At 55.2% G+C, this 115343-nt stretch carries 98 protein-coding genes and 1 tRNA gene (2 of these 99 cut by a window edge); 50 read left to right on the top strand and 49 right to left on the bottom strand.

All coding sequences use genetic code 11. The features are described from left to right. On the bottom strand, nucleotides 1-519 hold the 5' portion of the coding sequence (locus ABLV17_RS01065; protein ID WP_087860182.1) for a sensor histidine kinase. Its footprint begins 1170 nt before the window's first position; only the first 519 of its 1689 coding nucleotides appear in the window; the start codon lies at nucleotides 517-519; its stop codon lies off the left edge, out of view. A gap of 200 nt (nucleotides 520-719) precedes the next feature. On the opposite strand from ABLV17_RS01065, the gene ABLV17_RS01060 reads away from it, so the two are divergent. After that, nucleotides 720-1451, top strand: coding sequence for a MerR family transcriptional regulator (locus tag ABLV17_RS01060; protein WP_087860181.1), 732 nt, complete (start codon nucleotides 720-722; stop codon nucleotides 1449-1451). 59 nt (nucleotides 1452-1510) lie between these two features. Continuing rightward, complete coding sequence (locus ABLV17_RS01055; protein WP_015365743.1) at nucleotides 1511-1624, top strand: protein YohO; 114 nt, start codon at nucleotides 1511-1513, stop codon at nucleotides 1622-1624. Here ABLV17_RS01055 and ABLV17_RS01050 read toward each other — a convergent pair. The 4 genes from ABLV17_RS01050 to ABLV17_RS01035 are packed head-to-tail and all read right to left on the bottom strand — an operon-like array spanning nucleotide 1599 to nucleotide 5339. Then, nucleotides 1599-2336 (bottom strand): ABC transporter permease, encoded by a 738-nt coding sequence (locus tag ABLV17_RS01050; RefSeq protein ID WP_087860180.1) that lies wholly within the window; start codon nucleotides 2334-2336, stop codon nucleotides 1599-1601. The genes ABLV17_RS01055 and ABLV17_RS01050 overlap by 26 nt on opposite strands. Further along, a complete protein-coding gene (locus ABLV17_RS01045) occupies nucleotides 2333-3268 on the bottom strand; it encodes an ABC transporter ATP-binding protein (RefSeq protein ID WP_113374375.1) in 936 nt (311 codons plus the stop codon). Before ABLV17_RS01045 ends, ABLV17_RS01050 begins: the two co-directional genes overlap by 4 nt. Continuing rightward, complete coding sequence (locus tag ABLV17_RS01040) at nucleotides 3261-4418, bottom strand: ABC transporter permease (protein WP_348854051.1); 1158 nt, start codon at nucleotides 4416-4418, stop codon at nucleotides 3261-3263. The genes ABLV17_RS01045 and ABLV17_RS01040 overlap by 8 nt, the downstream gene beginning before the upstream one ends. Before the next feature lie 6 nt (nucleotides 4419-4424). Continuing rightward, complete coding sequence (locus tag ABLV17_RS01035; protein WP_308958211.1) at nucleotides 4425-5339, bottom strand: ABC transporter substrate-binding protein; 915 nt, start codon at nucleotides 5337-5339, stop codon at nucleotides 4425-4427. 363 nt (nucleotides 5340-5702) lie between these two features. On the opposite strand from ABLV17_RS01035, the gene ABLV17_RS01030 reads away from it, so the two are divergent. The 6 genes from ABLV17_RS01030 (at nucleotide 5703) to ABLV17_RS01005 (ending at nucleotide 12782) form a co-directional block, all read left to right on the top strand. Further along, nucleotides 5703-6506 (top strand): winged helix-turn-helix domain-containing protein, encoded by an 804-nt coding sequence (locus ABLV17_RS01030; protein WP_308958210.1) that lies wholly within the window; start codon nucleotides 5703-5705, stop codon nucleotides 6504-6506. 344 nt (nucleotides 6507-6850) lie between these two features. Beyond that, nucleotides 6851-7387, top strand: a complete 537-nt coding sequence (locus ABLV17_RS01025; RefSeq protein ID WP_213316988.1) for a fimbrial protein — start codon at nucleotides 6851-6853, stop codon at nucleotides 7385-7387. Nucleotides 7388-7451: 64 nt separating this feature from the next. Continuing rightward, the gene (locus ABLV17_RS01020) at nucleotides 7452-8213 is read left to right on the top strand and encodes a fimbria/pilus periplasmic chaperone (RefSeq protein ID WP_213794394.1); all 762 of its coding nucleotides are present in this window, start codon (nucleotides 7452-7454) and stop codon (nucleotides 8211-8213) included. After that, entirely contained in the window at nucleotides 8197-10749 is a 2553-nt protein-coding gene (locus tag ABLV17_RS01015; protein ID WP_308958208.1) for a fimbrial outer membrane usher protein, read from the top strand. Before ABLV17_RS01020 ends, ABLV17_RS01015 begins: the two co-directional genes overlap by 17 nt. 4 nt (nucleotides 10750-10753) lie before the next feature. Next, on the top strand, nucleotides 10754-12082 hold the full coding sequence (gene stbD / locus ABLV17_RS01010; protein ID WP_308958207.1) for a fimbrial usher protein StbD: 1329 nt from the start codon (nucleotides 10754-10756) through the stop codon (nucleotides 12080-12082). Further along, on the top strand, nucleotides 12048-12782 hold the full coding sequence (locus tag ABLV17_RS01005; protein ID WP_308958206.1) for a fimbrial assembly chaperone: 735 nt from the start codon (nucleotides 12048-12050) through the stop codon (nucleotides 12780-12782). The genes stbD and ABLV17_RS01005 overlap by 35 nt, the downstream gene beginning before the upstream one ends. A gap of 53 nt (nucleotides 12783-12835) precedes the next feature. On the opposite strand, the gene bglX is transcribed toward ABLV17_RS01005, so the two are convergent. After that, complete coding sequence (gene bglX, locus ABLV17_RS01000; RefSeq protein ID WP_308958205.1) at nucleotides 12836-15133, bottom strand: beta-glucosidase BglX; 2298 nt, start codon at nucleotides 15131-15133, stop codon at nucleotides 12836-12838. 201 nt (nucleotides 15134-15334) lie between these two features. Here bglX and dld point away from each other — a divergent pair, with 201 nt between their 5' ends. Both dld and ABLV17_RS00990 read left to right on the top strand, forming a co-directional pair. Next, nucleotides 15335-17068, top strand: a complete 1734-nt coding sequence (gene dld, locus ABLV17_RS00995; protein WP_308958204.1) for a D-lactate dehydrogenase — start codon at nucleotides 15335-15337, stop codon at nucleotides 17066-17068. A gap of 91 nt (nucleotides 17069-17159) precedes the next feature. Next, a complete protein-coding gene (locus ABLV17_RS00990) occupies nucleotides 17160-17714 on the top strand; it encodes a GNAT family N-acetyltransferase (protein ID WP_015365736.1) in 555 nt (184 codons plus the stop codon). 43 nt (nucleotides 17715-17757) lie between these two features. Here ABLV17_RS00990 and pbpG read toward each other — a convergent pair whose 3' ends face one another. Both pbpG and ABLV17_RS00980 read right to left on the bottom strand, forming a co-directional pair. Continuing rightward, the gene (gene pbpG / locus ABLV17_RS00985) at nucleotides 17758-18708 is read right to left on the bottom strand and encodes a D-alanyl-D-alanine endopeptidase (protein ID WP_161799877.1); all 951 of its coding nucleotides are present in this window, start codon (nucleotides 18706-18708) and stop codon (nucleotides 17758-17760) included. A gap of 174 nt (nucleotides 18709-18882) precedes the next feature. After that, complete coding sequence (locus ABLV17_RS00980; protein WP_087860174.1) at nucleotides 18883-19470, bottom strand: Yip1 family protein; 588 nt, start codon at nucleotides 19468-19470, stop codon at nucleotides 18883-18885. 154 nt (nucleotides 19471-19624) lie between these two features. Between ABLV17_RS00980 and ABLV17_RS00975 the strand changes: the two genes are divergently transcribed. After that, nucleotides 19625-20218 (top strand): DedA family protein, encoded by a 594-nt coding sequence (locus ABLV17_RS00975; protein ID WP_087860173.1) that lies wholly within the window; start codon nucleotides 19625-19627, stop codon nucleotides 20216-20218. 27 nt (nucleotides 20219-20245) lie between these two features. Here ABLV17_RS00975 and mdtQ read toward each other — a convergent pair whose 3' ends face one another. Further along, nucleotides 20246-21685 (bottom strand): multidrug resistance outer membrane protein MdtQ, encoded by a 1440-nt coding sequence (gene mdtQ / locus ABLV17_RS00970; RefSeq protein ID WP_087860172.1) that lies wholly within the window; start codon nucleotides 21683-21685, stop codon nucleotides 20246-20248. Nucleotides 21686-21809: 124 nt separating this feature from the next. On the opposite strand from mdtQ, the gene ABLV17_RS00965 reads away from it, so the two are divergent. Continuing rightward, nucleotides 21810-22544, top strand: coding sequence for a class I SAM-dependent methyltransferase (locus ABLV17_RS00965; protein ID WP_308958201.1), 735 nt, complete (start codon nucleotides 21810-21812; stop codon nucleotides 22542-22544). Between the two features lie 38 nt (nucleotides 22545-22582). On the opposite strand, the gene ascB is transcribed toward ABLV17_RS00965, so the two are convergent. The 9 genes from ascB to ABLV17_RS00920 all read right to left on the bottom strand — a co-directional run bounded on the left by ascB (nucleotide 22583) and on the right by ABLV17_RS00920 (nucleotide 33024). Continuing rightward, the gene (gene ascB, locus ABLV17_RS00960) at nucleotides 22583-23977 is read right to left on the bottom strand and encodes a 6-phospho-beta-glucosidase (protein WP_308958200.1); all 1395 of its coding nucleotides are present in this window, start codon (nucleotides 23975-23977) and stop codon (nucleotides 22583-22585) included. Nucleotides 23978-23992: 15 nt separating this feature from the next. After that, a complete protein-coding gene (gene bglF / locus ABLV17_RS00955; protein ID WP_308958199.1) occupies nucleotides 23993-25960 on the bottom strand; it encodes a PTS beta-glucoside transporter subunit IIABC in 1968 nt (655 codons plus the stop codon). A 28-nt stretch (nucleotides 25961-25988) separates the two neighbouring features. After that, nucleotides 25989-26822, bottom strand: coding sequence for a transcriptional antiterminator BglG (gene bglG / locus ABLV17_RS00950; RefSeq protein WP_032712035.1), 834 nt, complete (start codon nucleotides 26820-26822; stop codon nucleotides 25989-25991). Between the two features lie 209 nt (nucleotides 26823-27031). Continuing rightward, the gene (gene dusC / locus ABLV17_RS00945; protein WP_087860168.1) at nucleotides 27032-27964 is read right to left on the bottom strand and encodes a tRNA dihydrouridine(16) synthase DusC; all 933 of its coding nucleotides are present in this window, start codon (nucleotides 27962-27964) and stop codon (nucleotides 27032-27034) included. Nucleotides 27965-28038: 74 nt separating this feature from the next. After that, nucleotides 28039-29232, bottom strand: a complete 1194-nt coding sequence (locus ABLV17_RS00940; RefSeq protein WP_032708754.1) for a 3-hydroxybenzoate 6-monooxygenase — start codon at nucleotides 29230-29232, stop codon at nucleotides 28039-28041. A gap of 12 nt (nucleotides 29233-29244) precedes the next feature. Beyond that, nucleotides 29245-29889 (bottom strand): maleylacetoacetate isomerase, encoded by a 645-nt coding sequence (maiA, locus tag ABLV17_RS00935; protein ID WP_271031702.1) that lies wholly within the window; start codon nucleotides 29887-29889, stop codon nucleotides 29245-29247. A gap of 8 nt (nucleotides 29890-29897) precedes the next feature. Further along, nucleotides 29898-30599, bottom strand: a complete 702-nt coding sequence (locus ABLV17_RS00930; protein WP_015365722.1) for a fumarylacetoacetate hydrolase family protein — start codon at nucleotides 30597-30599, stop codon at nucleotides 29898-29900. Between the two features lie 17 nt (nucleotides 30600-30616). After that, nucleotides 30617-31654: a gentisate 1,2-dioxygenase gene (gene gtdA / locus ABLV17_RS00925; RefSeq protein WP_213794384.1), complete on the bottom strand. Its 1038-nt coding sequence runs from the start codon at nucleotides 31652-31654 to the stop codon at nucleotides 30617-30619. A gap of 11 nt (nucleotides 31655-31665) precedes the next feature. After that, nucleotides 31666-33024 (bottom strand): aromatic acid/H+ symport family MFS transporter, encoded by a 1359-nt coding sequence (locus ABLV17_RS00920; RefSeq protein WP_271031703.1) that lies wholly within the window; start codon nucleotides 33022-33024, stop codon nucleotides 31666-31668. Between the two features lie 127 nt (nucleotides 33025-33151). On the opposite strand from ABLV17_RS00920, the gene ABLV17_RS00915 reads away from it, so the two are divergent. The 5 genes from ABLV17_RS00915 to sanA all read left to right on the top strand — a co-directional run bounded on the left by ABLV17_RS00915 (nucleotide 33152) and on the right by sanA (nucleotide 37158). Beyond that, entirely contained in the window at nucleotides 33152-34057 is a 906-nt protein-coding gene (locus tag ABLV17_RS00915; RefSeq protein WP_087860164.1) for a LysR family transcriptional regulator, read from the top strand. Between the two features lie 112 nt (nucleotides 34058-34169). Continuing rightward, entirely contained in the window at nucleotides 34170-34568 is a 399-nt protein-coding gene (locus ABLV17_RS00910) for a CidA/LrgA family protein (RefSeq protein ID WP_020078292.1), read from the top strand. Further along, a complete protein-coding gene (locus ABLV17_RS00905; RefSeq protein ID WP_015365717.1) occupies nucleotides 34565-35260 on the top strand; it encodes a CidB/LrgB family autolysis modulator in 696 nt (231 codons plus the stop codon). Before ABLV17_RS00910 ends, ABLV17_RS00905 begins: the two co-directional genes overlap by 4 nt. A gap of 127 nt (nucleotides 35261-35387) precedes the next feature. Then, nucleotides 35388-36272: a cytidine deaminase gene (cdd, locus tag ABLV17_RS00900; RefSeq protein WP_087860163.1), complete on the top strand. Its 885-nt coding sequence runs from the start codon at nucleotides 35388-35390 to the stop codon at nucleotides 36270-36272. A gap of 169 nt (nucleotides 36273-36441) precedes the next feature. Continuing rightward, nucleotides 36442-37158: an outer membrane permeability protein SanA gene (gene sanA, locus ABLV17_RS00895; protein ID WP_015365714.1), complete on the top strand. Its 717-nt coding sequence runs from the start codon at nucleotides 36442-36444 to the stop codon at nucleotides 37156-37158. 70 nt (nucleotides 37159-37228) lie between these two features. Here sanA and mglC read toward each other — a convergent pair whose 3' ends face one another. The 6 genes from mglC to folE form a co-directional block, all read right to left on the bottom strand. Then, on the bottom strand, nucleotides 37229-38239 hold the full coding sequence (gene mglC, locus ABLV17_RS00890) for a galactose/methyl galactoside ABC transporter permease MglC (protein WP_015365713.1): 1011 nt from the start codon (nucleotides 38237-38239) through the stop codon (nucleotides 37229-37231). Nucleotides 38240-38254: 15 nt separating this feature from the next. Beyond that, entirely contained in the window at nucleotides 38255-39775 is a 1521-nt protein-coding gene (gene mglA, locus ABLV17_RS00885; RefSeq protein WP_271031704.1) for a galactose/methyl galactoside ABC transporter ATP-binding protein MglA, read from the bottom strand. Between the two features lie 116 nt (nucleotides 39776-39891). Next, entirely contained in the window at nucleotides 39892-40890 is a 999-nt protein-coding gene (gene mglB / locus ABLV17_RS00880) for a galactose/glucose ABC transporter substrate-binding protein MglB (RefSeq protein ID WP_045391288.1), read from the bottom strand. Between the two features lie 298 nt (nucleotides 40891-41188). Then, entirely contained in the window at nucleotides 41189-42211 is a 1023-nt protein-coding gene (gene galS, locus ABLV17_RS00875) for an HTH-type transcriptional regulator GalS (RefSeq protein ID WP_271031705.1), read from the bottom strand. A gap of 155 nt (nucleotides 42212-42366) precedes the next feature. Beyond that, nucleotides 42367-43524 carry a DUF418 domain-containing protein YeiB gene (gene yeiB / locus ABLV17_RS00870; protein WP_087860162.1) on the bottom strand — a complete coding sequence of 386 codons (1158 nt, stop codon included), beginning with the start codon at nucleotides 43522-43524 and terminating at the stop codon, nucleotides 42367-42369. Between the two features lie 15 nt (nucleotides 43525-43539). Continuing rightward, the gene (gene folE, locus ABLV17_RS00865; protein ID WP_015365708.1) at nucleotides 43540-44208 is read right to left on the bottom strand and encodes a GTP cyclohydrolase I FolE; all 669 of its coding nucleotides are present in this window, start codon (nucleotides 44206-44208) and stop codon (nucleotides 43540-43542) included. 343 nt (nucleotides 44209-44551) lie between these two features. Here folE and fghA point away from each other — a divergent pair, with 343 nt between their 5' ends. Beyond that, complete coding sequence (fghA, locus tag ABLV17_RS00860) at nucleotides 44552-45388, top strand: S-formylglutathione hydrolase (RefSeq protein WP_113374363.1); 837 nt, start codon at nucleotides 44552-44554, stop codon at nucleotides 45386-45388. A 50-nt stretch (nucleotides 45389-45438) separates the two neighbouring features. On the opposite strand, the gene cirA is transcribed toward fghA, so the two are convergent. Continuing rightward, nucleotides 45439-47412 carry a catecholate siderophore receptor CirA gene (cirA, locus tag ABLV17_RS00855; RefSeq protein ID WP_045391307.1) on the bottom strand — a complete coding sequence of 658 codons (1974 nt, stop codon included), beginning with the start codon at nucleotides 47410-47412 and terminating at the stop codon, nucleotides 45439-45441. 303 nt (nucleotides 47413-47715) lie between these two features. Beyond that, on the bottom strand, nucleotides 47716-49185 hold the full coding sequence (locus ABLV17_RS00850) for an amino acid permease (protein ID WP_045376788.1): 1470 nt from the start codon (nucleotides 49183-49185) through the stop codon (nucleotides 47716-47718). A 215-nt stretch (nucleotides 49186-49400) separates the two neighbouring features. On the opposite strand from ABLV17_RS00850, the gene ABLV17_RS00845 reads away from it, so the two are divergent. Together ABLV17_RS00845 and ABLV17_RS00840 are read left to right on the top strand one after the other, a co-directional pair. Further along, nucleotides 49401-49862 (top strand): hypothetical protein, encoded by a 462-nt coding sequence (locus ABLV17_RS00845; protein ID WP_308958355.1) that lies wholly within the window; start codon nucleotides 49401-49403, stop codon nucleotides 49860-49862. A 2-nt stretch (nucleotides 49863-49864) separates the two neighbouring features. Next, entirely contained in the window at nucleotides 49865-50371 is a 507-nt protein-coding gene (locus ABLV17_RS00840; protein WP_271031707.1) for a hypothetical protein, read from the top strand. Here ABLV17_RS00840 and yieE read toward each other — a convergent pair. Then, nucleotides 50349-51215 carry a DNA-binding transcriptional regulator YeiE gene (gene yieE, locus ABLV17_RS00835; protein WP_087860155.1) on the bottom strand — a complete coding sequence of 289 codons (867 nt, stop codon included), beginning with the start codon at nucleotides 51213-51215 and terminating at the stop codon, nucleotides 50349-50351. The genes ABLV17_RS00840 and yieE overlap by 23 nt on opposite strands. Before the next feature lie 178 nt (nucleotides 51216-51393). Here yieE and ABLV17_RS00830 point away from each other — a divergent pair, with 178 nt between their 5' ends. Continuing rightward, the gene (locus tag ABLV17_RS00830) at nucleotides 51394-52443 is read left to right on the top strand and encodes a YeiH family protein (protein ID WP_113374360.1); all 1050 of its coding nucleotides are present in this window, start codon (nucleotides 51394-51396) and stop codon (nucleotides 52441-52443) included. A 96-nt stretch (nucleotides 52444-52539) separates the two neighbouring features. Next, on the top strand, nucleotides 52540-53394 hold the full coding sequence (nfo, locus tag ABLV17_RS00825) for a deoxyribonuclease IV (protein ID WP_020078284.1): 855 nt from the start codon (nucleotides 52540-52542) through the stop codon (nucleotides 53392-53394). Nucleotides 53395-53447: 53 nt separating this feature from the next. Here nfo and fruA read toward each other — a convergent pair whose 3' ends face one another. Genes fruA through fruB form a run of 3 tightly spaced genes read right to left on the bottom strand, consistent with a single transcriptional unit; the run spans nucleotide 53448 to nucleotide 57228 of the window. Next, nucleotides 53448-55142, bottom strand: coding sequence for a PTS fructose transporter subunit IIBC (gene fruA, locus ABLV17_RS00820; protein ID WP_213794374.1), 1695 nt, complete (start codon nucleotides 55140-55142; stop codon nucleotides 53448-53450). A gap of 16 nt (nucleotides 55143-55158) precedes the next feature. After that, the gene (fruK, locus tag ABLV17_RS00815) at nucleotides 55159-56097 is read right to left on the bottom strand and encodes a 1-phosphofructokinase (RefSeq protein ID WP_015365695.1); all 939 of its coding nucleotides are present in this window, start codon (nucleotides 56095-56097) and stop codon (nucleotides 55159-55161) included. Next, entirely contained in the window at nucleotides 56098-57228 is a 1131-nt protein-coding gene (fruB, locus tag ABLV17_RS00810) for a fused PTS fructose transporter subunit IIA/HPr protein (RefSeq protein WP_271031709.1), read from the bottom strand. Between the two features lie 330 nt (nucleotides 57229-57558). Between fruB and setB the strand changes: the two genes are divergently transcribed. Beyond that, nucleotides 57559-58740, top strand: coding sequence for a sugar efflux transporter SetB (gene setB / locus ABLV17_RS00805; RefSeq protein ID WP_087860152.1), 1182 nt, complete (start codon nucleotides 57559-57561; stop codon nucleotides 58738-58740). Here setB and ABLV17_RS00800 read toward each other — a convergent pair. Continuing rightward, nucleotides 58737-58991, bottom strand: coding sequence for a YkgJ family cysteine cluster protein (locus tag ABLV17_RS00800; RefSeq protein ID WP_015365691.1), 255 nt, complete (start codon nucleotides 58989-58991; stop codon nucleotides 58737-58739). The two genes, setB and ABLV17_RS00800, sit on opposite strands and share 4 nt — an antisense overlap. Before the next feature lie 205 nt (nucleotides 58992-59196). Between ABLV17_RS00800 and yeiP the strand changes: the two genes are divergently transcribed. Continuing rightward, nucleotides 59197-59769: an elongation factor P-like protein YeiP gene (gene yeiP, locus ABLV17_RS00795; RefSeq protein WP_015365690.1), complete on the top strand. Its 573-nt coding sequence runs from the start codon at nucleotides 59197-59199 to the stop codon at nucleotides 59767-59769. Nucleotides 59770-60021: 252 nt separating this feature from the next. On the opposite strand, the gene uxuA is transcribed toward yeiP, so the two are convergent. Next, entirely contained in the window at nucleotides 60022-61212 is a 1191-nt protein-coding gene (gene uxuA / locus ABLV17_RS00790) for a mannonate dehydratase (protein ID WP_213794373.1), read from the bottom strand. Nucleotides 61213-61418: 206 nt separating this feature from the next. Here uxuA and ABLV17_RS00785 point away from each other — a divergent pair, with 206 nt between their 5' ends. From ABLV17_RS00785 to yejF, 9 genes are all read left to right on the top strand, one after another. After that, the gene (locus ABLV17_RS00785) at nucleotides 61419-62885 is read left to right on the top strand and encodes a fructuronate reductase (protein WP_213794372.1); all 1467 of its coding nucleotides are present in this window, start codon (nucleotides 61419-61421) and stop codon (nucleotides 62883-62885) included. Between the two features lie 121 nt (nucleotides 62886-63006). Beyond that, a complete protein-coding gene (locus tag ABLV17_RS00780; protein ID WP_213794371.1) occupies nucleotides 63007-63984 on the top strand; it encodes a GTP-binding protein in 978 nt (325 codons plus the stop codon). Between the two features lie 42 nt (nucleotides 63985-64026). Continuing rightward, entirely contained in the window at nucleotides 64027-64734 is a 708-nt protein-coding gene (locus ABLV17_RS00775) for a phosphatase PAP2 family protein (RefSeq protein ID WP_087860148.1), read from the top strand. Nucleotides 64735-65160: 426 nt separating this feature from the next. Beyond that, nucleotides 65161-65730 carry a bifunctional murein DD-endopeptidase/murein LD-carboxypeptidase gene (gene mepS, locus ABLV17_RS00770; RefSeq protein WP_047043201.1) on the top strand — a complete coding sequence of 190 codons (570 nt, stop codon included), beginning with the start codon at nucleotides 65161-65163 and terminating at the stop codon, nucleotides 65728-65730. Between the two features lie 204 nt (nucleotides 65731-65934). Further along, the gene (locus ABLV17_RS00765) at nucleotides 65935-67497 is read left to right on the top strand and encodes a cyclic di-GMP phosphodiesterase (protein WP_213794370.1); all 1563 of its coding nucleotides are present in this window, start codon (nucleotides 65935-65937) and stop codon (nucleotides 67495-67497) included. A 57-nt stretch (nucleotides 67498-67554) separates the two neighbouring features. Beyond that, the gene (locus ABLV17_RS00760) at nucleotides 67555-69360 is read left to right on the top strand and encodes an extracellular solute-binding protein (RefSeq protein WP_213794369.1); all 1806 of its coding nucleotides are present in this window, start codon (nucleotides 67555-67557) and stop codon (nucleotides 69358-69360) included. 9 nt (nucleotides 69361-69369) lie between these two features. Then, nucleotides 69370-70464, top strand: a complete 1095-nt coding sequence (locus ABLV17_RS00755) for a microcin C ABC transporter permease YejB (RefSeq protein WP_020078276.1) — start codon at nucleotides 69370-69372, stop codon at nucleotides 70462-70464. Continuing rightward, nucleotides 70464-71489: a microcin C ABC transporter permease gene (locus ABLV17_RS00750; RefSeq protein ID WP_049059668.1), complete on the top strand. Its 1026-nt coding sequence runs from the start codon at nucleotides 70464-70466 to the stop codon at nucleotides 71487-71489. Before ABLV17_RS00755 ends, ABLV17_RS00750 begins: the two co-directional genes overlap by 1 nt. 1 nt (nucleotide 71490) lies before the next feature. After that, nucleotides 71491-73080, top strand: coding sequence for a microcin C ABC transporter ATP-binding protein YejF (gene yejF / locus ABLV17_RS00745; protein WP_271031710.1), 1590 nt, complete (start codon nucleotides 71491-71493; stop codon nucleotides 73078-73080). A 3-nt stretch (nucleotides 73081-73083) separates the two neighbouring features. Here yejF and ABLV17_RS00740 read toward each other — a convergent pair whose 3' ends face one another. From ABLV17_RS00740 to rsuA, 3 genes are all read right to left on the bottom strand, one after another. Further along, entirely contained in the window at nucleotides 73084-73428 is a 345-nt protein-coding gene (locus ABLV17_RS00740) for a YejG family protein (protein WP_015365678.1), read from the bottom strand. 331 nt (nucleotides 73429-73759) lie between these two features. Continuing rightward, on the bottom strand, nucleotides 73760-74956 hold the full coding sequence (locus ABLV17_RS00735) for a Bcr/CflA family multidrug efflux MFS transporter (protein ID WP_087860143.1): 1197 nt from the start codon (nucleotides 74954-74956) through the stop codon (nucleotides 73760-73762). Next, entirely contained in the window at nucleotides 74953-75672 is a 720-nt protein-coding gene (gene rsuA, locus ABLV17_RS00730; protein WP_271031711.1) for a 16S rRNA pseudouridine(516) synthase RsuA, read from the bottom strand. Before rsuA ends, ABLV17_RS00735 begins: the two co-directional genes overlap by 4 nt. A gap of 148 nt (nucleotides 75673-75820) precedes the next feature. Here rsuA and ABLV17_RS00725 point away from each other — a divergent pair, with 148 nt between their 5' ends. Both ABLV17_RS00725 and rplY read left to right on the top strand, forming a co-directional pair. Further along, a complete protein-coding gene (locus tag ABLV17_RS00725; protein ID WP_271031712.1) occupies nucleotides 75821-77578 on the top strand; it encodes a DEAD/DEAH box helicase in 1758 nt (585 codons plus the stop codon). 136 nt (nucleotides 77579-77714) lie between these two features. Continuing rightward, nucleotides 77715-77999, top strand: a complete 285-nt coding sequence (gene rplY, locus ABLV17_RS00720) for a 50S ribosomal protein L25 (RefSeq protein WP_015365674.1) — start codon at nucleotides 77715-77717, stop codon at nucleotides 77997-77999. Between the two features lie 58 nt (nucleotides 78000-78057). On the opposite strand, the gene ABLV17_RS00715 is transcribed toward rplY, so the two are convergent. After that, nucleotides 78058-78945: a LysR family transcriptional regulator gene (locus tag ABLV17_RS00715; RefSeq protein WP_213794366.1), complete on the bottom strand. Its 888-nt coding sequence runs from the start codon at nucleotides 78943-78945 to the stop codon at nucleotides 78058-78060. Nucleotides 78946-79048: 103 nt separating this feature from the next. Between ABLV17_RS00715 and ABLV17_RS00710 the strand changes: the two genes are divergently transcribed. Continuing rightward, complete coding sequence (locus ABLV17_RS00710) at nucleotides 79049-80335, top strand: serine hydrolase (protein WP_213794365.1); 1287 nt, start codon at nucleotides 79049-79051, stop codon at nucleotides 80333-80335. A 20-nt stretch (nucleotides 80336-80355) separates the two neighbouring features. On the opposite strand, the gene ABLV17_RS00705 is transcribed toward ABLV17_RS00710, so the two are convergent. After that, entirely contained in the window at nucleotides 80356-80952 is a 597-nt protein-coding gene (locus ABLV17_RS00705; RefSeq protein WP_087860139.1) for an NUDIX domain-containing protein, read from the bottom strand. An 82-nt stretch (nucleotides 80953-81034) separates the two neighbouring features. Between ABLV17_RS00705 and ABLV17_RS00700 the strand changes: the two genes are divergently transcribed. After that, nucleotides 81035-81796, top strand: a complete 762-nt coding sequence (locus ABLV17_RS00700) for a DeoR/GlpR family DNA-binding transcription regulator (protein WP_113374348.1) — start codon at nucleotides 81035-81037, stop codon at nucleotides 81794-81796. Between the two features lie 39 nt (nucleotides 81797-81835). Here ABLV17_RS00700 and yejK read toward each other — a convergent pair whose 3' ends face one another. Further along, nucleotides 81836-82843: a nucleoid-associated protein YejK gene (gene yejK / locus ABLV17_RS00695; RefSeq protein ID WP_015365669.1), complete on the bottom strand. Its 1008-nt coding sequence runs from the start codon at nucleotides 82841-82843 to the stop codon at nucleotides 81836-81838. Between the two features lie 188 nt (nucleotides 82844-83031). Between yejK and ABLV17_RS00690 the strand changes: the two genes are divergently transcribed. From ABLV17_RS00690 to eco, 5 genes are all read left to right on the top strand, one after another. Then, nucleotides 83032-83259, top strand: a complete 228-nt coding sequence (locus ABLV17_RS00690) for a YejL family protein (protein WP_045377048.1) — start codon at nucleotides 83032-83034, stop codon at nucleotides 83257-83259. 19 nt (nucleotides 83260-83278) lie between these two features. Beyond that, the gene (yejM, locus tag ABLV17_RS00685) at nucleotides 83279-85039 is read left to right on the top strand and encodes an LPS biosynthesis-modulating metalloenzyme YejM (RefSeq protein WP_271031713.1); all 1761 of its coding nucleotides are present in this window, start codon (nucleotides 83279-83281) and stop codon (nucleotides 85037-85039) included. Between the two features lie 76 nt (nucleotides 85040-85115). After that, nucleotides 85116-85192: transfer RNA gene (locus ABLV17_RS00680), tRNA-Pro, on the top strand. Between the two features lie 182 nt (nucleotides 85193-85374). Beyond that, complete coding sequence (locus ABLV17_RS00675) at nucleotides 85375-86484, top strand: AI-2E family transporter (RefSeq protein WP_045391382.1); 1110 nt, start codon at nucleotides 85375-85377, stop codon at nucleotides 86482-86484. A gap of 129 nt (nucleotides 86485-86613) precedes the next feature. Beyond that, nucleotides 86614-87105 carry a serine protease inhibitor ecotin gene (eco, locus tag ABLV17_RS00670; protein WP_087860136.1) on the top strand — a complete coding sequence of 164 codons (492 nt, stop codon included), beginning with the start codon at nucleotides 86614-86616 and terminating at the stop codon, nucleotides 87103-87105. Between the two features lie 46 nt (nucleotides 87106-87151). Here eco and mqo read toward each other — a convergent pair whose 3' ends face one another. Next, the gene (gene mqo / locus ABLV17_RS00665; RefSeq protein ID WP_271031715.1) at nucleotides 87152-88786 is read right to left on the bottom strand and encodes a malate dehydrogenase (quinone); all 1635 of its coding nucleotides are present in this window, start codon (nucleotides 88784-88786) and stop codon (nucleotides 87152-87154) included. Nucleotides 88787-89064: 278 nt separating this feature from the next. On the opposite strand from mqo, the gene ABLV17_RS00660 reads away from it, so the two are divergent. Then, the gene (locus tag ABLV17_RS00660) at nucleotides 89065-90273 is read left to right on the top strand and encodes a SulP family inorganic anion transporter (RefSeq protein WP_271031716.1); all 1209 of its coding nucleotides are present in this window, start codon (nucleotides 89065-89067) and stop codon (nucleotides 90271-90273) included. Here ABLV17_RS00660 and mgtE read toward each other — a convergent pair. From mgtE to ABLV17_RS00630, 6 genes are all read right to left on the bottom strand, one after another. Continuing rightward, nucleotides 90236-91672, bottom strand: coding sequence for a magnesium transporter (mgtE, locus tag ABLV17_RS00655; RefSeq protein WP_015706137.1), 1437 nt, complete (start codon nucleotides 91670-91672; stop codon nucleotides 90236-90238). The genes ABLV17_RS00660 and mgtE overlap by 38 nt on opposite strands. 165 nt (nucleotides 91673-91837) lie before the next feature. After that, the gene (locus ABLV17_RS00650) at nucleotides 91838-93481 is read right to left on the bottom strand and encodes a multidrug ABC transporter permease/ATP-binding protein (RefSeq protein WP_087860134.1); all 1644 of its coding nucleotides are present in this window, start codon (nucleotides 93479-93481) and stop codon (nucleotides 91838-91840) included. A gap of 68 nt (nucleotides 93482-93549) precedes the next feature. Further along, nucleotides 93550-94209, bottom strand: coding sequence for a DNA oxidative demethylase AlkB (alkB, locus tag ABLV17_RS00645; RefSeq protein WP_087860133.1), 660 nt, complete (start codon nucleotides 94207-94209; stop codon nucleotides 93550-93552). Beyond that, nucleotides 94209-95279 (bottom strand): bifunctional DNA-binding transcriptional regulator/O6-methylguanine-DNA methyltransferase Ada, encoded by a 1071-nt coding sequence (gene ada / locus ABLV17_RS00640; protein ID WP_087860132.1) that lies wholly within the window; start codon nucleotides 95277-95279, stop codon nucleotides 94209-94211. Before ada ends, alkB begins: the two co-directional genes overlap by 1 nt. A gap of 72 nt (nucleotides 95280-95351) precedes the next feature. Further along, nucleotides 95352-96404, bottom strand: a complete 1053-nt coding sequence (apbE, locus tag ABLV17_RS00635) for an FAD:protein FMN transferase ApbE (RefSeq protein ID WP_087860131.1) — start codon at nucleotides 96402-96404, stop codon at nucleotides 95352-95354. A gap of 103 nt (nucleotides 96405-96507) precedes the next feature. Beyond that, the gene (locus ABLV17_RS00630) at nucleotides 96508-97638 is read right to left on the bottom strand and encodes a porin OmpC (RefSeq protein ID WP_087860130.1); all 1131 of its coding nucleotides are present in this window, start codon (nucleotides 97636-97638) and stop codon (nucleotides 96508-96510) included. A 771-nt stretch (nucleotides 97639-98409) separates the two neighbouring features. Here ABLV17_RS00630 and rcsD point away from each other — a divergent pair. Both rcsD and rcsB read left to right on the top strand, forming a co-directional pair. Next, nucleotides 98410-101070 carry a phosphotransferase RcsD gene (rcsD, locus tag ABLV17_RS00625; protein ID WP_087860128.1) on the top strand — a complete coding sequence of 887 codons (2661 nt, stop codon included), beginning with the start codon at nucleotides 98410-98412 and terminating at the stop codon, nucleotides 101068-101070. 16 nt (nucleotides 101071-101086) lie between these two features. After that, on the top strand, nucleotides 101087-101737 hold the full coding sequence (gene rcsB / locus ABLV17_RS00620) for a response regulator transcription factor RcsB (protein ID WP_015365624.1): 651 nt from the start codon (nucleotides 101087-101089) through the stop codon (nucleotides 101735-101737). Between the two features lie 114 nt (nucleotides 101738-101851). Here rcsB and rcsC read toward each other — a convergent pair whose 3' ends face one another. Further along, complete coding sequence (rcsC, locus tag ABLV17_RS00615; protein WP_271031718.1) at nucleotides 101852-104704, bottom strand: two-component system sensor histidine kinase RcsC; 2853 nt, start codon at nucleotides 104702-104704, stop codon at nucleotides 101852-101854. Nucleotides 104705-104835: 131 nt separating this feature from the next. After that, on the bottom strand, nucleotides 104836-107469 hold the full coding sequence (gene gyrA, locus ABLV17_RS00610; RefSeq protein WP_045391405.1) for a DNA topoisomerase (ATP-hydrolyzing) subunit A: 2634 nt from the start codon (nucleotides 107467-107469) through the stop codon (nucleotides 104836-104838). A gap of 146 nt (nucleotides 107470-107615) precedes the next feature. Between gyrA and ubiG the strand changes: the two genes are divergently transcribed. The 4 genes from ubiG (at nucleotide 107616) to yfaE (ending at nucleotide 112461) form a co-directional block, all read left to right on the top strand. After that, the gene (gene ubiG, locus ABLV17_RS00605) at nucleotides 107616-108344 is read left to right on the top strand and encodes a bifunctional 2-polyprenyl-6-hydroxyphenol methylase/3-demethylubiquinol 3-O-methyltransferase UbiG (protein ID WP_045391407.1); all 729 of its coding nucleotides are present in this window, start codon (nucleotides 107616-107618) and stop codon (nucleotides 108342-108344) included. Nucleotides 108345-108690: 346 nt separating this feature from the next. Continuing rightward, nucleotides 108691-110976 carry a class 1a ribonucleoside-diphosphate reductase subunit alpha gene (gene nrdA / locus ABLV17_RS00600; protein ID WP_015365619.1) on the top strand — a complete coding sequence of 762 codons (2286 nt, stop codon included), beginning with the start codon at nucleotides 108691-108693 and terminating at the stop codon, nucleotides 110974-110976. Nucleotides 110977-111076: 100 nt separating this feature from the next. Beyond that, nucleotides 111077-112207, top strand: coding sequence for a class Ia ribonucleoside-diphosphate reductase subunit beta (gene nrdB, locus ABLV17_RS00595; protein ID WP_015365618.1), 1131 nt, complete (start codon nucleotides 111077-111079; stop codon nucleotides 112205-112207). Beyond that, on the top strand, nucleotides 112207-112461 hold the full coding sequence (yfaE, locus tag ABLV17_RS00590; protein ID WP_015365617.1) for a class I ribonucleotide reductase maintenance protein YfaE: 255 nt from the start codon (nucleotides 112207-112209) through the stop codon (nucleotides 112459-112461). The genes nrdB and yfaE overlap by 1 nt, the downstream gene beginning before the upstream one ends. 95 nt (nucleotides 112462-112556) lie before the next feature. On the opposite strand, the gene glpQ is transcribed toward yfaE, so the two are convergent. Then, entirely contained in the window at nucleotides 112557-113624 is a 1068-nt protein-coding gene (gene glpQ / locus ABLV17_RS00585) for a glycerophosphodiester phosphodiesterase (RefSeq protein WP_308958261.1), read from the bottom strand. Nucleotides 113625-113633: 9 nt separating this feature from the next. Beyond that, the gene (gene glpT / locus ABLV17_RS00580) at nucleotides 113634-114980 is read right to left on the bottom strand and encodes a glycerol-3-phosphate transporter (protein ID WP_308958262.1); all 1347 of its coding nucleotides are present in this window, start codon (nucleotides 114978-114980) and stop codon (nucleotides 113634-113636) included. 270 nt (nucleotides 114981-115250) lie between these two features. On the opposite strand from glpT, the gene glpA reads away from it, so the two are divergent. After that, nucleotides 115251-115343: the start of an anaerobic glycerol-3-phosphate dehydrogenase subunit A gene (gene glpA, locus ABLV17_RS00575; protein WP_308958263.1), read on the top strand. It continues 1530 nt past the right edge of the window; 93 of the gene's 1623 nt are visible here — the first part of the coding sequence; the start codon lies at nucleotides 115251-115253; its stop codon lies off the right edge, out of view.

Here is a 115343-nt window from a genome sequence, read left to right as displayed (position 1 = left end):
CTGTACCAGGTGCAGCGCATCCTGGAATGGCCGCGCAATCAGCAGGATTATCAGCATCTGTACCAGTTCAGCGAAAAAGGTTATCGCCCCGGCGGTGAGCGGGCTGAAAACTTTATCCGGACGTCCGCGTTTAATCAGAATGCTGTGCACCAGGCCACCGAGCAGCCCTTCAACAATGGTCGACACCATACAGCTTAGCGCCGTCATTCCGCCCAGCGAATAGCGATGCAGGCCTCCGGTCAACCCCACCAGACCGCCGACCACCGGGCCGCCGAGCAGGCCGCCCATCACTGCGCCAATAGCGCGTGTATTAGCAATAGAGTCTTCGATATGTAGACCGAAATAGGTCCCCATAATGCAAAAAATCGAGAAGGTGACATAGCACAGCAACTTATGCGGCAGACGCACGGTGACCTGCATCAGGGGGATGAACAGCCGCGTTTTACTCATCAGCCAGGCGATGACCAGAAACACGCACATCTGCTGGAGCAGCAGCAATACCAGATCGAACTCGTACATACCCGCCAACCACACAACCTTTGAAAGCGCGTAACATACACTGACCGCTTATAACTTTCTTTGAAGCGATACAAGAAAATGATAAATCATGGTGACGATCACACTTCTCACCGTCTCGCCGTCGCCGTAAAGTGCAAAAAATGAACAATTGATAAACCCCTTCTACAGTTAAATGAGGAGAAACACGGCGGGAGGAGAAAATGGCGCTGTATACGATAGGCGAAGTGGCTCAGCTTTGTGATATCAACCCCGTGACGCTGCGAGCCTGGCAGCGACGTTATGAACTTATCAAGCCGCAACGCACCGATGGCGGCCATCGTTTATTCAATGACAGTGAAATCGATCGCATCCGCGAAATTAAGCGCTGGATTGATGCCGGCGTTCAGGTCGGTAAGGTAAAAAATCTGCTGCCCGATCGCGAAGCGGATGTCGAAGACGGCTGGCGCGAACAGCAGGAAATTTTGCTCGGTTTTCTGCAGGAAGGTCATTACCAACGGGTGCGGCTATGGCTCAAAGAGCGCAGCCACAGCTATAGCGCACAGATGCTGGTGCATCATCTGCTTAATCCGCTTCGTCACCGCCTGCTAAGCCCTCAGCCGACTTTACTGGCGCTGCGTAGCCTGCTCGATGGTATCTTAATCAACCACATCGCCCAATGTCTCGCCCACGCCTGGAAGCGCCCCGGTCATCACGCGGTGGTGGTGGGTTGGAATACCGATGACACCACTCAATTGTGGCTGGAAGGGTGGATCGCCTGCGAGCAGGGCTGGCGGGTGGATATTGTCGCGCATTCGCTTAGTCAGATCCGCCCGCAGCTATTTCCCGACAGTACCCTGCTGGTGTGGTGCCCCGCGCCGCCGGGTAGCCCGCAGGCAGCGCAGCTCCGCGAATGGGAACAGCGGGAAAATCTGATCTGGCTAAATAGCAATTAATGTTTCATTAACACCTGCGCTTCACCGTATAATCCCACCGTTAACAAAAGGAGCCTATCATGAAGCCTGCGAAAATCGCGGTCATTACCCTCTTCTTATGCATGGCCATTGGCGGGATCGGCGGCGTCATGCTGGCGGGTTACTCGTTTATTGTTCGCGGTGGTGTCGGCTGATCCACTGGTTCAGCCGCTCAAAAAAGCGGTCGATAATGATCGCGGCGAGCGCCACCAGCAGCGCCCCCTGCAGCACATAAGCGGTATTAAAACCGCTGAGGCCGATAATTATCGGCGTGCCGAGCGTGTTGGCGCCCACCGTTGAGGCAATGGTTGCCGTACCAATATTGACGATGGTCGAGGTGCGGATCCCGGCCAGCATTACCGGCGCCGCCAGCGGCAGCTCCACCTTACACAACCGCTGCCAACCGCTCATCCCCATCCCCTCGGCAATATTCAATACCCCAGGTGATATCGAACTTAATCCAGCCAGCGTTCCCTGCAGCACGGGCAATATTCCGTATAGCGCCAGCGCAATAAGCGCTGGCTGCCAGCCGAACCCCATCACCGGAACCGCGATCGCCAGTACCGCTACCGGCGGAAATGTCTGTCCCATGGCGGCGATGGTTTCCACCAGTGGGCGAAACTCTCGTCCGGCGGGTCGGGTGACGAGAACCCCCGCCCCCACGCCGATAACCGTCGCGGCAATACTGGAGAGCGCCACCAGCCAAAAGTGGGCCAGCGTCAGCGCCAGAAAACTCTCCTGCTGATACACCGGGCGCGGCAGCTCCGGAAACAGCCAGCTAAACAGCGGCGCGCTGTGGGGCAATGCCAGCAGCAGCGCGATAAACAGCGCCACCAGCCACAGCAGCGGATCGCGAAGCGCCTTCACGTCGTGCCCCTATCGTGTAGCAGGTCTGCAAAGTGCAACGTACCACACGCTTCGCCCTGTTCATCGACCACCGGCAAAACGTCGCGGCGGTGGGCCACAAATTGCGACAGCGCCTCGCGCAACGTCATCGAGACGTTCAGCGCATCGCCCGTCAGCCGTTCATCCCGGCGCAGGTAATCCCCAACGCCGCGTAGCGAGAGCAACCGAACGCCCAGTTCGCTACGGCCAAAAAAGGTTTCAACAAAAGCGTTTTTCGGCTGCAGCAGCATTTGTAACGGCTCCCCCTGCTGCACCACTTCGCCGCCGTCCATCAGCACCAGATGATCCGCCAGGCGTAGCGCTTCGTCGATATCATGGGTGACGAGCACGATCGTGCGCCCAAACAGACGATGAATGCGCAGCATCTCCTGCTGCAACGCTTCGCGGGTGACCGGATCCAGCGCGCCAAATGGCTCATCCATTAACAGCACCTCCGGGTTGGCCGCCAGCGCCCGCGCCACGCCAACGCGCTGCTGCTGGCCGCCGGAAAGCTGATGCGGGTAGCGATCGCGCAGCAGAGGTTCCAGGCCAAGTAACGCCATGAGTTCATCAATCCGCTCGTTAATTTTTCCGCGCGGCCACTTTTGCAGCTGCGGCACGGTGGCGATATTCTGCGCCACTGTCCAGTGTGGAAACAGGCCGATAGACTGAATGGCGTACCCCATACGGCGACGTAGCGTCAGCAATGGCTGTCGGCGGATATCCTCGCCGGCGAAGCGTATCACTCCGCTATCCTGTTCCACGAGTTGATTAATCATCTTCAGAGTGGTCGATTTTCCGGAGCCGGACGTCCCTATCAACACCGAAAACGCCCCCTCGCGCAGATGCAGGTTGAGATCCTTTACCGCCGGCTGCCCGGCAAAGGCTTTATTCACCCCGTCGAACTCAATCATGCGCCTCTCCTTTTAGCAACGCGCCCCATAGCGCAAACACGGCGTCCACTACCACCGCCAGCGCAATCGTCGGAATGACCCCCAGCAGCACCAAATCCAGCGCGCTGCTGAGGAGCCCCTGAAACACCAAAGCGCCGAAGCCGCCCGCGCCTATCAGCGCCGCCACCACCGCCATACCGACGGTCTGCACGCTGACCACCCGCAAGCTGCGCAGCAGAATCGGTAGCGCCAACGGCATTTGGACCTGGCGGAAACGCTGTCCGCCGCTCATTCCCATCGCGGTCGCGCTTTCCAGCGCCTCGCGCGGTACCTGTTGCAGCCCGGTCACCACCCCACGCACCAGCGGCAAGAGCGCGTACAGCACCAGCGCGATCAGCGCCGGCGCCAGACCGGTTCCGGAAATGCCAATTTTGCCCAGTAGCGGAAAATGGCGCGTCAACCCGGCCAACGGTGCGATCAACAAACCGAATAGCGCCACCGAGGGAATAGTTTGAATCACATTAAGGAAGGTGAATACCGGCGCCTGCCAGCTGGGGCGTCGCCAGAGGACAAAGCCTATCGATAGACCCAATAACAATCCGGGCAGCAACGTCCCGAACAATAGCCATAGATGCTGACGCAGCGCGTCATTAAAGACATCCTCACGGTTAGCATATTCTTTCAGCAAAGAGAGTTGGTCGAGCGATCCATGCCACAGCAGCAGGCACGGTAGCAGCCAAAGCTGCGCATTCAGCAGCCAACGCCACAGCGCTCGCGGCGTCAAACGGCGAATAATATCGCTGGCAATCAGCAGGCATAGCGCGAGAGCAAGCCATAATCCGCTACCGGGAGAAGTACGCGCCAGCGGGGAGCCCTGTTGGACCAGTTGTAGCGCGACATGCCCGGCGCCCCACATTAGTAAAGGCAGGAGTAAATCGGCAATAAGCAGACTACCGAGCAACGCCAGACGACCGGGGAGCCAACACATTAGCAATAACAGCAGCCCCCCCGCCAGCTGCGCCGCCGCCAGCCACGGCATCTGCGTCCAAAGCCAACGCGCTTCCCCGGAGAGCAGACGGTTAGGGGCATAAGTGACAAACGGCAGCGCCGCCACGGCCAATAGCAGTAGCGTGAGCAGCAGCGCCACGCGGTTATAACAACGAATAGTCACCAGTCCTTACTTCAGCAGCCCTTTTTGTTGCAGGTAATCGGCGGCCACGCTCTTCGCGTCACGCCCTTCAACGGCAATACTCGCGTTTAATTTCTGCAACGTTTTTTCATCGAGGCTGGCGAACACCGGCTCCAGCCACTGCGCCATCTGCGGATACGCCTTCAGCACCACGTCGCGCACAACCGGCGCCGGCGCGTAAATGGGCTGTACGCCTTTTGGATCGCTCAGGGTTTGTAACCCCAGCGCCGCCACCGGCCCATCGGTACCATAGGCCATCGCCGCGTTAACGCCGGAGGTTTGCTGTGCCGCCGCTTTGATCGTCACTGCGGTATCGCCGCCCGCCAGCGACAACAGCTGATTCTGATTAAGCTTAAATCCGTAAGCTTTTTCAAATGCCGGCAGGGCATCGGCGCGCTCAATAAACTCCGCGGAAGCCGCCAGTTTAAAATCGCCACCCTTCTGTAGATAGGCGCTAAGATCGGCCAAAGAAGTAAGATGATTTTGCTCTGCCACCTCCTGTCGCACCGCGATAGTCCAGGTATTATTGGCGGGAGCCGGGGTCAGCCAGATCAGCTTGTTTTTTTCCGCGTCCAGCTTTTTAACTTTTTCATAGCCCTGTTTGGCGTTTTTCCACGCCGGATCATTTTCATCTTTGAAGAAGAAAGCCCCGTTGCCGGTGTATTCCGGATAGATATCCAGTTCGCCGGCGGTAATCGCTCCGCGAACCACCGGCGTGGTGCCAAGCTGAACTTTATTGATCGTTTTCACACCGTGACTTTCCAGCACCTGCAAAATGATATTGCCGAGCAGCGCCCCTTCTGTATCAATTTTCGAGCCCACCTTCACCGGTTCTGCCGCCAGTGAAGAGCAGCTGATGAGTACCAGGCCTGATACGATTGTCTTAATCTTTATTTTGCTCATCAATTTTCACCACTCCTCATATCTCAGTACTAAAGCTTAGGCGCTAAGCTAAAATTCATCAAAGAAAAGTAGCAAAACAATAAAATCATGAACCTTAAAAAACATTAAAAGAAAATCGTCACTTTACTTCATGCATTAAATGCCGAATATCGAACATTAAATATTGCATCCCTCGTCCAAAATCACGATACTTCAACAATTAAGATTTAACGAAAGGTTTCCCTCTAGATAGAGCATGAATCAATGAATTAGAAAATAATAATTCAAATAACGAATTCATGATCACCCCACACCCATTTTAAATGGATAAGTAATGCTTAACTCATGCAGGTGAAACAATTCCCATCAGAACGGATTTATCTAATGAAATTTTTACTGAATGAACATATCGTTTTCGATTTCGACACCAGCACAATATTCACCGAAGAATCTCCTGACGATCCAATACAAATTTCGAACCCTGCCAAGAGACTTCTTTATTTATTACTCTCCCATTCCGGGGAGGTTGTTTGCCGGGAAGTATTATTCAAAAAAGTTTGGGATGACTTTGGTATGGTTTCCAGCAATAACAATCTTAATCAATGTATTAGTAAATTACGCCGAATACTACGCCATTTTAATCAGAACGAAGAAATTATTATTACCGTCCCGAAAGTGGGATTTATGCTAAACAAGCAAATTGTTGTTGAAGAACTTGTTGATCATGCCCCTCCGATTGCCAATACATCAGCAATCATATCCGATTGTCCAACAGTAAAACTATCACAGTATCATAGGCAACATTTTGCGCCGGGGTTGTGGACATGTATCTTCGCCGCATGTTGTGTATCCATATCGCTAATATTATTAATCACATTTCTATTTTTCAATAGCTCACATCACCAGGATGAATTATTAATAGGTTCAGCAAGAACCTGCGCAGTACGGATTGCAGAAAATGCAGCCGATCTGGCGACACTATCTAGTTTTAAAAAAGATGTCCTTCAGAGTCTGCAACAACTTAATTTACACTGTAACCATGATCAATATATTCTGCTGGTTCGTAATGAATCTCTCACGTCCAGAACGTTGGGGGTATCACGTTACTCCCCTCTTTTGTGCGAAAAAATAATATCAAACGAATCAGATATTTGCCTAAAAATACAAATATCAACAATTCTCAAGTAGCGCAATAATATCGCAAGCAAAATAGCCAAACGATCTACTCGTTAGATGGCCGCATAAATATTCACCCACTAAATTAATCAATAAAAACTAATAATCAAATAAAATCAAAAAATGAAAATTAACCACAAAAATAAAAATATAAATAATAAGAAAGTGATATTTAATATTTACAATAAATTCATTCGACAATATCATTCAACCTACATGAATACCTGCCGCGAGAAACATGAAGGAAAGATCGCAAACATCAACCTTTATCTAGCTCCAGCTCTAGCAATTATTATGAGTCAGGCATCATGCAACAAGGGAATTATATACATTATTTTAATATAGGATAGATTTATATGTTTAAGAAAAATATTTTAGCAATCCTGACAGGTTCTTTGCTGCTTTCCGCAAACGCGATGGCAGCTTCAGATAATACCATTAGTTTCCAGGGCGAAGTGAGTGACGAAACCTGTTCCGTCGCTATCAATGGCAATCAAACTTCACCCGTTGTACTACTGCCTACCGTTAGCAGCACTGAACTGGCCGCCAGTGGCGATACCGCAGGCCAGGCGACTTTTGATATTGGCCTGACTGGCTGTACTGGCAACACCGCTGCAGAGACAAAAATCTCCACCGTATTCGTCGGCAACCAGGTCACCACTAACGGCAACCTTGGTAACACCGGAACCGCAGCAAATGTCGAAGTACAAATTCTGGATACCGCCGGTAAGGCAATTAACCTGACTGACAGCTTCAAAGGGGATGGTGACCTGACGCTGGCAGCAGGCGAAACCGAAGCCAGCGCAACGTATACCGCACAGTACTACGCCAACGGCAAGGCAGCTGCAGGTACTGTAGAAGCCACCATGCAGTACGCCGTGTCTTACCAGTAATCGTTTATATGTGGCCTACTGCGTTTATGTAGGCCACATTTTTAGCTTTCATGGAGCCGTTGAAATGGTAAAGGACTTTATCCGTTATGGCATTCGATATCTCACTGGCGTGGCGCTTATATTACTGCCACTGACCTTTTCATGGGCCAGCGTGACGCTATTAGGTAGCCGTATAATTTATCCTTCAGATGTCACATCCGTGGACGTCCAGTTAAAAAACAACGATACGTTCCCCTATGTTGTACAAACATGGTTTGATAATGGCGATATCGACGCCGACCCACAGGCTGTCGGCACTGTCCCTTTCCTGGCAACGCCGCCCGTTTTTCGTATTCAAGCGAAATCTGGCCAGGTTGTCCGTGTTGTATACAGTAAGACCAAAGCATTACCGCTGGATCGCGAATCGGTTTTTTGGTTTAACGCCCTACAGGTTCCGCCAGCTAACGTTAACGGCGATAAAAAGCAAAATAAAATGCTGGTGATGCTGCGTACGCGTATCAAATTATTTTATCGACCAGCCAAATTAGGCGCACCAGGAAATCTGGTTAAAAAACTACAAATAAAAGCGGTATTCGACGCAAATAAAGGCACTGGTATTAACGTTATTAATCCACACCCCTGGTACGCCTCTATTAGCAATCTAACGGCGAGCGCCAGCGGCAAAACGTATACACTGAAAACCGATATGGTTGCCCCATTCAGTAACCAAATATTTTGGCTGCCGGAAAATAATAATGCCAAACGGACTACTGGTAGCGTAAATGTCACCCTGGTTAACGATCAGGGCGCAAGGATTAGCGAGCGATATAATGTTACTTATCCCTGAACTCCCCCCGCAAAAACTTGCAGTGCTAGTCGGCTTACTTTGCATTAATCCTGCTTTAGCCGAAGATTTCTATTTTGATCCTAACTTATTCCAGGGTTCGTCCTATGGTCAAAATATAGAGAAATTTAACCAACCGCACACCGCCTCTGGCCTTTATGTGGTGGACATTTTCGTCAATAATACACTAGTGAAATCTGGCGTACCGATTCAGTTCAAAGCCTTAGAGAATGAAAAGGATACTGAACCCTGCCTGCCGCTGGCAATCATGAAAACCGCGCAAGTAAAATCATTACCCGAAAAAGATGATGCATCATGCCGCTCCCTAACTCAGTGGGTGCCGCAGGCTAAGTGGGATTTTGAAGCAGCGATACTTCGTTTATCTCTGACTATTCCAATGACCGAACTCAATCGTGTTCCGCGCGGGTATATCCCACCAACGGAATGGGATAGCGGCGCCCTGGCGCTTTTTTTTCGCCACAATAGTAGCTATACCGTCACCGAGAATACCGACAATAACTCTCGCTATCAGTATTTATGGAGCGGGATTAATGCTGGAACCAATCTTGGATTATGGCAAGTGCGCCATCAGGGAAATATGCGTTATGCCGATAGCGACGAAAGTGGAAACGAATATCACTACGATAGCGTTCGTACCTGGGTGCAGCGGCCTATCCAGCAAATCAATAGCGTCATCAGCGTGGGTGATAATTATACCGACTCAAGTCTATTTGGCAGTATTTCCTTTAACGGTGTCAAACTTGCCACTGATGAACGAATGTGGCCTCAGGGAAAACGCGGTTACGCGCCAGAAGTTCGTGGTGTAGCGGCAAGCAGCGCCCGGGTAGTGGTGAAACAGCTGGGTAAAACTATCTACGAAACCAATGTTCCGCCTGGGCCGTTTATCATTGACGACCTGTATAACACCCGTAATCAGGGGGATTTACAAGTCGAAGTGATTGAAGCCAGTGGTAAAACGTCTTCTTTCACCGTTCCCTATTCCGCGGTGCCTGATTCCGTTCGTCCAGGCAATTGGCATTATTCGCTCGCCTTAGGGCGCGTACGCCAATATTACAGCGTTGATAATGACTTTTTCGAGGGAACGCTGCAGCACGGGATCAATAACAATGTCACTATTAATCTCGGTTCCAGAATCGCCGAGGACTACCAGGCCTGGCTGGCTGGTGGAGTCTGGGCCACCTGGCTTGGCGCATTCGGCGTAAATGCCACCTGGTCTAATGCTGTCGTGGAAGATAATAATCGCCATCAGGGCTGGCGCGCGGAATTGAGCTATAGCAAAACCTTCGAAACCGGCACCAATCTGGTACTGGCGGCATACCGATATTCAACAGATGGATTCCGCGATCTCCAGGATGTTTTAGGTGTTCGACGCCAGCAAGAAACTGGGACTGATTATTATTCGGATACCTTACAACAGCGTAATCGCCTCTCCGCTACCATTAGTCAGCCGTTAGCAGGCTTCGGTACCTTAAATTTAAGCGCCAGTACGGCGGATTATTATAGTAATCAGTCACGACTCACCGAACTACAGCTTGGTTACAGCAACCAGTGGAAACAAATAAGCTACGGCATCAACGTCGCCCGCCAGCGCAGCACCTGGGATTACGGCCATTACTATTACGGCGTTGACGACGAATCAGACAGCAGTACGCAGGAGAAATATACTGAAACCACCGTTTCGTTTAATGTTTCCATTCCATTGGATTGGGGCGAAAACCGCACTTCGATGGCCATGAACTATAACCAAACGCACGAAAGCCGCTCATCAACCATATCGATGACCGGCACCAGCGGCGATAACAGTAATTTGTCATGGTCGGTGTATGGCGGCTATGAACGCTACCGCAATGGCGATAGCGGGTCATCGTCAACCTTTGGCGGCAATGCCCAGCAAAATACGCGAATTGGCGCCCTACGGGCCAGCTACGATCAGGGCAATAACTATCGCCAGAGCGCGATTGGCGCGTCCGGAACAATTGTTGTGCACCCTGGGGGAATAACCGCAGGGCCATACGCCAGCGATACCTTCGCCCTAATTCACGCTGATGGCGCAGAGGGAGCTGAGGTACAAAACGGCCAGGGCGCAGTCATCGATAGCTTTGGTTATGCCATCTTACCGTCGCTTTCTCCTTACCGCGCCAACACCGTCGCTCTGGATACACAAAAAATGAACAGCAACGCTGAATTAACCGGCGGTAGCCAACGCGTCGTACCCTATGCTGGCGCCATTGCACGCGTTAATTTTGCCACCCTTTCCGGAAAAGCCGTGCTGATCAACGTAAAAACCCGCGATGGCCATCTGCCGCCGATGGGCGCCGACGTGATAAACGGTGAAGGTGCGGTCATTGGGATGGTCGGCCAGGGCGGGCAGATTTACGCCCGTATCGCCACGGCCTCGGGCTCGCTATTGGTGCGTTGGGGAGATAACAACGCCCTCTCCTGTCGAGTGAGCTACCAAATCGATTTAAAAACCAATGACGATCTTCTGTATCTGGATAAGATCTGTGAAAAGGATTAACGCTATGCGTTCGGCTATTCATTTATTATTACTCATTGCCGCGATGGCTACGGCGGGGATATCTTCGGCTTCCTGCATCAGGGTGACCAGTTCGTCGTCATTATCCTCAGCCGCAAAAGCGGCAGGTTATACCGCCGCTAGTTGGAGCGGAGCCTGTGACACCTGCACCAGCAACATCGGTCTGCCCTCGGTCATAAGCGTCAACTCCGGGAAAAATTTTCAGCCGGCGGGGACGCTCCTCGCCAGCGCCGTCGGCAACTTCCTGACCGCGTCAACTAATCAGACTTATGGGAGTAATCAAGTCCTGTTTCGCTGTGCGCTGGCAGATGCGGGTAGTTTATACGAAATGTACTCGACCAACGGTGACAGTACCTATGCCGGCAAATATGCGGTATCCGATGTCGACGGCGCTTATTATGACGCGGAAAAAAATGTCGCCGTACGCATCACCAACTTGAGTACAGGGGAGTACTACAGCCGTTACTGGAAGGAGCGGCAGCTTACATCAGATAGCTGGTATCAGGATGATCAATACATTTATATCCCGGCAAGCGCCTTCAGCAACGTGCTATATGAAATGTATAAAACGGATGACACAGCCTACTATGTTTACTCCAGCGCTACGAACAAAGACGTCTGGAGCCAACCTCGCGGTTATATTGCGTTCAAAGGACCTGGTTTAGCGACCAATGCGCTCTCTCCTGGAGAAGATCACAACACCCATTATGATGGCTGGTATAGCCTGTGGCCTGGCGGCTGGAGCACCTACAACAATGTCACCTACGTACGCGGCGCGCTTTGCCAGATAAAAGATTATCCCTCGGTGGTCACCTTGCCACCAATTGCGGTTGGCGCACTTGCGGCGGGCGGCAGCAGCCAACGCCCTTTCACCGTCAGCCTGGAGTGCGAGTCTGGCGCGAAGTCGAGCACATCAGCTTCCACCAGCAGTTCAGCCAACGTCGCGATGGGATTTTTAGTTAACCAACCAACCGCGGTCGCCGCGGCGCAATCGTTAGGGCTGGTCACCTCCGGCGGCGGATTAACCTGGCTGCTGGATACAAACTATGGCAGCGGCGGCATCGCTTCAGGGGTCGGGATCCGAATTTATAATCAGTCAGGAAATGCGATCAATCTGTTGCCTGACAGACTAAGCACCGGCAGTGGAAATAGCCGCGGCTGGTATGCGTATCAGGATCTCACATCGCTCATCTCCTCTGGCAGTACCAATATCTACAGCGGCGATTTCACCGCCTCGCTGGAGGCGATAAGCGGTCAAACCATTACAGCAGGGACGGTGAATGCGCAGCTTCAGGCAGTGGTTAGCTTTCAGTAAAGCGCTGGCTTTCGCATTGCTGGCAGCGGCGGGAACGACCCGCCCTGCCCTGGCGATAGTCAACGTTGAAAAAACCCGCGTCATTTTCGCCGCCGGCGAAATGTCACAGGCAATTACGTTATCTAATGACGGCGAGACGCCTATGCTTTTGCAAACCTGGAGCGACAAGGGTGATATCGCCGCTTCGCCGGATAGCCGTGACACGCCTATTGTCGTACTGCCTCCGGTGTTCAAAATGCAGCCCGGCGAACTGCGTTCGCTGCGCTTAATGCTTACTTCACGGCAAATTTTAGCCGCGGACCGCGAAAGCCTGTTTTGGCTCAATCTCTATCAAATCCCCCCCAACACTAAAACCGCTGACACCGGATCACGTCAGGTTATCCTGCCGCTGCGGTTACGGTTAAAGGTTTTTGTTCGTCCGGCAAATTTGAAAGCGCCAACCCCCGATACGGAACAGCAACTGAAATTTAGCGTGGAGGGGAAAACCATCACCATCGATAATCCCACGCCGTGGTTTATGAGCATAAGCGTGCAGCCAGGTATGCAAAAATCGATTGATAACCTGCTTATCCCGCCAAAATCAGGCCAAAAGATAGAGTCTAGCCAACCGCTACAGCGCAGCGACGCCATACGTTACTCGGTAATCGGCGATGATGGAAACGCCAGGAATTACGCCGCAACACCGCAATTTATGCATTAAAAAACCCCTTCCGTTTCTACGGAAGGGGTTTGTACTCTCAAAAATATTGCTGGTTACAGCAGCTCAAACTCGCTCTGCTTAACGCGGGCGGAATCCACCCCAATAAAGACGTTGAATTTGCCTGGTTCGGCAACGTATTTCATCTGCTGGTTCCAGAATTTCAGCGCTTCAACATCAATCGGGAAGCTAACGGTTTGCGTCTCGCCCGGCTTGAGATTCACCTTCTTAAAGCCGCGCAGCATTTTCACCGGGCGGCTCATCGACGCGGTGACATCCTGCAAATAAAGCTGGATCACCGTCGCCCCTTCGCGCTTGCCGGTGTTGGTCACCTGCACGCTGGCGGTCACGCTGCCGTCGCGCGGCATCGTTGGCGCCGACATTTTGACATCAGAAACGCTAAAGGTGGTGTAGCTCAGGCCATAGCCAAATGGATACAGCGGGCCATTCGCTTGATCGAAATAACGCGAGGTGTATTTATTGGGCTTTTCCGGATTATACGGACGGCCGGTATTCAGATGGCTGTAGTAGGTCGGGATCTGCCCCACCGAACGCGGGAAGGACATCGGCAGCTTACCGGAAGGGTTATAATCGCCAAACAGCACATCGGCGATTGCATGGCCGCCTTCAGTACCGGCAAACCAGGTCTCCAGCAGCGCATCAGCCTGCTGATCCTCTTTCACCAGCGCCAGCGGACGGCCGTTCATCAGCACCAGCACCAGCGGTTTACCGGTCGCTTTCAGCGCGCTAATCAGATCGCGCTGACTTTGCGGCAGGGTGATATCGGTACGGCTGGAAGCCTCATGCGCCATGCCCTGCGCTTCGCCCACTACCGCAACGACCACGTCGGACTGTTTCGCTGCCGCCACGGCTTCATCGATCATCTCCTGCGGCGAGCGCGGGTCGACCTGCACTGCTTTCTCATACAGGTTAAGGAAATCGACAATGCCTTTATCGTCGGTAACGTTAGCGCCTTTGGCATAAATCACTTTGCCTTTATCGCCCAGCGCTTCTTTGATGCCGGTCAGCACGGTGACCGACTGATCGGCCACGCCCGCCGCCGACCAACTGCCCATCATGTCGCGCTTGCTATCCGCCAGCGCGCCCACCACCGCGATGGTGCCGGATTTTTTCAGCGGCAGGGTATCGAGACGATTTTTCAGCAGCACCAGGCTTTCTCGCGCCACTTCACGCGCCTCTTTACGATGCAGACGGCTTTCGGCGTTGGTGTCCTGCGGGTCGGATGCTTTCGGCCCCAGGTGGCTGTACGGATCGTTGAACAGCCCCATATCATACTTGACGTTGAGCACGTGGCGGGTAGCGTCATCCAACTCAGCCATCGTCACCTTGCCGGATTTCACCAGCCCCGGCAGATATTTGCTGTAGTACTCATCGCTCATGCTCATGTTGATACCGGACTTCAGCGCGACGCGCACCGCGTCTTCCGGGTCGGAGGCGACGCCGTGTTTAATCAGCTCTTTGATGGCGCCATGGTCGGAAACGGTGATGCCTTTGAAGCCCCACTGGTCGCGCAGGACGTCTTTCAGCAGCCAGGAATCGGAAGTGGCCGGAGTACCGTTGAGCGAGTTTAGCGCCACCATCACCGCGCCGCTGCCGGCATCGAGACCGGCTTTATACGGCGGCATATAGTCGTTGAACAGACGTTGCGGGCTCATATCGACGGTGTTGTACTCTTTGCCGCCTTCAACCGCGCCGTAGGCGGCGAAGTGTTTAACGCTGGTCATCACCGAATAGCGGTCTGCCGGGCTCTTACCCTGCATCGACCCCACCATCGCTTTACCCATCACGGTGGTCAGGTAAGTATCCTCGCCAAAACCTTCGGAGGCGCGGCCCCAGCGCGGGTCGCGAGAGACGTCGACCATCGGCGCCCAGGTCATATTAAGACCATCGTCAGCCGCTTCGTAGGCCGAGATACGCCCGACGGTATTCACCGCGTCGAGATTAAAAGAGGAGGCCAGACCGAGGCTTATCGGGAAGACGGTACGCTGGCCGTGCAGCACATCGTAGGCGAAAAACAGCGGGATCTTCAGGCGGCTTAGCTGCATCACCTGATCCTGCATCACGCGGATATCAGGCCGGGTCACGGTATTAAAAATCGCCCCTACCTGACCGTCTTTGATCATTTCCCGGATCGCCTCTTTCGGGTTATCGGGACCGACGCTGATTAGGCGCAGCTGACCAATTTTTTCATCGACCGTCATTTTTTTCAGCAGTTCGCTAACAAACGCATCTCGCGCCTCCGGCGTCAGCGGATGGTTACCAAACAGTTCATCCGCCAGCGCGGGTTGCAGCGCCAGGCTCACGGCGACGCCAACAGTACACAACCATTTCATTATTATGTATCCCTCTTTGATTCGGTGCTAATAGCCCAGCGAAAACGCAGCAAAAACCGCAGTTTGCCATATATATAAACAACGCGCCCGTAGAATGCTAAGGTTCTTATCTGATTTATAGAAACATTCATACACCAAATTGTCATACAAAACGGTATGCTAACAGCGATATAGCTTTCCTGTGCCCACAAGGAGTGAATCATGTCATCTGCAACAACAATAAATAACCCTCCCTTTTTGGCGGAACTGGCGCGGCTGGTTGGCTCCTCGCATCTGTTAACCGATCCGGCGAAAACCCAGCGTTACCGAAAAGGTTTCCGCTCCGGCCACGGCGATGCGCTGGCGGTGGTGTTCCCCGGTACCCTGCTTGAACTATGGCGAGTTCTCAGCGCCTGCGTTCAAGCTGACAAAATTATCCTGATGCAGGCGGCGAATACTGGCCTCACCGAAGGCTCCACCCCGAGCGGCAATGATTACGATCGTGAAATTGTCATTATCAGCACGCTGCGTCTGGACAAGCTGCACCTGCTGGATAAGGGCGAGCAGGTGCTGGCCTACCCTGGCACCACCCTCTATTCACTGGAAAAAGCGCTAAAACCGCTGGGCCGCGAACCGCACTCGGTGATCGGCTCTTCTTGCATCGGCGCATCGGTTATCGGCGGTATCTGTAACAATTCCGGCGGCTCACTGGTGCAGCGCGGACCTGCCTATACCGAAATGTCGCTGTTTGCGCAGATTGACGCCGACGGCAAGCTGAAATTAGTCAACCATCTGGGAATCGATTTAGGCGCGACGCCGGAACAAATCCTGAGCCGCCTCGACGATGATCGTATCAACGATGCCGACGTGCAGCATGATGGCCGTCACGCCCACGATCACGATTACGTCACCCGCGTGCGCGATGTCAACGCCGATACCCCGGCTCGCTATAACGCCGACCCGGACCGCCTGTTCGAATCCTCCGGCTGCGCCGGTAAACTGGCGGTCTTCGCCGTTCGTCTCGATACTTTTCCGGCGGAAAAACGCCAGCAGGTGTTCTATATCGGCACCAATCAGCCGGAAGTGCTCACCGAAATCCGCCGCCACATCCTCGCTGAATTCAATAATCTGCCGGTGGCCGGCGAATATATGCACCGCGATATTTACGATATCGCCGAAAAATATGGCAAAGACACTTTCCTGATGATCGATAAGCTCGGCACCGACAAAATGCCGTTCTTCTTCACCATGAAGGGGCGCACCGACGCGATGCTGGAAAAAGTCTCCCTGTTCAAGCCGCACTTCACCGACCGCTTTATGCAGAAGCTCGGTCATGCCTTCCCGGCGCACCTGCCGGAGCGTATGAAAACCTGGCGCGATAAGTACGAACATCATCTGCTGCTGAAGATGGCCGGCGACGGCATCGAAGAAGCGCAGAAGTGGCTTACGGAGTATTTCCAGCAGGCTGAAGGCGATTTCTTTGCCTGTACCGCGGAAGAAGGCAGCAAGGCATTCCTGCACCGCTTCGCCGCCGCCGGCGCGGCGATCCGCTATCAGGCGGTACATGCCGACGAAGTGGAAGATATTCTGGCGCTGGACATCGCCCTGCGCCGCAATGACACCGAATGGTTCGAACATCTGCCGGCGGAAATCGATAGCCAGCTAGTCTACAAGCTCTACTATGGCCACTTTATGTGTCACGTCTTCCACCAGGATTACATCGTGAAGAAAGGGGTCGACGCGCACGAATTGAAGGAAAAAATGCTGGATCTGTTGAAAGCGCGCGGCGCGCAGTACCCGGCGGAGCACAACGTCGGGCATCTGTATGAAGCGGCGGAGAGTTTAAAACGCTTCTATCGCCAGAACGATCCCACCAACAGCATGAATCCGGGGATCGGCAAAACCAGCAAACAAAAATACTGGGGCGAGGCGCTGAAGCCAACGAAAGCACAATAATCGTCACCAGGACTATTCAGCCGCCGGGCTTCTGTATTACGCTGCAGGCCGGAGAAAAAGACTCTCCGGCCAATTAGCTTGAGGAGCCCCCATGTCCGCCAAGGATAAGTTACAAGACGCCGACTTAGAGATCCGCGAAGCGCTGCCTGATGACGCGCATGCGATTGCCGCGCTGTACGTCTGGCACGTGCTTAACGGCCGCGCCTCATTTGAAGAGATCCCGCCTACCGTCGACGAAATGCGTAAGCGAATCAAAACTGTACGCGATAACGGGCTTCCCTGGCTGGTCGCGCTGTGGCGCGGCACCATCGTCGGCTACTGCTACGCCACCTTTTACCGCCCTCGCCCGGCGTACCGCTATACGCTGGAAGAGTCGATTTACGTTGAGTCCGGCATGGGCGGGCGCGGCATCGGCAGCGCGCTACTGACGCGGCTCATTGCGCAATGTGAACAGGGGCCGTGGCGGCAGATGCTGGCGATTATCGGCGACGGACATAACAACGCCGGCTCGATTGCCATTCATAAGAAATTTGGCTTTACCGTTGCCGGACAGCTGCGCAGCGTCGGCTATAAGATGGGAGACTGGCGCGATACCCTAATCATGCAGCGCCAGCTTGGCGACGGTGACTGGACATTACCAGAGTGATATCAAAATTCCCGGATTACGGCGTAATCCGGGGAAGGACAAATTAATCGTTCTGTGCGGTCTGCGTGCCGCCTTTCAGCATCGCTTCCGCCATCTGCGCTTCACGCTGCTTTTTATAACTCAATGCGGATGCCGGAACCGGCATCACCTTGCCGGTTTCAATCCAGGTCCGTAAACGGCTGGCGTCGGCAAAGTGGGTATATTTGCCAAACGCGTCCATTACCACCAGCGCCACCGGGCGTTGGTTAATCACCGTGCGCATAATCAGGCAGTGGCCGGCGGCGTTGGTAAAGCCGGTTTTGGTCAACTGAATATTCCAGTTATCGCGATACACCAGGTGGTTGGTATTGCGGAACGGCAAGGTATAAGCCGGATGCGCAAAAGTGGCGGTATCTTCTTTGGTGGTGCTTAGCTGGCCGATCAGCGGGTATTGTTCGCTGGCGATCAGCAGCTTAGTCAGATCGCGCGCCGTGGAGACGTTATGCACCGACAGGCCGGTCGGCTCAACATAGCGTGTATGGGTCATCCCCAGCGCCTGCGCTTTGGCGTTCATCGCGCGGATAAAAGCGTTATAACCGCCAGGATAGTGGTGCGCCAGGCTGGCGGCGGCGCGGTTCTCCGAGGACATCAGCGCCAGCAGCAGCATATTGCGGCGGCTAATTTGGCTGTTAAGACGCACGCGGGAATATATGCCTTTCATCTCCGGCGTCTGGCTGATATCAACGGTCAGCATTTCGTCCAGCGGTAAATGCGCATCCAGCACTACCATGGCGGTCATCACTTTGGTAATAGACGCCATCGGGCGCACCAAATCGGGCTGGCTGGCGTAAATGATTTTCTTGGTCGCCAGATCGACGATCATCGCGCTACCGGAAGCGATATCCGGCTGTGAAGCGGCGGTTACCGCACTGGTTTTTGCTATCGCCTGGGGCGCAAAAGGCACAGCCAGCAGCAAAGTCAGGCTGAGCAAAGAAATTCGAAAATTCGGCATCATGGGCATTCTGAAAAGTATTTTTGCACGCTATAGAACGTACGCCGCGGCGTAAAGTGAGCTACGCCGCTGGCAAACGCCATCATACCGCGTCATAACGCCCTGAGGCCAATAAGAATCGTGAGTAAATGCTGCATTGCCGACATAATTATTCATTTCTGCCGGCAATGCATTTGATTAGAAGAGTCGGTACCCGTAACCCCACAGCACGACGGTAATCGCCAGCAGCACTTCCAGCACCAGCACCCCGATAGCCAGGGTTGAGCTGGCGAAGCTGAGCCCCTCTTCCTTGTTAATGCTCAGGAAGGTCGGAATCCCCAGATACAGCAGATAACCGGTGTAAAACAGCGCGATGGTGCCTATTAACGCGCACAGCCATACCAGCGGATAGAGCGCCACGATCCCGCTTAAAAACAGCGGCGTCGCGACGTAGCCGGCAAAGACCATACAGCGTTTCAGCGACGGCTGTTGCGGATAGCTCCTGGCCATCCACCAGATCACCCGCCCCATCACCGCCACCCCGGCCAGCATCACGGCATAAAACAGTACCGCTAATACCAACCCGGTCATCAGCGAGAGCTTAATCACCGTACCGTCGCCGAAGTTCCAGCCGAGCTGCGTCGTACCGATAAAGGCGCAGATAACCGGAACCGCCGCCATCACCAGCACATGGTGCGTGTAGTGATGCGAAACGGTCTCATTTTCACTCTTGATCACGCTCATCTCTTGATTAGGATGAGAGAAGAGTCCCCAGACATGGTTCATAGCGTCCCCCTTGTCACGGCTTCGTACAGCACTGATCCAAGTATAATTCACTCTGTAGATTATTTTGTGTACAGCGATAAAAATCCGCTTCAGCGCGTTTTAATGATCAAGGTGTATGATTAAGGGACTGGTAAGAGTAGGAGTTTATGTTTATATGGATATCAATCACCTGATTTCCCAATACGGCTACGCGGCGCTGGTTATCGGCAGCATCGCAGAAGGTGAAACCATCACCATCCTTGGCGGCGTGGCGGCGCATCAGGGTCTATTGAAGTTTTCGTTGGTGGTCATCGCCGTGGCCTTAGGCGGCATGATCGGCGATCAGCTGTTGTATTTCCTCGGACGCCAGTTCGGCGGTAAGCTACTGCGCCGCTTTTCGCGGCAGAAGGCGCGGATCCGTAAAGCGCAGCGCCTGATTCAACGCCATCCCTATCTGTTCGTTATCGGCACCCGCTTTATGTACGGCTTTCGGGTTATCGGCCCGGTTTTGATCGGCGCCAGCCGCTTGCCGCCGAAAATTTTTCTGCCGCTGAATATTTTCGGCGCCATCGTTTGGGCGCTGATTTTTACCACCCTGGGTTATCTCGGCGGCGAGGCGATCGGCCCGTGGCTGCATCATCTCGATCAGCACATCAAACACTGGATCTGGCTGATTCTCGTAGTGGCGCTGGTGGTCGGAGCCCATCTGTGGCTGAAACGCCGGGAAGCGAAAAGAAAAGCGGAAGATACAGAGGATGATAATCAATAGCGGCGCCGCGCGCCGCTATTGACGCCGTTATTTCGTCGTCTGGTGATAACCGCCGCCCAGCGCGGAAGTCAGCTGAATGCTGGCGTCCAGCCACTGGCCGTGCAGGCGCAGCGCGGTAATTCGCTCCTGTAGCGCAGGCAGCTTCGCCATACTCACGCGGGAGCCGGGTAAAATACCGGCGTTCATTCGCGCCTGGGCGAGATTGACCACCCGCTGCGCGTCTTTCTCCACCTGCTGCTGCTGCTGGTTTTTCTCCATCAGCGTCTCTACCTGGCTTGCGGTTTTCGCTACCTGGTTCACCGCATCGACTACGGCCTTGTTGTATTTAGCGATCGACAGGCCGTTCTGCGCGCTGGCGATATCAAGATTGGCATTCAGCCTGCCGCTATCAAAGATAGGCAGCGTCAGCCCGGCGGTGACGCCCATCTGCTGCGCCGAATGACGGAACAGATCGCTTAAATGCAGCGCATCCTGTTGCAGGAACGCCATCAGGTTGATATCCGGATAAAACGCCGCTTTCGCCGCATCAATTTCGCTTAGCGAGGATTCAATATACCAGTGGGCTTCCTGCAGATCCGGACGGCGGGCCAGCAGTTCATAGCCCAGTTCGCTCGGCATCTGCGCGCTGACCGCGGGCAGCGGCGCCGCACGCAGATTGAGCGACTGGCTCTGGCTATTGGTTAACGCCATCAGCCGCGCTTCAATCTCTTTCATATTACCCGCCACATCGGCCAGCTGCTGATCGGTTTTGCTGACGTTAATGTCGTTCTCCGCCCCTTCGGCGGAGTTAGTGATACCACGCTGATAGAGCGCGGTATCCACGCTCACAATATTATTCTGTTCGCTTTTGACCTGCTGCAGCACCGTTTTCACCGCCGCTTCGGTCTGCCACTGCCAGTACAGTCGCGCCACGCTGCTGGCCAGCAGCTCGCGGGTCTGCGCCTGCTCGGCGACCTGGGCTTTCACTTCTCCGATACGCGCTTTCACCAACGCACGGTTTTTCCCCCACAGATCCAGATCCCAACCGGCGGTCAGGCCAAAGGTACCGTTGGTGTACCAGGGGCCGGTGTTGCCGTCGGTATCGGTGGCGAACGGTCCCATCAGGCCTTCCGCGGACATTTTCTGCCGTTCGATATCGGCGGAAAAATCCATCTCCGGGCCGAGATTTGCCTGCGACATTCGTGCCTGCGCTTCGGCCAGTTTGATGCGCTGCGCGGCAATTTGCATATCCGGAGCATTGGCTAACGCGCGCTGAATCAGATTATCCAACTGGGCATCGTGGTAATCTTTCCACCAGTCGGTATGCGGCCAGCCATTTTTTACGGCGGCGGGCAGATCCATCGAAACATGAGATGCCGGAGTTTGCTGCTTTAAAGGGCCGCCAATGTCATGCGATGGCGCGCAGCCAGCCAGCGCGATGGCCAGTGGCAGTGCCGCCAGCACGCTTTTGCTCAATGTAAGGTTCATTCTTCAGGTCGGGTTACTTATAAAGGTTGGTCATCATAAATTAATTGAATGACGTTCGTTAAGTAAAGCGTGTGCATTGACAATGAGTCAGCTAAAAATAAACAAAGTTATTATTGGAGTTGCAATGAGTCAGAACATTTATGACGATCCCGGTTTCTTTGCCGGTTACGCCACCCTTGATCGTTCGGTGAAGGGGCTTGACGGCGCGCCGGAGTGGCCGGCAATTCAGCGCCTGCTGCCACAGTTAGACGGCCAGCGCGTGGTCGATCTCGGCTGCGGATACGGCTGGTTTTGCCGCTGGGCGCAGCAACAAGGAGCAAAACAGATAATCGGTTTCGATCTCTCCAGCCGGATGCTGGAGCGGGCGCGGGAGATGACCACCGGCGAGACTATCGAATATCGCTGCGCCGACCTGCAAACCCTGACGCTGCCTGCGAATAGCTGCGATCTGGTCTACAGTTCGCTGGCGCTGCACTATTTACCGGATGTCGCGCCGCTGTTCGCCACGCTCTATCAGGCACTGGTTCCCGGCGGTAAGCTTGTCTTTTCTGCCGAACATCCCATCTATACCGCGCCGCTGCAGCAAGGCTGGCAGGTGGATGAACAGGGGCGGAAACGCTGGCCGGTGAGCCACTATCAGCAGGAAGGCGAACGCATCAGCAACTGGTTTGCCGACGGGGTGATTAAACAGCATCGCAAACTCTCAAGCTGGATTAATGCGCTCATCACGGCCGGTTTTGTGCTTGAGCAGCTTGATGAATGGGGCCCGAGCGCCGAGCAAATCGCCGCCCAACCGGCGCTGGAGGAAGAGAAAGAGCGCCCGATGATCTTTTTACTGCGCGCCGGTAAACCGGCTTAAACGGCATGCGGCCCGGATCAACCGGGCCGCCGAATAGCTTATTCCTGCAGGCTACCGCCGTTGCTGGCAATCACCGCCTGATACCAGGCAAAACTTTTCTTCTTACGCCGTTCGAGCGTCCCCTGCCCGCGATCGTCACGATCGACATAGATAAAACCGTAGCGCTTGGACATCTCGGCCCTCGACGCGCTAACCAGATCGATTGGCCCCCAGCTGGTAAAGCCCATCAGTTCAACGCCGTCAGCAATGGCTTCGCGCGCCTGCACCAGGTGATCGTTGAGATAGCTGATGCGATAGTCATCGTTGATGCTGCCGTCGGCTTCAATTTTATCCTTCGCCCCCAGACCATTTTCAACGATAAACAACGGCTTCTGATAGCGGTCCCACAGTACATTCAACAGCGTACGCAGCCCCAGCGGGTCTATCTGCCAGCCCCACTCCGAGCTTGCCAGATGCGGGTTCGGTACCATGCTGAGAATGTTGCCGCGCGCCTTCTGGTTCAGCGCTTCATCAGCGGTGACGCAGCCGGTCATATAGTAGCTAAAGGAGATAAAATCGACGGTCTCTTTCAGCGCTTCCCGGTCGCCGTCGGTGATGGTCAGCGTAATATCGTTTTCGCGGAAATAGCGCTGCATGTAGCCCGGATAGGCGCCACGGCACTGGACGTCGCCAAAGAACTGCCAGCTGCGGTTTTGCTGCAGCGTTTCAAAGACATCTTCCGGCTTGCAGCTCAGCGGATACATCAGCCCGCCGAGCAACATATTGCCAATCTTCCCCTGTGGTACCAGTTCGTGACAGGCTTTGACCGCCAGCGCGCTGGCCACCAGCTGATGGTGGATAGCCTGATAGACTTCGCCTTTGCTGCTACCGGCCGGCAGGCCGACGCCGGTCATTGGCGCGTGCAGCGACATATTAATTTCGTTAAAGGTGAGCCACAGTTTGACCTGATTTTTATAGCGGCTGAACACCGTCCTGGCATAGCGCTCGAAAAAGCCAATCACCTTGCGGCTGCTCCAACCGCCATAGTTTTTCACCAGCGCCCACGGCATCTCATAGTGCGATAGCGTCACCAGCGGAGTAATGTTGTGCGCGGCCATCTCGGCAAACAGCTTGTCGTAGAAGACCAGCCCGGCTTCGTTCGGCTCGGCGTCATCGCCATTCGGGAAGATACGCGTCCAGGCGATCGAGACCCGCAGACAGTTGAAGCCCATCTCAGCAAACAGCGCGATATCCTGCGGATAACGATGGTAAAAATCGATCGCCACATCTTTAATACCGCTGTCGCCCGCGACGCGCTCCACGACGTCGCCGAATACCCCCTGCGGCTGCACGTCGGAGGTGGATAAACCTTTGCCATCTTCCAGATATGCGCCTTCGACCTGATTTGCCGCGGTGGCGCCGCCCCATAAAAAGCCCTGCGGGAATGTTTTCATCGCTCTCTCCTGTGATTAATGGCTGACGGACAACAGCGGCTGGCCGGCATCCACGACGCTCGCGGACACCATCTCAACGCTACGGTAATCATCGCTGTTGCTGATAATAATCGGGGTCGCCAGGTCGTAACCGGCGTCCAGAATGGCCTGACGATCGAACTCCAGCAGCAAATCGCCGGCCTGAACTTTATCCCCCTCTTTGACATGGGCGGTAAACGGTACGCCGTCGAGTTTGACGGTATCAATACCGACGTGAATCAATAGTTCAATGCCGCTGTCGCTCAGCAGGCCGATGGCATGTTTAGTCTGAAACAGTGAGGCGACCTCGCCAGAAAACGGGGCAATGACCTTGCCCACCGCCGGAATAATAGCCACGCCTTTGCCCAGCAGGCCGCTGGCGAAGGTGCTATCCGGCACCTGATCGAGGGCCAGCACGCTGCCGGACATCGGCGCCAGAATATCGTTTTCCGCCGCAGAGGCGACGACGACCGCGCGTTCCGCCTGGCTGCGCGGCAAGCCGGCGAAGAAGGTCAATACGCAGGCGAGAATGAAAGCCACGCCGGTGCCGATTAATCCCCCCCACACGCTAAAATCAATGCCGCCGGGCGGGATCATCTGCGCCGGAAAGAAAATGTTCGGCACCCCAAAGGAATAGGCGTAGCTATTACTGAAGGCGGTAATCGCGCCGCCAATCGCGCCGGCGATACAACCAAAAATAAACGGGCGACGTAACGGCAGCGTCAGGCCATAAATGGCAGGCTCAGTGATGCCAAACAGCCCGGCGGAAAACGCGGAACCTGCCAGCATCCGCTGACGCGAATCGCGCGTGGCCAGCAGTATCCCCAGCACGGCGCCTACCTGGGCTATCACCGCCGGCAGAATGATCGGCAGCATAGAATCATGCCCCAACACGGTCATGTTATTGATCATCAACGGTATCAGCCCCCAGTGCAGGCCGAAGATAACGCATACCTGCCATAGCGCGCCCAGCACCGCGCCTGCCAGCCATGGGGCAAAAACGTAGATAACCTGATAGCCATTTGCAATCATGTGGCTCAGCCAGGTCGCCAGCGGGCCTATCACCAGAAAGGTCAGCGGCACAACCACCGCAAGACAGATTGCCGGAGTAAAAAAGTTCTTCATCGCGGACGGCAGCACCGCATTACTCTTACGTTCCAGCCAGCAGCAGACCCAGGAGGCGAGGATAATCGGGATCACCGAGGAGCTATAATTGATATAGGTCACCGGTATACCGAGGAAGTGTTCCACTGGTGCCCCCGTCTGGCTGGCTTCAAAGGCCTGAATCATCAGCGGGTGGGTTAATGCGCCGCCGATCACCATTGAGATGAACGGGTTGCCGCCAAACTTTTTGCCAGCGGTGTAGCCAAGAAACAGCGGGAAGAAAAAGAACAGCGCATCGCTGGCGGCAAACCAGATTTTATAGGTCCCCTGTTGCGGCGTGAGCCATCCGCAGGTTAGCGCCAGCGCCAGCAGTCCTTTCAGCAGACCCGTCGCCGCCATTACGCCAATAAAAGGGGTAAAGATGCCGGAAATGATATCGATGAGCTGACTTAATATCGAGCTTTTCGCCGCTTTCTCCTGTGTTACCGGTTCGCTGTCGTCGCTTAATCCCGCCTGCTGGCGTACTGCCAGCCAGACATCGTGAACATGGTTGCCGATGACCACCTGAAACTGGCCGCCGCTTTCGACCACCATGATCACGCCGGGGTTCGCCTTCAGCCCTTCGGCATCGGCCTTAGCATTATCTTTCAATTTAAAACGCAGACGTGTCGCGCAGTGAACCAGACTCACAATATTCTCTTTGCCGCCGACGCGGTGAAGAATATCCTGCGCGAGTGCTTTATATTCCATGCTCTTTTCCTTACTGCCGCTGCCCACAGACAACCGGCGACTGAGTATTAAAAATAAAAAAACCCGAGAACCACGCCGGTTGGCGTCGCGCTCAGGTTTTGCCTGCATCATGCAGTAACAATCCAGTTTTGGGGGGGAATTAACGCCCCTCTTTTCTTACCCGTTCAATATGAATGGCAAGAAACATAATCTCTTCGGTGGTCAGCGCCCGTTGATAATTCTTTTGCAAGTGCTTCGCCACCGTTTCCGCGCACTTCCACGCTTTGGCGTAGTTATCTTTCACCGCGCTGTGCAGCGTGACGTCGTCATCCTGCACTACCGTTCGCGTTAACATGCGCTGGGCGAAAAACTTCAGATGGGTCACAAAGCGCTGGTAGCTGAGCGACTCTTCATCGTAGTTAAGCTGCAGCTGATACTTCACCAGTTGCAGGATCTCCTGCATCACCCGCGTCACGTGCATCACTTCCGGCATTTCGCTGTTGAGCTGCGCCGTCACCAGATGCAAAGCGATAAACCCGGCTTCATCCTCGGCAAGCTCGACGCCCAGCCGGCGGGCGATGATGGCCCTCGCCTCCTGCCCCAGTTCGAACTCCTTCGGATACAGCCGTTTAATCTCCCACAGCAGCACGTTGCGAATCGCGACGCCGTTTTTCTGCCGCTCGATGGCAAAGTGACAGTGGTCAGTTAAGGTGATGTACAAACTTTCCTGTAACTTTCCCAACCGCCCGCGGGCCAGCTCGATGATACGATCGCAGGTGGTCATCACTTCTAACGGTATCTGACTGAGTAATTCGCCTAAGCGGCCAACCAGTTCATCGCTTTGCAAGGCGAAGACTTTTTCAATTTTACTTTCGTCCAACGAGTCGCCCACGCGCTTTTGAAAGGCCAGCCCTCGCCCCATCACCACCTGTTCGCGCTGCTGCTCGTTGACCACTACCACCACGTTATTATTAAGTACTTTGGCGATTAGCATATGAACCCCAGAAACAAAAAAACCTGACCCCCGACAAATGCCAGGTAATCAGGTTTCGCCTGCCGAAGCAGTAGCAATCCAACGTTTGCACTGTATCAACTTCTTGCGGCGACTCAAGCGCGAGGGAATAAAAACGTGATACAGCTCGCGTCGCATCGTGCAGGAATGAGTGCTAATTAATAAAGTGCGTACGGATTAACACATCTTATCTAATAACGAGCAATGGCGTTCGCTATATCTGCTGAGGTTTGCAAGGTGCGAATTTCATTAAAGACGCCAAGCGCTTCAGTATATTCCTTGCGTAAATAGCCCAGCCACTGCTTAATGCGCGCCACGTGATATAAACCGGTATCCCCCTGCTTTTCCAGCTGGGTATATTTTTTAAGTAACTCAACCACCTGCGGCCACGGCATGCGCGGTTCGTTGTATTTAATTACCCGGCTGAGATTCGGCACGTTGAGCGCGCCGCGGCCGATCATCACCGAATCGCAGCCGGTAGCCGCCATGCATTCCTGCGCACTTTGCCAGTCCCAGATTTCGCCGTTAGCAACCACCGGAATAGTCAGCCGCTGGCGGATTTCGCCGATGGCCTGCCAGTTGATGCGTTCAGCTTTGTAACCATCCTCTTTGGTGCGGCCATGCACCACCAGCTCGCTGGCGCCCGCCTGCTGCACCGCGTCGGCGATTTCAAAGCGCCGTTCGCCGCTGTCCCAGCCGAGGCGAACTTTCACCGTCACCGGCAGATGATCGGGAACCGCTTCGCGCATGGCCTTCGCGCCGCGATAGATAAGTTCGGGATCTTTCAATAACGTCGCACCGCCGCCGCTGCCGTTCACCAGCTTCGATGGACAACCGCAGTTTAAATCCACGCCCCATGAGCCAAGCTCCACCGCGCGGGCGGCGTTTTCCGCCAGCCATTGCGGGTATTGCCCCAACAATTGTACGCGCACGCGGGTGCCGGACGGAGTACGGCTTTGATGGTGCAGTTCCGGGCACAGTCTGTAGAACGATTTTACCGGCAGCAGTTGGTCCACCACGCGCAGAAATTCGGTGATGCACAGATCGTAATCGTTAACCTCGGTCAGCAGCTCGCGCACCAGCGAATCGAGCACGCCTTCCATTGGCGCCAGTAATACACGCATATCGTTACCCGGAAAAAAAAGAGGCGCTATGGTAGCGCCTCTGTGCGTCGGTTGAAAGACCTCAATACCAGACCTTAGCGTGGTTCGAGGCAGTTATCCTCTTTCCAGCCGTAAAGCCACTCGATACCGCGGTAAAATTCATCCTGCGTTTTGCCCTTCCATAACAGATTACGAACCTGACGTTCGACCCCCGCCGCGTGATAAATCCGCCCCATTTCACGGGTCGACCAGACAATTCGCGCGGTACGCGGAATACGCACCGACTCGTACAGCGCGAAGGCGCGAGCGGCGTCGCCGTCGCACTGCTGCAGCGCTTTACCTATCGTTACCGCATCCTCCAGCGCCATGCAGGCGCCCTGCGCCATATATTGCGCCACCGGGTGAGCGGCATCGCCGACCAGGGTAATGCGATCGTTACCCCACTTTGCAACCGGCTCGCGGTCGGCGGTAGACCAGCGGCGCCAGGACGTTGGTTTGTCGAGCATCTGCCGCGGGCGGGGATGAATCCCTTTAAAGTAAGAAAGCACCTCTTCTTTGCTACCGTCGCGCACGCCCCACTCTTCGCTTTCGCGGCTATGGAAAGTGACCACCAGGTTGTACTGTTTGCCGCCGCGCAGCGGATAATGCACCAGATGACAATGCGGCCCGGCCCACAGCACCGGCGCGTTAATCCGCAGGTCCTCCGGCATGTCGGCCGCCTCGATCACCGCGCGGTACACCACGTGGCCGGTGACCCGCGGCGCATCGCCGAGCAGACTCTGGCGCACCACTGACTTCACGCCGTCACAGCCCAGCAGAATATCGGCGGTCCAGCTATTGCCTTTGTCATCAAAGACCGTCACGTCATCGGCGGTCTGGCGGATATCCACCACCTGAGTTGAAGTCCGGTATTCCACGCCGGGATGGGTCAGCGCGGCTTCCCAGACGGTGGCGTGAATGTCCACCCGATGGATCACCGCATACGGGCCGCCGAAATGGTCACGGAAGGCCTGCCCGGTCTCGATACGCACCACCTCTTCCCCATTCACCGCATCCATCATAGTGATATGGTCGGTAAACACCGCACGCTGGCGCGCCACTTCGCCGACGCCCAGACTATCCAGCGCTGAAAACGCATTCGGCCCCAGTTGAATACCGGCGCCGATTTCGCCGATTTCATGCGCCTTTTCCAGCAGCATCACTTTGATCCCCTGGCGCGCCAGAGAGAGCGCCGTCGCCGCGCCGCCAATGCCGCCGCCGACAATAATTGCTCGCGTCACTTTCGCCATTTTCCCTCCTCCCTAGGCCGGAATTTTGTCTTGTTGATTTTCCGGCGCGGCGGCAATAAACGCCGGTAGCCGGGTACAGGCGTCGTAAACCGCCTGGCAGCGCGGATAATGGCTCAGATCGCACCCCATTCGCTGCGCGTTGGCCCACTGCGGCACCAGGCAACAGTCGGCGAGCGTTGGTCTATCGCCGACGCAGAAAGCGCCGGATTTCGATTGTCGCAGCAGTTGCTCCAGCGCACTCAGCCCTTGCTGGATCCAGTGGGCATACCAGCGTTTTTTGTCCGCTTCGCTGACCTTCAGCTCGTCGCTAAGGTAGCGTAAAACCCGCATGTTATTAATCGGATGAATATCGCAGGCGATGGCGTAGACCATCTCCAGCACCCGCATCCGCGCCGGATCCTCCTGCGGCAGCAGCGGCATCTGTGGGTAGTGGCGGTCAAGCCAGTCAACTATCGCCAGCGACTGGCTCAGCGATTCACCGTCATCGGTGATAAGCGTCGGCACCAGCCCCGCCGGATTGAGCCGCCGGTAGTCCAGCGCATTCTGCGCCCCGATGCGGATATTCACCCCCACGCTCTGATAATCGATGCCCTTGAGGGCCAGTGCGATGCGCACCCGGTATGAGGCAGAGCTATTAAAAAAACTGTACAGCTTCATTGTTCACCTCACACCACGCGAACGGCGATAGGCGTCAGTCCGTCTACGTTGCCGGTAATCACATCGCCCTTCACCACCGCGCCGACGCCTTCCGGCGTGCCGGTGAAAATCAGATCGCCGGGCTGCAGTTCAAAAAAGCCCGAGAGATAGCTGATGGTTTCATTTACTGACCAGATGAGGTGGCGTATATCGCTACGCTGATGATCTTCACCGTTCACCTGCAGCCAGATCCCGGCCTGATTCACCTCGCGCGCCTCGGCGGCTTTATGCAGCGGCGCGACAGGAGCGGAAAGATCGAATGCTTTACCTATCTCCCACGGGCGCCCCATTTGGCGCATCTCCATCTGGCGGTCGCGGCGGGTCATATCGAGTCCGGTGGCATAGCCCCAGATATATTCCTGCGCCTGCTCAAGCGGGATGTCGCGTCCCGCTTTGCCGATGGCGACCACCAGCTCAATCTCGTAGTGATAGTTGTCGGTCTGCGCCGGATACGGCAGATCCAGCGTTTCGCCAGCTGCGACCGGCACAACCGCATCCGCCGGTTTGCAAAAGAAGAACGGCGGTTCGCGATCCGGGTCGAAGCCCATTTCACGGGCGTGGGCGGCATAGTTACGGCCAACGCAGTAAACGCGGCGTACCGGGAATTGCTCATCGCTGCCAACAACCGGGATGCTAATCGGCGCCTGGGGGGCAAAAACGTATTGAGTCATCATTGTTTTCCTTCTTATTAATAACGCGCTTCGCGGAACAGGCCTAAGGCCTCCTGTACCGGACGGTCCGAGAAGCTAAATAACACGCACTCTTCGCAGGCGTTGAACGATACGCCGTGCCAGGTTGGCGCCACGAAAATGTCTTTCGCCTGGAATGCAAAGGTTTGTTCGCCAATCGTCACCTGGCCGCTACCTTCCACTACGTGGTAGATGGTGCTGTCGGTGGTTTTCGCCACCCGCGACCGGAACCCTTTCGGCAACAGTTGCAGGAAAGCGCCCATCGAGGGCATCGGATAGCCGCCGGTGACCGGGTTGACGTAGCGCATCTTGTAGCCGTCCCATTCGTCGGCCTCGCCAAGATGGGTCAGGTCATGCAGCGCCTCGCGGCTACGGTCGTAGCGGTAGTTAAAAATCGGCGAGGAATTTCCCACCTGATGGCGCAGCGGCAGCATGTTGGCAGCGTAGCGCGGCAGGTAATCGCCCTCTTTACGCGTCACTGGCTGTTGTTCCTGCGGATAATCTTCAGCAAAGCCGCAGCCAAGATAGTTGACCAGCGGTAAATCGAGACCATCGAGCCAGACCACCGGTTCATCGCCAGGATTGCCGTGATCGTGCCAGCGCCACTGCGGAGTCAGAATAAAATCGCCGGGGCGCATTGGCGTGCGCTCGCCGTCGACGGCGGTAAACGCGCCGTGGCCTTCCACGATAAAGCGCAGCGCCGACTGGTTGTGACGGTGGCTCGGCGCCACCTCGCCAGGCATGATGAGCTGCAGGCCGGCATACAGCGACGCGGTAATGGACGACTGGCCGCGCAGCTGCGGGTTCTCCAGCACCAGTACCCGACGCACCGCCTCTTTAGCGCCGATTAACTGCCCGCTTTCCAGCAGCAGCGGACGAATTTCCTGATAGTTCCAGTACGCCGGGGCGCAGTTGGCATTTGGCGTTTGCGGCACCAGATGGTGCAACGATTCCCACAGCGGCGTCAGATTCTGCCCGGCAATATGCTGGTAGAACTGCTGGCGTTCGCGGTTCGATTGCGGAGTAGATGGCGTCATTATTGTTCTCCTCATTTATTCGCGATACCGGCAGAGGGCAGCGCGTCGGGTACAGCTCCAGGACGGCGAACCGCCAGCATCAGCATGATGAGCATCACCGCGCCGATCGCCGCCGGTACCGCTATAACGTAAAACAGCGTGTCGAAAGAGAGATTCATCGCCATCATCATGCCGCCGGAGAGCGAACCCACGATGGCGCCGCAGCGGCCTACGGCATTGGACCAGCTGACCCCGGTCGCGCGGCTCTGGGTTGGGTAAAGCGTGGCGGTCAGCGCATTCAGGCCTACCTGCGAACCACTCACGCCAATGCCGGTGCCGAAAATCGCCAGCGCCATCAGCCACAAACCGTTTTCGCTTAAACCGATCATCACGATGCACAACGCCCCCAGGCAGTAACTCAGCGCCAGCACAAGGAAGGGATTGAAACGGTCCATCAGGATGCCGAGCAACAGTGCGCCGAGCGTGCCGCCCACCTGAAACGCGGCGGTCACCCACGAAGCGTGCTGCAAATCAATACCACGATGGTTAAGCAGCGTCGGCATCCAGCTGGAGAGCAAATAGATAATCAGCAGGCTCATAAAGAACACCACCCAGAGCATCAAGGTGATCGTCAACTGGCGGCCGACAAACAGCTGGCTAATGCTGCCTTTCGGCCCGGCTGCCGGTTCATCCAGCCAGAAATGGGTCTCGGGATAGCGCTCGCCGGTGATAGCGCTGACAGTTCTGGCGATGGTCGCCTGCGGCAGCCCGCGACGAACCTGCCAGCGCGGCGACTCCGGCAGCGCCCACAGCAGCGCGACGGCCAGCAGCAGCGGCAGGATCCCGCCTAAGGCCAGAATGCCGTGCCAGCCGATATGCGCCACCAGTTGGGCGCTCACCACGCCGCCCAGCGCCGAACCCAGCGTGAAGCCGCAGAACATCAGGGTAACTAACGCGCCGCGGCGGCGGGCGGGCAGATATTCCGAGGTCATGGTGATGGTGTTGGGCATCGCCCCGCCCAATCCCAGACCGGTGAGGAAACGCAGGATAACCAGCATCTCAAGATTCGTCGAGAATGCGGAGAGCAGACTAAACAGGCCAAACAGCGCCACGCAGAACTCAATCACCCGTTTACGACCGAAGCGGTCGGAAAGCGGGCCGCAGAGCAGCGCCCCGGCGGTCAATCCCAATAGCCCGGCGCCAAACAGCGGCGCGAGGTCGCTGGCGCTCAATTGCCAGTGAACGCGGATATCGGGGGCGATAAAACCAATGGCGGCGGTGTCGAAACCATCAAGCATGACCACCAGAAAACAGCAGATAATCACACGCCACTGCAGGGCGCCAACCGGCGCTGCGTTAAGTAACGTCTGTAGTTCACGTCGTTGAGCCATAATGATGCCTCAGTGCAGGTCAGGGTAGATGTTGTATTTATTTCTTTTATGTTGCGATTTTGTAAGCATGGCGATGAAATGTACAATGGCTTTTCGGGCATAGACATAACCTGGAGGTTATCGGCTGATGGCGAACTGGACGCAAAAGTTGAAGCTGCAGCATTTGAAAATGCTGGTGGCGCTGGGTGAGCAAGGCAATCTCACGCAGGTCGCGAAAATGATGAATATTACCCAGCCCGCACTCTCTAAGTGGCTGACGCAATTTGAAGAAGAAGTCGGCATGCCGCTCTTTGAGCGCCACAGTAAGGGCCTGCGCCCTTCGGAAGGCGGTAAACTGCTGCTCCAGCACGCCCAGCGGCTAATCAACGACATGTCGCGATCGCAGTATGAGATTGAGCGCTTTAAGCAAGGCGGGCTGGTCGGCAGCCTGATGGTAGGCTGCTCTCCCGTGGCGACAGACTGCGTGGCGCAGGCCATCCTCGCCCTGCTTAAAGAGATGCCGACCCTGCATCTGAATATCGAAGAAAAAGTGATGACCCCGCTGCTGCACGACCTGCTCTCCGGCGTGGTCGATGTGGTCGTCGGACGTGTTGGCGGCCGCGCGCTGGAACTGCCACTCAACTATCGTGTGCTGTATACCGAACCGGTGTGCTTCGTCGCCCGTCCCGACCATCCGCTGGCTAGCATGCCGCGTTTGAGCTGGGCGGATCTCGCCGTCTGGCGCTGGATAGTCTGGCCTACCGGCACGCCCATTCGTCAGAGCATTGATAACGCGCTGGTCGATAACGGCGTCATGCTGCCGGAGAATACTATCGAGTCAGCCTCAATGAATGTCACCAGCAATTTGCTGCAAAGCAGCGATATGATCTCTATTCTTTCTTTGCGGCTGGCGCAGCATTACGCCGAACATCGGCAGCTGACGATTCTGAATTTGCCGCGTATTGAACAAAAAGGTAGCGTTGGGGTGTTCTGGCGCAAAAGCGAAGTACCGTCGCTGGCGCTCACTCGTTTTCTGCACTACCTCGCAGAATAAGGCCGCTGTTCCCATTTTCTATGCTGACGATGCGTAGAATTCATGATGTGATCGGTAGCACATTTCAGGGTTTAATTGTATGATGAATGGCAGTTCATCAAGGGTTATTACCATGAGTAAGTCGCTGAATATTATCTGGCAGTATGTGCGAGCTTTCGTCCTGATTTACGCCTGCTTGTATGCAGGCATTTTTATCGCCGGGCTGCTGCCCATCACCATCCCCGGCAGCATTATCGGCATGCTGATTTTGTTCGTGCTGCTGGCGCTGCAAATTATGCCGCCGCAGTGGGTCAATCCCGGCTGCAACATTCTGATTCGCTACATGGCGCTGCTGTTTGTGCCTATCGGCGTTGGCGTAATGCAGTACTGGGATTTGCTGCGCGCGCAGCTGGGGCCGGTGGCGGTATCCTGCGCCGTCAGTACCTTATTAGTCTTTTTGGTGGTGAGCTGGAGCTCGCATCTGGTCCACGGTGAACGCAAAATCATCGGGCAAAAAGGAAGTAAAAAATGATCCATGAAATGTGGTGGTCGCTACCGTTAACGCTGATTGTCTTTTTCCTTGCCCGCAAGCTGGCGGCGCGGTTTAAATTTCCGCTGCTCAACCCGCTGCTGGTCGCCATGGTGGTCATTATTCCTTTCCTGCTGGTCACCGGTATTTCTTATGAACGCTATTTTGCCGGCAGCAAAATCCTTAACGATCTGCTGCAGCCGGCGGTGGTTGCGCTGGCCTTTCCGCTATATGAACAACTGCACCAGATCCGCGCGCGTTGGAAATCCATCATCACCATCTGCTTTATCGGTAGCTGCGTGGCGATGATCACCGGTACCACCGTCGCTCTGCTGATGGGCGCCACCCCGCAAATAGCCGCTTCCATCATGCCAAAATCCGTCACCACGCCAATTGCCATGGCGGTCAGCGGCAGTATTGGCGGTATTCCAGCGATTAGCGCCGTGTGCGTCATTTTCGTTGGGATCCTCGGCGCGGTGTTCGGCCATACGCTGCTTAACGCCATGCGTATTCATACTAAAGCATCCCGCGGCCTGTCGATGGGTACCGCCTCGCACGCCCTCGGCACCGCGCGTTGCGCCGAACTGGACTACCAGGAAGGGGCGTTTAGCTCTCTGGCGCTGGTACTGTGCGGAATTATTACCTCGCTGGTCGCGCCTTTTCTGTTCCCGGTGATTGTCGCTGTTGTCGGATAAATGTGATTTATATCACATTTATAAATGCAACAAGTTATCGTTGCATAAACAATGAGACCCATATCACATATGGGTCCCGTGCGGGCCCGTACACTAGCTTCCCATTACATTGTTATGAGGCAACGCTATGCACTCTCGTTTTCAAGCTGCTTTGACTAATCTGGCGGCAGACCTGCAGGCGGCCATCGCCCCGATGCTCGCAGACCCGCACTTCCCGGCGCTGCTCGAAGCCGATCAGGTGGCGACGCTACAACAAGCAACAGGTTTGGATGAAGACGCGCTGGCCTTTGCGCTACTGCCGCTTGCCGCCGCCTGCGCCCGCGCCGATCTTTCTCACTTTAACGTTGGCGCTATCGCCCGCGGCGTGAGCGGTCGCTGGTACTTCGGCGGTAACATGGAATTCCTCGGCGCCACCATGCAACAGACCGTCCACGCGGAACAGAGCGCCATCAGCCACGCCTGGCTACGCGGCGAAAAATCCCTGCGCGCCATTACCGTCAACTACACGCCTTGCGGCCACTGCCGCCAGTTTATGAATGAACTGAACAGCGGTCTGGCGCTGCGCATTCATCTGCCGGGTCGCGAAGCGCACTCCCTGCAGCACTATCTGCCGGACGCCTTTGGCCCGAAAGATCTGGAAATCAAAACTCTGTTGATGGATGAGCAGGATCACGGCTTCCCTCTCAGCGGCGATGCGCTCACGCAGGCGGCTATTCAGGCGGCGAACCGCTGCCACGCGCCGTACAGCGACTCCCCTTCCGGCGTGGCGCTGGAGCTGAAAGACGGCACCATTTTCTGCGGCAGCTACGCGGAAAACGCGGCGTTCAATCCGACGCTACCGCCGCTGCAGGGCGCGCTGAACCTGCTGAGCCTTAACGGTTACGACTATCCGGATATCCAGCGCGCGCTGCTGGCCGAGAAAGCCGATGCATCGCTTATCCAGTGGGATGCGACCGTCGCAACCCTGAAAGCGTTAGGCTGTCAGAATATCGACCGCGTGCTGTTAGGTTAACTAGCCCGATAGTCTGAGCAGATTGCCGGATGCGCCTTTGGCTTCTCCGGCCTGGATTCGGTAATCTGCCATATTGCTGAAAATCCCCGCAATTAAACGATGGTTTCTTGCGCTTACCCGGCGGGTAAAGTAGCCTGAAGCTTCCCTCGTCCACCATTGAGTCAAGTTCATGTTAAAGCGTGTGTTATACAGCCTGTTAGTCCTGCTCGGCCTGCTGCTGTTGACCGTGCTGGGTCTTGACCGCTGGATGAGCTGGAAAACCGCGCCCTATATTTACGATGAGCTGCAGGATCTCCCCTATCGCCAGGTTGGCGTGGTGTTGGGTACTGCCAAATATTATCGCACCGGCGTGATCAATCAGTATTATCGTTACCGGATCCAGGGCGCGCTCAACGCCTACAATAGCGGTAAGGTTAATTATCTGCTGTTAAGCGGTGACAACGCCCTGCAAAGCTATAACGAACCGATGACCATGCGCCGCGATCTGATCAAAGCCGGCGTCGATCCGGCGGATATCGTGCTGGACTACGCCGGTTTCCGCACCCTCGATTCGATCGTGCGCACCCGCAAAGTGTTCGATACCAATGATTTTATTATTATCACCCAGCGCTTCCACTGCGAGCGTGCATTGTTTATCGCCCTGCATATGGGGATTCAGGCGCAGTGCTATGCGGTGCCTTCGCCGAAGGATATGTGGACCGTGCGTCTGCGCGAGTTTGGCGCCCGGTTTGGCGCGCTGGCGGATCTCTATATCTTCAAACGCGAACCACGTTTCCTCGGGCCGCTGATCCCCATCCCGGCGCAGCAGCATGAAGTTCCGGAGGATGCGCAATCCTACCCGGCGGTCACGCCCGAGCAGTTACTGGAGCTACAGAAAGAAAAATAGCCGCCGTCGTTTGGTCGATTTGAGGTATAAAAAAACCCGCGCCAGGCGCGGGTTTTTGATGCGTTCAATCTTATTTCTTGCGCGCGTATTTCAGTGAATCCAGCGCCACGGCGAAGATGATAATCGCCCCTTTAATAATGTACTGCCAGTACGGATTGACGCCGATGTAGGTCAGACCATAGTTGATGACGGTAAAGATAATAACCCCGGTCACCACGCCGAAAACCGTACCCACGCCGCCGCTGAAGGAAACGCCCCCCACCACGCAAGCGGCAATCGCATCCAGTTCGTACATAAAGCCGAGGTTGTTGGTCGCCGAACCGATACGTCCGGCTTCCAGAAGCCCGCCGAAGGCGTAAAACACCCCGGACAGGGCATAAATCATGAGCAGGTTCAGCGCCACGTTAACGCCGGAGACACGCGCCGCTTCCGGATTGCCGCCGATAGCGAAGATGTTTTTACCGAAACGGGTTTTATTCCACAGGATCCACACGAAGAAGATAGCGATCAGCGCGTAGAAAGTAATGTACGACAGGCGGAATGAACCTAAAGCGACAAAGCCCTGGGCAAACTGCGAGAAGTGGCTGTCGAAACCGGAAATAGGCGACGCGCCGACAAAGTCGTAGTACAGGGAGTTGATACCGTAAACGATGATCATCGTGCCCAGGGTAGTGATAAACGGCGTCACGTTGAGATAGGCAATGACGATACCGTTAATCAAGCCAATCACCGCGCCGATCGCGCAGACCAGCAGAATCACCAACGGAATCGGCATGGTCGCCATCTCCGGGAACACCTTGTTGGCGTTATCCACCGCCTGCAGCATGGTAGCCGCTACCACCGCCGCCAGACCCACCTGACGTCCGGCGGAAAGGTCGGTCCCCTGGGTGACAATCAGCCCGGCGACGCCGAGCGCGATGATAATACGTACCGAGGATTGCGTCAGGATGTTACTTAAGTTCAGCAGACTTAAGAAGGTCGGGTCCTGGAAAATAATAATGGCCAGCAAGACCAAAAGGACAACGTAAATCCCACCCTCTTTCAGGTAAGTGAGGAAACTCTTTTTATTTAACGCACTCATGGAAAGCCCCTGATCTCAAAGGTGCAATGATGCAAGACGCAGAATTTCATTTTGCGTCGTGGTTTTGGTCTCAACAATTCCGGCAACCAGCCCGTTGCTCATAACCAGAATACGGTCGGTAATTCCCAGCAGCTCCGGCATTTCAGAAGAGATAATAATGATGCCTTTATCTTTTTTGGCCAGTTCGGCAATCAGCTGGTAAATTTCGAATTTGGCCCCGACGTCAATTCCGCGGGTCGGTTCATCAAGCATTAATATTTCCGGCTGGGTTAATAACCAACGGCCGATAATAACCTTCTGTTGGTTACCACCGGAAAGCGAACCGATTTGCGTTTGATGGCCCGGGGTTTTAACCCGCATGGAATCGATAACCCATTGGGTATCGCTTTTCATCCGCGAATTATCCAGCAGGCCGACCTTGTTTTTATACTTCTTGATATTTGATATCAGCGAGTTAAAACCAATATCGAGGTAAGCATAAATTCCCGTCGAACGACGCTCTTCGGTTACCAACGCAAAGCCGTGGTTAATCGCTTCGTTAGCGCTATGGTTATTAATTTTTTTACCATGCAGGATAATGGTGCCGCTGGCCTTTTCGCGGATGCCAAACAGCGTTTCAACAATATCGGTACGTTTAGCGCCCACCAGTCCGGCAATGCCGAGGATTTCGCCTTTATGCAGATCGAATGAGACATCGCGAATTGACGGCTGGCGCAACGAGGTCAGGTTTCGAACTTCAAGGATTACTTCGCCCGGTTTGTTTTGTTTATCCGGAAAACGCTGGTTCAGCGAACGGCCAACCATCATCGCAATGATCTTATCCATATCCAGCCCTTCCAGCGGCTGGGTGGCAATCCACTGACCATCGCGCAGGATCGTAATCTCATCGCATAGCTGAAATATCTCCTCCATTTTATGGGAGATATAAACAATACCGCAGCCACGCTCTTTCAGCTTGCGGATTATTTTAAACAGGTGATTGACCTCTTTTTCTGTCAGCGATGAGGTAGGCTCATCCATAATGACGATTTTGGCGTCATAGGAGAATGCTTTCGCAATTTCAATCATCTGCATCTGAGATACCGATAAAGTTCCCACGCGAGCGCGCGGATCAATATCAATATCGAGCTCATCAAATATCGCTTTGGTATCGCGATACATTTTATCCTGATCGACAAACATGCCTTTGGTGGGGTAGCGTCCCAGCCACATGTTGTCCATGACCGAACGTTGAAGTACCAGGTTTAATTCCTGGTGCACCATAGAAATACCGTTTTCCAACGCTTCTTTCGCCGAATGGAAATCGATCTCTTTTCCCTGAAAAAGAATACTGCCGGAATCTTTTTGATAGATCCCAAATAAGCATTTTAATAATGTCGATTTACCCGCGCCATTCTCCCCCATTAATGCATGGATAGAGTGCGGACGAACCTTCAGGTTGACATTATCAAGAGCTTTAACGCCGGGGAAGGATTTGTTGATGTCGCTCATTTCCAACAAATATTCGCCCGACTGTACGCTATTATTGCTGACCATAGTTATACCTGGCTGCGTTCGTGACGATCCGCGACGATAAGTTATATCGCAGCAAAATCGGCTTCGGTATCAGGAATAATCGGGCGCGCTGAACGCGCCCGCAATGCATGTAAAACTTATTTACCGATAAACTGGCTGAGGTTGTCTTTATCGACGCCTACGTACGGTACGCGGACAATCTTATTCTCAATTTTCCAGTTGGTGCCAGCAGCGGGCTCTTTGCCGTCAGCCAGGTTCTTCGCCAGATCGAAAGTCGCTTTCGCCTGGTTATTGGCATCGTTCAGCACGGTACCGGCCATCGCGCCGGATTTCACCAGCGCCAGCGCTTCAGGCAGGGCATCGACGCCGAACACCGGAATGCTGCTCTTGTTATGCGCTTTCAGCGCTTCTACCGCGCCCATCGCCATCGCATCGTTGTTAGCGATGACCACTTCGATTTTGTTAGCGTTCGGGCCGGAGAGCCAGGCGTCCATTTTATCTTTCGCTTGCGCGGTATCCCACATGGCGGTATCTAACGCCAGTTGCTGAGTTTTAAGCCCTTTTTCATTCAGCTCTTTGATGACGTAGGAAGTACGCGCTTCGGCGTCCGGGTGGCCCGGCTCGCCTTTCAACAGGACAAACTGAATCTGACCATCTTTGTTCAGATCCCAGTTTGGGTTCGCTTTCCAGTGTTTGGCGATAAGATCGCCCTGGATAATCCCGGATTCTTTGGAGTCGGTACCTACATAGTAGGCTTTATCGTAGCTATCCAGCGCCTTGCGCGATGGCTCTTTGTTAAAGAACACCACCGGCACATTTTGCCCGCGCGCTTTGTCGATAACCGTACCCGCCGCCGCCGGGTCAACCAGGTTGATGGCCAGCGCCTTCACCCCTTTCGCCAGCAGCACGTCGATCTGATCGTTCTGTTTGGACTGATCGTTCTGCGAGTCATTCATCAGCAGTTTCACATCCGGCGCAGATTTGCCGTCTTTTTCGATAGCTTTACGCACGACAGACATGAAGTTGTCGTCATACTTGTAGATCGTAACGCCGATACGGGTATCCGCGGCATGCGCTGCGGCGCCGAAAAGCATGCCAGCCATGACGGCGGACAGAGCTAAGACCTTCTTATTCATGGAATCTCCGGTTTTATTATTTTGCATCGTTTTTTTTGGCGTGAAGATAGCTGGCGGGAGTTGTTACATTAGGGTTACCGCACAACGATATTCACAACGTTAATTCTGTCTTCCGTGTAGGGTAACGCTCCAGAAAAACGGCTTCATCAAGTGCCTAACCTATTGTTTAAGATGATGTTTAAACGCATCATCAGCACAGCCTGGTTCGGACTGGTCAACGCTGCCATCATAAACAGCGGAATGTTAATATACTGTGAATTTACTCACAGATTGAAAGCGGTTACATCGATTGATAGATTCAGTTAGTGATCGGCCCCACACTTTGCTTCTGCGTCACCGAATGGCGCCGCACCAGCGTGGGCATAAAACAGTGGCTGGCCTCACTATCGAGTTTTCCTGCCGCCCCTTGTAGCGCCAGTTCGGTAGCCAGTTTAGCCATCGACATTATGGGATAGCGCACCGTGGTCAGCTGCGGATCGGTGTAACGGGAAATGGGAATGTCATCAAAACCAATCAGCGAGAGATGCTGCGGCACGGTAATGCCGTTATCCTTGAGGGTGGTGAGCGCGCCGGCAGCCATACTGTCGTTATAGGCAAACACCGCCGTCAGGCCTAAATTACGCCCCAGCAGTTCAACCATCGCCGCTTCACCGCCCTGCATATCCGGCGAACCTGAGCCCACCCAGCTATCCGGCGCGATAATGCCCTGCTCCTGCAGCGCTTTACTCCACCCTTCACGGCGCAGTTCATCATCCTCAATGCCGTGATTGGAAGAAAGATAGCCAATCCGCTGATGGCCGTGATTGAGCAGCATTCGCGTAGCCATTAGCGCGCCGCTGACGTTATCGAGACCCACGCAGCGGTGCGCGAAACCCGGCACAATGCGGTTTATCAGCACCATGCCCGGAATATGCTGCATAAAGTCGCCAAGTTCGGCATCGCTTAACGCTTTCGAATGCACGATAAGCGCCGAACAGCGCTGGCGAATCAGCACCTCAATGGCGTTACGCTCTTTTTCAGCTTCATGGTAGCTGTTGCCGATTAGCACATATTTCTGATGCTGCTGCGCGACGGTATCCACCGCTTTCACCAGCGCGCCGAAAAAGGCGTCTGACACATCCATCACCACCACGCCAATGGTATCGCTAACCTGGGTCGCCAGCGCCTGGGCATTGGCATTCGGCCGATAGCCCAGTTGCGCGACCGCCTTCATCACTGCCTCCCGGGTATCCGGGCTCACCAGCGCGCTGTTATTCAGCACCCGCGAAACCGTTGCTACCGAAACCCCCGCCTGACGGGCGACATCACGAATGGTGATCATACATACCCGCCTTTATCGCATTGCAATACGTCACACCCACCTCCTGTGTTCAGCAAGGTGGCTATTCTGGCAGCGACGCGCGCCGCGCTACGTGAGTGAGGTCACACCGCTGGAAACGGTTACATCCATTTTGTTAATGATTGTGATCGAGATCGTTATACAGATGTATCTCTGGATGATGTCCCTGAGGCTCTCAGGGTTAACTGTCGCCATAGCCACTCAACGGGCCCCTGGCGGAAATGACGCAGCCAAAACTGCGAGAAGAGGAGATTAACGGCCCACACCGCCGGCACAAAGGCCAACAGCTGAAAACGGTCAAATTTCATAAACAGGCCGAGATGATAGAACAGCGTGGTGCAGATCAGGGTTTGCAGTAAATAGTTACTGAGCGCCATCCGCCCAACGCAGGCAATCGCCCCGACCAGACGAAAGCGGCATAATTGCGGCCAGAATCCCCACGCCAGCGCGGCATAGCCAATGGTTTGTAACGGCGCGCCCAGTTCACGCGGCGCCTGCAGCAGAAAACCACACCAGCGGTAGTCCCATTGCAAGTACCACTGCGCGGCGATGGCCGGCACATTTACCATCATTCCGGTAATAATCAGCACAGCCCCGACGCGGCGGTAGTGACTAAGGCTAAACTGCCCTTTCAACCAGCCGCAGCGCATCAGCGCCGCGCCCATTAGCATCATCCCCGCCAGCTGCCAGCCGTACTGCACGCCAAGCGCCACCAGGTTATCGGACAGCATATCCGCGCGATTGCTCACCGCCTCCATACCGCCTTTGAGCTTCCAGAACTGCTCATACTGCACATTCGCGGCATCGGGCACCCATGACCGACTGGCGCCGTTGCCGGAAATCAACCCCAGCAATACCAGCACCGCAATACCGATGAGATATAGCACTACGCCGGTATTAAATAGCGATTTAACGTGATGGGCATCGCGTACCATGCGCCAGGCAATTAGCCCCACCAACGCATAGGCCAGCAGAATATCTCCGTCCCAGAAAAAGAGACCGTGAATAAAACCAAGTAGGGCAAGCAGCGTTAGCCGCGACTGGATCCAGCGTTTACCGCGTACCAGCAGCATTTGCAATCCGGCGCCGAACAGCAGAGCAAACAGGGTGAGAAATTTTACCTGCGCAAACAGATCGAGGATTGCCCAGCTCCAGGCGTCGCTCGGCGAAATACTCCCGGCCCAGGCCGGATTAAGATAGGCCGCCTTCGGCAAGCCGAAGGCGGTGATATTCAGTAGCAGAATGCCGAGGATGGCGACGCCGCGAACGAAGTCCAGCGTGACGTTTCTCTCCATGCACCCTGCTCCGAATTAATTGTGGTGACGTACGGCGCGCAGGAACTCCTGGCGGGTATTCTGGCTGGATTTAAACAGACCGCCAAGCGAAGTGGTGGTCGTGGCGCTGGTCGCATCGCGGATGCCGCGCGCTTTCACGCAGTAATGCACCGCATCAATGGATACCGCGACGTTACTGGTACCGAGCAGAGTCTGCAGCGCGGTAAGGATCTGCTGCGTCAGGCGCTCCTGCACCTGTGGACGCTGGGCAAAGAACTGCACGATGCGGTTAATTTTCGACAGGCCGATTACCGAATCTTTCGGGATATAAGCAACGGTCGCTTTGCCGTCAATCGTCACAAAGTGATGTTCACAGGTACTGGTCAGCGTGATATCGCGAACCGTCACCATCTCGTCAACTTTCATTTTGTTTTCAATAACGGTGATTTTCGGGAATCTGGCGTAATCCAGACCGGAGAAAATCTCATCAACGTACATTTTTGCGATGCGATGCGGAGTCTCCATCAGGCTGTCGTCACTGAGATCAAGATTCAGCAGTTGCATAATCTCAGTCATGTGCCCGGCGATCAGACGCTTGCGCGTTTCATTATCAATTTCTTGTACTGGCGGACGCAGCGGCGTCTCCAGCCCACGAGCGACCAGCGCTTCATGAACGAGTATGGCTTCTTTACTCAATGATGACATTTAGGTTCTCCTGCAGGTGTGGCGCTCTTTGCTCTTCTGAGGGCAAAGTTTGCACTCATTGTGCGTGAGGTGGCGCACATAATCCAGTAGCCGTCACGATAATTATTGAAATTGGCGCAACCTTTCATTTTTACCGCTGCGGTTGGACGTTGTCGATGCGCCACGCCAGCGAGCCCCGCCGCTACCGCGCGCAATCATAAGTACTGTAGATGTTCTGAGATGTTCTTTATAACTCGTATTAATGATGCAATAGCTTTGCGCGACGGGAAAGTGAAAGTTACTCACCGGTTAATGAAATATCTGTATTATTAAGCATTACACATAGATACCCGAGGAGCCCTGGATGGAACTGCTTGAAGAACATCGCTGTTACGAGGGTCGGCAGCAGCGCTGGCGTCATCACTCCAGTACCCTGAACTGTGCGATGACGTTCAGCATTTTTTTACCGCCGACGACGGAAACCGCCCCACCGCCGGTGCTGTACTGGCTATCCGGTTTGACCTGCAATGACGAAAACTTCACCACTAAGGCCGGCGCTCAGCGGATAGCCGCCGAACTTGGTATCGCGCTGGTGATGCCCGACACCAGCCCGCGCGGCGATGACGTCGCCGATGATGCCGGTTACGATCTCGGTAAAGGCGCAGGTTTTTACCTCAACGCCACTCAGGCGCCGTGGGCGGCCCATTTTCGCATGTATGATTACCTGCGCGATGAGCTGCCGCAGTTGATTAACCACCAGTTTCAGGTCGCCGACCGTTGCGCCATCAGCGGCCACTCGATGGGCGGCCACGGCGCGCTCATCATGGCGCTGAAAAACCCAGGGCGCTTTACCAGCGTCTCGGCCTTCGCGCCGATCGTCAACCCATGCAAAGTTCCGTGGGGACAAAAAGCGTTCAGCGCTTATCTGGGCGATGATGAAGCGACCTGGCAGGAGTGGGACAGCTGCGCGCTGATGCAGGCAAGCCAGGCCGGGGATGCCATTCCGACCTTAATTGACCAGGGTGACGCCGACCAGTTTCTTGGCGCCCAGCTGCAGCCCGCGGTCCTTGCAGAGGTGGCGCGACAGAAACAGTGGCCGCTGAGCCTGCGTATCCAGCCCGGCTACGACCACAGCTACTATTTCATTGCCACCTTTATAGAAGATCATCTGCGCTTCCATGCGCAGTTCCTGCTGAAGTAGTTTCAGCCGCGAGTCTCTGCGGGCGATTTACATCGCCCGGTTTATCGCTATCAGAAGCGGTAATCGACGGCCATAAAGTAGCGACGGCCATCTTCGGTGTAGCTGTAATCGTCGCGGTTCAGATCTTTGTCGCCGACGTTAAGCACGCCGGAGCGCAGTTTCACGTTTTTACTGACCTGCCACGCGGCGCCGATATCGAACATGGTATAACCGCCTGGGGTTTTACCCGTCGCGCTTACCGCTCGCTGCTCGCCGGTATAGTTGGCCGTGACATAGAAAGACCAATCCTCCAGCGGTTTCCAGTCGAGTGTACCGTTAGCGGTATGGAACGGCAGCGTCTGTAGCGGTTTATTGCCGCCGTTGCTCAGATCGCGACCATCGTTATAGGTATAGTTGACCGTCAGTTTCCACTCTTCGCCGAACGGAACCTTCACTTCGGTCTCCACGCCTTTAATCCGCGCTTTGTTGACGTTGAAGTAGCGGAATACCGGCACGCGCTTACCGTTCACGGTCTTCCAGCCGACGAAGTTCGGGTAACCCGGCGCCTCGCTGGCGCTGGAGGTGCGCAGGATGTCGATCATATCGTCAACGTTGTTCTGGAAGGCGGTCACGCTGCCTTCAACACCTTCCAGCCAGCCCTCTTCACCGCTGTAATACAGACCAAGCTCAAAGCTTTCGCTGGTTTCCGGCTTCAGATTCGGGTTACCGATAATGCTGCAGCTGCCGCGACAGGAGTTGGTGGTCCAGTCCGGGTTCAATTGCAGCAGCGACGGCGCTTTAAAGGCCGTAGCCCAACCGCCTTTCACGGTCACGGTATCGGTGGCGTTATAGACCAGGTACGCACGCGGGCTCCAGTGATCGCCGTAGGTTTGGTGATCGTCCATACGGATGCCGGTGGTCAGCGCCAGCGGTTCAAAGATCCGCCACTCATCTTCGAGGAACAGCGCGTACTGGCTGGCGGAAGTCGATTTGCCGCCGCTGCTCAGGTTTACCGGATCTTTGAGTTTATCGTGGCGCCATTCACCGCCGAGGGTGACGATCTGGTTGATCATACCCAGCGGCATCACATATTTACCATCGACCGCATTACTCTCAGAAGTAATAGTGCCCGCCTGCCCTGGATTTTTGTTATCCACTTTCTCGCCGTAGAATTTCACTTCGCTATTGCCGACATCCCAGCGCCCGTTATGGGTCAAAGAGTAGTTTTGGCGTTCAAGGCGGTTTTTGTCGAGCGAGTCTGAATCGCGATCCTGGCGATCGAAACCGTAGCCGGCGGTAATGTCCTGGTTCTCCGTTGGCGTCCAGGCGAACTCAACGTTGCCGTCGCGGCTGGTAAAACCTTCAATGCGCGGCGTTTCGCCCGCGGCGTTGCTGGAAGATTGTTGATCGTCTTTACTGCGTTTCGCCAGGCTGCCGTAGGCTTTCATGCCCAACACGCCGTCAATCAGCGGACCGCTGGTGAAGAACTGGCCGTTGTAAGTGTCACCGCGATCGCGGTGTTCCTGAATGGTGGCATCGCTGCTGAGGGTACCGGTCCATTTCTGGCCGATTTTTTTGGTAATGATGTTGACCACGCCGCCGAGCGCGTCGGAACCGTACAGGGAAGACATCGGGCCGCGCACTACTTCAATCCGCTCGATAGAGTCCACCGGGATCCAGTTAAGATCGAAATCGTTATGGCGGAAGACAGCATTACGCGAGTTCACCCGTTTGCCATCGATGAGAATCAGCGTATAGCTGCTACTCAGGCCGCGAATACTCACTCCCTTACGGTTATCCCCTTCGTTGGTGAGCTGAACGCCAGGCACATCGCGCAGCACGTCCTTCAGGTTCTGCACCGGCTTACGCTGCAAGTCCTGCTGGGTGATAACGCTGATACTGGCGGGGGCATCTTTGACGCTCTGTTCAGTCGCCGCGGCGGTGACAACCAGCGTTTCGTCATCATTTGCGGCCAGCGCCGGAAATGCCAATGCTACGACGGACGCGCACAGTCCCGCCCGGGCAAAAGGGTTTAACCTGAACATACCAAATCTCCATGAGGTCAACTACAAATCAAACAAAGGGTGCAGCTTGCACATCTTGTCGACACGCGGCTCTGGCGGCCGCGTGCAAATTTTTTACAGTCGATGTGGCTGGTCACCCCTTGCCTTTCGTTGTTGAGCGGCAAGATAGGGAGATTGGCTTCATCCTGAATTTTCCGAAATGATAAGGATAATGATTACAATTATCAATACAATTATGAAGAAGTGTGTCCGTTTGTAATCCTTGCAGGCATAAAAAAAGCCCTCTTTAAAAGAGGGCTTTATCGAAAGCGGTAAAGTGTGGAATTAGCCTTTAAAGCGTTCCGGGAACTTCATTTCGCTGTAGCGCACGAAGCGGGTACCTTTCACCAGCTTGTAACCAAACCAGATAACCAGGAATAGCGGAATGCCGATGTAGGTCGCCGCCACGCCGCCCCAATCAATGGTGTCCTTGAGGAAGGCTTCGTAGTTCTGGCCAAGGGTGATGATAAGGCACAGTACGAAAGCGAAGATCGGCCCCAGCGGGAAGAAGCCGGAACGGTACGGCAGGTTATTGATATCATTACCCTGCAACACGTAGCCACGACGGAAACGGTAGTGGCTGATCGCAATACCCAACCAGGCGATAAAGCCGGTCATCCCGGAGGTATTCAGCAGCCACAGATAAACCGTCTGGTTGCCGAACATCGAGGTCAGGAAGCACAGCGCCGCAATCACGGTAGTCGCATACAGCGCATTGCGCGGTACGCCGCCTCTCGACAGCTTCGAGAAAATGCGCGGCGCTTTGCCGTCGCACGCCAGGGTATACAACATACGCGTAGAGGCGTACATCCCGGAGTTACCCGCCGACAGCACCGCCGTCAGGATAACCGCGTTCATGATCGCCGCCGCAGAGAGCAGACCGGCGTGCTCGAATACCAGAGTGAACGGGCTAACGGAAATATCTTTAACGTCGTTACGCAGCAGGCTCGGATCGGTATACGGGATGATCAGGCTGATAATCAAAATCGCGAAGACATAGAACAGCAGGATACGCCAGAACACCTGACGCACCGCGCGCGGAATGTTCTTCTCCGGGTTTTCCGATTCGCCTGCGGCAATACCGATGAGCTCGGTGCCCTGGAAGGAGAAACCGACAATCATCGCCACGCCGATCATCGCCGCAAAGCCGCCGGCAAACGGCGCGTCATCAATGCCCCAGTTGCTCCAGCCCGCCGGCGTCGTGCCTTCGAAGATGCCAAAAATCATCATGATGCCGACGATGATAAAGATAATCACGGTGGCAACTTTAATCAGCGAGAACCAGTACTCCGCTTCGCCGAAGCCGCGTACCGAGATCCAGTTCAACAGGAACATGATACCAAGGAACAGCGCGCTCCAGATCCAGCCGGGGGTATCCGGGAACCAGTAGCTCATCACCAGCTGCGAGGCAACGAGGTCAACGGCGATAGTCACCGCCCAGTTGTACCAGTAGTTCCAGCCCAGCGCGAAGCCAAAGCCTTCTTCTACGTAGTTCTGACCGTAGGTGGCAAAGGAGCCTGAAACCGGCATAAACGCCGCCAGCTCACCGAGACTGGTCATCAGGAAATATACCATCAGACCGATCAGAATGTAGGAAAGCAGCGCGCCGCCGGGGCCTGCCTGTGAAATTGTTGCGCCAGAGGCAACGAAAAGACCTGTACCGATGGAACCGCCAATAGCGATCATGGTCAAGTGGCGCGCTTTTAGCTCGCGGCGGAGCGTGGGCGCTTCTGTGGTTTTAGTTTCCGAAACCATGTGAAAATGCTATCCATCCAAAAAATGAGGCGCGATTGTAGCAGACGATCGTCCGTCCATCCGGTACAAATGCAAAGTTATAAGAGAGCTTCATGATCTGACACAAATTATTAGTAAAGCAGTAATCCTGCATTGGCGCATAAAAAAACAGACAAAAAATCGTAGCTTACGGCAAAATAACGCGAGGATTGTCACAATGCTGAAGGAGTCAGCCTATGGTTTCCCCCACTCGTCGCAGTCTGGCCCCCGATGCCTTTCTGCTGCTGGCGATTTTCTGCCTGTATCTATTCGTTATTGGCCTGTACGCCAGTATCACGGTGCTGGAACACTGGTTGCGGCTGCCGAATTACCTGACCGATAACAGGGAGACTTTTCTTGTCGGCGCGCTTCCTCTTGCGATTGCTGGACTGCTGGGGCTACTGGCGGGCGTCGGAGTGAAAAAGCGGCTGATGGTTCGGCTGTGCAAAGTCTTCTGCGCCTTTTCTCTTATCTATATTGCGGCTTTCACCTGGCTGGACTGGCGCACGATGGACCACTATCGGGATAACCCGCAATACGGCGTGTGCAAGCAATACAGCAAACACACCATTTATATGTACGTATGGAACAGCGACTGGTGCGACTATTTCGGCAGAAGGGTGCAACACCCCTCTCCCATTGCTAATCGGGAGAACTAGCCGTGAAGAAACCAACAAAAGTCACCAATGCTAAACCACAAACCACTCGCGCACAGCGAATCTGGCAACAGCTGATCGCAGGATTTATTTTGCCCGCATTAGGGATTTACGCGCTCTATTTAGCAACCGACTATCTGCCGTTACTGAAATTGCGCGGTTGGCCAGACTTCGCCTCCATTTCCTTACTGAAGGCTAATTTTACCGGCTCCGCGCTGCTCTTTTTTTCATTCGCCTGGCGGATGCGCAGAGTGCTGCATGGTAAGACGGTCGATGGAAGTTATGAAAATCGCCTGCTGACGGCTATCGCCGGATTTACGCTGGTGCTGCTGATCGTCATCAACAGCGCCATTTTTACCTTACATTTTACAGTATACAGCTCGCCGCACTACATTCGCTGCTGGGAACCCGTTCCCATGGGCAGCTGGCATTATGCCAGAACCCCAGAGATCTGCGTGCGGCACGGCTACGCGCCAATAAGGGATACAGCTACACCTCGCAGTAACGGATAAAACGCTGCAGCGCCTTGGAAACGTGCTTTTGCCGATGGCGAATACGCCACAACGTGCGCGTCAGGCGCGGCAGCGGCAGCTTGAGCTCCACCAGCGTTCCGGCTGCCAGCTGTTCAGCAATTACCCGCCGCGACAAGCAACTAATGCCTAACCCATGACGGACCGCATGTTTAATGGCTTCTGAGTTGCCAAGCTCCATGCCTAACTGGAACGCGGGCAGATGCGATAACAGCACGTAGTCGACGATTTCCCGCGTGCCGGAGCCATGCTCGCGAAGGATCCACTGTGCTTCCGCCAGCCGTTGCAGCGTCAATTCGCCTTCGAGGAATGGAGAATCAGGGGCGGCGAACACCACCAGTTCATCTTCAATCCACGGCTCGGCGATAATATCCGCCGCGTGGCACGGGCCTTCAATCAGGCCAATATCGACGCGCAGATCGCTGACCGCATTAATCACGTCCTGGCTGTTGCCGACGCTCAGTTCCAGCGGCAGTTCGGGGAAATCGCGGCGGTAGCGGGCGATGATTTCTGGCAGAATATAGTTGCCAATGGTGCTACTGGCATAAACGCGGATAGCGCCATTATCGCCACGGAACAGCTGTTCTATCTCCCCGGCGCGCTCCAGCAGCGCAAGCGCGCGCGGATAGAGCAAACGCCCGTGCTCGTTGACCACCAGCCGTTTGCCGACGCGGTCAAACAGCTGGACGCCAAGTTGCCCCTCTAGTTCGGTCAGAGCCGCGCTCACCGCCGACTGCGACAGCGCCAGCATCTGTGACGCCTGAGTCGTTGACCCGCTTTTCAAAACCTCAGCAAAAACTTCCAGTTGCCGTAGCGTGATATGCATAACTCACCTGTTTATTAGCCCAATCTGGATAACCGTCAACGCTATGGTGACATAAATCATCAGGCTGTGGCCTGAAGGATGAAGGGTTTATCACTTATTCCGATAGATTATAAATATATAATCAATTTTATTTTTAAACCAGTCAGTCGTATTCTTTGCCCAGACAAAGGAGAAGGTTATGACAGCACTCACTTTACCCACTAAACATCGCACCCTGTGGCATTTCGTCCCAGGCCTGGCGCTGACCGCCGCGTTGACCGGCGCCGCCCTGTGGGCAGGCAGTTTCCCTGCAATCGCCGGCGCGGGCTTCAGCGCGCTAACGCTGGCTATCTTGTTCGGCATGGTGGTCGGTAACACCGTTTATCCCAAAATTTGGCAGTCCTGCGACGGCGGGGTGATTTTCGCCAAGCAGTATCTGCTGCGACTGGGGATCATTCTTTATGGTTTTCGTCTGACGTTTGCCCAGATTGCTGACGTCGGCGTCAGCGGGATCCTGATTGACGTGCTGACGCTGTCCAGCACCTTCTTTATCGCCTGTTTCCTCGGGCAGAAGGTTTTCGGGCTCGATAAACACACCAGCTGGCTTATCGGCGCCGGTAGCAGCATCTGCGGCGCCGCGGCGGTTCTGGCCACCGAGCCGGTCGTCAAAGCCGAAGCCAGTAAAGTGACGGTCGCCGTGGCGACAGTGGTTATCTTCGGTACTATAGCCATCTTCCTCTACCCGGCGATGTATCCGCTGCTGGCGCACTGGTTCACTCCGGAAACTTACGGCATCTATATGGGCTCCACCATGCATGAAGTCGCCCAGGTCGTTGCCGCCGGTCACGCGGTTAGCCCGGATGCCGAAAATGCCGCGGTTATCGCCAAAATGCTGCGCGTGATGATGCTGGCTCCGTTCCTGCTGTTCATCGCCGCTCGTGTGAAACAGCTGGCGCCAGCCGGTAACGGCGAAAAGAGCAAAATCACCATTCCGTGGTTTGCCATCCTGTTTATTCTGGTGGCGGTGTTTAACTCCTTCCATCTGCTGCCAAAAGCCGTAGTCGATATGCTGGTCACCCTCGATACCGTACTGCTGGCGATGGCAATGGCCGCGCTGGGCTTAACCACCCACGTCAGCGCGCTGAAAAAAGCCGGTGCGAAGCCGCTGCTGATGGCGCTGGTACTGTTCGTCTGGCTAATTGTTGGCGGCGCCGCGATTAACTTCGCTATCCACCACCTGATTGGTTAAACAGTAAGTTTCCTCATCGATATTCATTCATTGCTGTAACTCTCCGGTTAAGCCGCTATCATTACCCTCCCCCCAGCGGCTTAACTGGAGTTTTTTATGAAATACATTGGAGCGCACGTTAGCGCCTCCGGCGGGTTGGCCAATGCCGCCATCCGCGCCGCCGAAATCGAAGCGACCGCATTCGCCCTGTTCACCAAAAATCAGCGTCAATGGCGCGCCGCGCCGCTCACCGACGAAGCGATTGCCGAATTCAAAGCCGCCTGCGAAAAATATCACTTCGGCCCGGGGCAGATCCTGCCGCACGACAGCTACCTCATTAACCTCGGTCATCCGGTCGAAGAAGCGCTGGAGAAATCTCGCGAGGCGTTTATCGATGAATTAACCCGCTGCCAGCAGTTGGGATTAACGCTGCTCAACTTCCATCCGGGCAGCCACCTGCAGCAGATCCCGGAAGATGAATGCCTGGCGCGTATCGCTGAATCCATCAACATCGCGCTGGCGAAAACCGAAGGCGTGACCGCGGTTATCGAAAATACCGCCGGCCAGGGCAGCAATCTCGGGTTTAAATTTGAACATCTGGCCGCCATCATTGACGGCGTTGAGGACAAATCCCGCGTTGGCGTCTGCATTGATACCTGCCACGCTTTCGCCGCCGGTTATGACCTACGCAGCGCGGAGGAGTGTGAAAAGACCTTTGCCGAATTCGAACGAATCGTCGGCTTCCAGTATCTGCGCGGCATGCATCTGAATGATGCCAAAAGCGCTTTTGGCAGCCGCGTCGACCGTCACCATAGCCTGGGTGAAGGCAATATCGGCCATGATGCTTTTCGTTGGATCATGCAGGATAACCGTTTCGATGGTATCCCGCTGATTCTGGAAACCATTAACCCGGATATCTGGGCGGAAGAAATTGCCTGGCTGCGGGCGCAGCAGACCGCCGAAGTGGCCTGAATTCAGGAACAAAAAAAGGGCCGATGAATCGGCCCTTTTTTATTACGCTTATATTATGCCGCTTTTTCAACTTCCGCTGCCGGCGCTTCCGGACGCTTCAGCACCGCGTAAGAGAGACCCGCGACCAGCGTACCGGCAATAATCGCCAGCAGATAACCCAGCACCGGAGTGATGGCGCCTGGGATCAGCAGAACGAACAGACCGCCATGCGGCGCCATCAGTTTCGCGCCTACTGCCATCGAGATAGCGCCGGTCACCGCGCCGCCTACGATACAGCAAGGCAGTACGCGCATCGGATCGCGAGCGGCGAATGGAATCGCCCCTTCGGTGATAAAGCACAGGCCCAGAACCAGCGCCGCTTTACCGCCTTCACGCTGTGATTTGTCGAACTTGTTGCGGGCAATAAGCGTCGCCAGGCCAAGCGCCAGCGGTGGCACCATACCGGCCGCCATAATCGCCGCCATCGGCGCGTAGGTTTGAGTACTCAACAGACCCACACCGAAAGCATAAGCCGCTTTGTTCACCGGCCCGCCCATATCGGTACACATCATGCCGCCGAGGATCGCGCCGAGCAGTACTGCGTTCGCCGTCCCCATAGTTTGCAGCCAGTGGGTCAGCCAGGCCAGGATACCCGCCACCGGTTTGCCGATCAGGTAGATCATCGCCAGACCAACAATCAGGCTGGAAATCAGTGGAATGATCAGAATCGGCTTCAATGCTTCCATACTCTGCGGCAGTTTCAGCTTTGTGCTGATTAACTTCGCCACGTAACCGGCAAGAAAACCGGCGATGATACCGCCGATAAAACCGGAGCCGCCGCTGACGGCCAGCATACCGCCGATAAGACCAGGCGTCAGACCCGGACGGTCAGCGATGGAGAACGCGATAAAGCCTGCCAGTACCGGCACCATCAGCGCAAAGGCTGAACCGCCGCCGATTTGCATCAACGCCGCCGCCATGGTGTCTTTCACTTCAAACGCTTTAATACCGAACGCGAACGACAGCGCGATACACAGGCCGCCCGCTACCACCATCGGCAGCATGTAGGAGACGCCGGTCAGCAGGTGACGATAGGCGCCAGCCGACTCTTTTTTACCGTCACCGGAGGCCTGCGGTTTGCCGGATGGCTGGTACGGCTTCGCTTCAGCAACGGCTTTATCCAGCTCCTGCGCGGTTTTCTTCAGCGCCAGTCCGGTGGTGGTGCGATACATCGGTTTACCGGCGAACTTCGCCAGATCGACTTCGATATCGGCGGCGACGATCACCAGATCCGCCTGCTCCACCTCTTCCGGAGTAATAGCATTACCCGCCCCCACGGAGCCACGGGTTTCCACTTTCACCCACCAGCCGCGTTTTTTGGCCTCGGTTTCAATGGCTTCCGCCGCCATAAAGGTATGAGCTACGCCGGTCGGACAAGCGGTAACGGCGACAATACGTTTCTGCCCCTGAGCGGCGGCCGGAACGGCTACCGCCGCTGGCGCAACGTACGGCTTAGCGTGATCTTTCGCTTCACCCAGGAACAGCTCCGGATGGGCGACAGCACGGTTGATATCGCCCAGATAGACGTTTTTACCATTCAGCGCGCTATCGGCCGGCAGCGCGGTCCCCAGTACGATGGCCAGTTCGGCATCGTTCGGGTTATCAATCAGCTCAAGGTGCGCTTTCTGCGCCGCGGCGCTGAGCAGGGTCTTCGCCATGTAGGCGCGAGCCTGGCCAAGCCCGGCATCAATAATCAGCAGCGTTTTCATTATGCCTCTCCTGCTGTCAATTAAAGGGTTGTAAGTCGACGCGCGCCATCATTGCGGCCAACTGGGTACGATCGGTAATGCCAACGTTGCTCTGGCTGACGGCCAGGGCGGCGACGGCGGTCGCCAGGCGCAGGGTATGCTCGCTGGATTCACGCATCAGCAGGCCGTAAATCAGGCCGCCGACCATCGAATCACCGGCGCCGACGGTGCTGACGACCTCTACTGAAGGCGGTTTGGCAATCCATTCGCCGGAGGCGTTAACCCACAGCGCGCCCTCTTCGCCTAACGAAATCACCACGTGGGCGATACCTTGCTCGCGCAGCGCATGGGCGGCGTCGATAACATCTTTCATCTCCGGCAACTTGCGGCCAGCCCAGATTTCCAGCTCGCGGCGGTTTGGTTTTACCAGCCACGGCGCGGCTTTCAGCCCTGCAACCAGCGCTTCGCGGCTGCTATCGAAAATAATGCACGGGCACTGGCTTCGCAGGCGCGTCATCCAGTCGGTAAAGGCTTCCGGACTCACGCCGGACGGCAGGCTACCGCTGACGCAAACCATATCGAACTGCCCCAGCCAGCTCAGAGAATCATTAACGAAACGCTCCCAGTCCGCCGGGGTCACTTCGAAACCGGAGAAGTTGAAATCGGTCACTTCGCCATCTTTTTCCGTCAGCTTAACGTTGATACGGGTACGCCCCTGCACCACCTGGAAGCGGTTGGCGATACCCAGCTCGCTAAACAGCTGCTGGAAGCCATCCTGGTTATCTTTACCGAGGAAGCCGCCGACGGTGACGTCGATGCCAAGATCTTTCAGCACCTTCGCCACGTTGATACCTTTGCCTGCCGCATGCAGGCCGGTAGTACGTACCAGGTTCACTTCGCCACGTTCGATTTCCGGGGTGAAGCCCACCAGGTCGTATGCCGGATTTAATGTAATTGTTGCTACACGTCTGCTCATTTATGCGCCCTCCCCAAGGCCTGCGGCGATCGCTTCGCCAATCGCATCCAGCGCTTGTTGCGCATCTTCACCCTGCGCGGTAAAACGCAGACGGTGACCTTTTTTCACGCCCAGCGCCACGACCTTCATCAGGCTGCGGCCATTGGCCGGCTTGCCGGAACCATCGAGGTTGGTAACGGTAATGTCGCTGGAGAATTGTTTAATCGTATTAACCAACATCGTGCCCGGACGTGCGTGCAGCCCGTGCTCGTTGCGTACCACAAACTCGGCGTTCAGCACGTCTTCAGCAATGGCGTCGTCGCTGGTCAGCAGCGCCAGCAGCGTGGCGGCGTCGGCTTTCAGCAGATGCTCCACTTTTTTATCAATGAGCAGATTGCTCAGGCGATTAAGCACCGCGGTCGGCTGCTCATCGGCCATCGCGACGGTGATCAGCAGCGCTACCGGCTGCCCATCAGCGGTAAAGGCATTGGCAGCGCGACTCACGGCAACGGCGCTGCGCAGGTTGCCTTGCGCACAATCGTTCAACCAGATCCCCTGGCCCAGATTGAGCGGCGCATCGTTAATGGTACGGCTGACGAAGTCGGCGTTTACCGCCCCCGCCTCTTTCAGCCGCGCGGCGTTCAGCGCCTGCAGCGTCAGCAGATCGTTGGCGACCACGTCCAGGCTCAACGTTTCGTTGTCGAGCTTCAGCGCTTCGCTTTGCTTTTCACCCATCAGCAGAGCCCGCAGATCTTCTGCGGTGGTGACGGTTCTCAGCTGTTCAGCCACCGAGTCGTCGCTCAGGACGTGCGTCAACTGACGCAGCAGACCGAGATGCTCGTCGGAGCTGGCGGCAATACCGATCGCCACATAAGCGGTTTGCCCTTCTCCCCAGGTCACGCCCTGCGGGAACTGATACACCTGGACACCGGTTTTCAGAACCTGGTCGCGGGTATCGGTGGTGCCGTGCGGGATGGCGATGCCGTTGCCGAGGAAAGTGGAGGTCTGCTGCTCGCGGGCAAGCATACCGTTAACGTAGCCGTCAGCCACATTACCCGCGCTAACCAGCGCGCCAGCAATCTGACGTATTGCCTCTTCTTTATTCGCGGCCTGCTGGCCGGGATGGATATCCTGTACAGATAACTGGAACATAGTTCTCCTCTCCGCTGAATTGAATCGTTTCAGCTAACATGAGAAAAAATACGCCACCCGATGACTGGATAATACTCTGATGACGCTGAAACGTTTCAATGAGTCTGTACCTTTCTTGCGCACTGCGCAAGTAAACTCCGAAGACTGATAACAGAATTTAGAGATACCGCACATTTTTGCTGAAGTTAATGGTGAAGTACTCCGCGAGCTTCAGCTTTTTGCTGAACGACATAATTTGAAACGCCTTTTTAATTTTTCGTGCCATACCACTATTTATTTTATGGGTGTCGGCGTAAACTTCGCCTCTCCTGAAACCAACTATATTCCAGCATGCAAAACAGTAGCGCCGCCCTTCCCCGCCGCGGGTTTGACCTGACATCCTCAGCCTTTTTAATTGTCGCCTTCCTGACCGGGATCGCTGGCGCTTTACAAACCCCGACCCTGAGCCTGTTTCTGACCAACGAGGTGCACGTGCGCCCGGCAATGGTCGGCTTCTTTTTTACCGGCAGCGCGGTCATCGGCATTCTGGTAAGCCAGTTTCTTGCCGGGCGTTCGGATCGTAAAGGCGATCGCAAGCAGCTGATTGTCGCCTGCTGCCTGCTGGGGGTGCTGGCCTGCGTGCTGTTCGCCTGGAACCGCAACTACTTTATTCTGCTGTTCGTCGGCGTCTTTCTCAGTAGTTTTGGCTCTACCGCCAACCCGCAAATGTTCGCCCTCGCCCGCGAACACGCGGACAAAACCGGGCGCGAGGCGGTGATGTTCAGCTCCATTCTGCGCGCGCAGGTATCGCTGGCGTGGGTGATCGGCCCGCCGCTGGCCTACGCGCTGGCAATGGGTTTTGGTTTTACCGTGATGTATCTCAGCGCCGCCGTGGCGTTCATCGTCTGTGCGCTGATGGTCTGGTTCTTCCTGCCTAGCATGCGTAAAGAGAGCAAAACCGCCGGTGCTCATCTTGAAGCGCCGCGCACCAACCGCCGCGACGCGCTGCTGCTGTTCAGCATCTGTACGTTAATGTGGGGCACCAATAGCCTCTATATCATTAATATGCCGCTGTTTATCATTAATGAATTGCATCTGCCGGAGAAACTGGCCGGGCTGATGATGGGGACCGCCGCCGGGCTGGAAATCCCCACCATGCTGATTGCCGGTTATTACGCGAAACGCTTTGGTAAGCGCTTGCTGATGCGCATTGCCGCGCTTGCCGGGCTGTTGTTTTATGTCGGTATGCTGACTGTCCATACTCCAGCCCTGCTGCTGGGGATGCAGGCGCTGAACGCGATTTACATCGGGATCCTGGCCGGCATCGGTATGCTCTATTTTCAGGATCTGATGCCGGGTCAGGCGGGCGCGGCGACCACGCTGTATACCAATACCACGCGCGTCGGCTGGATCATCGCCGGCTCGCTGGCGGGCGTCGTCGCGGAAATCTGGAGCTATCACGCGGTGTTCTGGATTGCGCTAATGATGGGAATTATCGCCCAGGTCTGCCTGTGGCGTATTAAAGACGTTTAGGGCGCGGTCAGCGCTTCGAGATGAATGAGATAAGCCATCGCCTGCTGACGCGTGCTGCCGCACATTTCCGCGGCCGGCTGTAAACCTGCACAGACTTTAGGGCGCAGCGGCGAGGCAAAAATCTTGCAGCGCAGATGTTCATCCAGCTGCACGCATGGGGTGTTGGCCGGCTTGCCGTCAGGCATTCCGGGAATGGGGCTTGAGATGGACGGCGCGGTGCAACAGGCTCCGCAGTCCGGGCGACATTCCATACCTGACTCCTTAATGAGTGGGAGGCGGACAGTAGCAAAATATCGGCTATCAGGAAAGCTGAAGCTGGCGATACGGCTTTTTCAGCAGCGCCGCTCGAAGATTTGCCGGGAGATAGCAAAAGTCGCGAATTCCGCTTGCCTGAAAGGCCCGGCGCGAGTAGTTTTACGCGATATTTTTGACCCTTTAAGTGACAGGATTACTGCAATGCCAAGAGCGAATGAAATTAAAAAAGGTATGGTGCTGAATTACAACGGCAAACTGCTGATTGTTAAAAATATTGATATTCAGTCGCCAAGCGCCCGTGGCGCAGCAACGCTGTACAAAATGCGTTTTTCCGACGTGCGTACCGGCCTGAAAGTAGAAGAGCGTTTTAAGGGCGACGACATCGTCGATACCGTGACCCTGACCCGTCGTTTCGTTGACTTCTCCTACGTCGATGGCAACGAATACGTGTTCATGGATAAAGAAGACTATACCCCGTATACCTTCACCAAAGAGCAGATCGAAGAAGAGCTGCAGTTTATCCCTGAAGGCGGCATGCCGGATATGCAGGTTCTGACCTGGGATGGCCAGCTGTTGGCGCTGGAACTGCCGCAGACCGTTGACCTGGAAATCGTAGAAACCGCGCCGGGCATTAAAGGCGCCTCCGCCAGCTCGCGCACCAAACCGGCCACCATGAGCACCGGGCTGGTGATTCAGGTTCCGGAATACCTGACCAGCGGCGAGAAAATCCGCATTCATATCGAAGAGTGCCGCTATATGGGCCGCGCGGACTAACCACCCTCCTCTGACGGTTGCCCGGCCCCGCGTCGCGCAGGCCGGACTCTTCCCGGATAGCGGCGCTGCGCGCCTTATCCGGGCTACACAACCCGCGACGTTCGGTAGTTCGGTAGCCCGGCTAAGCGTAGCGCAGGCCGGGGAATGTCCCGGATGGCGGCGCTGCGCTCCTTATCCAGGCTACTCGCTGCTGATATCAGGCACAAAAAAGGACAGCCGCTGGCTGTCCTTTTGCTTTCCCTCACGCCACGATTACAGCAGCTCAGGGTATTTGGTCATCTTCAGCGCCAGCTCAACGCCTCGCACTTCCGCCATGCCTTTCAGGCGGCCAATCGCCGAATAACCGGGATTAGTTTTCTTACGCAGATCGTCAAGCATCTGATGGCCGTGATCCGGACGGAACGGAATCGGGCGCAGATCGCCGGCTTTCTTACGACGCAGCTCTTCGCTGAGGATCGCATTGACCACCGCCACCATATTGACGTCGCCATTCAGATGCGCCGCCTCGTGGAAGGTTTTAGGATTCTCTTCACGGCAGGTAGAACGCAAATGGGTAAAGTGGATACGATCGCCGAAGGTTTCCACCATCTTCACCAGATCGTTATCGGCGCGCACGCCGTAGGATCCGGTACACATGGTAAAGCCGTTATAAATGCTGTCTACCGTCTCTTTCAACCACTGCATATCGTCGATCGTCGACACGATACGCGGCAGGCCGAGGATCGGACGCGGCGGATCGTCCGGGTGAACCGCCAGACGCACGCCGACTTCTTCGCACACCGGCACAATCGCCCGCAGGAAGTAAGCCATGTTCTCACGCAGCTGCGCTTTATCGATGTGGTCATACTCCGCCAGACGAGCGCGGAACTGATCGAGGGTATAGCCCTCTTCCGCTCCCGGCAGGCCAGCGATGATATTGCGGGTCAGCTTGTCGATATCCGCCTCGCTCATCGCCTTAAAGTAAACTTCAGCCTGCTGCTGTTCTTCAGCGCTGTAGTCAGCTTCGGCGCCCGGACGTTTAAGGATGTGCAGTTCAAAAGCGGCGAAAGCAATCTGGTCAAAACGCAGCGCTTTGGAGCCATCGGCCAGCTGATATTCCAGATCGGTACGCGTCCAGTCCAGAATCGGCATGAAGTTATAGCACACGGTATCAATACCGCAGGCCGCCAGATTGCGGATGCTCTGCTGGTAGTTGGCGATCCACGTCTCATATTGCCCGCTGTGGGTTTTGATATCTTCATGAACCGGGATACTTTCAACCACCGACCAGCTCAGGCCTTTTTCCGCCAGCAGCGCTAAACGCTGCTGAATCTCTTCAACCGGCCAGACCTGACCATTAGGAATGTGATGCAACGCGGTCACGACGCCCGTGGCGCCCGCCTGGCGCACATCATCAAGCGATACCGGATCGTTCGGTCCATACCAACGCCAGGTTTGCTCCATCGCAATGCCCTCTTTAAGTTGTTATACCAATAATGTGAAACCTTATGGCGACTACCATACATGCTTCTGCTGAATGGTCAATTTCGCCCGTATCATTGATTGATCCAGCTCACACTAAGCGGATAAATTCGGCTTACCAATTTAAATTGCTGTCATATAACTTTACACTACCTCATGTTAATCATTGGTTAATCAGGTGTATAAAAATGACAACTATCGCTACCGCCGCGCTACCCGCAAGCGTACAACTTCCGCAGTACGATCGCCGCCAATTGCGCTCGCGTATCGTACATTTGGGTTTTGGCGCGTTTCACCGCGCGCATCAGGCGCTGCTGACCGACCGGGTACTTAACGCCAGCGGCGGCGACTGGGGAATTTGTGAAATCAGCCTGTTCAGCGGCGATAAGCTGATGAGCCAACTGCGTGCGCAGGACCACCTGTTTACGGTGCTGGAAAAAGGCGCTGAGGGGAACCAGCCGATCGTGGTTGGCGCAGTACATGAATGCCTGAATGCCAGACTTGATTCTCTGGCAGCGATTATCGAAAAATTTTGCGAACCGCAGGTGGCTATCGTTTCGCTGACGATCACCGAGAAAGGTTATTGCATCGATCCGGCGACCGGTAAACTGGATCCAACCCAGCCGCGCATCGTTAACGATCTGGAAAACCCGACGCTTCCGCAGTCGGCTCCCGGTATTTTAGTTGAAGCGCTCAATCGCCGCCGCGAACGCGGACTCGCCCCTTTTACCGTTCTGTCCTGCGACAATATTCCCGACAATGGTCACGTCGTGAAAAACGCCGTCCTCGGTATGGCGGAGAAACGAAGTCAGGAGTTGGCAAGCTGGATTGCTGAACATGTCAGCTTCCCCGGCACCATGGTTGACCGCATCGTCCCGGCCGCCACCGAAGAATCTTTGGCGGAGATTGCCTCCGTGCTGGGCGTTGAAGATCCCTGCGCCATCAGCTGCGAACCGTTTATTCAATGGGTGGTGGAAGACAATTTTGTCGCCGGACGCCCGGTCTGGGAAACGGCGGGGGTACAGATGACCCGAGACGTCCTGCCGTGGGAACAAATGAAACTACGGATGCTCAACGGTAGCCACTCCTTCCTCGCCTGGCTGGGCTACCTGGCGGGGCACGCGCACGTTAGCGACTGCATGCAGGATGATGTTTTCCGCCATGCCGCCCGCCGCCTGATGCTGGATGAACAAGCGCCAACGCTATCGATTACCGGCGTGGATTTAGTCGCCTATGCCGACAGCCTGATAACGCGCTTCGCCAATCCGGCGTTAAAGCATCGTACCTGGCAAATCGCCATGGACGGCAGCCAAAAGCTGCCGCAGAGGATGCTCGATAGTATTCGCGTTCATCTGGCAAACGGCAGCCGCTGGCCGCTGCTGGCGCTGGGCGTGGCTGGCTGGATGCGTTATGTAAGCGGCGTCGACGACGCCGGGCAGGCCATTGACGTGCGCGACCCGCTGGTCGACAAAATCAAACAGTTGGTCGCTACCAGCCAGCCGGACGAGCGCGTCAGCGCCCTGCTTAACCTGCAGGAGATATTTGGTCAGGACCTGCCGGGCAACCCACTGTTTGTCGAGGAAATCACTTCAGCCTGGCATCAACTGGCTAAATCGGGTGCCCGCGAAGCCGTGGCTACCGCGCTGCGTAATTAACAATTTCTGCTGTTTAGCGGACAGAATGCTATTCTGTCCGCAGTAACCCTTCTCTTTTCCCCTTTTTTTCGTCAGGATAGTCGCAACTGTTACAACATTACATTTCTATGCTGGAGAAATTGTGACCAAAACTAACCTGATCACGGGCTTTCTCGGCAGCGGCAAAACGACCTCGATTCTTCATTTACTGGCCCACAAGCCTGCAAATGAAAAATGGGCCGTGCTGGTCAACGAGTTCGGCGAAGTCGGCATCGACGGCGCCCTGCTGGCGGAAAGCGGCGCGTTGCTAAAAGAGATCCCCGGCGGCTGCATGTGCTGTGTCAACGGTCTGCCGATGCAGGTTGGGCTCAATACGCTGCTGCGTCAGGGAAAGCCGGATCGTCTGCTGATTGAGCCAACCGGACTGGGCCATCCGAAGCAAATTCTCGATATCCTCACCGCTGCCGTCTATGAACCCTGGATCGATCTGCGCGCGACGCTGTGCATCCTGGATCCGCGCCAGCTGCTGGAAGAGAAGATCGTCGCTAATGAAAATTTCCGCGACCAACTGGCCGCCGCCGACGTGATCGTGGCTAATAAAAGCGACCGTGCGACGCCGGAAATCGATGCCGCTTTTGCCAACTGGTGGCAACAGTACGCCGGCGAGCGCCTGCAGGTGACCGCCACCCAGGGCAATATCGATCGCGCGCTGCTGGATCTGCCGCGCCGCAACACCGCGCCGCTGCCGGCAAGCCCGGACCACGTGCACAGTCACGGACAAAAGCAGGGTTTGGCGGCGTTAAATCTACCGGCGCATCAACGCTGGCGTCGCAGTGTTAACAGCGGCCAGGGATACCATGCCTGCGGCTGGATTTTTGATGCTGATACCCAATTTGACACCGTTGGGTTGCTGGAATGGGCGCGCCTGGCGCCGGTTGGCCGGGTGAAAGGCGTGATGCGTATCGCTGAAGGATTGGTGCGAATCAACCGCCAGGGACTCGATCTGCACATCGAAACCCAAAACGCGCCGCCGCCGGATAGCCGCATCGAACTGATTTCCGAGTCAGAAGTTGACTGGAATACCCTGCAGTCCTCGCTGTTGAAGCTTCGTTTAAGTTAATGCGGCTATTTTTGGCCGCTGTTTAAAAAAATCGCATTCGTTATGACTAAAAACCGTATACCCCTAATCTTGCTGCTGAACGCCGCGGGCGTGGCCTTATTTTGTTCCTGGTATCTACCGGCAAACCACGGTTTCTGGTTCCCGCTTGACTCGGCTATTTTTCACTTCTTTAACCAGGGCGTGAGCACCAACCACGCGTATGCCTGGCTGTTAGCCATCATCAACAATCGCGCTTTCGACGCCTGCTCGCTGCTGGCGATGGGCTGTCTGATGCTCAATTTTTGGATCAAAGCGCAGAGCGCTGAACGCCGCCGCATTATCCTTATGGGGCTGGTGATGTTGCTCGCGGCGGTGATTATCAATCAACTTGCCCAGCATTTGATGCCGGTACAGCGCGCCAGCCCTTCGTTGTTCTTTACCGATATTACGAAAGTCAGCGACGTGGTCTCACTGCCAACCAAAGACGCTTCAAAAGATAGCTTTCCGGGCGACCACGGCATGATGTTGCTCATTTTCGCCTCGTTTATGTGGCGATATTTCGGCCGCCGGGCATTTATCATTGCACTGGTTATTTTTGTGGTTTTTGCTTTCCCGCGAGTGATGATCGGCGCCCATTGGTTCACCGATATTGCCGTAGGTTCGCTCAGCGCGGTGCTGATAGGCGCGCCGTGGGTATTAATGACCTCGCTTTCCGATAAGTTGATCGCCTGGTTTGACCGTTCGCTCCCGGGTGGAATAGCAAAAAAATAAGATCATTTTTACATTTTATTAATATTATCCATAAGGGGTCGTTCTGACCCCTTTTTTTATATTTGCTGATGATTTATTCGCGACATCATCTTCCTGTCACATTAATCATCATTGAAATGAAGATATTGCATATTTTTCAGCCAAAAAAGGCGCTATTTTCCCCTTTGCCGATGATTCACTTTTTGTCGCAAAAATACTTATAAGAAATCGCGCAAAACCGCTCGCCATCCCACGTTTGATAGGGTAATCTCTTTCTCGTTTTGCCTTCCCAAGCAACACAATTCATCATCTGAATAAAAATGTGCGGTACTCCACATTTTTAGGCTTAAGGAATTGTCTCATTGCTTTCTGGAATCTAGGCTCTACCACGTTTGGCATTTTTTATAACGACATTGTCGTTAAGGACAACAAGGGAAAATAAACATAATGGTCAAATCTCAGCCGATTTTGAGATATATCTTGCGGGTCGTCCCCGCGATTGCAGTTGCGGTTCTGCTTTCCGCGTGTAGTTCAACAAGTACCGCCAAGAATATGCATTCTGAGACGCATGCTGTGGGTAGTGGAGATTTATCATCACTGCAAGCCTCTCAGGATGAATTTGAAAAAATGGTCAGCAACCTGGACGTGAAGTCCCGCTTGATGGACCAGTATGCTAGCTGGAAAGGCGTGCGTTACCGCCTTGGCGGCAGCACCCGGAAAGGGATCGATTGCTCGGCGTTCGTGCAGCGTACTTTCCGTGAACAATTTGGTCTGGAACTGCCACGCTCAACTTCCGAGCAGCAGGATTCCGGCAAATCGATTTCGCGCACTCAACTGCGTACCGGTGATTTAGTGCTGTTCCGTGCTGGCTCTACGGGCCGTCATGTTGGTATCTACATCGGCAACAACCAGTTTGTACATGCCTCTACCAGCAGCGGCGTCACCATCTCAAGCCTGGATGAGCCATACTGGAAAAAGCGCTATAACGAAGCGCGTCGCGTTCTGAGTCGTTCCTGATCCTTCTTCTTACCGTCGGTTATCCCTTGGCTGACGGTAAGAAATGAAAAAAACACTGCCCCGGCAGTGTTTTTTTTGCTTTTCCGCCGATGAACTCCGCAAAATAAGCTATGTCTTTACAAGCTATGCCTTTTAAAGGAAATGGAACCATACTCTTCTGGCACCCCATTGGCATGATTCAATAATACGGACAGATTCTGGCCTATGCTAACCCGCTACTTTTCACCCCGACGTAAAATCTGGCTTACCAGTATTTGCATTGGCGTTGCCGTCGCGCTACTGGCCGGCAGCATCCAGTTTATGGTTATCTACCACAACCGCTCTGAACGTTTCGATCAGATAATCAATAACGTCAGTCACTACCTTAATAGTTATTTCGCCGATTTAAGCGAAACCATCGATGGCCTGCAGCCTCTGCTCGATCAGCCCTGCGAGCATGTTGACTCCGGACTGGCCGCCAGCGCCGCCTTTAGTCCGAACGTACGCGCCTTCCTGCTGGTGAAAAACGGTAAAGCGTTCTGTTCATCCGCCACCGGCGCAATGAACACACCGTTTAAACAATTGATACCGCAGCTTGATACAAATAAAGCCCTGGATATGGCCATCCTCCAGGGCACACCGATGATGCCGGACACCGCCGCGTTGGCAATGTGGGTGCAACGTCCCGGCGATCGAGACAGCGGCATTTTTGTATCCATCAATGCTAATCTGACGCCTTATATCCTCTATACCGCACGGCAGAATGACTTCAACGGTATTGCGCTGGCCATCGGCCATACTGCGATTTCTACCTTCAGCAGCAAAATTATCGACCCGCTATCATTGCCCAATGAGCCGATACGCCAGATTCAGGTTCCAGGGCTACCGCTAAAAGTGTATCTCTTTTCCAACAGCTGGCTTGGCGAGAATACCCAGTTCGCCCTGCTGCTTGGCGTGGTATGCGGTATGCTCGCAGGCTTACTCAGCTACTACATTTTGACGATCAAATCCGATCCGCGGAAATCAATCCAGCTGGGGATCAAAAACAACCAGTTCTACGTGGTCTACCAGCCGGTGGTAAAAGCCGACACCCTGCAAATTAGCGGCGTTGAAGTGCTGATGCGCTGGCGGCATCCGGTGGTTGGCGAGATCCCGCCAGACGTCTTTATTAATCTGGCGGAAACGCAGCAAATGATCGTGCCGCTTACCCATCACCTGTTAATGTTGATCGCCCGCGACGCGCCGACTCTGCAGCGTATTTTGCCGCGCGGTACCAAGCTTGGCCTGAATATCTCGCCCACCCATCTGCATGCCGCCGATTTTCAGCAAGATATGCAACGTTTTGCCGCCGCGTTACCCGCAAACTACTTCGACGTCGTGCTGGAAATAACCGAACGCTCGATGATCGATAAAAACCAGTCGATGGCCATTTTTGAGTGGCTGCATCAGCAGGGCTTCGAAATTGCTATTGATGATTTTGGTACCGGCCACAGCGCGCTGATTTATCTGGAGCGCTATAACTTTGATTATCTGAAGATCGATCGTGGTTTTGTACAGGCGATCGGTACCGAAACCGTCACCTCTCCCGTCCTGGATGCGGTCTTAACGCTTAGCCGCCGTCTGCAGCTGAAAACCGTGGCTGAAGGCGTAGAAACGCCGGAGCAGGCGGAATGGCTGCGCGCTCACGGCGTGAAATATCTACAAGGTTACTGCTTCAGCCGCCCGCTGCCGCTGGAGAAACTGGTTGCCGCCCATGATGAGCCGGCAAATTATTTCACAAGCCGCTGAGGGTCGCTTATGATGCGAAACTACCGGGGTTAATGGTCAGAGGATGATATTCCAACTATGTTTGCGCGCATCGGCCTGCTGCTGCTGGCTTTATTTAGCCTTAGTAGCCAGGCGCAAACCATTAAAGAGAGCGAGGCGTTCGCTATTATCGGCGAGCCAAAGTATGCCGTTGACTTTCATCACTTCGATTACGTCAACCCGGACGCGCCCAAAGGCGGCAGTATCACGCTTGCCGCCATTGGCACCTTTGACAATTTCAACCGCTACGCCCTGCGCGGTAATCCCGGCGTACGTACCGATGCGCTGTATGACACTCTGTTTACCACCTCGGACGATGAACCGGGCAGCTACTACCCGCTGATTGCCGATCGCGCGCGCTTTACTGATGATTTCTCGTGGATGGAAATTACCCTCAACCCGCGAGCCCGCTTTCATGACGGTAGCCCGATTACCGCCAGCGACGTTGCTTTCACCTTCCACAAATTTATGACCGAAGGGGTGCCGCAGTTTCGTCTTATCTATAAAGGAACGACCGTCAAAGCCATCGCCCCGCTGACGGTGCGCATTGAACTGGCCAAGCCGGGCAAAGAAAATATGCTCAGCCTGCTGTCCTTGCCGGTAATGCCCGCGTCATTCTGGCGCCATCATAAACTGAGCGATCCCCTTTCAACACCGCCGCTCGCCAGTGGCCCCTATCGCATCAGCAGTTGGCGGATGGGGCAATATATTGTCTATTCGCGAGTCGAGAACTACTGGGCCGCCGACCTGCCGGTGAACCGCGGACGCTGGAACTTCGACACGATTCGCTATGACTACTATCTCGACGATAACGTCGCTTTCGAAGCCTTCAAAGCCGGAGCGGTAGATATGCGCGAGGAGAGTTCGACAAAAAACTGGGCGACGCGCTATATCGGGCGCAACTTTAGCAACGGTTATATAGTGAAAGACGATCGCACGACTACCTCGGCAAAGGATACCCGCTGGCTGGCTTTTAATACTCAGCGCGCGGTCTTTGCCGACCGCCAGGTGCGTGAAGCCATCACCCTTGCATTTGATTTCGAATGGATGAATAAGGCGCTGTTTTACGGCGCCTACAGTCGGCCAAACAGTTACTTTCAGAATACAGAATATGCCGCTCGTGATTACCCGAAGGCCGATGAACTCACTTTGCTGGCGCCGTTGAAAAAAGATTTGCCGCCAGAGGTCTTTACCCGGATTTATCAGCCGCCCGTTTCCAACGGCGATGGTTTCGATCGCGCCAATTTACTTAAAGCAGATGCCCTGTTGAACCAGGCGGGATGGGTGCTAAAAAATCGTCAGCGCGTTAATGCCAAAACCGGCAAACCGCTGCGTTTTGAGCTGCTGCTCGCCTCCGGCGGCAACGTCAGTTGGGTACTACCGTTCCAGCATAATTTGCAGCGTTTAGGCGTGACGATGGATATCCGTCAGGTGGATAACTCCCAGGCCAACAGCCGACTGCGGAGCCGCGATTACGACATGATGCCCTCACTGTGGCGCGCCACCGCCTGGCCAGATACGGGTTTACAGGTTTCGTGGGCCTCGGACTATATTAACTCCAGCTATAACGCGCCGGGAGTGCAAAACCCGGCGGTCGACGCGTTGATTGCGCAGATCGTGCGCTGGCAGGGCAACAAACAGAAGCTTCTGCCGCTGGGCCGCGCGCTCGACCGGATGCTGACCTGGAACTATTACATGCTGCCGATGTGGTATATGGCGCAGGACAGGACGGCCTACTGGAATAAGTTCTCCTTCCCGCAAACTCGCCCAACCTACTCCTCCGGTTTTGATGGCTGGTGGTACGATGTTAACAAAGCCGCCAGGCTTCCCGCGGACCGACGTTAAGGATTTAAGATGGGTGCCTACCTGCTCCGCCGACTATTACTGGTGATCCCGACACTCTGGGCCATCATCACCATCAATTTTTTTATCGTGCAGATTGCGCCAGGCGGTCCGGTCGATCAGGCGATCGCCGCCGTGGAGTTCGGCGACCGCAGCGGGTTGCCCGGCGCAGGAGATAGCGGTATGGGCGCCAGCCATGCGCGTACCGGCGTCGGCAATATCAGTGAAGGCCATTATCGCGGCGGACGTGGGCTCGATCCGGAAGTGATTGCCGAAATCACCCACCGCTACGGCTTCGATAAACCGATTCACGAACGCTACTTTAAGATGCTCGGCGACTATCTGCGTTTTGATTTTGGCGATAGCCTGTTTCGCAGCGCCTCGGTACTGCAGTTAATTAAAGACAGCCTGCCGGTATCTATTACCCTCGGCCTGTGGAGCACGCTGATTATCTACCTGGTGTCGATACCGCTGGGGATCCGTAAAGCCGTCAGTAACGGCAGCCATTTCGACGTCTGGAGCAGCACATTTATCATCATCGGTTACGCCATCCCGGCATTTCTGTTCGCGATATTACTGATCGTGATCTTCGCCGGCGGCAGCTATTTCGATCTTTTTCCGCTGCGCGGCCTGGTCTCCGCTAATTTTGATAGCCTGCCGTGGTATCAGAAGATCGCCGACTATCTCTGGCATATCACCTTACCGGTGCTGGCGACGGTGATCGGCGGTTTCGCCGCCCTGACGATGCTGACTAAAAACAGTTTCCTTGATGAGATCCGCAAGCAGTATGTGGTGACGGCCCGCGCTAAAGGCGTCGGGGAAAAACAGATCCTGTGGAAACACGTTTTCCGCAACGCCATGCTGCTGGTGATTGCCGGTTTTCCCGCCACTTTTATCAGCATGTTCTTTACCGGTTCGCTGCTGATTGAGGTGATGTTCTCGCTCAATGGTCTTGGGCTGCTCGGCTACGAAGCCACCGTGTCGCGTGATTACCCGGTGATGTTCGGCACTCTGTATATCTTCACGTTAATCGGCCTGTTATTAAACATTGTCAGCGACATCAGCTATACGCTGGTCGATCCGCGTATCGATTTCGAGGGCCGCTAATGTCATTTCTCTCCCCCGTAAATCAGGCCCGCTGGGCGCGTTTTCGCCACAATCGCCGCGGCTACTGGTCGCTATGGATCTTCCTGGCGCTGTTTATTTGTAGCCTGTGCGCCGAGCTTATCGCCAACGATAAGCCGCTGCTGGTGCACTATCGCGGTAGTTTGTACGTACCGGCGCTGAAAACCTATAGCGAAACGACCTTCGGCGGTGATTTTGCCACCGCCGCCGACTATCAGGATCCCTGGCTGCAAAAACGGCTGGCGGAAAACGGCTGGGTGCTGTGGGCCCCGGTGCGTTTCGGCGCCACCAGCATCAATTTCGCCACCGACAGCCCCTTCCCTTCGCCGCCGTCCAGGCACAACTGGCTGGGTACCGACGCTAACGGCGGCGATGTATTCGCACGGATCCTCTATGGCGCGCGGATCTCATTATTATTCGGTCTGCTGCTGACGCTCTTCTCCAGCGTGCTTGGCGTGCTTGCCGGGGCGCTGCAGGGCTACTACGGCGGTAAGCTCGACCTGTGGGGGCAGCGTTTTATCGAAGTATGGTCCGGAATGCCGACGCTATTTTTAATTATTCTGCTCTCAAGCGTAGTGCAACCTGATTTCTGGTGGCTGCTGGCAATCACCGTTTTATTTGGCTGGATGACGCTGGTCGGGGTGGTTCGCGCCGAATTCCTGCGCACCCGCAACTACGATTATATTCGCGCCGCACAGGCGCTGGGGGTCAGCGATCGCCATATTATCCTGCGCCATATGCTGCCGAATGCGATGGTCGCCACCCTCACCTTCCTGCCGTTTATTTTGTGCAGTTCGATAACCACCCTGACCTCGCTCGATTTTCTCGGCTTTGGCCTGCCGCTAGGCTCGCCGTCGCTGGGCGAACTGCTACTGCAGGGGAAAAATAACCTGCAGGCGCCGTGGCTGGGGATGGCGGCATTTTTGTCGGTGGCGGTGCTGCTGACGCTGCTGATTTTCATTGGCGAAGCGGTCCGCGACGCCTTCGATCCGAGTAAGGCGGTATAACATGAGCCAGCCGTTATTAGACATTGACGACCTCTCTATCGCCTTCCGCCAGCAGGGAGCAAGCCAGACGGTCGTCAGCAACCTGACGCTGCGGATTGCGGCAGGTGAAACGCTGGCGTTGGTCGGCGAATCAGGCTCCGGCAAGAGCGTCTCCGCGCTGTCGGTGCTGCGCCTCCTGCCCTCGCCGCCGGTCAGCTATCCCAGCGGCGATATTCGCTTTCACGGTCAATCATTGCTGCACGCCGATGAACGAACCCTGCGCGGGATCCGCGGCAACCGCATCGCGATGATTTTCCAGGAGCCGATGGTGTCGCTCAATCCGCTGCATAATCTGGAGAAACAACTGTACGAGGTGCTTTCGCTGCACCGCGGCATGCGCAAAGAGGCGGCGCGCGGCGAAATCCTCGACTGTCTGGATCGGGTTGGGATCCGTAACGCTTCACGGCGGCTTGCCGACTATCCGCACCAGCTTTCCGGCGGCGAACGCCAACGGGTAATGATCGCCATGGCGCTGCTGACGCGCCCGGAGCTGCTCATTGCCGATGAACCGACCACCGCGCTGGATGTCTCGGTGCAGGCGCAAATTCTGCAACTGCTGCGCGAACTGAAGCATGAGCTCAACATGGGGATGTTGTTCATCACCCACAATCTGAGTATTGTCCGCCAGCTTGCCGACCGGGTGGCGGTGATGCAAAACGGACGCTGCGTCGAACAAAACGGCTGCCGGGAGCTGTTTCAGGCGCCCGCGCATCCGTATACCCGCCGCCTGCTGGATAGCGAACCGACCGGCAAACCGGTGCCGCTGCCCGCCGACGCGCCCATCCTACTACAGGCCCGCGATCTCAATGTCGCCTTCCCTATCCGCAAAGGGATCCTGCGCCGGGTGGTCGATCACAATCGGGTTGTCCACCATCTGACTTTTACCTTGCGGGCCGGAGAAACGCTGGGGCTGGTGGGAGAGTCGGGTTCCGGAAAAAGCACCACCGGCCTGGCGCTGCTGCGGCTGATTAACTCCAGCGGAGAAATGCAGTTTGCCGGCGAGTCGATCCAGGGGCGAAATCGCCGCCAAATGCTGCCGCTGCGCCGACGCATTCAGGTCGTCTTTCAGGATCCGAATTCCTCGCTCAACCCGCGCCTGAGCGCCCTGCAGATTATCGAGGAAGGATTACGCGTTCACCAGCCGACGCTGACGCCCGCGGAACGTGAACACGCGGTAATTCAGGTGATGCAAGAAGTGGGACTCGACCCCGCGACGCGACAGCGCTATCCGGCGGAATTCTCTGGCGGCCAGCGCCAGCGTATTGCCATTGCCCGGGCACTGATCGTCAAACCGCAGCTGATTGTGTTAGATGAACCAACTTCATCGCTGGATAAAACCGTGCAGGCGCAGATCCTGGCGCTGCTGAAGACGCTACAGCAAAAGCATCAGCTGGCCTATCTGTTTATCAGCCATGATTTACGTGTTGTGCGGACGCTCTGTCATCAGGTGATAGTGCTGCGGCAGGGAGAAGTCGTCGAGCAGGGTGAATGCGAGCGCGTATTTACGGCACCGCGTCAGGAGTACACCCGCCAGCTGCTGGCGTTAAGCTGACGGTCAGAAGGGGTTGTTGCCAGAAAAAGGCTCGGCAATGGCCACGCCGAAATTTTTCAGACGACAGGTAGCGGCAAACTCATCCTGCATATTAACGAACAGGCACGGCTCGCCTTCACACTCGAGAATGGAACAATCCACTTCGATGTCGCTCAGCGCCTGGCTCAGCGTGCGCATCACCGGCCACGCTTTCTCGCCGTCCGGGCTGAGCAATTTCAATGCCACCAGGCTATTTTCGCCCTCAGCGCCGTTTTGCGGAATCGGTTCAACTCTTGAACCCGCAAAACCGGCCAGCCAGCGATAGCTCTGCGGCAGTCGGTGTACGATAGAGAGTTGCTGTGTATTCACTTGGTTTCCCCGGAAGCAAAAGGCTTCACAATAAATTTACATCAATATTAACACATTGTTGACAAATAGTCCTGCAACAGCTTAGAAAACGCTTACACCCGCATCGGGCCAGGGCTAACAGCTTATTATCCAGAACTTTATAGTTGCCTTGCGGAAACAGTTCGCGGCTATATGTACCCGTTTCTGTGATCCAAAACAACTTTTTTATCGCAACATTGCGACTTTTTACACTAATTGATTTTACATAAAAGAAACAAATAGCTAAACAGGGAAGCCGATTTCGGTTGATATGTATCAAAAAAGGGGCGGAAATCGCCCCTGAAAATGTGACTTAATGTGCGACTTTTCGTCGCCGGCTGGCGTACAGATAGAAGAGAATGGAGCTCGCGGCGCAAAAAGCGATAGAAATCAGCATCGGCCAGGCGGTGGTAAAGGTGGCCATCGACAGCAACGCGCCGATAATCGCGCCAATCCCAAAACGAAATGTTCCGGCCAACGACGATGCGGTTCCCGCCATATGCGGAAACTCGTCGAGGATCACCGCCATGGCGTTAGAGGAGACCATTGATACGCAGCCGACGAACGCCGCCACGCCCACCACCAGCGACCAGAAACCAACATCAAGTAGCGCGCACACCACCATCCACACCGCCATCGCCAGCTGGATCCACAGCCCGGCGCGGAACATGTTCAATGCGCCGACCCGGCGAACAAAGCGGCTGTTAATGATGGTCATGATGAACAGGAACACGATATTCAGCGCAAAATAGTAGCCAAAGTGCTGCGGCGACACGTGATTAATGTTGATGTAGACAAATGGACCCGCGCTGAGGAATGAAAACATGCCGGCGAAACTAAAGCCGCTGGCCAGCATATAGCTGAGCACCCGCTTGTGGCGGAATAAGGTAGCGAAGTTGCCAAGCGTGGTGCGAATATGAAATTTCTGCCGCCTTTCTACCGGCAGCGTCTCGCTAATAAAGAAAGCGATCATCGCCGATGCCAGCAGCGCCGCCAGCGCCAGGATCCAGAAAATCGCGTGCCAGCTGAACCACACCAGTACCGCGCCGCCGACCATCGGCGCCACCAGCGGCGCAATGGTGGTGACCAGCATGACAAACGACATCATGCGCGAGAACTCTTCTTTCGGGTAAATATCGCGCATCAGGGCGTTGATCACCACGCTGGCCGCCGCGGCCGCCAGGCCGTGGAAGAAACGCATAGTAATCAGCATCTCGATGGTCTGCGATAACGCGCAGGCCACCGCCGCCGCGGCGAAAATCAGCGTCCCGCCGAGGATCACCGGTTTACGACCAACGCTGTCGGCCATCGGCCCGTACAGCAGCTGGCCCAGCGCAAAGCCCAGAATATAGGTGCTGAGCGTCATTTGCGCGCTGCCGTCCGGCACGTTGAACTGCGACGAGATGACCGGCAGCGCCGGCAGATACATATCAATCGACAGCGGCATTAACATGGCCAACAGACCAAGAATAAACACAATCCCCAATGAAGAATTCTGCTTTGTCGTCACGTTTTACTCCGTGCTTGTGGGGCGCCAACGCTGGCGATTTCGTCCACCGTCAGCGGACGGTATTCGCCGGGCTCCAGCGACGCATCGAGGGTAATGTCGCCGATACGCTCGCGATGTAATCCCACGACGAGGTTACCCACCGCCGCGAACATGCGTTTTACCTGGTGGTAGCGGCCTTCGCTGATGGTCAGGCGCACTTCTGTCGGAGTGATGACTTCGAGGACAGCAGGTTTGGTGAGATCTTTTTCATTATGCAGCTGCACGCCTTTGGCAAACTGCTCGGCGACGCCCTCTTCCAGCGGGTTTTCCAGCTCCACCAGATAGGTTTTTTCGCAGTGATGGCGCGGCGAAGTAATGCGATGTGACCACTGCCCATCATCGGTCATCAGTACCAGACCGGTGGTGTCGATATCCAGACGCCCGGCGGCGTGCAGCTTATGGGCAACCGGCTCATCGAGGAAATAGAGGACCGTTGGATGATCGGGATCGTCTGTTGAACAGACATAACCCTGCGGCTTGTTGAGCATAAAGTAACGGGGGCCGTGCTGCTGGGTCAGCGTATTGCCGTCATATTCCACCTCGTGCTCCGGCTGGAGCTTAAAAGAGGCATCTTTCACAATGTCGCCGTCCACGGTAACGCGGCTACCGCGGATTTCACGCCCGGCAATAGCACGGCTGACGCCAAGCTGCTGAGCGATAAACTTATCAAGTCGCATGAGATTTTTTTAGCCTGTAATAATGCTGGAGCGGGCAATTCGCCCGAAAAAGAAGAATTCCATTGGTTAGTATAACGGGCTCTTAACACCACTCAAGGGAAAAGATTCATGGCATACTATTTGCGAGTTAATTAACCCCCGAGAATTGATGACTTTTACACTACGCCCCTATCAAAAAGAGGCGGTCGATGCCACGCTTGCCTGGTTCCGCCGCCATCACGAACCTGCCGCCATCGTGCTGCCGACCGGTGCCGGTAAAAGTCTGGTGATCGCCGAACTGGCGCGGCTGGCGCGCGGACGCGTATTGGTTCTGGCCCATGTTAAAGAACTGGTGGCGCAGAATCACAGTAAATACTGTGCGCTTGGGCTGGAAGCGGATATTTTCGCCGCCGGTCTGCAGCGTAAAGAGAGCCAGGGCAAGGTGGTCTTCGGCAGCGTGCAGTCGGTGGCGCGTAATCTTGAGCAGTTTCAGAGCGAATTCTCCTTACTGATCGTCGATGAGTGCCACCGTATCAGCGACGATGACGACAGCCAGTATCAGCAAATCATCAGCCACCTACGACAGGTGAACCCACAGCTCAGGCTGCTCGGCCTGACCGCGACCCCCTTTCGCCTGGGCAAGGGTTGGATCTATCAGTTCCACTATCACGGTATGGTACGCGGCGACGAGAAAGCGCTGTTCCGCGATTGCATCTACGAGCTGCCGCTGCGTTATATGATTAAGCACGGCTACCTGACGCCGCCTGAGCGCCTCGATATGCCGGTGGTCCAGTACGATTTCAGTCGCCTGCAGGCGCAGAGCAATGGCCTGTTCAGCGAAGCCGACCTTAACCACGAGCTGAAAAAACAGCAGCGCATCACGCCACATATCGTTAGCCAAATCGTTGAGTTTGCCGAAAGCCGTAAAGGCGTGATGATCTTCGCCGCGACCGTCGAGCATGCGCGGGAAATTACCGGCCTGCTGCCGCCCACGCAGGCGGCGCTGATTACCGGCGAAACGCCGGGGCCGGAGCGCGATCGCATCATCGAAGCTTTTAAAGCGCAGCAGTATCGCTATCTGGTGAATGTCGCGGTACTGACCACCGGCTTTGACGCGCCGCACGTCGATCTTATCGCGATTCTTCGGCCAACCGAGTCGGTAAGCCTTTACCAACAAATTGTTGGCCGCGGCCTGCGTCTGGCGCCGGGCAAAACCGACTGTCTGATCCTCGACTATGCCGGTAATCCTCACGACCTGTACGCGCCGGAAGTCGGCACGCCAAAAGGCAAAAGCGATAATGTCCCGGTGCAGGTCTTCTGCCCGGCCTGCGGTTTCGCCAATACTTTTTGGGGGAAAACCACCGCCGACGGCACGTTGATTGAGCATTTTGGCCGCCGCTGCCAGGGCTGGTTCGAAGACGATGACGGCCACCGCGAACAGTGCGACTTCCGCTTTCGTTTTAAAAACTGCCCGCAGTGCAACGCCGAGAATGACATTGCCGCCCGCCGCTGTCGCGAGTGCGATACTGTACTGGTCGACCCGGACGACATGCTGAAGGCGGCGCTGAAGCTTAAAGACGCGCTGGTGTTGCGCTGCAGCGGCATGGCGCTTCAACATGGCAGCGACGAAAAAGGCCCGTGGCTAAAAATCACCTATTACGATGAGGACGGCGCCGATGTCAGTGAGCGCTTCCGTTTACAAACGCCCGCGCAGCGTACCGCTTTTGAGCAGTTGTTTATCCGCCCGCATACTCGTACGCCGGGGGTGCCGCTGCGCTGGATAACCCCGGCGGATATCATTGCCCAGCAGGCGCTACTGCGAAATCCAGACTTTGTCGTCGCCCGTATGAAGGGGCAATACTGGCAGGTGCGGGAAAAAGTGTTCGATTATCAGGGCCGTTTCCGTCGCGCCAATGAGCTACGTTAATCCGCCAAAAACTGAGGTTTTGATTGCCGCTGTGCCGATAGGCGGCTATAATGCCGCCCGCTTTTGCATTCGCAAAGCAGATAATCTGCCTGCTGCTGGGTCGCCTGTTGCAGGCTTTATATATAGAGAGACATCAATGTTTACTATCAACGCAGAAGTACGTAAAGAGCAGGGTAAGGGTGCGAGCCGCCGCCTGCGCGCAGCTAACAAGTTCCCGGCAATCATCTACGGTGGCGAAGCTGCTCCGGTTGCTATCGAACTGGACCACGACAAACTGTGGAACATGCAGGACAAAGCTGAGTTCTACGGCGAAGTTCTGACCCTGGTTGTCGATGGCAAAGAAGAAAAAGTTAAAGTTCAGGCTGTTCAGCGTCACGCGTTCAAGCCGAAACTGACCCACATCGACTTCGTTCGCGCTTAATCGCCGATAGCAAGTTGTATGGCAAACGCCCTGGTGTCTTCTGACCCGGGGCGTTTTGTTATCTGCGCCGCCATAGCCCTGGCGCGTCATCAACTATCTCTCCCAGCGCGCGGTGTTTATTCATTCCCGGCAACCACAGCATCACCATGGTAACGTTAAGCCCCTGATTACCAACCTCGGTGGCAATTTCAGCAACCCCCTGCCACTCGTCGGGCCGTAAATGATCGGGTAAAAACCCCCAGCCCTGCCCCTGCTCCATTGCGTGGCGCAACATGGTGATTTCATTCATATACAGCGTATGGCCGGATATCTGCAGCCGGCGGGCGATTTGATCGTCGCTGCGCCGGTGCATCACTAACTGCGGGGTGAGCGATAAATTCAGCAACGTCAGCGGCCTTGCGGCCTCAGCGAACAATCGCTGCGCGGCGTAAAAGCGTAAATCAACGGTACCCAGCGCCCGCCACTCCATTTCGCTACCCAGCGTACGATTATTCGCCTGGCAAATGGCCATATCCGCGACGCCATCGCCCAACGCCTGTTCGGCTTCGCGACGCGAGGCGCTCCAGCAGCTTAAACGGATCTGCCGCCGGGCAAGCGTATCGGCCAGCAAACAGAGGAATTCACGCGGCACGAAGGGATCGTACACCAGGCGTAACTCCTGCCAGGCCGTTTGCGGCAGCGTTTGCGCAAAAGACTCGAAAGCCTGCGCCTGACGCAACAACAAATGCGCCTGGCGAAAAAGCTGCTCGCCCTCGGCGGTTAAAGTCAGGCTACGCCCTTCACGGCTGAATAGCCGGTAGCCCAAGGCATCTTCCAGGTAATCCAGCAGATCGCGAAGCGTCGTACGGTCTTTCCCTAAACGGATCGCCGCCCGCGACAGGCTGCCGGTCTCAGCAATTGTCGCGAAGGCTTCAATCTGTGCAAAAGAATACTGCAGGGTTTTCATCCTTCTCTCCCTTTCGGGGGAAAATCCCCCACATGGTGATTTTAGCCGCCGCGCGCCGATTTATATACTGCGATGCGAATCTATGGCAAACGAGGAAATGAAAATGATAAGAAAACCACTGGTCCTGGCGTTAATTTTGGCGGCGCTGCCGGCGGCGGCAATGGCGCAAAACTGCGGCGGCCTGACGCTGGATGTCTGCCCCACGCCTTACGATCAAACGCTACCCGCGGCCAAAGACATGCTCACCTGGGATCAGGCGTCACGCGTCGTTGGCTTTCGTAATGACTATCGCAACTATGCTGGCGACGTTTTCCGTCACGGCGCATCGGTCCCGCTGGAGCGCGCTAAAAAGCAGCTGACCGATGCCCGCTACACGCTCAACGGCCATACCTGGAATTTGCAGGATTACCTGAAGCGCGAAAACGTCAGCGGTATGCTGGTGCTGAAAGAGGGTAAAGTCGCCTGGAAATATCTCGCCGAAGGTAATACCGACACCACGCTGTGGACCTCGCGCTCGGTGGGCAAATCGGTCGTCTCGACGCTGGTCGGTATCGCCATTCAACAGGGTAAAATCCACTCCCTCGATGACCTGATTACCGTTTATGAACCCGAACTGAAAGGCACCGCCTGGGACGGCGTGACGCTCAAGCAGCTCATTCAACATACCAGCGGCGTGGAATGGAATGAAGATTACACCAATCCACAGTCGCACTTCGCCCGCCTGACCCAGTGTGAAGCGCAGCCCGGCGCCTATGATTGCGTGCGTAAAATTGTGTCGACGCTATCGCGCAAACACCCGGCAGGCGAGCAGTGGTCCTACTCTTCCGGCGGCGCCTGGCTGCTGGGCGATGTGCTGGAGCGCGCGACCGGTATGTCGCTGGCCGCCTGGCTTGAACAATCATTGTGGCAGCCTGCGGGCATGGCCCACGATGGCGTATGGCATGCTTACAAAAAAGGTCAACATGATGTCGGCGCCCACGGCTTTAACGCCACCCTCGAAGACTGGGGTCGCTTTGGCGAGTTTGTCGCCCGCGATGGCCGCCTGAGCAACGGTAAACAGCTGGTGCCCGCAGGCTGGTTCGATCAAGCCGCAAGCTGGACAAAAGCGCTGAACTCGGTTTCAGCCGCGCATCCGGAAGGTATCTACGGCTATCAATGGTGGAATAACGCTATTCCGGCCAATGCGCAAAACGTACAGCCAACGCCGCAGGAAGGGCTGAAAGGCTCGCTGTGGGCGCTGGGGATCTACGGCCAGGTGATTATGGTGAACCGTGCGGAACATCTGGTGATCGTGCAGTGGTCAACCTGGCCACAGGCGGAACCGTCCTTTAACGCACAGCCGCTGGAAGCGGCGCTGATGTACAGCGCCATTGCCCGCGAATTGCGCTAATCTTGCCGGCTCCTTGCCGCTTAACCGGCAAGGAGCGTATCGGCATTTAACGCCAGATGCTGCAGCAGCATAATGGTTTTCGCATCCACGATTTCACCCTCGCGAATGGCTTGTAACGCCCGCGCCAGCGGCCACTCCAGCACTTCAATATCCTCTCCTTCCGCCGCCAGCCCGCCGCCATCGCCACGGCGATCGTCCGCGGAGTATTCGGCAATAAAGAAGTACAGTTTTTCAGTAACCGACCCCGGGCTCATAAACGCGGTGAATACCGGCTCGATGCGGGTGACGCGAAATCCGGTCTCCTCTTCCGCTTCGGCGATAATGCGCTCTTCCGGCGAGGCGTTATCCAGTAATCCTGCGGCAGCTTCGATCAGAAAGCCGTTGTGACCGTTGATCCACACCGGAAAACGAAACTGGCGGATGAGCACCACGCTCTGCTTATGGCGGTTATAGAGCAGAATAACCGCGCCGTTGCCGCGGTCGTAGGCTTCCCGGCTCTGCTCCTGCCAGCGCCCGTCCCGCCGCAACAGCTCGAAGGTATATTTTTTCAGCGTGTACCAGTTATCTGACAAGAGCGTTTCGCGAACGTGGCGAACGCGCGGTGCGTCTGCGTGCATGTTTCTTCCCCTTCTAAGGTGACAGCAGGCAACATAACATGCATAATCGTGCATAAACAAGATCAATCGTGAAGTGAACAACATGCTCGCCAGCCAGAGAAAACAGCATATCCTGCAGATCCTTGCCGCAGAAAAACAGGTGATGTCGGGGGAGTTAAGCCAGCGCTTTCAGGTCTCAGAAGACTCCATTCGTCGCGATCTGCGCGAACTGGCGGCGGAAGGTAAGCTGCAACGGGTCCACGGCGGCGCGCTGCCGGTATCGGCCGCTATTGCGCCAATAGAAAGCAGAAAAAGCGTGCAGATGGCTTCCAAACAGGCGATAGCCCGCCGGGCGGCGGCGCTTATCCAGCCAGGACAGGTGGTTATCGTCGATGGCGGCACCACCACCACGGCGATGATCGCCGCGCTCCCCGCCGACCTTGCTTGTACCGTGGTGACGCACAGTCCAGGGATCGCCGTGGCGCTGGTCGAGCATCCGCGGATCGAGGTGATCCTGCTCGGCGGTACAATGTTTAAACATTCGGTAGTCACGGTCGGCGCCGAGACGCTAGCGGCGATGGCGCGGATTAATGCCGATCTGTTCTTTATGGGGGTGACCGGCGTGCACCCGCATGCGGGCTTTACCACCGGTGATTATGAAGAGGCGGGCATTAAGCGCGCGCTGGCGGCCAGAGCCGCAGAAACCGTGGTGATGGCCTCTGCCGAAAAAATTAATTCCGCCTCCGCGTTTGCCATCGGCGAGCTTAATCTTGCCAGCACAGTGGTTATCGACAGCGTACTGGATGACAAGTTACGTCAGAAGCTTAAGCAAAGCGGCGTCAGGATTATTCAGGTAGAAGGTTAACCCGGCGGCATCATGTCCCGCCGGGATAATCAGCAGGGATTAATTACCGCCTGAGGTACGGCGCTGCAGCTGATCGCGCAGATTCGGCGGCGTGCCTTTAATGGTCAACGTATCCGTTGCCGGATCCCAGAATACGCGCTCGCCTAACAGCATCGCGTCAAAATTGATGGTCAAGCCGCCGCCGCTACCGGCAAATTTGGTCAGCTGGCGCAGCGTACTGCGGTCCGCCGGGAAGCTCTCCTCCAGCTCATAGCCCTGCTCAGCGGTAAACTCCTGGAAACTCTTTTCGCTGACGCCGGAGAGCTCTTTAGACAGCGACTCCAGCTCGATCTCTTCGCCCGCCTGCAGCTGTTCGTTACAGTAGGCATACACCTGCTGGCGCACGTTCTGGCGCTCGGATTTATCCAGCTGCGCGTCAGCGGCGAAATCATCCACCGCCTGCAGCAGACCGCGGTTCTGCGCTTTGGCATTGAGCCCTTCGCTGGCGCCGAGGAAGTCCATGAAAAAATCAGCGACTTTACGCCCCACGCGCCCTTTCAGGAAAGTCAGATAACGGGTCGATTCGGGATTAGTTTCCCACTCGGTCAGATCGATACGCGCCACGATGTCGGCATGGTTGATATCCAGGTAATGCGTGGAACTGATATCCAGCTCTTCGTTGACGCGCATGCTGCTCAGATTATTGAGCACCGCCACCAGCAGATACTCGACCGCCAGGTAACGATACTGACAGAACAATACGATGCCGCCTTCGGCAAACGGATACTTCGCCAGCTCATCGCGCAGGCGGCCGGTTGCCGCACGGCTGAAAGGAAGAAACTCTTCTTCACCCTGACGCTGTAAACGCAACGCTTGCGCCAGCTCGCTCTCTTCATTAAAGAGGCCGTAGGCTTTGCTTTTTGCGCTGTAGACACGATGCAGTTCAGCCATCATTTCCACGACAGTGGCATTTGGTTCCAGCAGCGACTCGCGCAGCACCAGTTCCAGATTCTGTTCATCACGTTTGATCAACTGATGCAGGGCAATCTGGTCGATATCCAGACTCATGTTAAACTCTCCTTTTAGACCGGGCGGTATTCAACCACCACCGGGACGACGACGCAACCGGCAGATGCCTCTTTTACGCTTGAGCCTCGCGTTGCTGGGCGCTTTTGCGCCGTGGCGAAAAAATGCGGAAAAAAAGCTGCTGCTACGGTAATATGTTGCCCTTTCACGAACAAACAGATTTTGAGTTTATGCCACAAATATCCCGCTATAGCGATGAACAGGTCGAGCAGCTGCTCAGCGAGCTAACGAACGTCCTGGAAACACACAAAGCGCCGGTTGACCTGTCACTGATGGTGCTGGGCAATATGGTGACCAACCTGATCAACAGTAGCGTCGCGCCGGCGCAGCGTCAGGCAATCGCCCGTTCTTTCGCCCAGGCGCTGCAATCGTCCATTAACGACGATCCCGCGCACTAAGGATAACGAACAACAGTATATGGTGACTCTTCGTCAGCCCTACCGAGAAAAAGTCTCCCAGATGGTCAGCTGGGGACACTGGTTCGCCCTGTTCAACATGTTGTTGGCAATGGCGCTCGGCAGCCGCTATCTTTTTGTCGCCGACTGGCCAACGACGCTTGCCGGGCGGGTATTCTCGTATGTCAGCCTCGTTGGTCATTTCAGTTTTCTGGTTTTCACCAGCTATGTACTGATTCTCTTCCCGCTGACCTTTATCGTCGGCTCGCAGCGACTTATGCGCTTCCTGTCGGTCATCTTCGCCACCGCCGGGATGACGCTGCTGCTGATCGATAGCGAAGTCTTCACTCGCTTCCACCTGCACTTAAACCCTGTCGTCTGGGAACTGGTGATTAACCCCGACCAGAACGAGATGGCTCGCGACTGGCAGCTGATGTTTATCAGCGTACCGATCATCTTCCTGCTTGAGATGCTCTTCGCCACCTGGAGCTGGCAAAAGCTGCGCAGCCTGACGCGCCGCCGCCACTACGCGCGCCCCGTCGCCTGGTTTTTCTTTATTTCGTTTATCAGCAGCCACCTGATTTATATCTGGGCGGATGCCAATTTCTATCGCCCGATCACCATGCAGCGGGCCAACTTACCGCTCTCTTATCCGATGACCGCTCGCCGCTTCCTTGAGAAGCACGGCCTGCTCGATGCGCAAGACTATCAGCGCCGTCTGGTTGAGCAAGGCGCGCCGGAAGCGGTCTCGGTGCAGTATCCGCTGAGCGATCTGCGCTATCGCGACCTCGGCACGGGCTACAACGTGCTGCTCATTACGGTGGATAACCTCAACTATTCACGCTTCGAAAAGAACATGCCGCAGCTGGCTGCTTTTGCGAAAGAAAGCGTCAACTTTAGCCAGCATATGAGCTCCGGTAATAGCACCGATAGCGGAATGTTCGGCCTGTTCTACGGCATATCGCCGGGTTATATGGATGGCGTGCTCTCGGCGCGGATCCCGGCGGCGCTGATTACCGCCCTCAACCAACAGGGCTACCAGTTGGGCCTGTTCTCATCGGACGGTTTCAGCAGCCCGCTTTATCGCCAGGCGCTGCTGTCGGACTTCTCGCTGCCGGCGGCTAAAACGCAGAGCGATGAACAAACGGCCGACCAATGGATCGGCTGGCTGGATCGCTACGCCCAGGATGAGAACCGCTGGTTCTCGTGGATATCGCTGAACGGCACTAATATTGATAACAGCCAGCAGCAGAATTTTGCCCGCACCTACGGGCGCGCCGCGGGCGACGTCGATATGCAAATTGGCCGCGTGCTCGACGCGCTGCGTAAAGCGGGCAAACTGGATAATACGGTGGTGATTGTTACCGCCGGGCACGGTATGCCGCTGGATAGCAAGCAGGGTAAATTCGACTGGTCACGCGGCAATCTGCAGGTACCGCTGGTTATCCACTGGCCGGGAACCCCAGCGCAGGAGATCTCAGCGCTCACGGATAACAAAGACGTGATGACGACGCTGATGCAGCGTCTGCTACACGTCTCAACGCCAGCGAATGAATATTCGCAGGGCGAAGACCTGTTTAGCCCGGCGCGCCGCCGCAGCTGGGTCACCGCCGCTAATAGCGATACACTGGCGATTACCACGCCAACGATGACCGTAGTGCTCGACCACAACGGCACCTATCACACCTGGAACAGCGATGGCGAGAAGGTGAAAGACCAAAAACCGCAGCTTAGCCTGCTGCTGCAGGTGCTGACGGATGAAAAACGCTTTATCGCTAACTGATTGATTAATTTTAAATCAATCAGTTGTCGGTCGCTTGCATTCGATGGGGGAACGGGTAATATTATCCTCCACGCGTCGGCACGTAGCGCAGCCTGGTAGCGCACCGTCATGGGGTGTCGGGGGTCGGAGGTTCAAATCCTCTCGTGCCGACCAAAAAATTTAACCGATAGGTTGCTACAACCATCGGTCCCCTTTAGAACCCGCACTCTCTCTGAGAGCGCGGGTTTTTTAATGCTTGTACTCCCCTTCCCGCTAAGACTGCGATTATCCTGATGGCAAATTGTTAAATTCCATCTATTATTCGACTGTATTCGTTATCATCTGGAGCGGACCCAATGAGAGTTAAAGGACTTCCCAAAGGATTTTTTATCCTTATTTTACTGATCGTTACCCTGGCCTTTTTTGACGTACTCTCCCCTTACTATTCCGCTATCCTGTGGGCCGCTATCCTGGCGGTGATATTTAATCCGATAAAAAACAACATCCGTACGCGCATCGGTGAACGCAACGGTATCGCGGCGCTACTGACCGTCGTCATTATCTGTCTTATTGTTTTCACCCCGTTGGCGATTATCATTTCGTCGCTAGCCTTCGAGCTAAACGTGGTCTACACCAAGCTACAGCATAATGACACCCAGTTTCCGACGGTGGTCGCCAACCTGTTTGCCCATCTCCCGAGCTGGGCCAGAAGTTTCCTCTCAGAGCACAATCTCGATAGCGCGGAACAAATTCAGCAGCAACTATCCGATGCCGCCCTGAAAGGCGGACAATATCTGGCCGGTAGCGCCTTCCTGATCGGTAAAGGGACGTTTGGCTTTACCGTCAGCTTCGGCATTATGTTATATCTGCTGTTCTTCTTGCTGAAAGATGGCCCTTATCTGGTGCTGTTAATCCTCGAATCTTTGCCGCTATCCAATTATGTCAAACAGCACCTGTTTGCCAAATTCGCCGCCGTCGCGCGGGCGACGGTTAAAGGTACCGTCGCCGTCGCGCTGGCACAGGGGGCGCTCGGCGGCTTTGCATTCTGGATCGTCGGTCTTGATGGCAGCATTCTGTGGGGCGCTTTAATGGCCTTTCTGTCACTCATCCCGGCGGTGGGCTCCGCCATTATCTGGGTGCCGGCGGCGATTTACCTGTTCGCCACCGGGCAATTGTGGCAAGGGGCGTTTATTGTCGGTTTCTTCGTCATTGTCATCGGCCTGGTGGATAACATTCTGCGTCCGCTACTGGTGGGGAAAGATACCAAAATGCCGGATTATCTGATCCTGATTGCCACCCTTGGCGGCATGGAAATCTATGGCATCAACGGCTTTGTCATCGGCCCGCTGATTGCCGCCTTGTTTATTGCCTGCTGGAACCTGTTATCGGGCCGTGAACACGCCGGGAACGCCGACTTACTGGACGAAGAGTTTATTGAAGAAGCCAAAAACAGCCGCGATGAATAGCTGACGCACGTTTCACTTTACTAGTGCATTTCACTATTCATATTGAAAATAATGGTAAATAACTCTTACTATTCAGGGCAATGATGTTAGTCTGTATTGGTTAGTAACGATAATAAAGGATGATCAACCGTGAAAAAAATCGCTACGCTTGCTGTTTCTCTGCTGGCCGTTGCCTGTGTTTCCACCAGCGCGTTAGCCGCTGAACAGCCGCTGGAGAAAATCGCCCCCTATCCGAAAGCGGAAAAAGGGATGAAGCGTCAGGTGATTCAGCTGCCGCAGCAGCAGGATGAATCCGCGTTAAAAGTTGAACTGATGATTGGCCAGACGCTGGAAGTCGACTGCAACCATCATCGCTTGGGCGGTCAACTGGAAAGTAAAACGCTGGAAGGCTGGGGCTATGACTACTATGTCTTTGATAAGCTGACGTCCCCGGTTTCCACCATGATGGCCTGCCCGGACGGTAAGAAAGAGAAGAAATTTATTACCGCGGGTCTCGGCGATGAAGGCCTGCTGCGTTACAACAGCAAGCTGCCGATCGTGGTTTATACTCCAGCCAACGTTGAAGTGAAATACCGCATCTGGAAAGCTGAAGAAACTATCGGTAATGCCGTGGAGCGTTAATCGCCAGCGGTAATACAAAACGGCAGCCCGAGGGCTGCCGTTTTTGTTATAGCGCGATATCCGCCATCGGTTTTCCGCCGGTTAGCGGCTTGAGTTCGGCCTGCGGCACGTCGTCTGCCGCGGTCGTCGGCTCGTAGTGTAGCCCCAGCACTTCACTGGTCCACGCCAGCGCCTGCTCAATAGCGGCCGGATTACCATCCAGACGCATGCCGTAGCTCGGCACGATCTCTTTCATCTTCGCCTGCCAGGCCGGCGTCTGTACTTTGTCTTTGAAGACTTTCTCCAACAGCTGCACCATGATCGGCGCCGCCGTCGACGCGCCAGGAGAAGCGCCCAGTAGCGCGGCTACGGTGCCTTCATCATCGCACACTACTTCGGTACCAAGACGCAACACGCCGCCCATTTTCTTATCACGCTTGATAATCTGTACACGCTGGCCGGCCTGCCACAGGCGCCAGTCTTCTTTGCGCGCTTCCGGGTAGTACTCGCACAGCGCGGCATGACGATCTTTATCTTTCTGCAATACCTGGCTAATCAGATATTTCACCAGGTCGAAGTTATCCATCCCGACGTTAAGCATTGGCAGAATATTCGAGGTATTCGTCGAGGCCAGCAGATCCCAAAGCGAACCGTTTTTCAGGAAGCGGGTCGAGAAAGTCGCGAACGGCCCGAATAGCACCACGCGTTTGCCGTCGATAATACGGGTGTCGATATGCGGCACCGACATCGGCGGCGCGCCAACTTCCGCCTGGCCGTAGACTTTCGCCAGGTGATGATTAACCACTTCCGGGTTCTCACATACCAGGAACTGTCCGCCAACCGGGAAGCCCGCGTACTCTTTCGCCTGCGGAATACCGGTTTCCTGCAGCAGCGTCAGGGCAGCGCCGCCCGCGCCAATAAAGATGAATTTGGTTTTGATCGTCCGCTTCTGGTGACGATTGTTGGCATCCGCCAGCGTCACCGTCCAGCTGTTGTCCGCATTGCGCTTAAAGCGGCGAACGACGGTACCTAACTGGAGAGAGAAATTATTATGCGTCTGTAGCCCGGCGATCAGCTGGCGAGTGATCTCGCCGTAGTTAACGTCGGTGCCCATTTCGGTACGCGTTGCCGCCACTTTTTGCTGCGGATCGCGACCTTCCATCACCAGCGGCGCCCACTCCTTGATCTGCTGATGATCTTCAGAATAACGAATACCGCGGAACAGCTCGCTCTGCTGCAGCGCCGCGTAGCGCGCGCGCAGGAAGTTAACGTTGTCTTCACCCCACACAAAGCTCATGTGCGGCACGCTGTTAATAAAGGATTTCGGCTTAGTCAGGATACCGCGGGTCACCTGATGGGCCCAAAACTGACGAGAAATATGGAAGGACTCATTGATATCGACCGCTTTGTCGATATTGATCCCATTGGCGGTTTGCGGCGTGTAGTTGAGCTCCATCAGCGCCGCATGGCCGGTACCCGCATTGTTCCAGCCGTTCGAGCTTTCCTCGGCAACGCTGGTCATCTGCTCGACCATGGTAATAGACCAATCCGGCTCCAGTTCCTGCAGCCAGGTTCCCAACGTGGCGCTCATGATACCGCCGCCAATCAACAATACATCCGTCTCTTGCTCATGGCGGGTGTTGGTCCGATTTGTATTGGAACCAACCGCCTGTGAGCTGGGTACGGCCATCTTTTTCTTCATCGGATTTGAGCCTTACTTTTACTCGCTTTTTTTATTTAGCGCAGGTGAAACGATTCTCGGGATCAAAGGTACCACCTGTACTCAAAAATTTAAATATTGTTTAAATTTTAAGTTGAGTTTTGAGATCTGTTATAAAAATGTTTAATAAATGTGTACACAAAATCACTTTTTGTACTGGTATGATGGCCCTTTCCGCGCTATCATCTCCCGTTCTGTGATGGAGCGCACGTCAACTGCGGCTTGTCTCAATTCAAATTTTTTATCATCCGCGAACTTTTATGCCCTCAACTTCCCGCACACTCTCTCCGGCGTTGATAACACGTGAGACCCTTGCTGGCGTGCTGACTGCCCTGGCGTTAATTCCTGAAGTCATTTCATTTTCGGTCATTGCCGGCGTTGACCCGCAGGTCAGCCTGATTGCTTCGGTGGTGCTCTGTCTGGCGATGTCGGTTCTTGGCGGGCGCCCCGCGATGGTGACGGCGGCGGCAGGTTCTGTCGCCCTGGTGATTGGCCCGATGGTACATCAGCATGGCGTAGGGTATATTCTGCCTGCTGTCATTCTGGCTGGTATTATTCAAATTTTGTTTGGGGTCTGCGGTATGGCGCGGTTGATGCGCTTTATCCCGCCAGCGGTGATGACCGGTTTTGTTAATGCGCTCGGCATTCTTATTTTTTTCGCCCAGGTACCTCATTTCTGGAGCAGGCAGCCGCTCATCGTCGGCCTGTTCGTTCTGACGCTACTCATCGTGCTGTGGGCGCCGCGTTTTATCAAAGCCGTGCCGGCGCCGCTTATCGCTATCGTCCTCCTTACCGCTTATACCGTCACCAGCGGACAGTTCCTGCCAACCGTGGGTGATGAAGGCGCTATGGGCGGCGGTCTGCCGGGCTTCAACGCGCTGGCGGTGCCGCTGGATTTAAGCACCTTAAAAATTATCTGGCCCTGCGCCCTGAGTATCGCCTTTGTCGGCCTGATGGAATCGCTGCTGACGGCAAAGCTGGTGGACGATCTCACCCATACGCCGTCAAATAAGTCGCGTGAGAGCGCAGGACTGGGGATCGCCAATATCCTCGCGGGCTGCTATGGCGGCATCGCCGGATGCGCGATGATCGGCCAGACTATCGTTAACGTGGAAATGGGCAAGGCGCGTAGCCGCCTATCGACAATAGTGGCCGGTCTGGTACTGCTGCTTCTGGTGACGGTGCTAAGCCAGGTGATGGCCAAAATTCCAATGGCGGTGCTGGCCGGGGTCATGGTGATCGTGGCGGTGAAAACCTTCAGCTGGCAGAGCATTCGCCCAACCGCGCTGGCGGGCAATCCGTGGCCGGAAACGGTGGTCATGGCGGTAACCGTCATCGTGACGGTCACTACCAGTAATCTGGCGATCGGCGTACTGGCGGGGCTTATCGCGATGGCGCTCATCCCTCGCCGCCTGCGCGTAAAAGCGCAGCTTACATCAGAAACAGCGTCGCCAGACCAAGGAAAATAAAGAAGCCGCCGGTATCGGTAATCGCGGTGATCATCACGCTGGAGCCGACCGCCGGATCGCGCCCCAGCTTGACCATCACCATCGGGATGATAACCCCCATCATCGCCGCCATCAGCAGGTTGAGCATCATCGCCAACGTCATCACCCCGCCAAGCTGCGGGTCATCATACAGCCACCAGGTGATAGCGCCCATTATCCCGCCCCATACCAGGCCATTAATCAGCGCGACGCCCATCTCGCGCAGGATGAGGAAGGTAAAACTTCCCGGCTGGATCTGCTGCAGCGCCATCGCGCGGACGATCATGGTGATCGTCTGATTGCCGGTATTCCCGCCTATCCCGGCGACGATCGGCATCAGCGAGGCCAGAGCCACTAGCTGCGAAATCGTATGTTCAAAGCCATCGATCACCCGGGAAGCGATAAACGCCGTACAGAGGTTCACCGCCAGCCACGCCCAGCGGGTTTTCACCGCTTTGCTCACCGGCGCAAAAACATCATCATCTTCGCTCAGACCGCCCATCCGGCGCAGGTCATTATCGGTCTCTTCGTACACCACATCGACGATTTCATCGATGGTCAAACGCCCCATCAGCTTGCCGTCGGCATCAATCACCGCAGCACTCAGTAAGTCATCACGTTCGAAGGTACGCGCCACTTTTTCCGCCTCTTCCTGCGGCTGGAAAGTCACCGGATCGCCTTCCATCACTTCGCCAACGCGTTTTTGCGCATCATTGAGCAGAATAGTCTGCAGCTCCAGCTCGCCGAGCAGCAGTTTATTACGGGTGGTGACGAACAGTTTGTCGGTGTTTTCCGGCATTTTGCCCAGACGGCGCAGATAGCGCTGTACCGCCGCCAGAGTGGCTTCCGGGCGAACGGTAATCACCTCAAACTCCATGATCGCGCCGACGGTGTTATCGGCGTAGCGCATCATCTGACGAATGCGCGCGCGTTTATCCGGCGGCAGCGTCGCCAGCAGGCGGCCGGTTAAGTCGCGCGGCAGGTGCTGCAACAGGTAAACCTGTTCATCAATATCCAGCGATTGCAGGGCAAATATCAGGTCGTGGTCGCTCATCTTATCGATGAGATCGCCCCATACGCTCTCTGACGCCTCCAGCAGCACTTCGCCGCGCTTATCATCGGCAACCAACCCCCACAGCGCGGTACGCGCGTCATAGGGCAGCGCTTCCAGGGCATCGGCGAGGTCCGGCGGCGGCAGATGCGACACCAGCACTTCCACTTCCGCCAGGTCATCGGCCAGCGTCCCTTCATCATAGCGCTCCGCGAGGGTGAGTTTCCCCAGCAGCGCGGAGGTGACGGCTTTATCAGTGCTCAATAGCCAAATCAGGCGGGCGCGTTCTTCATCGCGTAATCGGGCGCTTTTTTTATGCAAAACGGACATCGCTCAGGCAATCCTTGTGAGAATAGAAGTCGACCTGCATGGCCGCAGCCATAAGCATAGCGCGAGGAGGGAGAAATAATAACCGCCAGCAATTTATCTGCCGCAAAAACCAGCAATATGGCCCGATCGGGCGAGAAAGCCCGGATCGGGTAATCAGCAAAAGCGTTAGGCGGTACGCGCGACCGCGTCGCGGGTCGCCAGTTCGCGCTCAACGCCGGTGAGCTCGCTAAGCTTGCCGCTGCGCATCTCCAGCAGGCGATCGGCATGCTGGAAATAGTGGTCATCGTGGCTGATGGCAAACACGGTTTTTCCCATTTGCTGCATCAGCGGCAGTAACACCTGATAAAACTCGCGGCGGAAATGCGGATCCTGATCCGCTGCCCATTCATCGAGCAAAATGATATCGCGCTCTTCGGCCAGCGCCAGCAGCAGCGCCACGCGCTTTTTCTGCCCTTTAGACAGCTTCAGATCGAGGATTTTCCCCTCTTCCAGCTGCAGCTTGTGGTCCATCTTCAGATACGCCAGCCACTTCGCGACCAGCGCCGGATCGGCGCGTTCGCCTTTTGGCCCCAAAAGACGATCAAATAGCCAGACATCGGTAAATACCGCCGAGAATAGCTTGCGGTAATCTTCTGGTTTTTCCGCCGCCAGCGGTTGACCATCGAGCAGGATCTGCCCGGAGAACGGTTGATACAGCCCGGTCAGCAACATCGCCAGCGTCGACTTGCCGCTACCATTGCCGCCAATCAGAAACACCAGTTCGCCGCGTTTGAGAGTCAGATTAATCGGCCCGACGGCAAAACTGTTATCAGGATAATGGAACGACACATCGCGCAGCTCCAGGGTCTGCCAGTGCGGATGCGCCTGCGGCTCGGGGAAACCGGCGCGATAAGGCGCCAGCGCGAACTGATGCAGTTTATTGAATGCCACCTGGGCGCTGAGCAAGGTTGGCAGCGCCCCCACCGCCGACAGCAGCGGCGTACGCAGAAATAGCAGCGTCAGAGAATAGGTCGCCGCCACCGCGGTATTGGCCCACCCGAGGCCATTAGCCATCCAGAACACCAGACCGATGGCGCCAAGCATCATGATATTCGACCAGTTCACCGCGCTCAGGTGGAAGGTATCGGCACGAATGATGTGGTGGCGATAGTCGCGGGCATCCGGCAGATACAGCTGATTAAAAACATATTCGGCGCGTTCGCGGTTCAGCGTCAGCTCTTTGCGCCCTTCCAGCACCGTCTGGTAATCATGATACAGCTTATCTTCGGTCTCGCGCAGGGTCGCCATATGCTTATAGACGCGCGCCACCAGCACAAAGCCGCCCCAGATAGTGACCGCCATCCAGACCGCGGTCACCAGCATCATTTTTCCTGACAGAAACGCCAGGTAGGCGGCGGACCCGAAGGTCAAGATAATCCCCTGCACCAGCTCAGGCAGGCGCACAAAGGCGATGGTGATGTTACGCACGTCACTGGTTAAGCCCGCCAGCAGAGAAGCGCTGCCGATTTTTTCGATCTTTTCGATTTGGGTGTCGAGAATACGTTTAATAAATTCGCCGCGCAGGCGATAGACGAAGTGGTGGCCAAGCGTGGTTAACGCCAGCTGCGAGCCGAGCGTGACCGCCATCAACAGCAGCAGCAGACCGAGAAACTCCGGCAGCACGGTGAGCGAGGTATCAACAAGGGAAATCAGACGTAGGTTAATAAAGGCGATAAGCCCGATACCCAGCGCCGCGCTGAGCAAACTCAGCGCCATGACGGCAATGAACGGCCAGCGGTACTGGCGCCAAACAAGAACAAGTAATTCCATAAGCTACGATCCGGACAAGCAAACAGCCAGCAGTTTAAACGGCTTACCGACGACAGCAAGAATAATTCTTATTTTTGTTTTTGCCGGTGACCCGCGAGACGAAACGTGAGGTTGTAACGACAGGCGCCGGTCAGCGGATGCTCCCCCGGTTTAAGCGGCTGGATGCCGTGATAGAAGAGCCGTGATTCGCCGCCCCACACCACCACATCGCCATGCTCCAGCAGCAGCCGGCGCAGCGGATCGTTACGTTTAAGCCCGCCAAATTGAAACACCGCCGGCAGACCCAGCGACACTGAAACGATAGGCGCGCGCAAATCATGCTCATCTTTATCCTGATGCAGCGACAGCTTCGCGCCCGGTTGGTAGCGGTTAATCAGACAGGCATCCGGGGAAAAATGCGCATAACCCGCCTCCTGCGCCGCCTCCGCCGCCAGTTGCTGAAAAACCAATGGCATCGGCGGCCAATGCTCGCCGGTCAACGGATCGCCCGGCGCATAGAGATAGCCGTGCATATCGGTCGTCCAGCCGAGTTGGCCACAGTTGGTCATAGCCACCGACATGGTATAACCACCGGGGGTCACCATCTGGCGGAACGGAGAAGCGCTGGCCACTCCGGCGATGGCCTGCAGCAGCGCCGGCGCGCGCTGCACGGCGAAACGGCGTAATATCATCGCCCCGGGGGCCAGCGGCTCCTGCCAGGGCGGTGTATCGGCAAACAGATCGAGCATTATTTCTCCCGTATTTTTGCTTCGCGCGCCAGCAGCAGCGCTTTGCGTTCGCTTCCCCAACGATAGCCGGAAAGCGCCCCGCCCTCACGCACCACCCGATGGCAAGGAATAACTATCGCCAGCTTATTGGCAGCGCAGGCCCCGGCAACCGCTCTGACCGCGCGCGGTTGACCAATGCTGTGAGCCACCTCGCGGTAGCTGCGGGTTTCGCCTGCCGGGATCTGGCGCAAGGCTTGCCACACCCGTTGCTGGAAAGCGGTACCGCGAATATCCAGCGGCAAATTCACCGCCTGCTGCGGATTATCCAGATGGGCAACCACCTGCGCCACGCGTTCGGTAAACGTATCATCACCCGGCTGTAATTGGGCGCCGGGAAACAAGCTCGCCAGCTGCGCATATAACGCCTTATCGTCATCGCCCAGCAACACGGCGCATACGCCACGTTCGCTGAACGCCACCAGGCACCGGCCAGAGGCGCTATCGCTGCAAACCCAGCTAATCGCCACATCTTCGCCGCCGCGTTTAAACTGGCGGGCGGTCATGCCCAGCGTCTCGTTTGCCTGGCGATAATAGCTGGCCGAATCAGGGAAGCCGGCGGCTAATGCCGCGCGGGTGACATTCTCGCCGTGGCTTAATGCTTCGCGTAGGCGCCGCGCGCGCCAGGCCTGCTGCCAGGCCTTGGGCGTGAGCCCGGTGACGGATTTAAAAATACGATGGAAGTGAAACGGGCTGACCGCCAGCTGCTGCGCCAGCGCCTCAAGGGTGATTGGCGCCTCTTGTTCCAGCAGACGACAGGCGGCGGCCACCTTCTCGACCCGCTGTTGGTCGGGGTCGAGATTATCCGGCCGACACCGTTTACAGGGGCGATATCCGGCGGCCTTTGCGGCTTCGACATCAGCATAAAAGCGGACATTCTCCCGTAGCGCGCGCCGTGAACGGCACGAGGGACGGCAGCAGACGCCGGTGGTCAACACGGCGAAGACAAACTGCCCGTCGGCGCTGGCGTCACGTTCGCAGACCGCCTGCCAGCGGCGGTCATCGTTAGTCATATCGGCAATCATCGGTTTCATAGCGGGCTCCTGCTGTAAGTGTATCCCTACTTTGCGCCTTGCTCCGCTCTAAAAAACTGCGCTTCTTGCTTTTTAATTCTGCTCGCCGACCAGGAAGGTGCGGAACTGCGGCGACATCCAGGTCTTAAAGCCGTCGCCCTCTTTGACAATCATATAGACCGCCAGCCCCTGCTCGTGTGCCACCTGTTGCGCTTTTTCCGGCCCTAATACCATCAGCCCGGTATCCCAGCCGTCGGCTTCCAGCGCGGTCGGCGCAATCACCGTCACCGAAACCAGCTTATGGTTGATGGGGTGCCCGGTTTGCGGATCGATAACGTGAGAAATACGTTTGCCGTCCAGCTCGTAGTAGTTGCGATAGCTGCCGGAGGTGCTGATGCCGTGGCCGTTGATATCGACTATCGCCTGGACGGCGTTTTCACGGTCGGTCGGTTTTTGAATCGCCACTCGCCAGGGTTTATCGTCGCCGTTCATCCCACGGCTGACCAATGCGCCGCCAACCGACACCAGATAACGGGCAATTCCTTCCTGCTCCATCAGGCGAGCCAGATGATCGGCCGCGTAGCCCTCGCCGACGGTGGAAAGATCGACAAACAAATCCGCAATATCTTTTTGCAGATACTGTTGGTCGGCGCGGTTAATCACCGTCAGATGCTGCAGCCCGGTACGCGCTTTTGCCGCCGCGATTTGCTGCTCCGTCGGCGTTTTTACCGGCTGCTTATCCGGGCCAAATCCCCATAGGTTGACCAGCGGCCCGACGGTAACATCCATCGCTCCGGCGGTTTTTGCGCCAATACGCAGCGACAGAGTGACGATATCCGCCATCGCTTCGTTCACCGGCCACGGTTCGGTAGTGGCGGCATGATTGAAGCGCATCAGCGCGGAGTCGTTTTTCCAGGTCGAAAGCAGCAGATCGTCGCCATCGAGCTGCGTCTGAACTTTATGGCGTAAATCTTCGGCTTTCGCCGGATCCAGCCCAACGACGCTAACGCGCCAATAGGTCCCCATCGTTTTGCCATCGAGCACGGTGGCGGCGGATTTTGGCGTGGCCGGGGAGGTCGCGGAATCACAGCCGGTAAGCAGAACGCAAAGGCCGAAAAAGGCGGCGCGGAAAAAGATGGTATCCATGAAAACGGGCTCCTGTTACAAAGGCAGCCAGAGTATACCAGCGAGGTTAAACCGGGCATAAAAAAAGGCGCCCGCAGGCGCCTTTTTCAACACTTCAGCTTGCTTAGAACTGGTAAACCAGGCCCAGAGCCACAACGTTGTCAGTAGAGATGCTTGCATCTTTAGTGAACTGGTTGTCGTCCAGCAGGTTGATTTTGTAATCAACGTAGGTGGACATGTTTTTGTTGAAGTAGTAGGTCGCACCCAGGTCAACATATTTCAGGATGTCCTGGTCGCCGTAACGGCCCATGTCTTTACCTTTAGACTGCAGGTAAGCCACGGACGGACGCAGACCGAAGTCGAACTGGTACTGAGCAACCACTTCGAAGTTCTGCGCTTTGTTAGCAAAACCGATGTTACCGGTGCGGGTTGCGTTGTAGGTCTGGGTGTACTGAGTCGCCAGGTAGATGTTGTTAGCGTCGTATTTCAGACCACCGGTGTAAGTTTCAGCGTGATCGCCTTCACCCAGTACGCGACGGGAAAAACCGTTGGAGTCAAGATAACGAGTGCTAGCACTGTTCTGCTCATCGGTACGTTTAGAGCTGGAGTACGCGAAACCAGCGCTGATGCCGTCCCAGATGTCATAAGTCACGGAGGTGCCGAAGCCTTCGCCGTTCTGTTTCTGGAAGCCGCGACCATTGTTGGTCTGATCTTCGCCGCTTACGCTGCCATTTTTACCCTGGTACTGCAGAGCAAAGTTCAGGCCGTCAACCAGACCGAAGAAGTCAGAGTTACGGTAGGTAGCAACGCCGTTAGCACGGGACTGCAGGAAGTTGTCGGAACCGTAGGTGTCGCCGCCGAATTCCGGCAGAACGTCGGTCCAGGAAGTTACGTCGTAAACAACGCCGTAGTTACGACCGTAGTCGAAAGAACCCGCGTCGCCGAATTTCAGACCAGCGAATGCCAGACGAGTCCACGCCTGATCGCTGGAGCTTTCGGTGTTGTTCGCCTGAACGTTGTATTCCCACTGGCCGTAACCGGTCAGCTGGTCGTTGATCTGGGTTTCGCCTTTCACGCCGATACGCATGTAGGTCTGGTCGCCGTCTACGCTCTTGTCGTCAGAGAAGTAGTGCAGACCATCAATTTTACCGTACAGGTCTAATTTGTTGCCGTCTTTGTTATAAATTTCAGCCGCATTTGCTGCGCCCGCTACCAGCAGTGCTGGTACCAGGAGGGACAGTACTTTAACTTTCATGTTATTAACCCTCTGTTTGTTATATGCCTTTTATTATTGCCACTGCTTACTGATTACCCTTCTAATCAGTCGGCTGTATTCATTGTGCTGCAAAATGCAGAATAATCCAACAAGAATATGATACGAAAACTTCTAAGGTGTTTCAAAATGCGCACAAGATGTTTCAATTTGTAAATCCAAAGGAACTTTTCAGACACGATAATGGTCGTCAAAATAAGCATCAAAAATCAAAAAAATAATATTTATCTTTAAAATCAAATCATTGAAAGCGGGTAAATGTATAGCACTGAATGGTAAAACAAAATCTTCTCCGAGGACTAAAATAATCCTCGCTATCATCATTAACTTTATTTATTACCGTCATTCAGTTCTGAATGTCTGTTTACCCCTATTTCAACCGGATGCCTCGCATCCGGTTTTTTTTACCCTTCTTTACGTATCTTTAATTAGGCTGTGCTAACGCAGAAAAAAATAACGACTATTAATCAATCAATTCCGAATGAAAGTCAGCCTATTTCGCCAATTTCTTGTTTTTTCGTGCTATTTATCTGCAACAAATGCCGGTTAATTGTACAAGATCAATTCCACTGTACATATTCGTCGTCGCTATGGTTTTGAGACAAATCTCAGCATTAAAAGATCCCTCAGCGTCAATCTGTTGTATGGATTTCCCGTTTTAGCCTTTATACTTCCAGCCAGTATTCGTTGTGCTGCCCGTCACTATGGCGCAACATCTTGTTTACAAACACTACTGAGCAGCTCTGCTACGCGATGACCCAAAAAAAATTCTCCCTGATCCCAGGCAACATCACCCGGTTCTTCATTTTGATGGTTATCGTCTTGCTCGCGACGATGGGCGTGATGATCCAAAGCTCGGTCAATACGTGGCTAAAAGACAGAAGTTACCAGGTGGTTGATATCAGCCACGCATTGCATAAACGCATCGATACCTGGCGTTACGCCACCTGGCAGATTTACGACAATATCGCCGCCACCAGCTCCAGTACCTCAAGCGATGGGCTACAGGAAACCCGACTGAAGCAGGACGTCTACTATCTGGAAAAGCCTCGACGCAAAACCGAAGCGCTGATTTTCGGATCTCATGACAGCTCGACGCTTGAGATGACGCAGAAGATTTCTAACTATCTCGATATTCTATGGGGCGCAGAAACCATCCCCTGGTCGATGTACTACCTCAACGGGCTGGATAACAGCCTGATTCTGGTCTCTACCCTGCCGCTGAAAGATCTGTCTTCGAGTTTTAAAGAATCGACGATAAGCAGCGTCGTGGAATCCCGCCGCGCCGAAATGCTGCTGCAGGCAAATACGCTGGATGAGCGTGAAACCTTTTCTTCGCTGCGCCATTTGACCTGGCAAAATGGCCACTACTTCACTCTGCGTACCACCTTTAACCAACCGGGCCACCTGGCAACGGTGGTGGCTTTCGATTTACCGATTAACGACCTCATCCCGCCGAGCATGTCGCTGGACAGCTTCCGTCTGGAGGCAGATCCGGCGCAGAATGCCGCCAACAGCCCTGATAAAGAAGCCGTTGATAACGTTAGCGTCAGCTTCAATGGCCTACGAATTGAGATAACCACCGCCATTAATACTACCGGCATGCGGCTGGTGTGGGTCGTGCCGTTCAGCACTTTGCTGATGGAATCGCTGCAGAATATTTTACTGCCGCTGCTGCTCACCATTGGTCTGCTGGCATTAACCCTGTTTGGCTTTACTACTTTCCGCAACTATAGCGGTCGCCGTAGCCCCGGCAGCGTTAGCGCGGCACCCACCGCCGCCAACAGCGAACTTCGCGCTCAGCGCGCAATTAATGAAGAGATTGTCTCTTTGCTGCCGCTGGGCCTGTTGGTGCACGATCAGGAAGCCAATCGCACTATTATCAGCAACCCAATCGCCGATCATCTGTTGCCTCATCTGAACCTGCAGAACATCACCAACATGGCCGATCAGCATCAAGGGGTCATTCAGGCGACGATCAATAATGAACTTTATGAAATCCGCCAGTACCGAAGCCAGGTTGCTCCTCGTACGCAGATCCTGATTATTCGCGATCAGGATAGAGAAGTACTGGTGAATAAAAAGCTTAAGCAAGCCCAGCGGCTGTATGAAAAAAATCAGCAGGGGCGCATCGCTTTTATGCAAAATATTGGCGCCGCGCTCAAAGACCCCGCGCAGACTCTGGCGCAGGAAGCGGCGGCAATTGGCATTCATGAAAGTCGCAAACTGGCGCAGCATGCCGATGAACTGGTTCATCTTATCGATGAGATTCAGTTGGCGAACTTACTGGAAAGCGACGCCTGGAAAACCACTCCCGGTTTGTTCTCGATCCAGGGCTTAATAGATGAAGTGGTTCCTGAAGTTCTGCCGATGATCAAACGCAAAGGACTTCAGCTGTTAATCAATAACGCGCTGCCTGCTAACGAACAGCGCTATGGCGACCGCGATGCGCTGCGTCGTACGCTGTTACTGCTGATCCAATACGCTATTACCACGACGCAAATAGGAAAAGTTACGCTTGAGGTGAGCAAAGATGAATCGGCCGACGATCGTCTGACCTTCCGTATCCTTGATACCGGCAACGGCGTGAGCGCTAATGAAATCGATAATATGCACTTCCCGTTCCTTAACGAGACGCAAGCCGACCAGTACGGCAAGGCCAATGCCCTTACCTTCTGGTTATGCGACCGTTTAACCCGCAAGCTTGGCGGGCAGCTTAATATTAAGGCGCGGGAATCGCTCGGCACCCGCTACTCGCTACACCTTAAAATGGCGGCAAGCGAGGAAGAGAGCGACTCCGGCGAACACCTGCTGGACGATGTGGTCGTGATGATTGACATTACCGCCAATGAAGTACGCCGCATCGTGACGCGCCAGTTAGAGAGCTGGGGCGCAAGTTGCATCACCCCGGACGAAAGACTCGCAAGTCAAGAGTACGATCTCTTTTTAACTGATAATCCGTCTAATCTTACTGCTTCAGGCTTGCTTTTAAGCGATGATGAGGTTGGGATACGCAAAATTGGCCCAGGTCAGTTGAGCGTCAATTTTAATATCAGCACTGCCATGCAGGAAGCTATCCTGCAGCTGATTGAGCAACAGCTGGCGCAAGAAGAGATTCAGCCCTCCTCAACTGGAAATGAAGGAAATGCTGAACTCCATGCCAGCGGTTATTACGCGCTGTTTGCCGACACTGTTCCGGATGATGTTCAGAGATTGTATACTGAATTCACCATCAGCGATTTCGCTGCGCTGGCGCAGACCGCTCACCGCCTCAAAGGGGCGTTTGCGATGCTTAATCTGATACCCGGCAAGCAGTTATGTGAAGCGCTTGAGCATCTGATTCATGAAAGAGATGCCCAAGGTATAGAAAAATACATCAGCGACATTGACGGTTACGTCAAGAGCTTGCTGTAGCAAGGTAGCCTAATACATGAACAATATGAACGTAATTATTGCCGATGACCATCCGATCGTACTGTTCGGCATTCGCAAGTCACTTGAGCAGATCGAGTGGGTGAATGTTGTTGGCGAATTTGAAGATTCCACAGCTCTGATTAACAATCTTCCTAAGCTTGACGCGCACGTCCTGATTACCGACTTGTCGATGCCTGGCGACAAATATGGCGATGGGATCACTCTGATCAAATACATCAAACGCCATTTCCCTGAGCTGTCGATTATCGTTCTGACCATGAACAACAACCCGGCTATTCTCAGCGCAGTGCTGGATCTCGACATTGAAGGGATCGTGCTGAAACAGGGTGCCCCGACCGACCTGCCGAAAGCGCTGGCCGCGCTGCAGAAAGGCAAAAAGTTTACTCCGGAAAGCGTCTCCCGCCTGCTGGAAAAAATCAGCGCCGGCGGTTATGGCGACAAACGCCTGTCGCCAAAAGAGAGTGAAGTTTTGCGTTTGTTCGCTGAAGGCTTCCTGGTCACCGAGATCGCCAAAAAACTGAACCGCAGCATCAAAACCATCAGTAGCCAGAAGAAATCGGCAATGATGAAGCTGGGCGTCGAAAATGATATCGCGCTGCTGAACTATCTCTCTTCCGTCTCTCTCACCTCAACGGATAAAGAGTAATTCACTTTTCCCGGATGGCGGCAAGCCGCCGTTTCCGGGCCATTCTGAAGCTTTATGTCCCCACCCCGGAAAGCATCGCGCTCCGGGGAGATCTCAACGCCATGGAGTGCGACTTCAGCTTGTTGTTCTGGCCTTACGTACCTGTGCGGCATAGGTGGCCAGCGTGTGCTTAAGGATATCCAGCGTCACCGGTTTTGACAGACAACTATCCATTCCCGACTCCAGGCAGCGCTGCTTTTCTTCCGCCAGTGCGTTAGCCGTCACGCCAATGACCGGCAGAGTCATCTCCAGTTGCCGGATCCGCTGCGTCAGACGGTAACCATCCATATTCGGCATGTTCACATCGCTGAGAACAATATCAATATGTTGTTTACTGAGGACGTTAAGCGCATCGACGCCATCATTGGCCGTCACGCATTGATAACCCAGTGAGCCAAGCTGGTCAGCCAACAGGCGGCGGTTAATCGGGTGATCGTCGACCACCAGAATCATCATGTCGTCATTGCTGACCGTTGGCGCGTCGTGGGCCGACAGCGCCGGACCATTCTCTTCCGCCGCCAGCGCCAGATGCAGCAGGCGTCCCAGCAACGGCAGGAGCTCATGCGGCGTGGTTACGCTATGCAACCACTCCCCAGGCGCGCGCTCGACGGGGATGCCGATATGGCGACGGCAGAAGATCACCGCTGCGCTTCCCGACCAACGCTCGCTGAGTTCATCATCGGTTAATAAAATATCGTCGGCGGCCGGTGTCTGGCCAGCAAATTGCCGTACCGTCAGGCCATGATATTGCAGCAGCGATTCGATAAACAGCGCCAGTGACGTGTTATGAATCGCCAGCCAGCAGGTGCTGTTGCTGTGCCGATCGGCCAGCAGCGGCGGCATCGGCTGCATGCCGTATAGCGGAATACGAATAGTAAAACGGCTTCCCATGCCGGGTTCAGTTTCCACGGCAATGTCGCCATCCATCATGCTGATAAGTTTTTCACAGATAGCCAGCCCCAAGCCGGTGCCCTGGAAATTACGCTGTACCCCGGTACCGACCTGGAAGAACGGGTCGAACAGGCGCACAACTTCTTTCGCCGGGATCCCCTCTCCGGTGTCACGTACGCTAATTTGCAGATAGTCGCCGGCGCGCTGGACGTGTAACACGATACAGCCGGTATCGGTAAATTTAATGGCGTTACTCAGCAGGTTGGAGATGACCTGCTGCAGGCGCATCGGGTCGCCTATCATCGTTTGCGGAACATCCGGCTCGATGAAGCAGTACAGCCCAAGCTGCTTGCGCACCACCAGCGGTAGATAGTTCGCCGAAATATGATTCATAACCTCGCGCGGCGAAAACTCTCGTGGCTCGATTTTGAGCTGCTCAGACTCAATCTTCGAGAAGTCGAGAATATCGCTGATAATCTTCAATAGCAGGCTGGAGGAGTTATTCATCGCCGTCACCAGCCGATCGACCCCTTTCGGCAACGCTTTGGTCTGCAGCAGATCGAGGTTGCCAATAATGCCGTACAGCGGCGTACGCAGCTCGTGGCTGACGGTGGCGAGGAACATCGATTTCGACTGGCTGGCCTGCTCCGCCGCCTGGGCCATCTCCTGCAGCGACTCTTCCATTTTCACACGGGCGGAAACATCCACCAGCACACATATCGCTACGTTTTCATTACGATAGCGCGAGTGCACAAAGCTAATCTGCAGGTTGGTGTTGTTGCTGGTTAACACGTCGACGAAATTGACCTGCTGGCCGCAGATAATCTGCGTGAGCCGCTGGCGGTCTTCGTGAGTCAGCATATTCAGATAGTTATGCGCCAGTTCGTTACTCAGTATGTTAGTGCCGTCCTGAGTACGCAGAATACAGATCCCAACCGGCGCGGAGGCGACGATTTTACGGTTGAACTGCTCATGCTCTTCCAGACGCTGGGCGTCGTTTTCCGCCGGAATAAATATCCGCCGTTCATACATGCGCGCCAGCGCGAACAGGATCGCGCCGGTCAGGATATTCAATACGATAGCGTTGAGGATCAGCATCCTGATACGCTCCAGCACCTGATCGACGGAAACCGAATAGACAATACTCAGCGATGACGGCAGCAGGCTCTTTTTCAGCACCAGTTCGCGGAAACCAGAGCTATAGCCAAACCACATCCGCTCCTGCATCCAGCGGGTTTCCGGTTTAATGCTGTTATCCGGCCCGGCAAGAGAAATGAGCTGCTGGCCGTTATCATCGAGAATCGTCACGCTCATCGGCAGGCTGCCTGGCGTAAAGAAGCTCTCCATGCGGATAGTCTGCTCAACGCCGAGCATCGCCTGCAGGCGGTTGGCCATATAAATAGGCGTCAGCGCATAGAAATAGCCGACGCCCGGACGCACGCCCTGGCTAATCCAGAACAGGTTATTGCCGCGCTCGTTTTGCGGCGCATCGCGATATTGTTCGATACGCTGATGCAGCACCTTCAGCGCCTGATCGCGCTCCAGCGGCATATCGCGCAGGCCGAAGTTAGCCATACAGAGGTTGTCGCTGCCAATTAAAAAGATACGGTTCAGGTCGTAGGCGGCGGAGAAATTATCGCGCCAGTAGCGCATGAACCACGCCAGCGATTGCAGCGAATTGCGCCAGGCGCCGCTCATTGCGCTGCAGTCGGAATCCGGATACAGCGGTTCAAAATTGGGGATAGTGATATTGCCGCTGTTGGCAAGCGCCGCGCTGCCCTCACTCCCGGTCGCCGCGCGGTTGCCTGCGACGTACTTCAACTCTTTAATAACATCCGCAGTCCGCTGGATATAGCGCTGCGCCTGGTCGGCGTTAAGATTCAGCTCCTGACGAATTTCCGATTCCCGTTCATGCAATGCGTTAACGATATAAAACACGGAGACAAAAGCAATCAGCATCCATAGCAGAACCGCCAGCGCTCTGAACAGATAACGAGAAACCTTTAAGGTCGTATGAAACGAGGCAAGATATTTCAATGGGGCAATGCTCGGTCGTCAGGGGCTCAACAGAATGGGGTTAAAGTAGCGGTAAATGGGCTCTGCCGCAATGTTAATGCAAAAAGGGCCGGGATAATACCCGGCCCTTTCAGAACATTTACCTGCGACGATTACTCTTCGTCTTCGGCGATGTCGTCGTCAGCATCGTTTTCCGGCGCGATATCATCATCGCCTTCCGCTACGCTGCCGTCGATGGCATCCAGTTCTTCGTCGTCAACCGGTTCAGCCACGCGCTGCAGGCCAACAACATTTTCATCTTCCGCGGTACGGATCAGAATCACGCCCTGAGTATTACGACCCACGATGCTCACTTCAGAAACGCGAGTACGCACCAGGGTGCCCGCATCGGTGATCATCATGATCTGGTCGCAATCATCGACCTGCACGGCGCCGACCACGGAACCGTTACGTTCGGTGACCTTAATAGAGATAACGCCCTGCGTCGCACGTGACTTGGTCGGATACTCTGCTGCCGCAGTACGCTTGCCGTAACCGTTTTGCGTCACGGTCAGGATAGCGCCTTCGCCGCGAGGAATAATCAGCGACACCACGCTATCTTCGCCCGCCAGCTTGATGCCGCGTACGCCGGTTGCGGTACGACCCATCGCGCGAACGGCGTCTTCTTTAAAGCGTACCACTTTACCGGCGGCGGAGAACAGCATCACTTCGTCCTGACCAGAAGTCAGATCGACGCCGATCAGTTCGTCCCCTTCGTTCAGATTGACGGCGATGATACCGGCAGAACGCGGACGGCTGAACTCGGTCAATGCCGTTTTCTTCACGGTACCGCTGGCGGTCGCCATAAAGACGTTAACGCCCTCTTCGTACTCGCGAACCGGCAGGATTGCGGTGATACGCTCGTCAGCTTCCAGCGGCAGCAGGTTGACGATTGGTCGACCACGCGCGCCGCGGCTGGCTTCCGGCAACTGATACACTTTCATCCAGTACAGACGACCACGGCTGGAGAAGCAGAGGATCGTGTCATGGGTGTTGGCCACCAGCAGACGGTCGATAAAGTCTTCTTCTTTAATACGCGCTGCCGATTTACCTTTACCGCCACGACGCTGCGCTTCGTAGTCGGTTAACGGCTGATATTTCACATAGCCCTGGTGCGACAGGGTCACGACAACATCTTCCTGGTTAATCAGGTCTTCGATATTGATATCAGCGCTGTTGGCGGTGATTTCGGTACGACGCGCATCGCCAAACTGTTCTTTAACCAGCTCCAGCTCTTCGCGAATAACTTCCATCAGACGATCGGCGCTGCCCAGGATGTGCAGCAGCTCGGCGATCTGATCCAGCAGCTCTTTGTACTCGTCGAGCAGTTTTTCATGCTCCAGACCGGTCAGTTTCTGCAGACGCAGATCCAGAATCGCCTGGGCCTGCTGTTCGGTCAGATAGTACTGGCCGTCACGCACGCCGAACTCCGGCTCCAGCCATTCCGGACGTGCGGCGTTATCGCCGGCGCGCTCCAGCATCGCGGAGACATTGCCCAGATCCCATGAACGCGCGATTAAACCCGCTTTTGCTTCCGCCGGCGTCGGCGCGCGGCGAATCAGTTCAATGATCGGATCGATGTTAGCCAGCGCAATCGCCAGCGCTTCAAGGATATGCGCACGGTCGCGCGCTTTACGCAGTTCGAAAATAGTACGACGAGTGACAACTTCGCGGCGGTGACGAACAAACGCCGCAATGATGTCTTTCAGGTTCATGATCTTCGGCTGACCGTGGTGCAGCGCAACCATGTTGATACCGAAAGAAACCTGCAGTTGGGTCTGGGAGTAGAGGTTGTTAAGAACCACTTCACCCACCGCGTCGCGTTTCACTTCGATAACGATACGCATACCGTCTTTGTCAGACTCGTCGCGCAGCGCGCTGATGCCTTCAACGCGTTTTTCTTTCACCAGCTCGGCGATTTTCTCAATCAGGCGCGCTTTGTTCACCTGATACGGAATTTCGTGCACGATGATGGTTTCACGACCGGTTTTCGCGTCAGCTTCGACTTCCGCGCGCGCGCGAATGTAAACTTTACCGCGACCGGTACGATAGGCCTCTTCAATACCGCGACGGCCGTTAATGATAGCGGCGGTCGGGAAGTCCGGGCCCGGAATGTGTTCCATCAGCCCTTCAATGCTGATGTCTTCGTTATCAACGTACGCCAGGCAGCCGTTGATCACTTCCGTCAGGTTATGCGGCGGAATGTTGGTCGCCATACCTACGGCGATACCGGAAGAACCGTTCACCAGCAGGTTAGGGATTTTTGTCGGCATGACGTCAGGGATTTTCTCCGTGCCGTCATAGTTGTCGACGAAATCAACCGTCTCTTTTTCGAGATCGGCCATCAGCTCATGAGCGATCTTCGACATACGGATTTCCGTATAACGCATCGCCGCGGCGGAGTCGCCATCGACAGAACCAAAGTTACCCTGGCCATCGACCAGCATATAACGCAAGGAGAACGGCTGCGCCATACGTACGATGGTGTCATAAACGGCGGTATCACCATGCGGGTGGTATTTACCGATTACGTCGCCAACGACACGGGCTGATTTTTTATAGGCTTTGTTCCAGTCATTGCCCAATACGTTCATGGCGTATAGTACGCGACGGTGTACCGGCTTCAGGCCATCTCGGACATCCGGCAGCGCACGGCCAACAATGACCGACATCGCATAATCCAGATACGAGCTTTTCAGCTCTTCCTCAATGTTGACCGGTGTAATTTCTCTCGCAAGGTCGCTCATCTAACCGCTATCCCTCTACTGTGTCCCGGATTCAAAGGTCGCAAATTATAACACAGCCGTCGTAATAGAGGTAAAGCAATACGGTTTATTCGTGGCAGTCTGCTGATATACTCGCAGGTCAGAACAGAAAAGGAGTAAAAGCGCCCATGAATGCCGAAAAACCGTCGGTGGCACCCAACGTTGATCACAATGAAATCGCCAAATTTGAAGCCGTCGCCTCGCGCTGGTGGGATTTAGAAGGCGAGTTCAAACCGCTGCATCGCATCAACCCGTTGCGCCTAGGCTATATTGCCGAACGCTCCGGCGGCCTGTTCGGCAAAAAAGTGCTTGATGTCGGCTGCGGGGGCGGCATCCTCGCCGAAAGCATGGCGCGCGAAGGTGCGACGGTCACCGGTCTGGATATGGGCTTCGAGCCGCTGCAGGTCGCAAAACTACACGCGCTGGAGAGCGGCGTTCAGGTGGAGTATGTGCAGGAGACCGTCGAAGAGCACGCGGCGAAGCACGCCCAACAGTACGACGTCGTCACCTGTATGGAGATGCTCGAGCACGTCCCTGACCCACAGTCGGTGGTGCACGCCTGCGCGCGGCTGGTGAAGCCCGGCGGGCAGGTCTTCTTCTCGACCATTAACCGCAACGGCAAAGCCTGGCTGATGGCCGTGGTCGGCGCGGAATACGTGATGAAAATGGTGCCAAAAGGTACGCATGACGTGAAGAAGTTTATCAAGCCGGCGGAGCTCATCGGCTGGATCGATCAGACTTCTCTGAAAGAGCAGCACATCACCGGCCTGCATTACAATCCGCTCACCAATACCTTCAAGCTGGCGCCGGGCGTTGATGTTAACTATATGTTGCATACAACGGCGAAAAAAGCATAACGTCATACGTTTTTATGATGATGATTGCGCGGCATCAAGCTGCGCAATTTTCCCTTCCGACGAAGAAATCAGCACTCGATCAAATTTTGATTTTTTTTTCTGTTTTATTGACTTCTTCTCCAGGCCTTATACGGCGTGGACTTAGCGATTATTACGCCTGCGCAACCTCAAATTAACGTCAAAATCAACCCTTGTACTCAAAAGAATCCTTACTAAAATAACTCACCATATAGCGTTCTTTTTATCGACAACCCCCTACATATAGTATTTATCCACAGAGTTAGTCACAACGACTTGCTGTGGATAAATGGGGGGATATTTTTTCTCACGGACAGGTAAAAACCACATGAATCAGAGTCTGCTGGTGACAAAGCGCGACGGTAGCACCGAGCGTATCAATCTCGACAAAATCCATCGCGTACTAGATTGGGCGGCAGAAGGACTGAATAACGTTTCGATTTCTCAGGTAGAACTGCGTTCACATATTCAGTTCTATGACGGCATCAAAACCGCCGACATCCACGAGACTATTATTAAGGCCGCAGCGGACCTGATCTCCCGCGATGCGCCGGACTACCAGTACCTCGCCGCGCGACTGGCGATTTTCCACCTGCGCAAGAAAGCGTTTGGCCAGTTTGAACCACCAGCGCTGTACACCCATGTGGTAAACATGGTCGAAAAAGGTAAATACGATCATCATCTGCTGGAAGACTACACGGAAGAAGAGTTCCAGCAGATGGACGGTTTTATCGACCACTGGCGCGATATGAACTTCTCCTATGCCGCCGTTAAGCAGCTGGAAGGTAAATACCTGGTGCAGAACCGCGTCAGCGGCGAAATCTATGAAAGCGCCCAGTTCCTCTATATTCTGGTCGCGGCTTGCCTGTTCTCTAACTATCCGCGTGAGACCCGTCTGGACTACATCAAGCGTTTCTATGACGCGGTGTCCACCTTTAAAATTTCGCTGCCGACGCCGATCATGTCCGGCGTGCGTACCCCAACTCGTCAGTTCAGCTCCTGCGTGCTGATTGAGTGCGGCGATAGCCTGGATTCGATCAACGCTACCTCCAGCGCGATTGTGAAATACGTTTCCCAACGCGCCGGTATCGGTATCAACGCCGGCCGCATTCGTGCGCTGGGTAGCCCGATCCGCGGCGGCGAAGCCTTCCACACCGGCTGCATCCCGTTCTATAAGCACTTCCAGACCGCGGTGAAATCCTGCTCGCAGGGCGGCGTTCGCGGCGGCGCGGCCACCCTCTTCTATCCGATGTGGCATCTGGAAGTCGAAAGCCTGCTGGTGTTGAAAAACAACCGCGGCACCGACGCCAACCGCGTTCGCCACATGGACTACGGCGTGCAGATCAACAAGCTGATGTACACCCGCCTGCTGAAAGGCGAGGATATCACCCTGTTCAGCCCATCCGACGTTCCTGGCCTGTACGATGCGTTCTTCGCCGATCAGGATGAGTTCGAACGTCTGTACACTAAATACGAAAAAGACGACAGCATCCGCAAACAGCGTATTAAAGCCGTTGAGCTGTTCTCGCTGATGATGCAGGAACGCGCGTCTACCGGCCGTATCTATATCCAGAACGTTGACCACTGCAACACCCACAGCCCGTTCGACCCGGTTGTCGCGCCGGTGCGCCAGTCTAACCTGTGCCTGGAAATCGCCTTGCCGACCAAACCGCTGGACGATGTGAACGACGAAAATGGCGAAATCGCGCTGTGCACGCTGTCGGCATTCAACCTTGGCGCCATCGATAGCCTCGACGAGCTGGAAGACCTGGCGGTACTGGCGGTGCGCGCGCTGGATGCCCTGCTGGATTATCAGGATTACCCAATCCCGGCGGCCAAACGCGGCGCGATGGGTCGCCGTACGCTGGGCATCGGCGTTATCAACTTCGCTTACTATCTGGCGAAACATGGCAAGCGCTACTCCGACGGCAGCGCCAACAATCTGACGCACAAAACGTTCGAAGCCATTCAGTACTATCTGCTGAAGGCCTCCAACGAACTGGCTATCGAACAAGGCGCCTGCCCGTGGTTCAATGAAACTACCTACGCGCAGGGTATTCTGCCGATCGATACCTACAAGAAAGACCTGGATGCGATCGTGAGCGAATCTCTGCATTTCGACTGGGAGCAGCTGCGTGAATCCATCAAAACCCACGGTCTGCGTAACTCCACGCTCTCCGCGTTGATGCCGTCTGAGACCTCTTCGCAGATCTCCAACGCCACCAACGGCATCGAACCGCCGCGCGGCCACGTGAGCATCAAAGCGTCGAAAGACGGGATCCTGCGCCAGGTCGTTCCGGATTACGAAAATCTGCAGAACGCCTACGAACTGCTGTGGGAAATGCCGAATAACGACGGTTATCTGCAGCTGGTCGGCATCATGCAGAAGTTCATCGATCAGTCGATTTCCGCCAACACCAACTACGACCCGACGCGTTTCCCGTCCGGAAAAGTGCCGATGCAACAGTTGCTGAAAGACCTGCTTAACGCCTATAAATTCGGCGTGAAAACGCTGTACTATCACAACACCCGTGATGGCGCGGAAGACGCCCAGGATGACCTGGCGCCGTCAATTCAGGACGACGGCTGCGAAAGCGGCGCATGTAAGATCTAAGGTATTTTTGCCGGGTGGCGCGATGCTTACCCGGCCTACGGTTTTGTAGGCCCGGCAAACGCAGTGTTGCCGGGCGATACAATCTCAACAGGACCCACTCATGGCATACACCACTTTTTCACAGACGAAAAACAATCAACTGCTTGAGCCGATGTTTTTTGGCCAGCCGGTTAACGTGGCCCGCTACGATCAGCAAAAATATGACATCTTTGAAAAACTGATTGAAAAGCAGCTCTCCTTCTTCTGGCGCCCGGAAGAAGTCGACGTTTCGCGCGATCGCATCGACTATCAGGCGCTGCCGGAACATGAAAAGCATATTTTTATCAGCAACCTGAAATATCAGACGCTGCTCGACTCCATCCAGGGCCGTAGCCCGAACGTCGCGCTGCTGCCGCTGATTTCCATCCCGGAACTGGAAACCTGGGTGGAAACCTGGGCCTTTTCAGAGACGATCCACTCGCGTTCCTACACCCACATTATCCGCAACATCGTCAACGACCCGGCGACGGTGTTCGACGATATCGTGACCAATGAGCAGATCCAGAAACGCGCGGAAGGCATCTCTCACTATTACGATTCTTTGATCGAAATGACCAGCTACTGGCATCTGCTGGGCGAAGGCACTCACACCGTCAACGGCAAAACCGTGACCGTGAATCTGCGCGAGCTGAAAAAGAAACTGTATCTATGCCTGATGAGCGTCAACGCGCTGGAAGCGATCCGCTTCTACGTTAGCTTCGCCTGCTCCTTCGCCTTTGCCGAACGCAAGCTGATGGAAGGTAACGCCAAAATTATTCGCCTGATCGCCCGAGATGAAGCGCTGCACCTGACCGGCACTCAGCATATGCTGAACCTGCTGCGCTCCGGCAGCGACGATCCGGAAATGGCGGAAATCGCCGAAGAGTGCAAACAAGAGTGCTATGACCTGTTTGTACTGGCGGCGCAGCAGGAAAAAGAGTGGGCGGACTATCTTTTCCGCGACGGCTCGATGATCGGCCTGAACAAAGATATTCTCTGCCAGTACGTAGAGTACATCACCAATATCCGCATGCAGGCGGTGGGCCTCGATCTACCGTTCCAGACCCGCTCCAACCCGATCCCATGGATCAACACCTGGCTGGTTTCCGACAACGTTCAGGTCGCGCCGCAGGAAGTGGAAGTCAGCTCTTATCTCGTCGGCCAGATCGATTCTGAAGTCGATGCCGACGATCTGAGCAACTTCCAGCTGTAATGAAGCGGATTTTCTTGAGGATTTCTGACACTCGCCTTGAGTGTCAGGATGAACATCCTTCCCTGTTGGCCGCTCTTGAATCGCATAACATCGACGTGGAGTATCAGTGCCGCGAAGGCTATTGCGGTTCCTGCCGCACGCGTCTGGTGTCAGGCCAGGTTGACTGGTTGACAGAACCGCTGGCGTTTATCCAGCCGGGAGAAATTTTGCCCTGCTGCTGCCGGGCGAAAGGCGATATTGAGATCGAGATGTAAGTGTTGTCGATGTGTGCGGCCTGATGCCCTCACCTCGGCCCTCTCCCACAGGGAGAGGGTGAAAACATAAAAAAGGGCCTTACGGCCCTTTTGTTTTATTTCGCGTCCAGGAACTGCACTGCTTTATCCGGGAAATCGGTAAACAAGCCGTCGACGCCCGCCTGGTTATACAGCACGTCATAGAGCTGGTTAACGTTAGTGGCGTACTCCGGCAACTGATCCGCGCGCACGGTGTACGGATGCACCTGCAGATGGCTGGCGTGCGCCTCTTTTACCATCGCCGTCAGCTTCACCGCGCCCGGCTTCGAGCCTTCCGCTACCAGCATATGGTAATCCGGGCCGATACCGTCGGCGTACTGCGCAATCTGCGTCATCGCCCCCGGCTTGAACATCCAGTCATAGCTGTAGTTCACCCATTTACCATCGGCCTGTTTCTGCTGCGTTTCATTCCAGTCGGTATAGGCGATGAGCTGCACCAGATTGAGATCCATACCCATCTTCGGCTCCAGCTCATTCTTAATGCGTTTGAGCTCGTTGGCGTCAAAACACTGCAGATAAACCTTATCCTGCTTGCTGGTGTAGCCATATTCCTTCAGCACCTTCAGCGTGCTGGCGGCAATATCTTTGCCTTCCTGATGGTGGAACCACGGCGCTTTGATTTCCGGGTAGATACCGATATTTTTCCCCGTCGAATGATTCAGCCCCTGCACAAACTCAATCTCTTCTTCAAAGGTATGAATGCGGAAATCGGATTTACCCATCGGGAAACGCCCGGGATAGGTCTGCACGTTCTTACCATCTTTCGGCTCAAAACCTTCGGTGAACTTCAGCGACTTAATCTCGGCCAGGGTAAAGTCGATAGCGTAAAAACGGCCATCTTTACGCGCCCGCTGCGGGAAACGCTGCGCAACATCAGTCACCCGATCGAGATAGTGGTCATGCAACACCACCAGCCGGTCGTCTTTGGTCATGACCAGGTCTTGCTCAAGGTAATCCGCCCCCTGAGCGTAAGCCATCGCTTTCGCCGGCAGGGTATGTTCCGGCAGATACCCGCTGGCGCCGCGGTGGGCGATGACAATTTTCTCCGCCGCGACGGCGCTGAAGCACAGCGCCGAACTGGCCAAAATCATTCCGCTCATTAGCGCGATAAGTTTCATTTTCATCGCCGCTCCTTAGGCTTGTTTCAGTTGTTGATGATGACGACGCTCACCAAGCATGACGATAATCAGCAGCAGAACCGCCAGTACGCTACCGCCAATCATGACCATGAAGCCGCCGTCCCAGCCGAAGAAATCGACGGTATAGCCAACAATGGCGCTCGCGGCTACGGAACCGCCGAGATAACCGAACAGACCGGTGAAGCCCGCGGCGGTGCCGGCAGCTTTTTTCGGCGCCAGTTCCAGCGCATGCAGACCGATCAGCATCACCGGGCCGTAAATCAGGAAGCCAATGACGATCATACAGGCCATATCGACGCCCGGATTACCCGGCGGGTTCAGCCAGTAAACGACGGTGGCAATCGTCACCAGGGTCATAAAGAACACGCCGGTCGCGCCGCGGTTGCCTTTAAATACTTTGTCCGACATCCAGCCGCACAACAGGGTGCCCGGAATGCCCGCATACTCATACAGGAAGTAGGCCCAGGAGGATTTATCCAGCGCGAAGTGTTTGACCTCTTTCAGGTAGGTCGGCGACCAGTCCAGAATGCCGTAGCGCAGCAGATAAACGAAGACGTTAGCGACCGCGATGTACCACAGCAGTTTGTTCGGCAGAATGTACTGCATAAAGATCTGCTTCGCCGTCAGCTCTTCTTCGTGCTTTTCGCTATAGTCATCCGGATAGTCGTTTTTATACTCTTCAATCGGCGGTAGACCGCAGGACTGCGGGGTATCGCGCATCATCGCGAAGGCAAAAATCGCCAGTAGGATCGCGCCGAAAGCCGGCATATACAGCGCCGCGTGCCAGTCGTTAAACCACGCCATCCCCAGCAGGAACAGCAGCGGCGGAATACCGCCGCCGACGTTATGCGCGCAGTTCCACACTGAGACAATCCCGCCGCGCTCTTTCTGCGACCACCAGTGCACCATGGTACGACCACACGGCGGCCACCCCATCCCCTGGAACCATCCGCAAAGAAACAGCAATACGAACATGATCATGATGCTGGAAGTCGCCCACGGCACGAAGCCCATCACCAGCATCACCAGCGCCGCCAGAATTAACCCTGCAGGAAGGAAAATGCGCGGATTCGAGCGGTCGGAGACCGATCCCATGATGAATTTCGAAAATCCGTAGGCGATGGAGATACCCGAAAGCGCGAAACCGAGGTCGCCACGAGAGAACCCCTGCTCAATAAGATAAGGCATCGCCAGCGCAAAGTTCTTACGAACCAGATAGTAAGCGGCATAACCGAAGAAGATGCCAATAAAGATCTGCCAACGTAATCGACGATATAAAGGGTCGATTTCCGCCGCCGGCAAACGCGCTTTATGCGCTGCGGGTTTAAAAATACTTAACATATCAGCCTCCGTGGCCATTGCTGTTTCACTGACATCGACGCAAAAAATCTAATTTATTCACGCACTTCTAATTAGGTCGCGATGGTAGGCAAAGCGTAGAACTAATACTGTGAAATATCGCACATTTTGTTACAGATATATGACAAAACTTTCCAATGTGAGCACAAAATCACAGCAAACGCTCGAATTGCGCGCAAATATGCTCGAAATCAAACATTCCACACTATTGGTATGGCTAAATGGTGTAAAACGAAAGTAGAGGACCGGAAGATGGCCGAGACGCAAGAATTTGATGCGCTGATTATTGGCGGCGGCGCCACCGGCGCGGGAATCGCCCGCGACTGCGCCCTGCGCGGGTTACGT

The sequence above is a fragment of the Klebsiella sp. CN_Kp091 genome, from assembly GCF_040065095.1.
Lineage (GTDB): Bacteria > Pseudomonadota > Gammaproteobacteria > Enterobacterales > Enterobacteriaceae > Klebsiella > Klebsiella aerogenes.
The sequence above is the reverse complement of the archived record's forward strand: the minus strand, read 5'-3'. Positions and strand labels throughout refer to the sequence as shown.

Coding starts and splice junctions, on each gene's coding strand:
- ABLV17_RS01060 (WP_087860181.1), top strand. CDS start 720: ATGGCGCTGTATACGATAGGCGAAGTGGCTCAGCTTTGTGATATCAAC.
- ABLV17_RS01055 (WP_015365743.1), top strand. CDS start 1,511: ATGAAGCCTGCGAAAATCGCGGTCATTACCCTCTTCTTATGCATGGCC.
- ABLV17_RS01045 (WP_113374375.1), bottom strand. CDS start 3,268: ATGATTGAGTTCGACGGGGTGAATAAAGCCTTTGCCGGGCAGCCGGCG.
- ABLV17_RS01035 (WP_308958211.1), bottom strand. CDS start 5,339: ATGAGCAAAATAAAGATTAAGACAATCGTATCAGGCCTGGTACTCATC.
- ABLV17_RS01030 (WP_308958210.1), top strand. CDS start 5,703: ATGAAATTTTTACTGAATGAACATATCGTTTTCGATTTCGACACCAGC.
- ABLV17_RS01025 (WP_213316988.1), top strand. CDS start 6,851: ATGTTTAAGAAAAATATTTTAGCAATCCTGACAGGTTCTTTGCTGCTT.
- ABLV17_RS01020 (WP_213794394.1), top strand. CDS start 7,452: ATGGTAAAGGACTTTATCCGTTATGGCATTCGATATCTCACTGGCGTG.
- ABLV17_RS01015 (WP_308958208.1), top strand. CDS start 8,197: ATGTTACTTATCCCTGAACTCCCCCCGCAAAAACTTGCAGTGCTAGTC.
- stbD (WP_308958207.1), top strand. CDS start 10,754: ATGCGTTCGGCTATTCATTTATTATTACTCATTGCCGCGATGGCTACG.
- ABLV17_RS01005 (WP_308958206.1), top strand. CDS start 12,048: ATGCGCAGCTTCAGGCAGTGGTTAGCTTTCAGTAAAGCGCTGGCTTTC.
- bglX (WP_308958205.1), bottom strand. CDS start 15,133: ATGAAATGGTTGTGTACTGTTGGCGTCGCCGTGAGCCTGGCGCTGCAA.
- dld (WP_308958204.1), top strand. CDS start 15,335: ATGTCATCTGCAACAACAATAAATAACCCTCCCTTTTTGGCGGAACTG.
- ABLV17_RS00990 (WP_015365736.1), top strand. CDS start 17,160: ATGTCCGCCAAGGATAAGTTACAAGACGCCGACTTAGAGATCCGCGAA.
- pbpG (WP_161799877.1), bottom strand. CDS start 18,708: ATGATGCCGAATTTTCGAATTTCTTTGCTCAGCCTGACTTTGCTGCTG.
- ABLV17_RS00980 (WP_087860174.1), bottom strand. CDS start 19,470: ATGAACCATGTCTGGGGACTCTTCTCTCATCCTAATCAAGAGATGAGC.
- ABLV17_RS00975 (WP_087860173.1), top strand. CDS start 19,625: ATGGATATCAATCACCTGATTTCCCAATACGGCTACGCGGCGCTGGTT.
- mdtQ (WP_087860172.1), bottom strand. CDS start 21,685: ATGAACCTTACATTGAGCAAAAGCGTGCTGGCGGCACTGCCACTGGCC.
- ABLV17_RS00965 (WP_308958201.1), top strand. CDS start 21,810: ATGAGTCAGAACATTTATGACGATCCCGGTTTCTTTGCCGGTTACGCC.
- ascB (WP_308958200.1), bottom strand. CDS start 23,977: ATGAAAACATTCCCGCAGGGCTTTTTATGGGGCGGCGCCACCGCGGCA.
- bglF (WP_308958199.1), bottom strand. CDS start 25,960: ATGATGCAGGCAAAACCTGAGCGCGACGCCAACCGGCGTGGTTCTCGG.
- bglG (WP_032712035.1), bottom strand. CDS start 26,822: ATGCTAATCGCCAAAGTACTTAATAATAACGTGGTGGTAGTGGTCAAC.
- dusC (WP_087860168.1), bottom strand. CDS start 27,964: ATGCGTGTATTACTGGCGCCAATGGAAGGCGTGCTCGATTCGCTGGTG.
- ABLV17_RS00940 (WP_032708754.1), bottom strand. CDS start 29,232: ATGGCGAAAGTGACGCGAGCAATTATTGTCGGCGGCGGCATTGGCGGC.
- maiA (WP_271031702.1), bottom strand. CDS start 29,889: ATGAAGCTGTACAGTTTTTTTAATAGCTCTGCCTCATACCGGGTGCGC.
- ABLV17_RS00930 (WP_015365722.1), bottom strand. CDS start 30,599: ATGACTCAATACGTTTTTGCCCCCCAGGCGCCGATTAGCATCCCGGTT.
- gtdA (WP_213794384.1), bottom strand. CDS start 31,654: ATGACGCCATCTACTCCGCAATCGAACCGCGAACGCCAGCAGTTCTAC.
- ABLV17_RS00920 (WP_271031703.1), bottom strand. CDS start 33,024: ATGGCTCAACGACGTGAACTACAGACGTTACTTAACGCAGCGCCGGTT.
- ABLV17_RS00915 (WP_087860164.1), top strand. CDS start 33,152: ATGGCGAACTGGACGCAAAAGTTGAAGCTGCAGCATTTGAAAATGCTG.
- ABLV17_RS00910 (WP_020078292.1), top strand. CDS start 34,170: ATGAGTAAGTCGCTGAATATTATCTGGCAGTATGTGCGAGCTTTCGTC.
- ABLV17_RS00905 (WP_015365717.1), top strand. CDS start 34,565: ATGATCCATGAAATGTGGTGGTCGCTACCGTTAACGCTGATTGTCTTT.
- cdd (WP_087860163.1), top strand. CDS start 35,388: ATGCACTCTCGTTTTCAAGCTGCTTTGACTAATCTGGCGGCAGACCTG.
- sanA (WP_015365714.1), top strand. CDS start 36,442: ATGTTAAAGCGTGTGTTATACAGCCTGTTAGTCCTGCTCGGCCTGCTG.
- mglC (WP_015365713.1), bottom strand. CDS start 38,239: ATGAGTGCGTTAAATAAAAAGAGTTTCCTCACTTACCTGAAAGAGGGT.
- mglA (WP_271031704.1), bottom strand. CDS start 39,775: ATGGTCAGCAATAATAGCGTACAGTCGGGCGAATATTTGTTGGAAATG.
- mglB (WP_045391288.1), bottom strand. CDS start 40,890: ATGAATAAGAAGGTCTTAGCTCTGTCCGCCGTCATGGCTGGCATGCTT.
- galS (WP_271031705.1), bottom strand. CDS start 42,211: ATGATCACCATTCGTGATGTCGCCCGTCAGGCGGGGGTTTCGGTAGCA.
- yeiB (WP_087860162.1), bottom strand. CDS start 43,524: ATGGAGAGAAACGTCACGCTGGACTTCGTTCGCGGCGTCGCCATCCTC.
- folE (WP_015365708.1), bottom strand. CDS start 44,208: ATGTCATCATTGAGTAAAGAAGCCATACTCGTTCATGAAGCGCTGGTC.
- fghA (WP_113374363.1), top strand. CDS start 44,552: ATGGAACTGCTTGAAGAACATCGCTGTTACGAGGGTCGGCAGCAGCGC.
- cirA (WP_045391307.1), bottom strand. CDS start 47,412: ATGTTCAGGTTAAACCCTTTTGCCCGGGCGGGACTGTGCGCGTCCGTC.
- ABLV17_RS00850 (WP_045376788.1), bottom strand. CDS start 49,185: ATGGTTTCGGAAACTAAAACCACAGAAGCGCCCACGCTCCGCCGCGAG.
- ABLV17_RS00845 (WP_308958355.1), top strand. CDS start 49,401: ATGGTTTCCCCCACTCGTCGCAGTCTGGCCCCCGATGCCTTTCTGCTG.
- yieE (WP_087860155.1), bottom strand. CDS start 51,215: ATGCATATCACGCTACGGCAACTGGAAGTTTTTGCTGAGGTTTTGAAA.
- ABLV17_RS00830 (WP_113374360.1), top strand. CDS start 51,394: ATGACAGCACTCACTTTACCCACTAAACATCGCACCCTGTGGCATTTC.
- nfo (WP_020078284.1), top strand. CDS start 52,540: ATGAAATACATTGGAGCGCACGTTAGCGCCTCCGGCGGGTTGGCCAAT.
- fruA (WP_213794374.1), bottom strand. CDS start 55,142: ATGAAAACGCTGCTGATTATTGATGCCGGGCTTGGCCAGGCTCGCGCC.
- fruK (WP_015365695.1), bottom strand. CDS start 56,097: ATGAGCAGACGTGTAGCAACAATTACATTAAATCCGGCATACGACCTG.
- fruB (WP_271031709.1), bottom strand. CDS start 57,228: ATGTTCCAGTTATCTGTACAGGATATCCATCCCGGCCAGCAGGCCGCG.
- setB (WP_087860152.1), top strand. CDS start 57,559: ATGCAAAACAGTAGCGCCGCCCTTCCCCGCCGCGGGTTTGACCTGACA.
- ABLV17_RS00800 (WP_015365691.1), bottom strand. CDS start 58,991: ATGGAATGTCGCCCGGACTGCGGAGCCTGTTGCACCGCGCCGTCCATC.
- yeiP (WP_015365690.1), top strand. CDS start 59,197: ATGCCAAGAGCGAATGAAATTAAAAAAGGTATGGTGCTGAATTACAAC.
- uxuA (WP_213794373.1), bottom strand. CDS start 61,212: ATGGAGCAAACCTGGCGTTGGTATGGACCGAACGATCCGGTATCGCTT.
- ABLV17_RS00785 (WP_213794372.1), top strand. CDS start 61,419: ATGACAACTATCGCTACCGCCGCGCTACCCGCAAGCGTACAACTTCCG.
- ABLV17_RS00775 (WP_087860148.1), top strand. CDS start 64,027: ATGACTAAAAACCGTATACCCCTAATCTTGCTGCTGAACGCCGCGGGC.
- mepS (WP_047043201.1), top strand. CDS start 65,161: ATGGTCAAATCTCAGCCGATTTTGAGATATATCTTGCGGGTCGTCCCC.
- ABLV17_RS00765 (WP_213794370.1), top strand. CDS start 65,935: ATGCTAACCCGCTACTTTTCACCCCGACGTAAAATCTGGCTTACCAGT.
- ABLV17_RS00760 (WP_213794369.1), top strand. CDS start 67,555: ATGTTTGCGCGCATCGGCCTGCTGCTGCTGGCTTTATTTAGCCTTAGT.
- ABLV17_RS00755 (WP_020078276.1), top strand. CDS start 69,370: ATGGGTGCCTACCTGCTCCGCCGACTATTACTGGTGATCCCGACACTC.
- ABLV17_RS00750 (WP_049059668.1), top strand. CDS start 70,464: ATGTCATTTCTCTCCCCCGTAAATCAGGCCCGCTGGGCGCGTTTTCGC.
- yejF (WP_271031710.1), top strand. CDS start 71,491: ATGAGCCAGCCGTTATTAGACATTGACGACCTCTCTATCGCCTTCCGC.
- rsuA (WP_271031711.1), bottom strand. CDS start 75,672: ATGCGACTTGATAAGTTTATCGCTCAGCAGCTTGGCGTCAGCCGTGCT.
- ABLV17_RS00725 (WP_271031712.1), top strand. CDS start 75,821: ATGACTTTTACACTACGCCCCTATCAAAAAGAGGCGGTCGATGCCACG.
- rplY (WP_015365674.1), top strand. CDS start 77,715: ATGTTTACTATCAACGCAGAAGTACGTAAAGAGCAGGGTAAGGGTGCG.
- ABLV17_RS00715 (WP_213794366.1), bottom strand. CDS start 78,945: ATGAAAACCCTGCAGTATTCTTTTGCACAGATTGAAGCCTTCGCGACA.
- ABLV17_RS00710 (WP_213794365.1), top strand. CDS start 79,049: ATGATAAGAAAACCACTGGTCCTGGCGTTAATTTTGGCGGCGCTGCCG.
- ABLV17_RS00705 (WP_087860139.1), bottom strand. CDS start 80,952: ATGCACGCAGACGCACCGCGCGTTCGCCACGTTCGCGAAACGCTCTTG.
- ABLV17_RS00700 (WP_113374348.1), top strand. CDS start 81,035: ATGCTCGCCAGCCAGAGAAAACAGCATATCCTGCAGATCCTTGCCGCA.
- yejK (WP_015365669.1), bottom strand. CDS start 82,843: ATGAGTCTGGATATCGACCAGATTGCCCTGCATCAGTTGATCAAACGT.
- ABLV17_RS00690 (WP_045377048.1), top strand. CDS start 83,032: ATGCCACAAATATCCCGCTATAGCGATGAACAGGTCGAGCAGCTGCTC.
- yejM (WP_271031713.1), top strand. CDS start 83,279: ATGGTGACTCTTCGTCAGCCCTACCGAGAAAAAGTCTCCCAGATGGTC.
- ABLV17_RS00675 (WP_045391382.1), top strand. CDS start 85,375: ATGAGAGTTAAAGGACTTCCCAAAGGATTTTTTATCCTTATTTTACTG.
- mqo (WP_271031715.1), bottom strand. CDS start 88,786: ATGAAGAAAAAGATGGCCGTACCCAGCTCACAGGCGGTTGGTTCCAAT.
- ABLV17_RS00660 (WP_271031716.1), top strand. CDS start 89,065: ATGCCCTCAACTTCCCGCACACTCTCTCCGGCGTTGATAACACGTGAG.
- mgtE (WP_015706137.1), bottom strand. CDS start 91,672: ATGTCCGTTTTGCATAAAAAAAGCGCCCGATTACGCGATGAAGAACGC.
- ABLV17_RS00650 (WP_087860134.1), bottom strand. CDS start 93,481: ATGGAATTACTTGTTCTTGTTTGGCGCCAGTACCGCTGGCCGTTCATT.
- alkB (WP_087860133.1), bottom strand. CDS start 94,209: ATGCTCGATCTGTTTGCCGATACACCGCCCTGGCAGGAGCCGCTGGCC.
- ada (WP_087860132.1), bottom strand. CDS start 95,279: ATGAAACCGATGATTGCCGATATGACTAACGATGACCGCCGCTGGCAG.
- apbE (WP_087860131.1), bottom strand. CDS start 96,404: ATGGATACCATCTTTTTCCGCGCCGCCTTTTTCGGCCTTTGCGTTCTG.
- ABLV17_RS00630 (WP_087860130.1), bottom strand. CDS start 97,638: ATGAAAGTTAAAGTACTGTCCCTCCTGGTACCAGCACTGCTGGTAGCG.
- rcsD (WP_087860128.1), top strand. CDS start 98,410: ATGACCCAAAAAAAATTCTCCCTGATCCCAGGCAACATCACCCGGTTC.
- rcsB (WP_015365624.1), top strand. CDS start 101,087: ATGAACAATATGAACGTAATTATTGCCGATGACCATCCGATCGTACTG.
- gyrA (WP_045391405.1), bottom strand. CDS start 107,469: ATGAGCGACCTTGCGAGAGAAATTACACCGGTCAACATTGAGGAAGAG.
- ubiG (WP_045391407.1), top strand. CDS start 107,616: ATGAATGCCGAAAAACCGTCGGTGGCACCCAACGTTGATCACAATGAA.
- nrdA (WP_015365619.1), top strand. CDS start 108,691: ATGAATCAGAGTCTGCTGGTGACAAAGCGCGACGGTAGCACCGAGCGT.
- nrdB (WP_015365618.1), top strand. CDS start 111,077: ATGGCATACACCACTTTTTCACAGACGAAAAACAATCAACTGCTTGAG.
- yfaE (WP_015365617.1), top strand. CDS start 112,207: ATGAAGCGGATTTTCTTGAGGATTTCTGACACTCGCCTTGAGTGTCAG.
- glpQ (WP_308958261.1), bottom strand. CDS start 113,624: ATGAAAATGAAACTTATCGCGCTAATGAGCGGAATGATTTTGGCCAGT.
- glpT (WP_308958262.1), bottom strand. CDS start 114,980: ATGTTAAGTATTTTTAAACCCGCAGCGCATAAAGCGCGTTTGCCGGCG.